Genomic DNA, 115343 nt, shown 5'->3' with positions numbered 1-115343 from the left:
CAAGTACGAAAAGTACTTCCCCATCTACGAGATGGTGGAAAGCTTTATCTACACTCCGAAAACGGTAACGACTGTTGCGCCGCACGCGCGGTCATACGTGGATATGAAGCGGATCATGACCTATGTCGTGATCGCGACGATCCCCTGTATTCTGTGGGGGATGTATAATACCGGCTATCAGGCCAATTCAGCCATAGCTGCGTTGGGCCCGGATTCGGCGACAGGATGGCGCATCGCATTTCTGCAGGCGTTTGGCATCTCGTTGAACCCTGACAGCATTTTCGCCAACGTAATGCATGGTTTGATGTATTTCTTGCCGATATACATCACGACGCTTGTTGCAGGCGGTATTTTCGAGGTTATCTTTGCGACCGTCCGCGGACACGAGGTGAACGAAGGTTTCCTTGTGACCTCAATGCTATACACGTTGATTATGCCTGCTACGGCCCCTTTGTGGCAGGTCGCGTTGGGCATCATTTTTGGCGTTGTGATTGGTAAAGAAGTCTTCGGTGGAACGGGTAAGAACTTCCTTAACCCTGCGCTTGTGGGTCGCGCTTTCCTCTACTTTGCTTATCCCGCTCAGATGTCAGGGGACTCGGTCTGGACACCGGTTGACGGCTTTTCGGGTGCAACAGCGCTGGGTATCACCGCGGCCCAGGGCGTACAGGCGCTGGCGGCCGATGGGATTACTTGGGCCAACGCATTCTTTGGCCAAATGCAGGGCAGTTTTGGTGAGACATCGACGCTTGCCTGTATGATCGGTCTTGCCTTTTTGCTGACGACCAAAATAGCCAATTACCGACTGATCGTAGGGTGTTTGGCAGGCACTATCGGGTTCTCGCTGCTGCTGAACCTCATTGGATCGGACACCAACCCGATGTTTGCCATGCCGTGGTACTGGCACATCGTTCTGGGCGGCTACGCCTTTGGTCTGGCCTTCATGGTGACCGAGCCGGTTTCGGCCAGCCACACCAACATGGGCCGCTACATATATGGTGCGCTGATTGGTATCATGGTTGTGATGATCCGCGTCATTAACCCTGCTTTCCCAGAAGGTATGATGCTGGCAATTCTGTTCGGGAACGTCTTTGCACCGCTGATCGACTATTTTGTCGTTCAGGCCAACATCAAACGGAGGGCGCGTCGCCATGTCTGATACGCAATCCCCAGATAACAACGAGGCGCCGAAGGGCGCGCTCGCCAAGTTCCTGGCGGCCTCGCCAGATGCTGTCGGCAAGACAATCATTGTTGCGGTTGCCGTTTGCCTGGTCGCTTCGATGGTTGTCTCGGCTGCCGCGGTAAGCTTGCGCCCAGTTCAAGAGGCCAATGCGCTCAAGGACAAGCAGGTTAACGTCCTACAGGTAGCTGGTGTTTATGAGCCCGGCGTCGACGTCAGCGAAGCCTTCGCCGCGTTCGAACCGCACGTGCTGGAACTGGCCACGGGTGAGTTTGCAGATGACCAGTTCGATCCGGCAACCTTTGATGACATCGCTGCCGCCAGCGACCCTGACCTCAGCGTCGCTCTGGACAACGACCCGGCAGGTATCGGGCGCAAGTCGAAATATCGGGTCGTCTATTTACTGCGCGACGATGCTGGTGCTTTGGACAAAGCCATCCTGCCGCTGCATGGCTATGGGCTTTGGTCCACGCTCTATGGCTTTATCGCCCTGGAAAACAACGGCAACGATATCTACGGTCTGCAATTCTATCAGCACGGTGAAACCCCGGGCCTAGGGGCCGAGGTGGACAACCCCCGCTGGAAAGCGCTGTGGAATGGCAAACGTCTGCGCGATGATGCGGGTGAGTTGCAAATCACCGTTGCCAAATCGCAGCCCGCCGCTGGCCCCGACTTTTACGTTGACGCGCTGGCCGGGGCCACGCTGACCTCGGTGGGGGTCGATAACCTTGTACGGTTCTGGATGGGGGATGCGGGTTACGCTCCGTTCCTGGCCAAACTGCAAGCAGGAGAATTCTGATGTCTCAGACCAAGAAAGAGATGCTGGTCGACCCGCTTGTCGACAACAACCCGATCACCCTGCAGGTGCTGGGCATCTGTTCCGCACTGGCGGTGACCTCATCGCTACAGGTTTCGTTCGTGATGGCGCTGGCGGTGACATTCGTGACCTCGTTTTCGTCCTTCTTCATCTCGTGTCTGCGTAACCAGATCCCCGGCTCAATCCGGATCATCGTGCAGATGGTGATCATCGCCTCGCTGGTGATCCTGGTGGATCAGGTGCTGAAAGCCTACGCGTTTGAAATCTCGAAAACCCTGTCGGTTTTTGTGGGTCTTATCATCACCAACTGTATCGTGATGGGCCGGGCTGAGGCGTTTGCGATGAAGAACCCGCCCGTAGCGTCCTTTATCGATGGCTTGGGTAACGGCATGGGCTATGGCCTGATCCTGCTGTTGGTCGGCTTCATCCGCGAGCTGTTCGGAGCAGGCTCGCTGTTTGGTGTCACCATCCTGCAGACGGTCAACAACGGCGGTTGGTATGTGCCCAACGGCATGCTGCTGCTGCCACCTTCGGCGTTTTTCATCATCGGTCTGATCATCTGGGCCTTCCGCACATGGAAGCCGAACCAGGTGGAAGAGCGTGAATACAAAATTCAGCAGGTAGAGGCCCACTGATGGAAGCCCTGATTTCACTGGCCGTCAAGGCCATCTTTGTCGAAAACCTTGCGCTCAGCTTCTTTCTGGGGATGTGTACTTTCATCGCCGTATCCAAGAAGATTTCGACCGCGCTGGGTCTGGGCATCTCGGTCATGGTCGTGCAAGCCATCACCGTGCCCGCCAACAACTTGCTGCTGAACTATCTGCTGAAACCGGGCGCGCTGGCCTGGGCCGGGTTCCCGGATGTGGACCTGACCTTCCTTGGCCTGATCTCGTATATCGGTGTGATCGCGGCGATGGTTCAGATCCTCGAGATGGTTTTGGACAAGTATTTCCCGCCGCTCTACAACGCTCTGGGGATCTTCCTGCCGCTGATCACAGTGAACTGTGCCATCTTGGGTGGATCGCTGTTCATGGTGGAACGCGACTACAACTTTGCCGAAGCGACGACCTATGGCCTTTCCTCTGGCTTTGGTTGGGCCTTGGCGATCACCGCAATGGCGGGTGTTCGGGAAAAGCTTAAATACTCTGACATTCCCGACGGTCTGCAGGGGCTGGGTATTACCTTCATCACCGCGGGTCTGATGGCGATGGCCTTCATGTCCTTCTCGGGCGTGAAACTGTAAGGAGGGGCGCATGGAAACCTTTAGCTTAGGCGTCGTTCTTTTCACCCTGATCGTTCTGGGTCTGGTCGCAATCATCATGGCGGCAAGGTCGCGGCTGGTGTCCACCGGGAACGTGAACATAACTATTAACGGTGAAAAAACCGTGTCTGTCCCAGCGGGCGGCAAATTGCTGCAAACTCTGGCGGCCGAGAAATTGTTCGTCCCCTCTGCTTGTGGCGGCGGTGGTACTTGTGCGCAGTGCCGCGTGCGCGTGCATTCGGGTGGCGGCTCGATCCTGCCGACCGAGGAAAGCCATATCACCAAGCGCGAGGCCGCCTGCGGCGACCGTCTGTCCTGTCAGGTCGCGGTCAAACAGGACATGGATATTGAAGTTCCTGAAGAGGTCTTTGGCGTCAAGAAATGGGAATGCACCGTTCGCTCAAATGAAAACGTGGCGACCTTTATCAAAGCCTTGACGCTGGACTTGCCAGAGGGTGAGGATGTGAACTTCCGCGCTGGTGGTTACATTCAGATCGAAGCCCCCGCGCATGCGTTGAAATACACCGATTTCGACGTGGAAGACGAGTATCGCGAGGATTGGGACAAGTTCAATCTGTGGCAATACGAGTCCGTGGTGGCGGAACCGATTGAACGCGCTTATTCCATGGCTAACTACCCGGACGAAAAGGGCATGATCATGCTCAACGTCCGCGTCGCCTCGCCGCCGCCCGGGTCTGATGGAATTCCTCCGGGTCAGATGTCCTCGTACATCTTCAACCTGAAACCGGGTAACAAAGTTACAATTTCGGGCCCGTTTGGGGAATTCTTCGCGCGCGAAACAGAAAAAGAGATGGTGTTCATCGGCGGTGGCGCAGGCATGGCGCCAATGCGCAGTCATATCTTTGACCAGTTAAAGCGTCTTGAGAACCGCAATCGCAAGATCACATTCTGGTACGGTGCGCGCTCGAAGAAAGAGATGTTCTTTGTCGAAGACTTTGACCAACTGGCCGAAGAGTTTGACAATTTCGAATGGCATGTCGCCCTGTCGGACGCGCAGCCTGAGGACGATTGGAAGGGCTATACGGGCTTTATCCACAACGTTCTGTTCGATGAATACCTCAAGAACCACCCCGCGCCCGAAGATTGTGAGTTTTACATGTGCGGCCCGCCGATCATGAACCAGTCAGTCATTAACATGCTGTTGGATCTGGGCGTGGATCGCGAAGACATCATGCTCGACGATTTCGGCGGGTAAGAAACGAAAAATCGGCGCATCCTGCGTCGGTTTTTTTTACAGCCGCAGATCGCTGAATTCTTTAGGCAAACAGGATTTCACATCGAATACCACGCTTTGCTGTTTGCCGTAGCCACGTATCACCTTGGGCTCCAGCGATAGAAACTCCTGATGTGCGACAGCCAGAACAACCGCGTCGTAAGCACCCTGTTCCGGCTCGGCAGTCAATGATATTCCATATTCCCGTTGCGCCGCGCCCGAATCCGCATGTGGGTCATGAACATCGACCGTGACGCCATAGCTGTCGAGTTCGGTCACGATATCAATGACACGCGTATTGCGCAGATCCGGGCAGTTTTCCTTAAAGGTCAGGCCCAGCACGAGCACTCTTGCGGCGCTGACATTGATCCCCTCACGCGTCATCCGTTTGACCAATTGGGAAACAACGTAACCACCCATGCTGTCATTCAGTCGCCTGCCGGCAAGAATGATTTGTGGGTGATGGCCCACGGCTTCGGCTTTGTGGGTCAGGTAATAGGGATCGACCCCGATACAGTGCCCACCCACCAGACCCGGTCGGAAAGGAAGGAAGTTCCATTTGGTCCCCGCCGCGCGCAACACAGCATCCGTGTCGATATCAAGCCGGCCGAAGATCATGGCGAGTTCGTTCACCAAGGCGATATTGAGGTCTCGTTGGGTGTTCTCGATCACTTTCGCGGCTTCGGCCACTCGAATGCTTTCGGCCTTGTGTGTGCCAGCCGTTATTATTCTGGCATAGAGAGCATCTACCAGTTCTGCCACTTCTGGGGTCGAGCCGGATGTAACCTTGCAGATATCGGCTATTCGATGGGCCTTGTCCCCCGGGTTGATCCGTTCGGGGCTGTAGCCTGCATAGAAATCCGAGTTGAAGACAAGCCCAGAAACCTGTTCCAGGATCGGCACACAGTCTTCTTCAGTGGCACCTGGGTAAACAGTCGACTCGTAGATCACCAGATCCCCGGGTTTTAGAACCCGCCCGACAGTTTCAGAAGCACGCAGCAAGGGCGTCAGGTCCGGTTGTTTGCCAGCTGTGATGGGGGTCGGGACAGTAACAATATATGTGTCGCATTCGGCTATATCGGCGGCATCGTCGGTAAAGCTCAGACCTGCGGCTTCAGTCAGGTCCTGTGGCTCCACCTCGTGCGTTTCGTCTATTCCGCGACGCAGGGCATCAATTCGAGCGTGATTGATATCAAATCCCACCACGGGTCCGATTTTACCAAAGGCTACGGCCAGCGGCAGACCCACGTAGCCCAAGCCAATAACAGCGATCTTTCGGGCTTCCGGTTTCGTTTCAAGCATCTTCTTTATTTACCGTGATAGTCCCGGAACCAGGCGACAAAGCTGGCAATACCGTCTTTGAAATCGGTTTGCGGTCGATAGCCCGTCAGACGCTGAAGCAGATTATTGTCGGCCCATGTTGCCGGGACATCACCCATTTGCATAGGCATGTAGTTGCGAATGGCTTTCTTTCCGATGGCGTCTTCGATTGCTTCGATGAAATCCATCAACCTTACCTTGTCCCCATTGCCGATATTAACCACGCGCCACGGCGCTGCAGGCGACAGGCTGTCCCCATCCTCAATTTCATCGGCATTTTCTGGTCGTACGGGCGGTACGTCGATTAGCAATCGTATGCCGCGCACAAGGTCTTCGACATTGGTAAAGTCCCGGTACATGTCACCGTGGTTGTAGATATCAATCGGTCGATCATCCAAAATCGCGTCTACAAATTTATAAAGGGCCAAGTCCGGACGACCCCAAGGACCGTAAACCGTGAAAAAGCGGAACATTGTCGTCGGCAGATTCCACAAGTGGGCGTAGGAATGCCCCATCGCTTCATTCGCTTTTTTGGTCGCAGCGTAGATGGTCAGGGGGGCGTCGGCTTTTTCCACCTCGGTAAACGGCATCTCTTCGTTCGCGCCATAAACCGACGACGTCGAAGCCATCAGCAAATGGTCCACCTTGTGAATCCGCGCCAATTCCATGACGTTGAAGGTGCCAACAACGTTCGAATTGATATAGCTGCGCGGATCCTCGAGGCTGTAACGGACCCCGGCTTGCGCCGCGAGGTGCACAATGACCTCTGGCTGAAATTCCTCTGCGACTTGCAAAAGTCGATCATGATTTTCCAGCAGGTCTTCTGTCGCCGAAAACCCGGGATTTTGCAAAAGCATTTGGTGGCGTCTTTGCTTGAGGGTGACGTCGTAATAATCCGTCATCCCATCATAGCCATGAACCCGAAAGCCCTCGGACAACAACAGCTTGGCAAGGTGAAACCCGATAAACCCTGCTGTCCCGGTGACCAGAACCCGTTTCATGCAATCCTCGATCCTTTAGCGAACTGATGGTGCATCAGGGATACTCTCGCAAGGGTAAGGTCAAGGAGATTTTCGACGCAGCACGTCAGCCGACGATCATCTGTTTCATCCGCAACGCTTCGTATTCCAACTCTTTCAGACGGAAATGGACCACATCGCCGATGGTGATGACCCCGCGCAGATGCCCATCGCTGAGCACCGGCATGTGTCGGAACCGTCCCTCTGTCATGGTTTTAAGGACATCATTAAGCAGGTCGCCGGGTGAGCAGGTTTTCACATCGCGTGTCATCAGGTCTTCGACCGCTTGGGGCAGGGTCTGACCAGGGGTGTCGGCCATCCGGCGCACGATATCGCGTTCAGACAAGATCCCCTGCAAAGCTCCATTCTGGTCCGTTACCAGAACTGCACCAATGCGTTTTTCCTTGAGTGTATTGACTACAGAGTGGATGGTGTCGTTCGGACGAACAGAAAATACTGCATCGCCTTTCCCCTCCAGCAGTTTTGCCACCGTCGTTTGTGAATGGGACAAGTTCGAATCAACCGACTGGCTTCGTGTGGACGTATCAGCCTTGTCGCCGCGTGTCGGGGGCTGGTAAGAGCTTGGGGCCATGGGCAATCTCCTCTAGTATTGCCTTTACCTTACCGCAGCCAGTCTACCTGTATAGGGTGCAATTGCCCTGCATGGGCAAAACTGACAGAACCCAGAGATTTTTGGCCCATTGTCTGACCTTTACCTGACCCCTCCGATTGCCGCGCTGATCTTCTTTTTCGTGGTCATTTGTGGTCACAATTTTCGCATGGCGTGGAAGCAGCAGGCAGAAGGCTGGAAACGAAAAGCGTGGCTTTTTGGGGTGCCCGCCGGCGTTGGATTACTTGTGCTTGGCTTCCTTCCGCTGAAACTGTGAAGCCAGTTTGACTCCGATAGGGGGCGCTGGCATATGCCGGGCACGTTTACCCTCGGGAGAATACCCTATGCGCCTACTGCCTGTATTGGCCATTGCAACCCTCGTGTCCGGCTGTTTGTTCGATAAAGAGCCCGAGGTGCTGCGCCTGTCTGGCGAGACGATGGGAACGACCTTTAACATCACAGCGATTGGCGAGGACTTGGACGAGGACGCTCTGGCCGCTGCGGTCGAGGAAACCTTGGCCGGGGTCAATGCCAAGATGTCGAACTGGGATCCCAATTCCGAGGTTTCGACATTCTCAGCAGCCGCCAACACCGATCCTATTCCTGTTTCTGCTGAATTTGCGTTGGTCATCAACGCAGCAAACGACGTTCATAACAAAAGCGGCGGCATCTTTGACGTGACACTTGGACCGCTGATCGAGCTGTGGGGCTTTGGCCCGCGGACCCCGGAAGACCCGGTGCCCTCAGATGCAGAGATTGCCACCGCCCTCGACGGCGTAGGCCAATCACGGTTGCTAGTGCTGGACGACGAAGCTGGTACGCTGGCCAAGGCCGATCCGTCTGTCGGGATTAACTTGTCTGCCATTGCCAAGGGATATGGTATCGACGCCGTGGCCGAGACCTTGCGCGATGCGGGGATCGAGAACTATCTGGTCGAGATCGGCGGTGATCTTGTGACCATGGGCCAGAACGACAAGGGCGAGACGTGGCGCATCGGCATCGAAAAGCCGCAAGCCGGTGCGCAGACCCCTCAGTTGGTCGTATCGGTCAGCGATTTGGGAATGGCCAGCTCGGGCGACTACAAGAATTTCTTCGAGCAGGACGGGGTGCGTTATTCACACATCATCGACCCAACAACGGGCCGTCCGATCACGCACAGAACCACCTCGGTCACTGTTCTGGCGGAAAACGCGATGATGGCAGACGCCTGGGCCACGGCGATGCTTGCGCTGGGGCAGGAAAAAGGTCTGGAACTGGCGGAAAAGCATAAACTTGCCGTGTATTTCATCTCGCGGGATGTGACAGGTGGCGAAGATGCCTATATCACGGTACATAGCACTACGTTCAAGGACGCATTGGGCACCAACTGACGGGTAAACATCATGAGCACCTTTATTCTGGCCTTCATACTGCTGGCGCTTGTTATGGTCGGCATGTCGTTGGGTGTGATGCTGATGGGTAAGACCATCAAGGGTAGTTGTGGTGGTCTGAACGCAATCTCGGGTGCCGACAAATGCGTCGTTTGTCAAAAAGACATCGATCCGGACAGCCCATTGCGCGACCAGCTGCAATGTAAACGCGCCAAAAAGATGTTGGAGCAGATGGAGCGCGAAGCGCAGACTTAATTTCTGCTTCGCCATCGTCTGAGTTTTGGCTAGCTTGAGCCCCTGAAGATTTGAGGGGCATTGTGGTGACCAAAGCCAAAAACATCCTGTTCATAATGTTCGACCAACTGCGGTGGGATTACCTCAGTTGCTACGGTCATCCTCACCTGCATACTCCAAACATTGATCGTCTGGCTGAGCGCGGAGTGCGCTTTGACCGCGCCTATATTCAATCCCCTATTTGCGGTTCGTCTCGCATGTCTACTTATACTGGGCGCTATGTGCACTCCCACGGTGCGTCTTGGAACGGCATCCCTCTGAAGGTCGGAGAGATGACGATGGGGGATCATTTGCGCAAAGCCGGGATGGATTGCTGGCTGGTCGGCAAGACCCATATGCGGGCAGACGCCGAAGGTATGGCGCGGCTGGGCTTGGAGCCTGACAGCTTGATTGGCGCTCGGGTTGCGGAATGCGGGTTCGACGTGTTCGAGCGCGACGATGGAATGCTACCGGAAGGACCGGATGGATACTATGACCCTAATGGGGCCAAGGAATACAACAAGTATCTGACAGCAAAAGGGTACGAGAGTGACAATCCTTGGCATGACTTTGCAAACTCAGGCCTCGACGCTGACGGCAACGTGCTGTCTGGATGGTTTCTGAAAAACTCGACTGAGGCCGCCAACATTGCCGAGGAAGACAGCGAAACGCCGTACCTGACCGGGCGTGGGATTGAATTCATGGAAACCCATGATGGTCCATGGTGTTGTCACCTAAGCTTTATCAAACCGCATTGGCCCTACATCGTGCCAGACCCTTATGCGTCGATGTATGGCCCGCAACACGTCAAGCCTGTTGTCCGGTCGGATGCTGAATACCAGTATGCGCACCCGGTGTTAAAGGCTTTCATGGATACTAAAGTTGGCGAAGCCTTTTCGCGTCAGGATGTGCGTGACGCCGTGATTCCCGCTTATATGGGATTGATAAAACAAGCTGATGATCAGATGGGGCGCCTGTTCGACTGGATGGAGCGCACCGGTCGGATGCAAGACACAATGATCGTGCTGACCTCGGACCACGGCGATTTTCTAGGTGATCATTGGATGGGTGAAAAGACCTTTTTCCAGGATCCATCTACAAGAGTTCCCTTGATTATCTACGACCCTTCGCACGAGGCAGACGCAACACGCGGCACAGTCAGTGACGCACTGGTGGAATCCATCGACCTAGCCCCGACTTTCGTCGAGGTCGCGGGTGGTGACGTGGCGTCTCATATCCTTGAGGGGCACTCTTTGATCCCGATCCTACACGGGCAGCAGCAAGAGACGCCGAGGGATGTCGTGATTTGCGAATACGACTATTCGGCCTCGCCCATTGCCGACAAATTGCATGCCTCTGTCCGTGATGCCGTTATGTTCATGGTTGCTGACAAAAAGTGGAAGCTTATCCATTGCGAAGGAGAATATCGGCCTCTGCTCTTCGACCTTGAGAACGACCCGGATGAGTTGCAGGACCTGGGCGATAGCGCGGACCACACGGCAATCATCGAGATGATGTACGATCACCTGTTCACCTGGACGCGCCGCCCATCGCAGCGAACCACAAGGTCCGAAGCCCAATTGATCGAGATGCGCACCAAGAGCCGGGGTAGGGGCGTTGTCGTTGGCGTATATGACGAAAATGACGCACCACTTGAATTGACCGTTAAGTATCGTGGGCGGAAAAATCGGCCATTTCGGGATCAAATCTGCAAAGATTGATGGCGCTTTGATTAATTTGGCCTGAACAAAGCGAAAGACGGTTCACCAGAGGAAGGGCAGGCAGTAAAAGACCTGCAAGAGCAGAAAATCTGGAGAGCTTTAATGTCCGCCCCCAAACCCGTCGTTCTTTGTATTCTTGATGGATGGGGTCTGTCAGATGACACCAAGTGGAACGCGCCGTATCTGGCCAACACACCCACATTTGACGCGATTATGGCAAATGGCCCGCACGCCACGCTTATTACGCATGGCCCTGACGTCGGGCTGCCCAGTGGACAAATGGGGAATTCCGAAGTCGGCCATACAAATATCGGTGCGGGCCGTGTGGTTGCGATGGACCTAGGGCAGATTGACTTGGCTATCGAAGACGGCTCGTTCTTTCAGAATGCCGCGTTGCAGGACTTCATAGCGCGTGTGAAAGCCGCAGGCGGTACGGCGCATATGATGGGACTGGTTTCTGATGGTGGTGTACATGGTCATGTGAACCACATCGTCGCGGCGGCCAAGGCCGTGACAGATGCGGGTGTCCCGGTTGCGCTGCACGCGGTAACAGATGGGCGCGATGTTGCCCCCAAATCCGCTTTTGAGTTCATTGCCCAGTTGGAAAACCGTCTGCCTGACGGGGCGCGTGTCGTAACCGTATCTGGTCGGTACTACGCTATGGATCGCGACAATCGTTGGGAACGGGTCAGCGAAGCTTATGCGGCAATGATCAATGCTAAAGGCCGCCACGCCAGCTCTGCGCAAGAGGCTGTTGAACAAGCTTATCAGAAATCTGAGACCGACGAGTTTATCGTTCCGACGGTTCTGGATGGGTACTCCGGTGTCAAAGACGGTGACGGGTTCTTTTGCCTCAATTTCAGAGCGGATCGCGCGCGCGAGATTCTGCGTGCAATCGGTGAGCCCGACTTCAACGATTTCGAAACTGGCCCACGCCCAAACCTGTCGGGCCTTTTGGGCATGGTTGAGTATTCGGATGGTCACAACGCCTACATGACAACGGTTTTCCCCAAACGGGATATCGTGAACACGTTGGGGGAATGGGTCGCGAAACAAGGTTTACGCCAGTTCCGGCTGGCCGAAACTGAAAAATACCCACATGTAACGTTCTTTCTGAATGGCGGGAAAGAGACGCCCGAACAGGGCGAAGATCGCTTCATGCCAAAATCACCCAAAGTCGCGACATATGATCTGCAACCCGAGATGTCTTCGGCCGAAGTCACTGCCAAGTTCGTCGAGGCGATAGAGGCCGGCTACGATCTGATCGTGACCAACTATGCCAATCCAGATATGGTGGGGCATACTGGTGACCTTGGGGCCGCGATCAAAGCCTGCGAAGCGGTCGACCAAGGGCTGGCCCAAGTTGTGAAGGCTTTGGAAAAAGTCGGTGGTGCGATGATCGTGACCGCGGATCACGGTAATTGCGAAGTTATGTTCGATCCGGAAACAGGTGGGCCGCACACTGCGCACACGTTGAACCCTGTTCCTGTCGCTTTGGTTGGTGGCCCCGAAGGCGCTGCTTTGCGGGACGGGCGCTTGTCTGACCTGGCACCGACACTGCTTGCTTTGATGGAATTGGACCAGCCGGTGGAAATGACGGGGCAGAGCTTGCTGTCATGAGATTGCGCGCCGCCCTTTTTGCGCTTGTCACGGCTTGGCCTGCATTTGCGCAGACTGACCCCTCGACTGCGGCGCTGAACGCGGCGCGGCAACTTGAACAGGCCTCGATCGGGTTGACCGAAGCAGAAAGCGCACGTGATCGGGTGCGTGCTTTGACGGTGACGATTCAGGCTTATGAGGCAGGGTTGACGGCCATGCGCGACGGGTTGCGACAGGCCGCCACGCGTGAAGCACAGCTAAGCGCCGAGCTGCGCGCACGTGAAAAGGACGTGGCTCAATTACTGGGTGTTTTGCAAACCATAGAAACGACGACGCCACCGGTTTTGATGCTGCACCCTTCTGGGCCTCTGGGGTCTGCCCGTGCCGGTATGATGTTGTCAGAGGTCACGCCTGGGCTGAATGCCCGCGCGCAAGCGTTGGCCGAAGACTTGCGCGAAATTCAGACACTTCGGCTTTTGCAACAAAGCGCGTCTGAAACACTGGTCGAAGGTTTGACAGGGGTGCAAACCGCGCGCACGCGGCTCAGCGAAGCGATTGCAGATCGTACAGACCTGCCGCGGCGGTTTGTCGAAGACCCAATTCGCACAGCTATCCTGATCTCTTCGACGGAAACGCTGGACGGGTTTGCAAGCGGGCTTTCGTTGATCTCAGAAGGTGAAATTGCTGAAACCAGCGCGGACGTGTCAGACCGGGTTGGTCAGTTGGAGTTGCCGACGCAAGGTGTCATCCTGCATCAGGCGAACGATACGGATGCAGCAGGTGTGACACGCCCGGGAATTGTGCTTGCGACCCGGCCACGAGCAATTGTTACATCGCCGACCGCGGCCACGATCCGGTATCGCGGCCCGCTGTTGGATCTGGGGAATCTGGTCATACTGGAACCTCAGCCGGGTCTATTATTTGTCTTTTCCGGCCTTCAGGAAATCTATGGTGAGACCGGTCAGGTCATCCCCGAAGGCACTCCGGTCGGGCTTATGCCCGGTGAAACACCAGAAATCGGCGCTATTTTGTCAACAAGCGGTGAAGGCACTGGAACTGACCGATCAGAAACGCTCTATATAGAGGTAAGACAAGATAACAGCCCCGTGGACCCGGAATCGTGGTTTCGGACCGACAAGGATGGATAACCGAGTATGAAGAAAATTCTGATGGCCAGTGTGGCCGGAACAGTGGCAGGCATAATCGCAACGACGCAGATCGCAGGTCCGTTGTTGGCGCAAGAGGCTGCTAATAAGGCCAGCGTCTACGAACAATTGGATTTGTTTGGCGATATTTTCGAGCGCATCCGCGCACAATATGTCGAAGAAGTTGAACCCGAAGAGCTGATCGAAGCCGCCATTGACGGGATGCTGACTTCGCTGGATCCACACTCGAGCTATCTGTCGCCTGACGACGCCGAACAGATGCGTGTTCAAACGCGTGGTGAGTTTGGCGGTCTGGGGATCGAAGTCACGCAGGAAGAGGGCTTTGTCAAAGTCGTCTCGCCTATTGATGACACCCCTGCGGATGAAGCCGGAATCGAAGCGGGTGATTTCATCACGCATGTAGATGGCGAAAGCATTCTTGGCCTGACATTGGACAAGGCCGTCGATCTGATGCGAGGTCCGGTCGGATCCGAGATTATCATTACCGTTGTGCGCGAAGGCGAGCCTGATCCGTTCGACATCACGATCATTCGCGACACGATCAAGCTAACCGCAGTTCGCGCCAGAACCGAAGGCACCAGTGTCGTACTGCGGGTGACGACCTTTAATGATCAGACGTTCCCGAACCTGCAAGCCGGTTTGAACGAACAAATCGAAGAAATCGGTGGGATCGACAAGGTAAACGGCGTTGTGCTTGATCTGCGCAACAATCCGGGCGGTCTGCTGACCCAAGCGATCAAGGTTTCTGATGCATTCCTGAACGAAGGTGAGATTGTGTCGACCCGTGGTCGTGATCCGGGCGACGGCGAACGTTTCAACGCAACTGTCGGTGATCTGGCCGAAGGTAAGCCCATCGTCGTTCTCATCAATGGCGGCTCGGCTTCTGCGTCCGAGATTGTTGCGGGTGCATTGCAGGATCACCGCCGTGCCATTGTTGTGGGTACCAAGAGCTTTGGTAAGGGGTCCGTGCAGACCGTTATGCCGCTGCGGGGTGACGGGGCGATGCGTCTGACAACGTCGCGGTATTACACGCCGTCTGGTCGCTCGATCCAGGCGTTGGGTGTCAGCCCTGACATCATTGTTGAGCAACCCCGCCCAACGGCTTCGGAAAACGAAGAAGAAGAAACAAATGCACGCACACGGTCCGAGGCTGATCTGCGTGGCAGCCTGAACAACGATAGCCTCAGCGACGATGAAATCCGCCAGATCGAGGAAGATCGCGCCAAGGCCGAGGCGACCGCAGAGCTGCGCGAAGAGGATTATCAATTGGCTTATGCCATCGACATCCTCAAGGGCCTCTCTGCGTTTAACCCGAACGGGCCGTCGCAATAAGTCACAAGGGCCGCCATCAGGGCGGCCCTTTTCTTTTGAGGATCAGCTTTCCACTTTCCGCAGCTTTTCTTCATCCAGCAAAATCGCCAAAATCAAACCTACAAAAACTGACGCTGCGGCGAAAATAAAGGCTGTTTGCATACCTGTATCAAAGGCGGTGGCTATTGCTGACCTGACTTTCTCGACCTCAGCCGGTTCAAGCTTTTCCAACACGGCCTTAGCAGATTCAGTTGTAAGCGTGCTTCCGTTGATTGCCCGCTGATCTGCTGCTGTCATGCTGATTCCGTCTGCCACTAGTTGCTTGCCAAGACTGGTCAGGCTGGTCACGTACACGATGGCTGTCGCGCAAGCGACCGAGATAGCACCGTAAACCAGATGCGTCATAAAGCTTAGGCCGCCAACCAGCCCCGCGCGCTCGGGTTTTACCGCATTCACAGCTGCCGTACCGGAAGGACCGACGGTTAGTGTAGCGCCCAACCCAATCATGGTCATTCCGGGCAAGATCTGGAAATACCCAAGGCCCGAAGGCATCAGAACGATGCTGATGGCACCGATAGTTGCAATCAGGTACCCCCAGAACAGCAATCGTTTGGGCCCAAAATCGTTGTACAATGTGCCTGAGACAATCGAGCCGACGGCAAGTAAAATGGTCAGTGGTGCCAAACCAAGCGCGGACTGGAACACGGACCACCCTAGAACCTTTTGCATGTATTGCGGGAAATACAACAGCCCGACAAACACCGCCGAGACATTGAACATGTTCAGCCCCAACGTGATCCGAAATTCACGGTTCTGCATCAGCTGCGGCAGAATCAGGGGCTCTTTGACGCGTTTCTCGACCTTAGGAAAAAAGAAAAACAGGGCCGCGCTAACGAAAAATAGCAGCAGCAAAGGTACAGAACCCCATCCCCAATCGGCCCCCACGTCCAGGGCATAAAGCAGCAAAAGTACCGCGAAGGACAAAACGGCCATGCCAGCAAAGTCGAGGTGTTCACCCTGCTTGTGTTGGGTTTCGCGCTCCATCAACAGCAAGGCTGTGGCCATCGAGAGCGTTGAGAAAACAACATTCGCCAGAAAGAACAACCTCCAATCTCCAAAACTGACGGCGGCACCGCTGATCAGGGGCCCAAAAACGTTGCCCGAAGTAACGCCTGCAAGAATAAGGCCCATGATCAGTGCACGATGCTCGGGTTTGGATACTTTGGTTGCGCCATAAGCTAGTGCGCAGGGCCAGACACATCCTGTTCCGATGCCTTGTAACGCTCTGGAAATGATCAGAAAATCAAGGCTTGGGGATACAAAGCACATGATTGAGGCAAAGAGGAATATCGACAGGCCGATCAACATCATCTTGCGGTGGCCAAACATATCTCCCATGCGGCCGCCGGCGACCATGGTCATGGCGAAAAACAGGGCGTAAATATTCAGAACCCACTGGGTACTGGTTATATCCGCGTCAAAGCTGTTTTCAATCGCAGGAACCAGGATAAGAGCGCCGGTAAAATCTATACCGATCCCAAACCCTGTGATCATCAGGGCAATAACTTTGACTATGCTGGTGCGATCCATAAATGTGCTCAACCCGCTGGAAATAGCGAATATGATGCACAAATTCCGTTTCAAAGATAGGGAACGGGACGCGAGCGTCAGGTTTCCGAATTGCGCGCATGTCGGAAAGCGAGCTTCAACATGTCTAGTTCAGCGCGCAACAGGTCTAACTCGGCCCGAAGATCGTTTTCAGCTGGGCTTCCGGCGATGATAGAAAAATCGGCCAGCTTCTGAGATGTTGAGCTATCCATCACGACAAAAGTATGGACGCCATCCGACAAGGCCGTTTTTGGCACCGAAACATGCAAATGCCATCCATCCGGGGCTTCTGTCAGGGTAACGTCTTCTATAACCTGATCGCGGTAATGAACTTTTAAATCAGGCTGGGCGCTTGCGGCCACATGGGCCAGCCAGATACCGTTTTCCAGACGAAGGGGCGTAAGTACAAGTTGCGTCATTGTCCGGTATCTCACAGGTCAGCGCGATGGTGGCGGCAGAATGTCAGGTCACGCACAACCACTCGATTCATCGACGGTTTTTCGTATATCAGGTCCAGCCAGACTTTGGCGATGCGCTGCTCATTCAAAGGCAGGTGGGCTAAGTCAAAATCGACTGCGCTTGGGGATGTCGAAAGATCGAATGCGCGTAGAACGCTGTCCGTATTCGGGCCGTGTTGGATGTTGAGGCGAGCCGTAACTGTCAGCATGCGCTCAGTTTCGATATGCGTGTCGACACGTATAAGGTGCTGTTTGGTCAAACCCTTCGCCACATCATTGGGCAAGTCGATCGACACGGAGAGAAATGAGCCCTCAAAGGCAAAAACCTCAGTGCTCAGCCCAAACGGAGCAAGGTCTTTTTCCCGGGTGTTGCGGATTTGACGTGCCGCAATCTGACACAAGCCACAATCATGGAACAAAGTCACCTGATCGCCCAAAGGTGCTTTGCGTGGGGCGGAGGCAACGCCAGGGCTGGGCAGGGGGCCGCGCCAGAGATCCGGACGCCAACTCCAATCTGTTCCAAGTGGTTTGGAAAACTGTGACGAGCCAACAAGCGGTCGTTGCAACCTTCCGTCGGCCTGATGGATCAACCTGTCCAGATGTGCGCGTAGTTTGCGAGCTTCGTCCCGCTGTTTTCGCAACTGCTGTACCGCCACCTCGGGCGCGTCTTGCGCGGCTTGTTGCCAGCGCGCAAGAACCCTGCGGTGAATGATGCGATCCAGAAGTCTGCCCATGGTCCAATCGTTTATCTTTGCCCTTCTTTAGTCAAAGAGCATGCAGGGGATAAAGCTGATTTCGAGGGTTTTATGAATTAATTGTCAGAATTGAGAGCACAGTTTTATCTGGGCAGGCGGTTTCAGGCCTGCTAGGTCGTTGGCTGTTCTTGCATTCAGGCGGGCCAGTGCGTACCGTCCGGCACCTGATTGCCGTGGATCATCCGAAAAACCGCGTACCTAATTTTTGAGGCAAAGCCGGGGCATGGAACCCACTCTTTTCGCATTCATCTGGAAATACTCGAAAAAGCAACAGCTTGTGTTGCTGATTCTGACCGTTCTGTCATTTCCGTTTCTCTACGCATCTCTAGAGCTGCCCAAGCAAATCATCAACGATGCGATTGGTGCGCCTGCAGAGACCGTGACTGTGTTGGGCATCACGGTGACACAAATCGAGTACCTTATGATCTTGTGTTTCGCGTTTTTGGCCACCGTGATTGTCAGCGGCCTTATGAAAATGCGTATCAACACGATGAAGGGTGTTCTGGCCGAACGTATGTTGCGCCGGTTACGCTATACACTGATCCACCGCACCATGCGGTTTCCAAGGTCTTATTTTGCCACCACCAGTCAAGGTGAACTGGTATCGATGATCACGTCAGAGGCCGAGCCGATGGGCGGCTTAATGGGGGATGCGATCGCTCAGCCCGTTTTTCAGTTCGGGCAGATGATGACCATCGTGACTTTCTTGTTCATGCAAAGTGTCTGGTTCGGTCTGGCCAGTATTGCGTTGATCCCGTTGCAGGCCTGGTTAATCCCCAAGCTGCAAAGACAGATCAACTTGCTGAACAAGGATCGTATTCAGGAGGTACGGCAGCTAAGCTCTGAAATCGGCGAAAGCGCGGCGGGCATAAGCGATTTACGCGCAAATGGTGGCTGGCGTTATCGTCTGGCCCAATTCAGCCATCGCCTAGGAACCTTGTTTGAGATCCGCTTTAAGATCTACAACAAGAAATTCTTCATGAAGTTCCTCAACAACCTGATCACGCAGATGACTCCGTTTCTGTTCTATTCAGTCGGTGGGTATCTGGCGATCAAGGGCGAGGTGACGGTTGGTGCGCTTGTGGCCGCTTTGGGCGCCTACAAGGATCTTAGCGGGCCGTGGAAAGACTTGCTGACCTACTACAATCAGGTGCAAGACATGTCTCTGCGCTGGGAAATCGTTACCGAACGGTTTGCGCCTGACAACATGATCCCCGAGGAGCTTTTCACCGGAGAGCCTGAGTCAATTCCCCATCTGGCAGGCGATATTGAGCTGCAAAACGTGACAGTGCGGGACAATGACGGGAAAACCATTCTGGAAGACATCGATTTGGTCATTCCCAAAGGGGCGCGGGTTGCAATCCAATCATCAAGCGCGGCTGAACGCAGTGCCTTGGCGCAATTGCTCACGCGCGAGCTGTTGCCGGTGCAAGGGGATGTCATCGTTGCAGGGCACGACTTGCAAGAGTTGCATCAGGCCGTCATCGCCGCCCGGATTGGGTATGCTTACTCTCGGCCTTATCTGTTCGATGGCACACTGGGTGATAACCTGTTAATGCCTCTGCGCACCCGACCACAGCACGAGGTCGAAGCCCAAAAAGCTCCGTCTCGATGGCAGGTCGAAGCCGAGCGCGCCGGTAATCCGATTGACTCGCTTGAAGATGAGTGGATTGATCCGGGGCTGGCAGGCCTGGAGGATATCGAAGACATTCGGGACTGGTGGTTTCAACTGGTCGAAGCGATGGGTATCGACGAATTCATGTTCCGTCGCACTTTGCGGACGCAATTCGATCCGGTTCAGCATCCGATGCTGGCACGAGATATCGTTTCTTTGCGGGATGTTGTGGCTGAACGACTCAAGGAAAAGGGACTGGACAGATACGTTTATCGGTTTGACCCAGAACGTTTTAACCCCGCGGTCCCCCTTGGGGGTAACTTGCTATATGCGGCCCCATCACATGACATTTCTCCGGATATTCTGGCAGGTGACGGGCGCTTTATGACAATGCTGCGCGCGCATGATCTGGATGATGACGCGATGGGCATTTCAACGGCGGTGCTGAAGACACTGAATCAAACCTTTGGCCGTGATGGAACGGATCACCCGCTGTTCCTGCGATTGGGCATGACGAAGGACATGTATTACCGCCTTTTGGACATTGAGGACCGGCGCAAGGCAAAGGGTGACGATGCCATCACAGAGCGCGAGCGGGCTTTGCTTTTGACAGTTCCGTTTTTGTTGACCGCCGAACAGATTGGACCGGACTTTCCTGACAAATACAAAGAAAAGATTCTGTCTATTCGAAATGGTCAGGCGGATCGGTTGCGGGACTCGATGGACGGGATGTTTATTCCGGTGACACCGGACGCTTATATTGATCGCATGACCGTTATGGAAAACGCGCTGTTCGGTCGTATCTCGCTGATGGCCGGTGCGCATGCTGATGAGATCGAAGATGTTGTTGCCGAAGCCATGAACGAAGCCGGACTGCGCCGCCGGGCAGCCGCTATCATTTACGACCTGCCTTCAGGTCTGGGTGGGAACAATCTGCCAACCGTCTTCCAAGAGCGCGCATCATTCTCGCGGGCGGGCATAAAGCGGCCGGATATTTTGATACTGGACAAGGCATTGGCCAGCCACGACTCGGAAAGCCGGTTACGTACCCGTTTGAAACTGCGCGAGCTTTTACCGGATTCGATCATGATCTTTATGGAAGATCACTTTGCGCATCCAGAAGCCTATGATCTGTTTGTCGAAATCAAAGACGGCAGGATTGATGGGGTCTCAAAAACCCATACCGAAGACGAGGTTGGCGCCACCGAGGACCTGAGCCGCAAACTCAAGATCATTTCGTCGACTGAACTGTTTTCAGGCATCGACGGGCGAAATCAACGCCTATTGGCTTTTTCCGCGCAATGGTATGATGCTGCACCTGGTCAGATTATCTTTTCACGCGGACAAGCGGCTGACGCGGCCTACCTTTGCATCGCAGGCAAGGCGCGACTGGAGTGGCCAGCAGAAAATGGTGAGGAGGCCCGCCCGATATCCGACGTCGAACCAGGCCGTTTGATTGGCGATCTATCGGTGATCACAAAAGATCCGCGGCAACTGGATCTTGTCGCCGTCAGCGACTGTTCCTTCCTTCGGATCGGCGCGGAAGAACTGCGCGCCGTTGTCGAGAGCGATGCGGGCGTTGCGACGCAACTCCTTGAAACTGTTGCCGGGTATCTCACATCGCTTGCCAATCGGGTGAATGCTGAGAACGCGTCTCTTTTCCTCGAGGTTAATGCTGAGGGCGAGAATGAACGTGCCTGACCAGACCAACTATTCCGCGCACGAACGCCTTGTGCATGAGGCGCGTGAAAAGCCTCAACTCTGGCGTCTTTTCGCTGGCCTGGGGATAGTGGTGGTTCTTGTTACCGTTTTGAACCTGGTGCTGTTTGCCATTCTGTCTGGCATAGGGTCACAGAGTCTGGCGGTGGGTCTTCTCAGAGGATCTTCTCCTGCTGCGATGCTGGTGCTACTTGGCAGCTTCGGTTTTGTCACACTGGGCGTGTCTTTGGCGGCTCGGTCTGTGCAAAAACGGTCCTTGCAGTCGATTATTGGGCCCATACCACTGAGCCTTCGGCAATTTTGGCGCGTTTTCAGGGCCTTGCTCATTCTCGGGGTGGTCGTAGCCATCTTGCCTCCGTACGGGATGGGCGAAACTTTGACACCGAATCTGGCCATGTCCAAATGGCTGACCCTTTTACCTGTTTCGCTTTTAGCCGTGTTGATTCAGACCAGCGCCGAAGAGGTGCTGTTTCGGGGATACATGCAGCAAAGCCTCGCTGCGCGATTCCGCTCTCCTTTTGTTTGGATGGGTGTGCCATCAGTCTTATTCGCCGCTGGTCACTATGCACCCAGTGCGGCCGGTGAAAACGCTGGGCTGATCGCGCTGTGGTCTTGCTTGTTTGGTCTTCTGGCCGCTGATCTGACCGCTCGGGCCGGTACCTTGGGGCCTGCTATAGCATTGCATTTCTTCAATAATATGATCGCGCTTTTGTTTATTTCACTGCCCGATAACCTGAACGGACTGGCCCTGTTTTTGTTGCCATATGATATGTCTGATGCTGCAGCCTTGCGGCCCTGGTTGTTTGTCGATTTCGCGATGATGATTGCAGGTTGGCTGACAGCACGGATTGCGCTCAGGCGCTGATTGCATTTCTTTCCGTTGCGTCTTATTTGACGTCAAAGCCGCACTAGCAAGGTTCCGACATGAACTGGATCACAAACTACGTCCGTCCCCGGATCAACTCGATCTTCTCGCGCCGGGAGGTGCCGGAAAACCTTTGGCACAAGTGCGGCGAGTGCGGGACAATGCTGTTCCACCGCGAACTGGCTGAGAACCAGAACGTATGCACCCAGTGTGATCACCACATGGCAATCACGCCGCGGGATCGTTTCAGACACTTGTTTGATGGCGGGATTTTCACCGAGGTTGACGTTCCTGCCCCCAAAGACGATCCGCTGCAGTTCCGGGATCAAAAGAAATACCCCGACCGTATGAAGTCGGCCCAGAAAAAGACCGGCGAGAAAGAGGCAATGCTGGTCGCCAAGGGTGAAATCGGGCGGACCCCGATCATCGCTGCGGCACAGGACTTTTCGTTCATGGGCGGATCGATGGGCATGTATGTTGGAAACGCCATCATTGCAGCCGCCCAAGAGGCAGTAAAACTGAAGCGTCCGCTCATCCTGTTTTCGGCTGCTGGCGGTGCCCGAATGCAAGAAGGTATCCTCAGCCTGATGCAAATGCCGCGTACAACTGTGGCGGTCGAGATGCTGAAAGAGGCCAACCTGCCATACATCGTTGTGTTGACCCACCCGACCACGGGCGGCGTAACGGCGTCCTACGCGATGTTGGGTGACGTGCACATTTCAGAGCCCAATGCCCTGATCTGTTTTGCCGGTCCACGCGTTATTGAACAAACCATTCGGGAAAAACTGCCCGAAGGTTTCCAGCGGGCTGAATACTTGCTGGATCACGGTATGCTGGACCGTGTGACCAAGCGCACCGAAATGCGGGATGAGCTGATTACGATCACCCGTATGCTGATGAACCAGCCTCCTGCGGTGAAAGGTGATCTTCCTGCGCCAAAACCAGCGGAAGTTGAAGTGCCGGAACCGGCTGAAACCTCGGACGAAAAATGACATCACAGTCTTCTGACGTCATCCTTGAACGGATGATGGCGCTGCATCCCAAGATCATTGATCTGACCTTGGACCGTGTCTGGCGTTTGTTGGCGGCGCTGGACAACCCTCAGACCAAGCTGCCCCCGGTTATTCACATTGCCGGAACCAACGGCAAGGGATCCACGCAAGCCATGATCCGGGCTGGACTTGAAGGGGCGGGGCTGTCTGCGCACGCGTATACATCCCCTCATCTCGCCCGTTTCCACGAACGCATCCGTCTGGCGGGAGAGCTGATTTCCGAGGCTGCTTTGACCGCCGTTCTGGATGAATGCTATGCGGCGAATGGCGGCGAGAATATTACGTATTTTGAAATCACGACTTGCGCTGCGCTGCAGGCGTTTGCCCGGACGCAGGCAGATTATACCCTGCTCGAGGTCGGGTTGGGTGGCCGGCTGGACGCGACCAATGTGATCCATGAACCGGCCGTGACGGTGATTACGCCGGTGTCGATAGACCACGAACAGTTTCTGGGAAGTACCCTTGGTAAAATCGCGGCTGAAAAAGCTGGTATCATAAAGCCGGGGGTCCCTTGCATCGTCGGGCCGCAAGAAGACGAAGCGCTAGAGGTCATCGAGTACACAGCCGCCCGCCTTGGGGCGCCATTGCTGATCCACGGGCAGCATTGGCACGTGACCGAAGAAAATGGGCGGTTGATCTATCAGGACGAAATCGGCTTGCGCGATCTGCCTTTGCCCAACCTTTTGGGCGCGCATCAAATACAAAATTCCGGTGCGGCCCTCGCTGTGTTGCGCCATCTTGAACTTGGTGACGACGCGTATGAGGCCGCAGTCAGCAACGCGCACTGGCCTGCTCGTATGCAACGCTTGAAAACGGGGCCGCTGGTTGAACAGGCTCCGCAGGCCGAGGTGTGGTTGGATGGCGGACACAACGCAGCTGCCGGTGCCGCACTGGCCGACGTATTGGCAAAGCTGCCTGAACGCCCAACTCACATGATCTGCGGCATGCTGAACACCAAAGATGTCTCTGGGTATCTCTTACCGCTGGCAAAACAGGCCCAAAGCCTGACCGCAGTTTCGATTCCGGGTGAAACGGCCACTCTGAGCGCTGAAGACACCGCCAAAGCGGCTACCCAGATCGGCATGAGCACCACGACAGCTGACAGTGTTGATGCGGCTTTGCATCAAATTATTGCAGCGGATCCGCAGGCCAGGGTACTTATCTGCGGCTCATTGTATCTCGCCGGAAATATCCTGCGCGAAAACGGCTAATACTTCACCTGGCTTGAAATATCCCGGGGGAGGGGCGCAAAGCGCACCGGGGGCAGAGCCCCCTATTTCCCCCAGTTCTGATCCTGCATCTCACGGAGCCGCGACGCCGTACGCTCAAATTCAAAAGTTCCTTCGCCTTCGACATACAGCATTTCCGGTTCCGCAGCCGCCGAACAGATCAGTCGAACGCGCGCTTCGTATAGCGCATCAATCAGCGTCACAAACCGTTTTGCCTCATTGAAGTTGTTACGCGAAAGGCGAGGTATGTCTTCCAGCACAAGGACTTTGATCGCCTCTGCAATGGCAAGATAGTCCGCGGGACCCAGCATGCGCCCACACAAGTCGTAAAAACTTGCCCGCGCAACACCATTTCGGAAAGCGGGTAACTCAACCGTGCGTCCTTTGACCTGCAAAACCAAAGGGTCAGCCTTGCCGCCGGACAAATCGTTCCATACAGCACGTAGGCTCTGCCGTGCTTCAGGCCCGATCGGAGAAAAATAGACTGGCGCCCCCTCCAACCTGTTTTGCCGATAGTCCGTCGGCGAGACCAACTCCCAAACCTGTAACTGCTCTTTGATATGAGCAATGAAAGGCAAGAAAAGCTGCCGATTCAAACCGTCTTTGTAAAGATCATCTGGATGTCGATTTGACGTCGTGATTATGACCACACCACCCTCGTAAAGAAGGTCAAACAGACGCCCGACAATCATTGCGTCTGTGATGTCGGTGATCTGCATTTCATCGAAGGCTAACAGCTTGACGGATTTCACCACGTTCTGGGCGACCGGTGCCAGCGCATCCTCGACGCCTTCGTTGCGTGCCTTATGCATGCCCGCATGGATTTCCTGCATGAAGGCATGAAAATGGACACGGCGCGCCGGCACGTCGTCCAGCGCATCGACGAACATATCCATCAACATCGACTTGCCGCGACCCACACCACCCCAAAGATATAGACCTTTGGGCGGCGGCGGTGCTTTGCGAAACAAACCACGCTTGACCGGCGCTGCGAGCGCAGCCCTGATACGCTCAAATTGCGGTAGAACGGCCTCCTGCGCGTCGTCGCGGGTCAATGTGCCGTCGGCGATGCGCGCTTCGTATAGCGAAATTAAATCCGTCATACCCCGAGGCATACCTTTCGGCTTGGGTGTTGAAAAGCGGCCTTTTTATCGTCGCATCAGATTTGCTTAACCGTGGCTTCAAAACTCATGAATTGACCCGCGTTGGAATTCGGATACCGTCCATATTCCACCGCTCTGAGGTTTCCATGCCCCAAACCACTCGTCTCTTGAACCCGATCCTGATTGTCGGGTGCATCATCATCACTGTCAGCTTTGCTGTTCGTGCGTCGTTTGGTGTTTTCCAGATACCGATTGCTGACGAGTTTGGATGGCTGCGCACCGATTTCTCAATGGCAATTGCCATCCAAAACCTGGCGTGGGGCATAGGCCAGCCGATTTTTGGCGCTATAGCTGAGAAAATCGGCGACAGACGCGCAATTGTTTTGGGTGCTCTCACGTATGCGGCCGGGATGCTGCTTACAGCTTGGTCCGTCACACCATTTGAGCATCAGATGTACGCATGGCTAGTGGGCTTTGGCATCGCGGGAACCGGTTTTGGTGTGGTTCTTGCGGTTGTTGGCCGGGCCTCGTCGGATGAGAACCGATCGATGTCACTGGCCATAGTCACCGCAGCGGGCAGCTTTGGGCAGGTTCTGGGTGCCCCGGCAGCCGAGTGGATGTTGTCATTTCTTCCATGGCAGCATGTTTTCATTATTTTCGCCGCCGCGATCCTTGCCCTTGTTCTGACCTTGCCGTTCATGCGTGCACCACAGGCGGCAATGAGAACCGAAATCGAAGAGAGCATGGGGCATGTCGTAAGGAAAGCGATCAAAGATCCGTCCTACGCTTTGATCTTTCTTGGGTTCTTCAGCTGCGGTTACCAACTTGGCTTCATCACAGCGCATTTCCCCGCATTTGTGACCGAGATGTGCGGCCCGATCCAACCCGGCGGGATATTGCACTCGGTTGGTATCACCACGACTTCGGCCCTGGGGGCTATGGCCATCTCATTGATTGGTCTGGCCAATATTGGGGGCACGCTGATTGCCGGTTGGGCTGGTAAACACTTCTCAAAGAAGTATCTGCTGGCGGGCATCTATACGGCCAGAACGCTTGCGGCGGCGGTCTTTATCATCTTTCCCATCACGCCCGTTTCGGTTGTTGTATTTTCGTTGGTCATGGGATCGCTCTGGCTGGCTACAATCCCGTTGACGTCGGGCCTTGTCGCGCATCTCTATGGGCTACGCTACATGGGAACGCTGTACGGCATCATCTTCCTAAGTCACCAACTGGGCAGTTTTCTAGGCATCTGGCTGGGCGGCCGTATGTATGATCAATACGGGGACTACACGTTTGTTTGGTGGATCGGAGTAGCAATTGGTGCATTCAGCGCGATCGTTCATCTACCCATCCGCGAGAACCGGCCAGCAGCGGTTGCTGCGGCATGATCAAGCGCGAAATTTCTCGATGATGTACTGACTTGTCATCAGGTCCAAATGCGCGCCGCCGCCATTTTTGAACAAGGTGATGGCTGACGGGTCCGGCTTGAACTGATCCATCGAATAGTAATCAGCAATAAGATCGTCCTGCGTAATCACACCCTGCGCGATAGGTATCTTAACTTCGCCAATGTGATCGACAGTCGTGTCAAAGCTATCGATGAAAATCCGCGCGCGCCTTAGAGCCGTATCATCGGCCTCGCGCATATCGGGTCTATACGCGCCGACCAAATTCAAATGCTGTCCCGGGCGTAACCACTCGCCCTTGATGAATGGTCGGCTGCTCATTGTCGCTGAAACAATGATATCCGCGCGGTTCACCGCATCAGGTAAATCTGGCGCAACGCATACAAAACCTAACCGAGCGGCCAAGGCTTCCGCCTTGGCGCTGGTCCGGTTCCATAGTCGGATTTGGGCTTCCGGAAATCCGGCTGCAAATGCCTCGCACAATGACTCGGCGACTGGTCCGGCACCGACTACCAGTATTTCCTTGCTCAGGGGGTTGGCCAGCTTCAACGCGCCTAACAGGCTGTCCCCGGCCGTTTTCCATTTCGTGACAAGGAAAAAGTCTACAAGCGCGGTCAATCTACCATCTGTGTCGTCATACAAGCTGACCGAGCCATCAATGACGGGGCGGTCATTCTTGGTGTTCTCAGGAAAAATGGTTGTTGATTTGACTGCAATGCCCAACCCATCGATCCATGCGGATCTGGTCAGCAACGTGTCCGCGCCGCGATACAAAAAACTGTCCTGGATCTTTGCCTTGGGCAACTGATGCCCGGCTTCAAATGCAGCAGCCAATTCGAGCCAGTTCAGATTGGCTTCGCCTTCGGCAAAGGGAATTTGCAATACGTTCACTTTGCCTCGCTTTCGGTCAGCAAACCTTCGGCTACCAAGCGATCCGCCCAGCCTTGTGAACCGTCAAACAGGTGAGTTTTCCAGCCCCTCGCCCGCGCGGTTTCGATATTTTCGATCCGGTCATCGGCAAACAGCAAGGTTTCGGGCGCCAAACCGCAATCCTCTTCGACCATTTGATAGATCGGGGGATGCGGTTTCACAGTCTTCATTCTGCCCGAAACATATTGGCGGTCAAAATCGTTCAGGAATGGATAAATACCTGTTGCATAGTCAAAGTTTTGCACTCCGAAATTGGTCAGGGCAAAAACGGGCACGCCTTTTTCTCGCAATGCGCGCTGCAGGCGAACCGAATGTGGAATGGCCGGAGATGCAAGTTCAATCCAGTTGTCATGCCACATTCGGATTTCATCGCGCCAATCGGGGTATTTTTCCGCCCAGTTGTAAATCGTGTCCGTAAAGTGATGACCCTGATCCACCAGATCATTCATCCCATGCAAATCTACTTCTGTGAACATGGCTCGGCGTCGTTCTTCGCCGATTGTTCGATCATAATAGCGCTCTGGCTGCCATTCGATCAGCACGTTTCCAATATCGAAAATCACAGCCTCAATAGGCATAGAGCCACCTTTTCATTCAAAACGCTTTTTAATGACTGAACCAATCACGGCTTGATTATTCAAGACCCAAACGCAGCGCGAAGCGCTGCCCGGCCCAACTGTCGAGGTCGCATCTTTGTTGCGCCCTTGCCAGGCGGGAGCCCTACCGTTTTTTAGCTGCCCGCAACTCACGTTCCAGCGCGTCCAGAAACCTTGAGCGATCCGCTTTCGCAAATGGTTTTCCACCCCCACCCGCGCCCAACGGGTTAGCAGCTCGCAAATCTGCCATAAGGTCGCGCATTGCCAATTGCTGTCCAATATTGGCCGCTGTAAAAGCCTCGCCGTTGGGGCGAAGGACTTTAGCACCGGCTTCAATGCACTTGGATGCCAGGGGAATATCGGATGTTACAACGACGTCGCCCTCGCCACAGCGTTCAGCAATCCATTTGTCCGCTTCGTCGGCGCCTTGTGAAACAACGACTACTTGTACCAACGGGTTCTGCGACGGCCTCAGACCTCCATTCGACACCAACGCCATTGGTATTCCGTGCCGTGTTGCAACGCGTTCGGCTTCGGCTTTTACCGGGCAGGCGTCGGCGTCAATATAGACCGTAGTCACGCCTTTTTTGCCTGTTTCGCGGCAGGCTTTTTCTTGACCTTGAATTCATCGGGGATGGGCATCCTGTTAAACGCATCCAGCCCGGCAATCTTATAAGCCTCGGCCAGGGTCGGATAGTTAAACGTGTTCTGCACAAAATAGTCGACGGTGCCTTTAAGGTTCAGAACGGCCTGCGCGATATGGATGAGTTCTGTCGCGCCCTCACCGACGATCTGAACGCCCAGAACCCGGCGGGTTTTCAGCGAAAAGAGCATCTTCAGCATTCCATGCTCGAGCCCCATGATATGCCCGCGTGAGGTCTCGCGAAACCGCGCCACGCCTACTTCGTAGGGGATGCCTCGTTCCTGAAGTTCTTCTTCGGACATTCCACAGGTTGATATTTCGGGAACCGAATAGATGCCGTATGGGTACCACGGGCTTTCCGGCAGTGTTGGCGTCTCCAGGGCATGACATGCCGCGACACGCCCTTGTTGCAGGGATGTTGACGCCAGCGAAGGGTGGCCGATGACGTCGCCTGTCGCATAGATGTGCGGCACAGAAGTCTGGTAGGTTTTTCGGTCGACTTCGATCCGATTCCGGTGGTCGGTTTGCAACCCGACCGCATCCAGATTAAGCGCCGAAGTCGCGCCCATGCGCCCTGCCGCAAACAACAGCATCTCTGCCCGCACATGGCGCCCGTTTTCAAGCGTCACCTCAACATGACCGCCTGCGTCTTCGATCTTTTCAACAGCAGAGCCCAGCCGCAAGTCGACACCATTTTCCCGAATCTGGTGTGTGAAATCATGGATCAGGCGGCTATCGATGAAATCCAAAAAGGTGTCGCGTGGCTCGATCAAAGTGACCCGGACATCCAGCGCTGAGAACATTGTCGCATACTCGACCCCGATAACGCCGGCACCGATCACGCACAATGACCGGGGAATAGCGGCCATTTCCAAGAACTCATCCCCATCTACAACGGTCGTGCCGTTGAACGGGACGTAATCAGGGCGGTAGGTTTTGGTTCCAGTGGCAATCAGGAACTTGGCTGCCGTGACGCGTGTCGTGTCCCCGGCGTCGGTAGCAACCTCAACTTCATGCGGGCCTACAAACCGCGCCAGACCGTTCAGGGTCTCTACGTGGTTTCGGTTGAACTGATGCTCCAGCACGTCAACTTCGTGGTCCAGCGTCATATGCAACCGCGCCTTGAGATCTTCGGCGCGGATATGATCTTTTACCCGGTACGAACGGCCGTAAAAGCTCCGCTCGCGCCAACCTGACAGGTTCAACACGGTTTCGCGCAGCGTTTTCGATGGGATGGTTCCGGTATGCACCGAGACACCGCCCAGCCGATCTTTGCGGTCAATCACCAAAACACGTCTTTGCAGCTTTCCGGCTTGAATGGCCGCTGCCCGCCCAGAGGGTCCGGATCCAATGATGATCAGGTCGTAGTCATATTTTCTCATGCCTCAGTCTCCGTACAGCGCCTCGGCGTGGAATGTGATGTGGTCTTCCATGAAGGTGGACACGAAGAAATAGGAATGGTCATAGCCCGGCTGAAGCCGGTAAGTTGCCTGCTGACGGCGTTCAGCAATTGCCTGTGCCAGTGCTTCGGGGCGCAAAAGATCGATGAATTGGTCATTGGCACCCGTGTCGATCAACACCGGGCCGTCAAATCCGGTATCCTTCATGACAAGCGCAGCATCATGCTTTGCCCAGGCTGCTTCATCCGTTCCGAGGTAAGCGCTCAACTGTTTGCGCCCCCAGTCCGCGCCGGTAGGGTTCGAGATTGGAGCAAAGGCTGAAACCGAACGATACCGACCCGGCAGGTTCATCGCCAAAGTAAGCGCGCCGTGACCACCCATGGAGTGCCCCGTGATGGCCTGACGGTCGGAATCGATTGCAAAGTTCTCGGCCAATAAGGCGGGCAATTCCTCGGCCACATAGTCCCACATCTTGAAATGTGGGGCCCAGGGTTCTTGTGTTGCGTTTACGTAAAAACCGGCGCCCTGACCCAGATCGTAGTCATCATGATCTGCCACGCCCTCTCCGCGCGGAGATGTGTCGGGGAACACAACCGCGATACCCTGTTCAGCAGCCCATGCCTGCGCGCCCGCTTTGGTCATCGCATTCTCATGGGTGCAGGTCAGGCCGGACAAATACCACAAAACCGGTACAGGGCCGTCTTTCGCTTCGGCGGGTAGAAACAAGCCAAAAGTCATGTCGCATTGGCACGCAGTCGAAGCGTGGCGGTAGACGCCCTGAACGCCTCCGAAACAGGCATTTTCCGAAACGGTTTCCATTTGGCATATGTCCTTAAGTTGAGTTTGCGCCATGGCTAACCGCACAAGGCGCGTGCGTAAAGCCTGTGCGCGGCAGGTAACGGGGATTTTTCGGCAGGGTCAGGATCAGGGTGTTCCGACCCACGCGATAACCAGAGGAACGGTTAAAATACTGGCAGCTGTCGATAGCAGAATGGCGGCTGAAGCACGGTGTGGGGCCACACCGTAATGAGCGGCCAGCATATAGACGTTCCCGGCAACTGGTAGTGCCGCCGCTGCTATGGCGACGGTCGCTGGAAATGCCTGAACCGGGACAATCCAAATAAGCGCAACTGCGACGCAGGCCGGGTGCACGACCAATTTACAGAAACTCAACCAGCCTGCTACCTGAACACGCTCGGCTGACTTGCTGGCCAAAGAGGCACCGATCGCAAATAAAGCCCCCGGCGTTGCGGCCCCACCAAGGATGGTCAGAAAATCGTTCAACGGGGCAGGGACCGGAACCTGAAACGCGGACCACAACATACCGGCCGAGATCGATACGATCATCGGGTTTTTCACCAACCCCTTTCCGATCTGACGAAATGTTGCTGGCGTCAGTTTGCCATCTCGACCGCCATTGATCAGGATTACAATCAGGGATGAAAAGACGACCAGATCGACGGTCAGCAAGAGCATTACAGGCCCGATGGCAGCTTCGGTGAACAACAGGGCCAGCATTGGCAGCCCCAGAAACCCGACATTCCCGATCGCGGCGCATTGTGCCTCGACCGCAGCGGTCGGGACATCAAGCCCCCGTATCCAAGCCACAACAGTCGCTAGAACATAAACGACGACCGTTCCCATCAGATAGCCGACGACCAGGCGGGCGTTGAATATTTCGTCAAAGGGCAACGTGGCCGCGAACCGAAACAGCATCGCCGACAGGGCAAAATAGAATACAAATTTGGTTAGATAGGCGGTTGCTTCCTCGGTAAAAAAGCGGGTGCGGCCCGCCCAGTAACCCAAGCCGATGATCGCGAAAAAAGGAAGTGTACGCAGAAAGATATCGACCATGCCCGAAGTGTTAGCATGGTTTGGCCGCGCGACAAGCCCGGCGCGAACGCAATTTGGCATTGTCACGGCACGCAGGTCAGGCGAGATTTTATAACTTCTGTCGCTTCATGCTGCGCAAAACGTGCGAGAATCCTTGTATCTGAACTGACCGGTTTATAAACTTACAACCAGACCGCCAGGAGACGCCATGACTGAAACAGCCACCATTTTGCGCACCGGCCGCAAATTCGATCAGGTTCTAAAGGGCGCCCGAGAGGTGTTCATGGCAGATGGGTTCGAGGGCGCAAGCGTTGATGACATCGCCCGTGTTGCAGGTGTTTCCAAGGCTACTCTCTACAGTTATTTCCCCGATAAGCGTCTGCTTTTCATGGAAGTTGCTCAGAATGAATGTACGCGAATGGCAGAGAAAGTTGTCTCAATGGTGGATGAGACACTGCCCGCGCGTGAGGTTCTGACAATCACGGCGACCCAATTGACAGGATTTCTGGTGTCCGAGTTCGCACAACAGGTTTTCCGTATTTGCGTGGCCGAGCGGGACCGGTTCCCGGAACTGGGTCAGGCGTTCTACGAAGCAGGTCCAAAACATGGCACCGGGCACATTGCCGAATATTTGAACAAGGCCGTCCAAAAAGGAGAGTTGGTGATCGAAGACGCCCAACTCGCGGCCGAGCAGTTCTCGGAATTGTGTAAGGTTCGGATCTGGACGCGATCCGCTTTTGGCATCCAGACCAGCTTTTCTCAGGACGAGATTGATGAAATCGCGCTGCAGGCTGTTGATATGTTCATGGCGCGATATGGTGCCTGACGGCATGAAGCGTCAAGCCGTGGTCAAAAATTAAGCGTTTTTGTGCATAAGGCATGTGTGTTTGCCCCTTAGATTTGACAGGCTATTCATTCTCAAGAACCCTCGGGCCGACAAAGTGAAGGGCGTGTAAATTTGACCAGTGAAAATACCAGTTTTTCCCGGCGTTTGAACGAATTGCTTGTGCAGATTTACCCCGACCACGACCAATCTGAACTGGCCGGGAAGATTACGGACGCGTTCTGGCCACTTCACACGCACAAGCGCAAGCAGGGGCGAAAGCCCGGCAATAAGCTGTGGTCGGAAAAAGACAGTGTTCTTATTACCTACGGTAATTCAATTGAAGATCAGGTGCACAAGCCGCTTGATCTTCTTCATGATTTTTTGGTTCGCCACCTGACGGGTGTCGTCAACGGTGTTCATATCCTGCCGTTTTTTCCGTTTACGTCTGATGATGGTTTTGCTGTCTCGGATTACTACAGTGTCAGCACGCAACTTGGTGATTGGCCTGATATCACGCGCATCGCGGATGATTTTCACCTGATGTCCGATCTCGTCCTGAACCATGTCTCAAGCCAGGGGGGATGGTTCACGAATTATCTTCAGGGCAAATCTCCTCATGACCGGTTTTTCTTTGAGGCCACGCCCGAAGACGATCTGTCCCAGGTCGTTCGACCGAGGACAACGCCGCTTTTGCGGCAAGTTGAAACGAGTTTGGGCGAGAAATACGTCTGGTGCACGTTTTCTCATGATCAGGTTGATCTGGATTTCTCAAACCCCGAAGTGCTGATCGAGATGCTGCGGATCATACGCCTGCATATCGACAAAGGTGTGCGAATTCTGCGACTTGATGCGGTGGCGTTCATTTGGAAGGAAATCGGGACCAACTGTATCCATCTGCCACAAACGCACGCCATAGTTCAGCTGTTGCGGCTGCTGTGTGACTATACAACTGAAACGCTTGTTCTGCTGACGGAAACTAATGTTCCGCGCACCGAGAACCTCAGTTACTTTGGCAACCGAAACGAGGCACACGCGGTCTATAATTTCCCTCTTCCGCCGTTGATCCTGCATGCGATGCAATCGGGCACTGCCCAGTATCTGCGGGAATGGCAGTCGGCGATGCCGCCAGCCCAACTTGGGTGCGCCTACCTGAATTTCACAGCCAGCCATGACGGGATCGGGATGCGCCCTGCCGAAGGGCTGCTGCCGCCGGATGAGAAAGAGCGCATGATCGACACAGTTCGCCGGATTGGAGGGCTGGTTTCGATGCGCGCGCTACCGGACGGACGCGAAGAGCCATACGAGGTGAATTGCGGTTATTTCGAAGCCATGACGGAGACGTTTCATGGGCCCGATCAATATCATTTGGCGCGTTTCATCTGTTCGCAGACAATCGTTATGTCACTGGAAGGCATACCTGCGTTTTACATTCACTCGTTACTGGCGACCCCAAACGATTACGATGCTGTTGAACGGCGCGGCATGAACCGCGCAATCAACCGACATCGATGGCATTACCCCGATCTGCTGGCTCGTTTGGCCGATCCGGGCTCGAACCAGGCTTTGGTGTTGTCCGAGCTTTCCAAGCGTATCCGGTTACGCGCCCAGCAGCCAGCCTTTCATCCGAACGCTACGCAATTCACGTTGCGACTGGACGATCGGGTCTTTGGTGTATGGCGACAGAGTCTGGACCGTAGCCAATCCATCTTTGCCTTGCACAACGTGTCACCGGAACATGTTTACGTCAGCCCCGCAGAAATGAATATGATCGCCGAAGAAGTTTGGACCGACGCGCTGACTGGGGAAATACTGGCCACCAATGGCCCCGATATTGTTCTGGCGCCGTATCAATGCCGATGGATCACGAACGCGGGGTGAATTCATCCAAATCGTTTGCAACGGCGGATTTCAGGCGCAGTAGAAACTCAGGGTCTGCGGAATGAACGCGGTTCCAGGTTGGGATGAACGGTGTTTCATGCGGGTTGTCTAAAAAGATCTGGCCCGCGCGGATGATGTTTTCGGCGAATAACTCGATGGACTTCTCTTCCTTGTGCCGATCCAGTTCCAGCCCGTTCATCTTTGCGTCTGTGTAATACCCCTCAAGCAGATCCAGCGCGGACCGATAGTAAGTGGCCTTTAAGGTGCGGAACGTGTTCGGTGTAAAAACAGTGCCGTCGGCCGCCAGTTTACGGAAAATGGCCTTGCAGATATCTGTAGACATCCGGCTGAGCCCCCGATTAGCGTCTTCCGCAGACAGGGTTTGGTGTTTGTGATCATAGTTGTCTGCGATCTCAACCTGGCAGACCGACTTTGGTGCCAGATTGCGCCAGGCTTCTGACAGAACACCGATTTCAAGGCCCCAATCTGAAGGGATGCGAAGATCGGGCAGGGTAGGGGTGCGAATGGCGAATTCACCCGAAAGCGGGTATCGAAAGCTGCGCAAATAGTCGAGGTAGTCCCGATCGCCGATGACTTTCTTCAACGCGATCAACAACGGGCTAACAAGCAGGCGGGTCACCCGACCATTGAGCTTTCCGTCACCGATGCGGGGGTAAAAGCCTTTGGCCATCTGGAAAGGGAAAGTGGGATTGACCACGGGGTAAACCAACCTGTCCAGCATTTCACGGTTATAGGTGACGATATCGCAATCGTGGATCGCCATGACTGAACTGTCGGCGCAGGCCAAGAGGTAGCCGATGCAGGACCAGACGTTTTTGCCCTTTCCGGGCTCTTGCGGGGCCAAACCCAATTCGCGCAAGTGGCTTTCCAACTCGGTCAAACGAGGACTGTCATTCCAGACGACGGCATGGTTTTGCGGAAGTGTAGAAAAGAACGCTCGGGCTTTTCGATACTGCTCTTCGTCCGCCTGATCCAGACCTATGATAATGCGGTGCAAATAAGGAACTTGTTTGAGTTCGTGTAGTATCCCAGCCAGCGCTGGCCCTTCCAATTCTGAATAGAGGCACGGCAGGATCAGAGTGATTTTGCGGGTTTCAGCAAACACTGCGATCTCATGGGCCAGCTGCCCAGCAGACCGACTGCGTAAGTTATGTAAGGTCGTGATGTTTCCGTTTTGATGGAAATCTGCCATTCGAATTGCCTCGTATCTTCAGAGCCCGGCGGTCAAGGTCAGGATGGCATCTGACCAGCCCCGCGGTCCACTCTGTTTTGTTCTTATTACCCGCGCTTCAATGTCTGCGGGAAAGGGCGGTATGTCTGGGCCGTCCGGGTTGGCGACGACAACACCAAAATCTGCGGTTTGAATCATCTCAATATCGTTGGGCGCGTCCCCCAGCGCGATTGTGCGTTCAGGGGACAATTGCAGGATCACCTCGGCCATGGCGTCGGCTTTGGATTTGCCGAATGAGAGGGTTAGAAACCGCCCTCCTTGTCGCGCGTGTAGACCAATCTCTTGCGCTTTTTCCAGAAAGACGGGCAGGTCAGCTTTGGGACCGGTCCACAATCCTGGCTCGCTGAATTTGCGTTGACGGGCCAATTGCGCCTGCTTGGACGTCAGCCCGGTAACTTGGGCGACTTCGTCGTTGGTCATATCGCCGAACCCGACAAACCCCGCCGGCAGTTCCTGCAACAAAGCGCGCAACCGCCCGTATTCGTCCTCAATAAGATCGGTTTGGTATGGCCATAGCAGACCGGCACCGTTTTCCACGATGGCTGGCATATCCGCTTGGCCCATTTCAATTTGCAAAGGACGGATTTCAGCTGCGGTTTTACTGCTGGCTAAAACAACGCCTGCCCCAATTTCGGACAGGCGTTTCAGCCCGGGTTTTGCCGCTGACCAACTGTAATCATGGTGGTCCAGTAACGTCCCATCCAAATCGGAAAACACCAGCAGCGGTGGGGGACGGTTCATGGTTTTGAATGGTCTTTTCGTTCTGACATTGTGGGGGCAGTAAAAGTTCCGACTGCGGGGAAGTAAATCCATTCTGTGGAAATAACAGTCAAACAAGGTGCCCACGCCTAAAATATAGGCGTGGGCGTTCTGGCCTACTCGATAAATGTCTTTGCAAGACGGTCACTGATAGGTTGGGCCAGATAGGTAAACACTGCGCGCTCCCCGGTGTTGACAAACAGGTCCGCGGGCATGCCGGGCACTAGGTCCAGCGTGGCAACAGCCTGCGGTTGGTCGGCATCAAGTTTGACGCGCGCTTTGTAAAAAGTTTCGCCGGTACGGTCGTCTTCCAGCGCATCGGCTGAGATATCAAAGATCTCACCGCTGGCTTCGGGGACGTCAGCCTGTGCAAACGCCGACAGCCGGATACGCGTGGTTTGACCGATGTACAGTTTGTCGATGTCGCCGGTTTTGACACGAGCTTCGACGATTAGGTTCTGATCTGCCGGAACGATGTCCATGATGGGTTCACCCGGCCGGATAACTCCACCATTTGTGGACACTGCAAGGTTAACGACACGACCGCTGGTCGGAGCGAGCACCTGAGTCCGCTTCAACCGCGCGGCCGTTCCCGCATACTGAGGACGAACCAGATCAAGCTGTGCTTCGACGACGGCCAATTCGCCAGCGATGACCTCGTCGCGCAGTTTCTTTTGACTGATCAGCGACAGGTCCAGTTCATGCATTTGATCCTGCGCCTGCGCGATCTGTGTCCGCAAGGACGCGTCGATGCCATTCAGACGCTCCAGCTCAATCCGACGTCCGCTGACGCGGGTCACAGCAACAAGGCCCTTAGCCAACAAGGTCTCGAGGTTTTCGAGTTCGGTGTTGGTGATCTCAATCTGGTTTTTCGTGCTGCGTCGCTGTTCTTCCAGACCTGCGATCTGGTTGCGAAGGCCCGAAATGCGCTGCGCGTTGATCTGCGCTTCGGTGCGGCGCGCGCGGGCTTCGGCGTCGAACAATTGCTTCTGTGTCAGATATGGCGACACCCAGTGCAACCGGTCCATGCCTTCGCGATACCCGGCCATCGCAGTGCTTTCGTCAAAGCTGTGCTGACCGCTCATCTGCGCCAACAGACGGGCGCGGCGGACCGAAAGTTCACCTAATTGGCTGCCCTGAACGCTCAACTCAACGTCGATCTCTGTGCTATCCAGTTGAACAAGCGGTTGGCCTTGCCGCACGAACTCACCATCTGCCACGAGGATCGAACGGATGATGCCGCCATCCAGATGCTCGACCGTTTTGCGATCACCCTCGACCACAAAAGAGGCAGGGGCAACGACAGCACCGTCTAACTTTGAAGCAAAAGCCCAGTAGACGCTACCGCCGACAAACACGGCCAAGGTGAACAACCCGAACAGAACATAACGTCCGATGCCAGCAGAATTGTCCGAGACTTCCCTAAGCTGCGCCTCATGAAATGAAACGGCGTTATTGGACGGGGAATAATTTACCAGGTCGTTCATTGGGCTGCTCCACTGATCTGAGTTTCGGTTGCGGGATGCGCGGCAGGTCTTGCACCTTGTGTTTGAGGTTGTGAGTCCAGCACATTGCGGCGGTTGACTTTCAGGACATCTTCCTTGTCCCCGAATTGAATCTGGCTTCCGTCGCGCAAGACCATGACCTTGTTGGCCGCCTGCAATGTGGCCGGTCTGTGGGTCATGACGATGGCAATTGAGCCCCTTGTGTGGGCGGCCATCAGCGCATCACGCAGCGCCTGTTCGCCATCCGCATCAAGGTCTGAATTAGGCTCGTCCAGAACCAGAACGAACGGATCACCATACAACGCGCGTGCAAGAGCCAACCGTTGACGTTGCCCGCCCGACAGGAAGAAGCCGTTTCCAATACGCGTTTCATATCCATCCGGTAGATTGCTGATCAGTTCGTGGACACCTGCTTCGCGTGCAGCGCGCAGCACTTCGGTATCGTCGATTGCCGTCGAGAACCGACCGATGTTTTCGCGAATTGTCCCATCGAACAGTTCGACGTCCTGCGGCAGATATCCAATCTGTTTCCCCAGGTCTTCACCATTCCACTTCGACATCGGGCTTCCGTCCAGCATCACTTCGCCACGCTGAGGAAACCAGATACCCGCCAGCATTTTGCCAAGTGTGGTCTTACCTGATCCGCTGTGACCGATGATGGCCAGTACGTCTCCGGCTTGCAGGCTGAAATCAATGTTGCGGATCGTGGCGTTGATGGCGCGCGGAGGGCCTGCCTGTGCAATCTGAACATCCAGCGACTTGAACGCGCGGGGCAGGTTCAGGTTCGGCGGTGTTTCGGCATAGTCCTGCGTCAACTTCTTGAGCTTTGTGTACGATCCACGTGCCGCAAGAAACGTCCGCCATTGACCGATCAGTTGGTCGATCGGTGACAAGGCACGCGCTAATACGATTGTGGCAGCAATCATGACACCTGCTGTGGTTTCTCCGGTGATCGCCAGTGCCGCGCCAAGACCCAGAATGGCCGATTGCAATCCCATCCGGACCGTTTTCGACAGGACCGAGAAACTGGCAACGCGATCCGCTGCGCGTGTCTTGTGCCGGTGCGCGTCGGTCTGCAACGCAGTCCAGCGGCGGACAAGGTCGGATTTCATACCAAGTGCGTGCACCAGTTCGGCATTTTTGTCTGTGGTATTGAACAAAGCGTCCGAACGACCGCGGGCTTGCGCGGACAGCTCCATCGGGGCGCGGGCACGGCTGTTATTGATAAGCGCCATAATGGTAAGGGTCAAAGCCCCAACAAGACCGAGCAGTCCGAGCAAGGGATGTAACACATACAAAACAACTAGATAAATCGGAATCCACGGCGCATCGAAAAAGGCCGTCAGGGTTGTGCCGGATATAAACTCGCGAAAACCATTTACGTCTTCGATCAGGTTTTCCCCCGCGTCGCCTTCGCCTTGCACCCGGCGACGCATCGCAGCGCCCAGTACAGGTGCGCCAACGCTCATCTCAAAGCGGGCGGCGAGGCGGCCCAGAATGCGCATCCGCATCAGATCCAGGCTGGCAATAACAACGAAAACACCCAACAACAGAACAGACAGAGCGATCAGCGTGTCGACATTCTGGCTGGTCAATACGCGGTCATAGACCTGCAACATGTAAAGAGGACCGGCCAGCATAAGCAGGTTCAGAAACAGGCTGAAGAAGGCGACCGCGACAAAGCCTTTACGCAGTGACCCCCAAGCGTTCTTTACGGGATTGGCTTTCTGGAACATTTCTTTGACCCTTTCCGGTTTGAAAAACGGGGCGGCCTAGGCCGCCCCGCTGTTGGTCAGTTACGCGAAGAAATCGTCGTCGTTCAGGTCACCGCCATCGACATCTGCCAGACGTACGGAGCCTTGGTTGCCGAACGAGATAACCGCGTCGTTGCCATCCTGGGATACGCTGACACTGCCGCTGAAGTCGGGACCGAAATCACCGAACTGCAGTTGGTCCAGGCCAACTTCAAAGTCCTGGATGGTATCGTTGCCGAACTGGCCTTCGAACACGAACGTGTCGCTGCCTGCACCACCGATCAGGATGTCATCGCCACCCTCACCGTTCAGGACATCATCTCCGGCCTGACCATTCAGAGTGTTCGATCCCGAGTTGCCCGACAGGATGTCGTTGCCGCCATTCGCGCTTCCGGCGTTGTTCGAGCCGTTGATGTTCTCGAACCCGAACACCTGGTCGATCAGCGGACCGTTTGGCGCGTTGACTTGTGCAACACCGTTGCCGTCGTCGTCGAGATCCAGAACAACACCCGGACCGGCTGTGAACAACGCTGTGTCGATACCTTCGCCACCAATGATGATGTCTGCACCACCGAATGAGTGGATCGCATCATTGCCGGCACCTCCGTCGAGCACATTGAACTCGTTGTTGCCAAGGATCACGTCATCCCCATCCGAGCCGACAACGTTTTCAAAGTCATCCACTTCGGTAACGATCTGACCGTCAACGATGATCGCACCGTCCTGCGGACCTTCATCGCCGTTGCCAGCCGGGTTCGGCGAAGGTGTGCTCAGGTCCAGATCGATCGTGACACCGTCAAAGCCGGACAGATCGATCGTATCGCTGTCGTCAGAACCAACAACCCGTTCAATCGAGCGCAGGATATCGGTCTCGATCTGGTTGTCGATGACGTCTTCGCCGATGACACCAGTTCCACCAGTTGCCTCGACATCCAGAGTGGCACCAGCGTCCACCAGCGTATCCTGAACAACCGGACCGTTTTGACCGACGGCTGCATTGTGCAGGTGGATTGCCGAAACAACACCCGGGATCGGGGTCTGCAGATCAGCTTCGTTCAGACCCGTCACGCTCAGCTGGCTGGAATAGGTTACTTCACCAGTCAGAAGATTCTGCGTGATGACCAATGTTGCCTGACCAGTCGCTTCGCTATCCGATGTCGGATCTGGTTCCTGCGATGCATCCAGGCCCCCGCTTAGCGTAACCGTGCGGATGTTGCCGACAGTTTCATCTGTATCGACGAACAGCTGCCCGCGGATTTCGCCACCCGGGAAATCCGAGGTGTGGATGTTATAGTACAGGTTACCTTGGACCGCTTGTTCAACGAATTCGGCACCGTTGCTGATGCTCGACCCGAACTGATCCGGTGCCGCAACAACCGCATCCGTGACAGTGACGTTGAAACCTGTGTCGCGCGTTGCCGTTCCATTGCCGTTTGCATCAAGGCTAACCTCGACCGCGACATCCAGATCCGAGAAATCTGCCGTGTCGAAGCCTTCTCCACCGTCGATGAAGTCATCACCCAGCCCGCCGGTCAGGACGTTGTCTGCATCGCCTGCGATCAGGATATCCTCGCCTGCGCCACCGACGATATCGCCATTGGTGGTGCCCAGATCGACAAAGATGTCGTCCCCGTCGCTCAGCAGAACGTTGCCGTTGATCACACCTTCGTCGTCGTTGACGATGGTCACGAAGCCTGCATCCGATGCGTCGATCGCATTGACCGTGCCGCGGATTTCGCCTTCGTTCAGGATCGCACCAACGAGGTTCAGACCGCCATCAACGCGGATACCCGCTGCGGCATCCGAGTCCTCGGAACCAGCGATCAAGCCTTCGTTGATCACAACGCCAGCGAATGACGCATCATCCTGGCTTGTGAACAGGCGCAGACCGTCACCGACCTCGTTGCCTTCCAGCGCATCGCCACGACCTTGCAGCGTACCTTCGTTGATAACCACAGCGGACACGATATCACCGGACTCGTCGCCGGTTTGCAGCGAAACAGCAGAGCCGTTGTTGCCTTCGCCCGCATCGACCAGACCCGAGTTGGTGAAGCTGTAGTTGTCAGCAGTGCCATCGGCATAGACCGTGCCGTTGCGCTGATCGCCGGTGCCCAGGATGGTGCCTTCGTTGACAACGTCCAGACCAATACCGTCGATATTCACCGCACGGCTGTCCGATGTCACGGTGCCACGGTTGACGAAGGACCCACCAGTGTGATCGCCAGTGCCAAAGTACACACCGTTCTGGCCGCCTTCGAACAGACCGCCTTCTTCGTTGATCAGCTGGCCCTGGAAGTTGATGTTGTTCACTGCGCGGAACGCACCGACAGTGCCGTTTGCACCTTCGGACGTAACCGTGCCCGAGTTGGTGATGGTGCCAGAGAACGTGCCCGTGTTGCCGACATTGCCAATGCGGATACCGTCGCCGGCCGCGTTGGTGCCTGCTGCCGCGTTGCCGCGACCCTGGATAGTGCCTTCGTTGTTCAGGTCAAAGCTGTTCTCGCCTGCAATCTCAGCGCCAAAGCCCGACCCTTCGTTGCCTTCGCCTGCATCGATCACACCGGTCGACAGGTTGTTGAAGGTAAAGTCCTGCGCGGTGCCATCAGCATAGACCGTGCCATTGCGCTGGTCGCCGGTACCAAGGATGTCACCGGCGTTGTTCACTTCCAGACCGATGCCATCAATGTTGAACGCGCGGCTGTCGGACGAGATGGTTCCGCCTTCCAGGTTGTTGAACACACCGCCGGTGTGATCTGCGCCTTCGCCTTCGACAGGGTTGCCGAAATAGACACCGTTTTGCACGCCCGAGATTTCGCCCGAGTTGTTGAACTCACCCTGGAACGAAACGCCGTTCACGAAGCGTACGCCAGCAACGGTACCGTTTGCGCCTTCCGAGTCGATGGTGCCGGTGTTGTTGATGACCGCATCGGTGGTTCCGATGTTGCCGACATTGCCGATCCGCACGCCGTCACCGGCTGCGTTTGTGCCCGCTGCGGCGTTGCCGCGACCTTGGATCGTACCGGCGTTGTCCAGCGTGAATGAGGTCACGCCGTCTGGTGCGTCACCGATTTCTACACCAAAGCCCGAGCCTTCGTTGTGCTCACCCGCGTCGATCGTTCCGGAAACAAGGTTGTTGACCGAGAAATCATCGGCGGTGCCATCGGCATAGACGGTGCCGTTGCGCTGATCGTCGGTGCCCAGAATGTCGCCACCATTGATCAGGTTCACGCCCGTGCCGTCGATGTTTACGGCGCGGCTGTCGGATTGGATGGTGCCAAAGTTCAGCACATCCAGATCATGTTCGCCCTGACCGATATACAGACCGTTCGCGGCACCTTCGATCACCCCGGTCGAGGTGTTCAGAATTTCGCCTTCGGTGTTGGCTCCATCGGCGATGCGGATACCGCCGGCAGTACCTTGGGTGCTTTCCGACGTAATCAAGCCGCTGTTGACGATTTCGGTTTCCAGAATAGTGCCCTCGGCGCCATTGTCGATGCGGATGCCGTCGCCCGCCAGCGTTGTGTTCGACGCGGCCTGACCGCGGCCCTGAATGGTTGCACCGAAGCCGTTGAAAATGTCGGTTTCAACGCGATCGCCGATTTCGTCGCCCACTTGCAGCGAAACACCAGCGCCCTGGTTGCCTACGCCTGCATCAATTGTGCCGCCCGAGAAGTTTGAGATCGAGACGTCCTCGGCAGTCGAGTTGGTGTAGATGGTGCCGTTGCGCTGATCGCCGGTGCCGATGATGTCACCAAAGTTGCGAACGTCGATGCCTTGACCCTGAATGTCGACCGCCCGGCTGTCCGAGCTGATAACACCGCCTGCAAAGTTATCCAGGCTGCCCGAGCTTTCTGCGCCTGCGAACTGAACGCCGTTGAAATCGCCCACGATCTCACCGAAGTTGCGCACAGACGCACTGCCTGTGACCTGAACGCCAGTAGCCAAAGCGTCGGGGCCATTGTTCGCCTCGATCCGGCCAGAACGGAAGTTGAAGATGTCAACGTCCTGACCTTGCGCCTGTACGGCCGCGACCGCGTTGTTGGTGATGATCTCACCAAAGTTCAGCAGGCGCGAGAAGTCATTGGCCAACACAAATGCGGGGGTGTCATCCACCACCGTGCTTTGAAAGAAGTTGTTAATGAGGGTCTGGCCATCGCGAGTGGTCTCTTGCGCCAACGTGGACGATGTCAAGAGACGAGCGCGAAGGTCCGTCAGAAGTTGGGACAGCATGGGATACTCCGTCAAGAATTGTTATTGGTTCTGCGGGTCACCCGTTGGTCTGGGCGTTCCACGTAGCAAAGGGGTAGCCACGGACGCCTGTCTGCTAAAATTCATCCTTCGAATTGGGGGTATAACCAATGCAAATACTCACGCTTTTCGTGAGAATTCACGAGGGGCAGAAACGAAAAATCAATGGGTTAGCAGAATTATAGTCTCATTTCGAAACTATTCATTGTCGAATGTTGACACTTAAGTGAGGCGAAGTGATCGTCTTTTCATCCAAGTCGGAACGCATTGAGGATAAAAATAGCCGGTCACTCGCTGCCAAAGACCTGGTTTAGATAGTTTGCACGCATGAATTTTAGAGACTTGGAATACGTACTTGCCATCGCCAAACATGGCCAGTTCAGTCAGGCGGCAGTAGCCTGCAATGTATCGCAACCTGCGCTATCCAATCAGGTCAAAAAACTGGAACAGGAACTGGGTGCCGAACTGTTCCTGCGTCTCAATAATGAGGTGCGTCCCACACTGTGCGGAGAACAGATTATTCGCATCGCCGAACGTATTCTGCTGGACGGGCAAAAGATCCGCGACACCGCAACCCAATTCCGGGATCCGGAAGCTGTCCCATACAACATCGGGATGACGCCGACTTTGGCACCTTATCTAACGCAGTATTTCTCAGAACTGTTCAGCGAAGTCTTTCCCAATATGCGCGTCACCATGATCGAGGATCTGCCGCATAACATGTTGCGGATGGTTGAGGACCACACATTGGATCTTGCCTTGGTCGCAAAGGTAAACAACGCTGAGACGCTCGAGTTCACGTCGATCTGGTCCGAACCTCTGTTCCTTGCCGTGCGTGAAGGGCATCCGTTGTGCACACTGTCTTCGATTGCCCCCGAGGATGTACCGCGGCATGACTTCATTCGGTTGCCGCACAGCTTTGGATATGAATTGGAAAACCGACTGCCCAAGGCGGACCCTTCGAACCGGGCCAGCAAACGTTTTGACCTGAGTGCGCTGCGGTTTGAAACGATCTGCCGACATATCTGCCATTCAGATGATTGCACAATCGTCTCCGCCTTGGCAGCCGAGCAGTTCAAAAGAGACCGTTGGCCTTTGTGCTTCATTCCCTTTGATGCGCCAGGCAATCTTCGCGATCTTGGGGCTGCAACGCGACCTGGCTGTCCGCGGCGGCCACTGCTGGACCGCATTGGTGCATTTATCCAGCAGCAACCACCCTCAGGCGTTTCACCGACCTTTGATCTGTAAAAGAACGGACGCCTGTTTGCGCTAAATCAAAGTGCGCGCAGATCATCTCGCTCATAGCTGGTTCAGGGACCATCCGATATCCGCTGCGTTGCGCATTGGCGATCGCGCAATCGTGAACTTAGTTGACAATGGATTTTGTATTTTGGATACATTGAGCAGTGATTTCGCGATGACCAGAGTCGTCAGGGATTGTTCCGCAAAAAGAGCAACGCGAAAGTCAGACAAAAAACATTTCTGGGAGAAACTCATGAAACTGAGATTTTTGGCCGCAACCGCAGCGATTGCGTTGTCCGGCGCTGCGGCGCAGGCAAACACGTTGGTGTATTGCTCGGAAGGTTCGCCTGAAGGTTTCGATCCGGCGCTGTTCACGGCCGGCACAACATTTGATGCCTCTTCGCACCCAATCTACAACCGCCTGCTGGAATTTGAGACCGGCACAACCAACGTGATTCCGGGACTCGCGGAGAGTGTTGAGGCCAGCGATGACGGTTTGGAATACACATTCAAACTGCGTCAGGGCGTCAAGTTCCACTCGAACAACGAATTTACGCCCACTCGTGATTTCAACGCAGACGACGTGATCTTTTCGTTCATGCGTCAGAAAGACGAAGGCCACGCATACAATCAGGTGTCTGGTGGCACGTGGGAATACTTCCAGGGCATGGGCATGCCGGATCTGGTCGAGTCCATCGAAAAGATCGATGACTACACGGTTAAATTTACCCTGACCAAGCCCGAAGCACCGTTTGTCGCCAACATGGCTATGGATTTCGCGTCGATCCTGTCGGCCGAATACGCCGAGGCAATGATGGAAGCGGGAACACCTGAAAAACTGAACACCGCACCGATCGGCACCGGCCCGTTTTCGTTCGTGGCCTATCAGAAGGACGCCGTGATCCGCTATGCGCAGAACGCCGACTATTGGAAAGCTCCTGCGGATGTAGAGAACCTGATCTTTGCGATCACGCCGGATGCGTCGGTCCGCTATCAAAAGCTTAAAGCGGGCGAATGCCACATCATGCCATATCCGAATCCTGCCGACATTCAGGCAATGAAGGATGACGCGGACATCAACATGATGGAGCAAGAAGGCCTGAACGTTGGTTACCTTGCCTATAACACCACGATGGAGCCTTTCGATAATCCCAAAGTTCGCAAAGCGTTGAACATGGCAATCGACAAGCAAGCGATCATTGACGTGGTGTTCCAGGGCTCGGGCCAGGCAGCCAAAAACCCGATCCCACCGACAATGTGGGGTTACAATGAATCGATTACCGACGATCCCTATGATCCAGAGGCCGCCAAGGCCATGCTGGAAGCCGAAGGTGTCTCTGACCTGTCGATGAAGATCTGGGCCATGCCGGTTCAGCGCCCGTACAACCCCAATGCGCGCCGCATGGCCGAGCTGATCCAAGCTGATTTTGCCAAGGTCGGCGTGGACGTCGAAATCGTGTCCTATGAATGGGGCGAATACCTTTCGCGTTCGAAAGAACTGAACCGCGACGGTGCGGTCCTGTTGGGCTGGACCGGTGACAACGGCGATCCAGATAACTTCCTGGCCGTGCTGTTGGGTTGCGATGGTCGTGAAGCATCGAACCGTGCTCAGTGGTGCCATGAACCGTTCGAGGATCTTATCCTGAAGGCCAAGCAAACCACCGATCAGGATGAACGCACCAAGCTGTACGAAGAAGCGCAGGTCGTGTTCAAGGAACAGGCACCATGGGCAACCATTGCACACTCGGTCGTCTACATGCCGATGAGCAACAAGGTGCAGGGCTACAAAGTCCATCCGCTGGGCGGTCACATCTTTTATGGTGTAAGCGTCGAATAACTCACCACTCACGGACCGGAGCTGCCCATGTGGTGGCTCCGGTTTTCTTTTTTGGAGGTCGGCCCTGATGCCGGATTTGTCCGAGTACCGTCAACTGGCAAAGGACATGTCAGTAGACGCCGTGGCCCTTGTGCCCGGTCCGAATTTCACCCGCGCGTTGAAAAAACCATTTATGAGCCACGAGCGCCCCTTTGTGGTCGTGATCCCGGCACAAGGGACGCCGGCCGCGGTTGTACCCAATCTTGAACTGGGGTCGTGGGAATTGGTTGCTTTTGAAGGGGCTGTTTTCGACTGGCGGGATCAGACGGGCTATGACGAAGCCTTCAAGGCGCTGGCCGAGCATATGCCGCTGACTTCGCTAGCCGTCGAAGGGCAGGTCATGCGGGTCTTTGTGTCAAAGGCCTTTACCAACGCTTTGCCTGACCTGCGCATCGTGGATGCCGAACGTGAAATTTCCGGTCTTCGGATTTGTAAAACCGAAGAGGATATTGCCGCCATGCAAGCGGCAATTGATATCTCGGAACGCGCTTTGACCCGTGTGATCGCTGATGTACGCGTCGGCCAAACTGAAACTCAGATTGAACAAGCTCTTGTTCAGGCCCTTTTTGCAGAGGGCGCAACCTCGCTGGCCTTTCCTCCCATCGTCGCGGCTGCAGATAATTCCGCACGACCGCATGGTAAGGCGCGCGCAGATTACCAGATCAAATCTGGCGATGCGCTGCTGTTTGATTTTGGGGCGCGCAAACACGGGTTTGCAGCAGACATCACCCGAACCTTCTTTGTTGAAAAGGTTTCGGACGAGGGGCGGGATGTCTATGACACGGTTTTGCGCGCAAACCTTGCCGGGTTCGAAGCGTGCCGTCCGGGTGTCACCGCACATGATATCGACGACGCGGTGATCAGCGTGCTTGAAGCCTCACCTTACGCCGACCGTATCCGCACTAAGACCGGCCACGGGCTTGGCCGTGACGTGCACGAGGCACCGTACATAATGCGTGGGAACCAACAGGAAATGCTGCCCGGCATGGTCTGGACAAACGAGCCGGGTCTGTATGAGTTGGACAACTTTGGTGTGCGCATAGAAGACGACGTGCTTGTAACGCAGGATGGATGCCGGTCTTTGACCAGCTTTCCCAAAGATCTCACAATCATAGGTCGCTGATGTTTGGCTATTTTCTCACACGCCTTGGCATGTTCATCCCGACCTTTCTGGGCGTGACGCTTATTTCATTCATGTTTATTCGGGTACTTCCGGGCGACCCCATCATTGTCATGGCCGGTGAACGCGGCATGACCGAAGAACGCTATCAAGAGATGGTGGTGAAGCTGGGCTTTGATAAACCGGTTCTACAGCAATACTGGGACTACCTTGTCGGGGTCATGCACGGCGACTTGGGTGAAAGCTTTGTCACCAAGAAACCGGTATGGGATGAGTTTTTCGCCCTGTTCCCTGCGACGCTAGAGCTGTCAATCTGCGCGATGGTCTTTGCGGTGGCCCTGGGCCTGCCCGCGGGTGTGATTGCGGCGGTGAACCGGGGTAAGTTCTTTGATCGCGCGCTGATGTCTTCGGCACTGGTCGGATATTCGATGCCGATCTTCTGGTGGGCGTTGCTGCTGATCATCGTGTTCTCGGGCAATTTGGGCTGGACACCAGTGTCGGGCCGGATCGACCTGCTGTATTATTTCCCAAGCGTGACCGGATTCATGCTGATCGACAGTTTGCTTTCGGGGCAAGAGGGCGCATTCGGATCCGCCGTGCGTCATCTGATCCTGCCCACCATCGTTTTGGGCACAATCCCATTGGCGGTGATCGCGCGGCAGACACGATCCGCAATGCTCGAAGTTCTGGGTGAGGACTATATCCGTACCGCTCGCGCTAAGGGGCTTGCGCCCACACGGATCAACGGGCTGCATGCACTGCGGAACGCGCTGATCCCGGTAATCACGGTGATTGGGCTGTCGGTCGGCACCCTGTTGGCAGGGGCGATCCTGACCGAGACGATCTTTAGCTGGCCGGGGATCGGCAAATGGATGGTCGACAGTATTTTCCGTCGAGACTACCCGGTTGTGCAGGGCGGGCTATTGATGATCGCTGTGATCGTGATGCTGGTGAACCTGCTGGTCGATGTCCTCTATGGCATCATCAACCCCAAAATCCGGAGACGATGATGGCAGAATTGTCGGCAAACGAGCAAAAAACCGAATCCCGCCCCAGTGCTCTGCGTGAATTCTGGTTTTACTTCAGCGAAAACCGTGGCGCTGTCATTGGTCTTTATGTGTTTTCGGCTTTCGTTTTATGCGCAGCCTTTGCGCCCCTATTGGCCCCTTATGACCCAACCGAACAGTTTCGGGATCACATTCTGCAACCCCCTGCTTGGCAGGAAGGCGGCAGTTGGGCGTTCCCACTCGGCACTGATCCGCTGGGACGGGATATGCTGTCGCGGCTCATTATGGGATCACGGTATTCCTTCTTTGTCGGCATCGTCGTGGTCTGCGTGGCTGTGACGGGCGGCGTCATCATCGGGCTGCTATCCGGCTTTGCGCCGAAATGGGTCGATACGTTGATCATGCGGGTGATGGATATCATCCTGTCTTTCCCTTCGTTGCTGCTGGCTTTGGTCTTGGTTGCGATCCTTGGCCCCTCTTTGACGAATGCCATGATCGCCATCGCCATCGTGTTCCAGCCACACTACGTGCGGCTGACCCGGGCCTCGGTGCTATCGGAACGACAGAAGGACTACGTTACGTCGGCCCGTGTCGCCGGTGCAGGCAAAGCGCGGCTGATGTTCAAGACTGTGCTGCCCAACTGTCTGGCACCGATCATCGTGCAGGCGGCTCTGTCATTCTCGACCGCCATTCTGGACGCTGCGGCATTGGGCTTTCTGGGCATGGGCGCGCAGCCGCCCACGCCGGAATGGGGCACCATGCTGGCCGAAGCGCGTGAGTTCATTCTGCGGGCGTGGTGGGTGGTCACTTTCCCCGGCCTCGCCATTCTGGTCACAGTTTTGGCCATTAACCTGATGGGCGACGGTCTGCGCGACGCGCTGGACCCGAAACTCAAGCGGAGCTGACGACATGAGCCTGTTGGAAATCCGGAACCTTTCGGTCGAATTCGCCACTGCTTCGGGTAAATTCCGCGCTGTGGATGGCGTGGATTTGTCTGTCGACAAGGGCGAACTTATGGCCATCGTCGGCGAAAGCGGATCAGGTAAATCCGTATCGATGCTGGCACTTATGGGCCTGTTGCCATGGACTGCAACCATCACGGCCGATCAACTGAGTTTCGAAGGCAAAGACCTGACCACAATCTCAGCCCGCGACCGGCGCAAGATCATCGGGAAAGACATAGCTATGATCTTTCAGGAGCCGATGTCATCCCTGAACCCGTGTTTCACGGTGGGCTTTCAGATCAAAGAGGCGCTGCGCATCCATTTGGGCCTGAACCGCAAGGACCGCCACCAGCGCGCGATCGAGCTGTTTGATCAGGTCGGCATTCCTGCGCCGGAAAGCCGCCTGAACACGTTCCCGCACCAGATGTCTGGGGGGATGAACCAACGGGTAATGATCGCCATGGCAATCGCCTGCAATCCCAAACTGCTGATCGCGGATGAACCGACAACGGCTCTGGATGTGACCATTCAGGCACAAATACTCGATCTGTTGGTCCGCCTGAGAGATGAACAAGGAATGGGCTTGGTCCTGATCACTCACGACATGGGTGTTGTCGCTGAAACGGCCGAGCGTGTTCAGGTGCAATACGCAGGACAGAAAGTAGAGGAACAGCCGGTGCGCGATCTGTTTCGCACCCCACGACATCCTTATACATCTGCGCTGCTCAGCGCGTTGCCGGAACGGGCAACCTCAAAGCTGTTGCCGACCATCCCCGGTGTCGTGCCGGGACAGTTTGATCGTCCAAAAGGGTGCTTGTTCAGCCCAAGGTGCCAGTTTGCGGATAACACGTGTCAGTCCATTCCGCCCACGCCGCATAGCGAAACCTTTGGAAAAGCGCGCTGTCACCACGTCGAAAGAATTGCTGCCGGAGAATTCGCATGACCGCTCCTATCGTTCAGGCAAATGCTCTGGCGCGTCACTACGAAGTCAAGGGGGGATTGTTTTCCAAATCGGCAACCGTGAAAGCCTTGTCTGGCGTGGATTTCGATTTGCAACCCGGTAAAACGCTGGCCATCGTCGGTGAATCTGGTTGTGGGAAATCGACGCTGGCACGCGTCGTCACAATGATCGAAGAACCCACGTCCGGCACGTTGACGATAGATGGCGTGGACATCTCACCCTCGAAATGGGCACAGATGCGCGAAGCGGTGCAAATCGTTTTTCAGGACCCGTACGGCTCGCTCAATCCGCGCCAACGGATCGGGCAAATTTTGCAGGAACCCCTGATTATCAATCGGCCAGAAATGTCATCATCAGACCGCGAAACGCGGGCCCGTGAAATGATAGATCTGGTTGGGCTACGTCCTGAACACTATGACCGTTACCCGCATATGTTTTCGGGAGGGCAACGCCAACGTATCGCCATCGCCCGCGCCTTGATGCTGAATCCGAAGGTTCTGGTTCTGGACGAACCCGTGTCCGCTCTGGACGTCTCGATTCAGTCGCAAATCCTGAACCTGCTGGTCGAACTGCAAGAGCGTCTGAACCTCGCATACCTGTTCATTTCGCACGATTTGTCGGTGGTCAAACACTTTGCAGACGATGTAATCGTCATGTATCTGGGCCGCGCGGTCGAAAAAGCACCGAAGGAAGAGCTGTTTGCAGCGCCGCGTCACCCGTATTCCAAAGCGCTCCTCTCGACGACACCCCGAGCAGACCCTGATGCACGCAAAGATCGGATCAAACTGGAAGGCGAGTTGCCGTCACCAATGAACATCCCCAAAGGGTGCGCCTTTGCCCAGCGGTGTTGGTTGGCAACAGATGAATGCCGTGTCGAACCACCCGAGCTGTCCGGTGCAACACACCAGGTCGCGTGTATCCATCCGTTGGAACAAGAATAATCAGCTTTCGGCGTTTCGCGTCGCGGTGACCATCGCCAAAAGCTGGTCCTTCGTGCGCTGAATATGTTCTGTCAGCAACGCGCAGGCGTCTTCTGTGTTTCGAGCGCGGGCCAGGGCCAGCAGATCCTTATGATCTTTCTTGGCGGGCTCACGTTGTTCCATCACGCTCAGGTGCATACGGACATAGCGGTCGGACTGTAAGTTGACGCGCTGAAGGATCTCATCCGTAAACCGACGGCCCGAGGCGGAATAAAGTGCCTTGTGGTATTCGTAGTTCAAACGGCCCCAGCGTCCGACATCATAGGCTTCGTAGGACTTCTCCATTTCCGACAACAGCGTTTCGCATCTTTCAAAATCTGTTTCTGTCATCATGGGGATCGAACGTCTGAACAGGTCAACCTCTAGCAAGACACGCAGATCGAATATCTCGGCGATTTCGGAAAGGGAATGCGTGGTCACAGATGCACCACGGTTGTTGGTCAGTTGAACAAGCCCCTCAGCATCCAGACGCTTCAGCGCCTCGCGTATTGGCATACGGGACACATCATAATCTTCGGCAAGGGCTTCTTGGCGAATGGTTTCTCCTTCGGCCATTTCACCACTCAGGATCCGCTCACGCAGGTCATTGGTGATAACATCAGGCAGGCTTTGCCGTGCGATTGCGCGTGGTCCGCTCATTTGTTTGTTCCGGGTCGTAAGTTTGTATCCAAAATACAAACTGAGCGGCATTTTTCCAAGTGGCTTTGCAAAACTGAAACGATGTTAATCCACACTTCGCTTGGGCGGCGATCTTACGGAGAAGCATAGAGCAAGCCAATAGGTTTTATCAAAACAATGAATTGGACCTATATACAGGTTTACTCCAAGTTGCCGCCAAATCGAAGCTGAATCGACTCATTTGAGGCCGCTATGTGGACCTATTCGAACCCGGTCAGCACCGTATTTGGTGCAGGAACCATCGCTGAGATGCCGCGTCTAGTCAGCGGCAGGGGGTATGCTTTGGTCACATATCCTGATGGCCCATTTCGTGACATCACGGCCCGTTTGCAAGAAGCTATGGGTCAGTCCGCTATTGTCATAGATGATGTCGCGCCCAACCCCGATTATCAGTTGCTGAGTGACCAATGCGCCCGGTTTAGCGGGGTCCTGAATGAGGTTGAGGTTATCATCGCCCTGGGCGGCGGATCGGTCATTGACTCAGCCAAGGTTTTCGCCGCCGCCGGTGGTGATTTCGCAAAAGTCTCAACCTTTCTGGAAACCAAGGCCGGTGCAGAACGGCTTTCGGCCATTCCCACAATCGCGGTTCCGACCACAGCTGGAACCGGAAGCGAGGTTACCTGTTGGGCAACCGTGTGGGACGAAGAACGCGGTTTGAAGTATTCTTTGGCCCGACCCAATCTTTATCCAGAAACGGCTGTCATTGACCCCGAGTTGATGGTGAACAAACCCTATGGGTTAACGCTTGCAACAGGTTTGGATACGTTATCGCACGCGCTGGAGAGCATCTGGAACGTTAACGCAAATCCAGTTTCTGCGCGGCATGCCGTCTTTGCTGCGCGCACCATTCTGAACACTTTACCAGAGTTACTAAGCGATCTGGGGAACCTGGCTCTGCGAACGCAGATGGCAGAAGCAGCCCTTAGCGCAGGGCTCGCATTTTCGAACACGAAAACCGCCATCGCCCATAATCTGTCCTATCCCATAACTCTGGGCTGGGGGGTTCAACACGGGATCGCTTGTTCTTTCACACTCCCCCTCATTCTGAAATCGGTGACTGGCATTGGAGGGTTCCGCGAAGCCGCGCTGCATGAGATTTTCGGAGAAGACCTATTGGTGGCCGCAGACGAGTTAGAGGTTTTTCTGACCAGATTGGGTATCTCAACCCGGTTTGCCGACTACGGCGTCTCGGATGCCGAAAGGACCAAGATCATAGATGAAGCTTTTGCCGGTGAACGCGGAAAAAACTTCATTGGAAACAAAGAAGTCTTTTTGACCACTTTAAAAGCCAACGACGCTGCAAAGTCCAAGGTTGCCTGAGGCAATCCCCAAACAACGAACTGAGAATTCACCAAGCCTGAATTGGCATGGATCAATACGCAAGGATCAACCAATGACACTTCAAACCCCGATTTCCGCGAATGAACGGGTCTACCCAACGCCGAAAGTTCCCGCGATCGCGATCTGTCTGGACGGCTGCGAGCCGGAATATCTGGATGTGGCGATCGCGAAAGGCCTGATGCCGACGCTGAAACGCATACGTGAAACCGGCACAGACCGTTTGGCGCATTCGGTCATTCCGTCTTTTACGAACCCCAATAACCTGTCCATCGCAACGGGTCGTCCACCGATCGTACATGGAATTTGCGGCAACTACCTGATCGACCCTGAAACCGGGGACGAAGTGATGATGAACGATGTTCGTTTCCTGCGCGCACCGACCATTTTCTCACAATTCTACGAGGCCGGTTACCGGGTGGCGATGGTTACGGCCAAAGACAAACTGCGTGCTCTTCTCGGCGCGGGCCTGCGGTTTGACGAAGACCGCGCGGTCGCATTCTCATCAGAGCGTTCGGGTGAAACGACCACTGCCGAACATGGTATCGCCAACGCCAGTGAATGGTTGGGCATGCCGGTTCCAGAAGTGTACTCTGCCGAGCTGTCTGAATTTGTGTTCGCCGCAGGTGTAAAGCTGCTGAAGGAATTCAAGCCGGACATTATGTATCTTTCGACGACAGATTACATCCAGCATAAGTTCGCCCCCGATCAGCAAGGAGCGCTGGATTTCTATGCCATGTTCGACAAATACCTAGCTCAGCTTGACGAACTAGGTGCAGCCATCGTGATCACGGCTGACCACGGGATGAAGCCGAAGCACAGCGAAGACGGCACCCCGAACGTCATCTATGCGCAGGACCTGATGGATGAGTGGTTGGGCAAGGACGCCGCCCGCGTCATTCTACCTATTACCGACCCCTATGTCGTCCACCACGGGGCGCTGGGTTCCTTCGCCACCGCTTATCTGCCGGAAGGCGCAGACTGTGCCGATATCATGGCCAAACTGGATGCAATCGATGACATGATCCTTGTCGTGGATAAGGAAGAAGCGATCAAACGCTTTGAGCTGCCCGCTGATCGCATCGGTGACATCGTCATGATATCCGGTGAGAACATGACCATCGGCACGTCCGCCGATCGCCATGATCTGGCAGCACTGAAAGAGCCACTGCGCAGCCACGGTGGACTGACGGAACAGGAAGTTCCTTTTATCGTCAATCGCGTGATTGATCTGAACAACGCACCTGAACTACGCAACTTCGACGCGTTTTTCTATGCGACAACTGCGGCAGCTCTGTAAGATGGACGGTATCATGAACACATCCGACATTCGCCATGAAGGTATGCGCATCGGTGGAGAGGTTGTCTTTACCGACGCGACCGTTCCCGTTCACTACCCCTATACCAACGAAATTGTAGGCACCGTACCTGCCGGCACCGCAGAACATGCGCGCAACGCCTTTGAAATTGCGGCCAACTATACACCTAAGCTCACCCGTTATGAACGGAGCCAAATCCTGCAACGGGCCGGTGAGTTGATTGGTGAGAAACGTGAATATCTGGCAAAATGGCTGACGCTTGAACTGGGTATTTGTCATCAGCATTCGATTTATGAGACCAAACGCGCGCAGGATGTCTATCAGTTTGCTGCTGCAGAGGCGTTGAAAGATGATGGAGAGATCTTCTCTTGCGACCTGACCCATAACGGCAAAGAGCGTAAAATTTTCACCAAGCGCGAACCCGTAAGGACCATCAGCGCGATCACGCCGTTCAACCATCCGCTGAACATGGTCAGCCACAAGATTGCGCCCTCGATTGCAACAAACAATTGTATGGTTTGCAAACCAACCGAGTTGACACCTCTGACAGCGCTCGCGCTGGCAGATATTCTGTACGAAGCTGGTTTGCCGCCCGAGATGTTCCAGGTCGTCACAGGCTGGCCGCAAGACATTGGCGACGAGATGATCACCAATGAAAACATCGACATCATAACTTTCACCGGCGGAGTGCCCGTGGGCAAGATGATCGCATCCAAAGCCGGGTACAAACGGCAAGCGCTGGAATTGGGCGGAAACGATCCTCTGATCGTCTTGAATGACCTGAGCGATGCCGACCTTGAAAAAGCCGCCACAATCGCAGTTGCCGGGGCAACGGGTAACTCCGGTCAGCGCTGCACCGCCATCAAACGCATATTGGTGCAAGAAAGTGTCGCAGATAAATTCGTGCCGCTCGTTCTGGAAAAGGCGAAAGCCATTCGCGTCGGTGATCCGCAGGACCCTGAAACGCAACTGGGCTGCGTTATCCATGCCGATGCTGCCGAGCTGTTCGAAAAACGTGTCTTCATGGCCGAAAAGGAAGGCGCAGAAATCCTCTATCACCCGGGTCGTCAAGGCGCGCTGCTGCCGCCGATCGTGGTCGACAGGGTGCCCCATGACAGCGAACTGGTCATGGAAGAGACGTTTGGCCCGATCGTGCCGATTGTACGGGTTCCCGATGACGACGCGAGGGTGATGGAAATCTCGAACGGAACTGAGTTCGGTTTGTCTTCGGGCGTGTGCACCAATGATCTGAACCGAGCGATAGCGTTCATCAATGGCTTGAATGTCGGGACCTGCAACATCTGGGAACAACCCGGCTATCGCATTGAAATGTCACCATTCGGAGGCATCAAAGACAGTGGGAATGGCGTAAAAGAAGGCGTGATCGAAGCGATGAAGTTCTTTACTAACGTCAAGACTTATTCTCTGCCTTGGCCGGGTTGATCGCAACCTCCAGCAGACTGCGAATAAAACAAAGTCTTAAAAAAAGCCCGGCCAGAAATGGCCGGGCTTTGCAGTAACGGTACCAGGCGGATTATTACCCTTGGACGACGTCCTGACGTTGCACGCCAAGGCCTTCGATACCCAGCTCCATCTTGTCACCTGCTTTCAAGTAGGTTTGCGGGTTTTGACCCATACCAACACCCGGAGGTGTTCCGGTCGAGATCACATCCCCCGGCTGCAGCGACATGAATTGAGACAGGTGTGAAATCACTGTCGCAACGCCGAAATGCATCGTCTTTGTCGACCCGTCCTGATAACGATGCCCATTGACCTCTAGGTACATCGGAAGGTTCTGTGGATCAGCGACCTCGTCACGTGTCACCAACCACGGGCCGATTGGGCCAAAGGTATCGGCAGATTTGCCTTTGACCCATTGGCCCGAGCGATGCAGTTGAAAGTCACGCTCGGAAAGATCGTTTACAACGCAATAGCCCGCAACGTGGTCAAGGGCGTCTTCTTCTGAGACATATTTGGCCTCTTTCCCGATCACGACGCCAAGCTCAACTTCCCAATCGGTCTTGACCGAGCCACGCGGAATTTCAACCGTGTCATCCGGACCAATGATCGCCGATGTCGCTTTGAAAAAGATCACGGGTTCTGCGGGCAACTCCATCCCGCTTTCTGCTGCGTGGTCAGCATAGTTCAAGCCGATGCAGATGAACTTGCCAACCTGGCCAACACACGCCCCGATGCGCGTGCCCGCGTCCACAGCGGGCAAGCTGGACAGATCAAGGGCGCGCAGCTTTGACAGCGCCTCATCACTCAGAGCAGAGCCCGAGATGTCCTGAATTTCACCCGACAAATCGCGGATTGTCCCTTCATCGTCCAGAATCCCGGGCTTTTCGGCACCAGCAGGCCCAAAGCGTAGCAGTTTCATTTCAGTTTCCTTTTCGGATCAAATGGTCCAGCCGCCATCGATAGCAAATGGCTGTCCCGAGGTATATTTGCTGGCATCACTGGCCAGATACAGGGCAAGTTCCGCAATTTCATCAGCCGTCCCAATCCGGCCCATCGGCTGGCGCGCGATGAAATCGGTCATTGCTTGTTCATAGTCTCCGGTTGCGCGCAACCGGTCATGCAAGCTGGGGCTGTCTACCGTGCCGGGGCAAATCGCGTTGCACCGGATGCCACGGGTTACAAAATCCGCAGCAACAGATTTGGTAAGACCAATTACAGCCGCTTTGGACGCGCAATAGGCAAATCGGTTCGGAACACCTTTCATCGAAGACGCAACCGAAGACATGTTGATGATCGAACCGCCGCCGTTTTCCAGCATTGCGGGCAAAACAAGCTTGATCAGCCGGTACATTGCCTTGACGTTCAGATCAAAACTGAAGTCCCAGTCTTTCTCATCACACTCAAGAATCGAACCACCCGCGACATATCCTGCGCAATTGAACAGTACGTCCAATGGCGGAAGGTCTGCGACAGCGGCTTTAACTGCGTCAGCGTCCGTAACATCCAGCTTTAGCGCTGTGATGCCCTCGATCTTTTCCAATTCCGTCAGGCTGGCATCGTTGATATCGCTAGCAAAAACTGTTGCACCTTCCGCAGCAAACAATTCCGCCGTGGAACGGCCGATGCCCTGACCAGCCGCCGTAATTAAGGCAGTTTTCCCAGCCAAACGACCGGACGGTTTCATATCACCCATGCGCCCCTCAAACTTGTTCAGGCAGCAAAGCCGCTGGAAGGTTTTGGTAGCAAACCGGGCGCAGGAAACGCCTGATCGACAACGTGCCCACTGACGTAGCGCCAAAATTCGTGGATGCGGGGTAGGGGCCGCCATGCACCATGCTATCGGCCACTTCGACACCGGTTGGGAAACCGTTGGCCAGCAAACGTCCCGCTTTCCGTTCCAGAATAGGTACCAACTGACGAGCAAGGTCAGCATCGCTGTCATCAAGATGCAAGGTGCAGGTCAATTGCCCCTCAATCGCTTGTGCCGCCTGTTGCATTTGGTCGGTGTCCCGCACCCGCACCACGATACCCATTGGGCCGAACACCTCTTCGTGCAGTGCTGAGTTGCCAAGCCAATCGTCGCCCGACACCACAAACAAGTTTGGCGACGCACTGCGTGGTTTGCTATCCGTCGCAACTGTCTGAGTAACACCGGGTTGCGCAGCCATCTGAGACACACCCTTTCGGTATGCCTCGGATATGCCAGCCGTCAGCATCGTCTGACCCGAGACATCCTTAAGCGCAGCCTCTGCGGCGGCTTGGAAGGCGTCTGCATCGGGTCCGTCCATAACAACGGCTATTCCCGGATTGGTACAGAATTGACCGGCACCCATTGTCAACGAGCCAGCCCAGCCTGCACCGATTTCTGCGCCCCGTGCAGCCAGCGCACCCGGCAACAAGAACATTGGGTTCACTGACCCTAGCTCTCCGAAAAACGGGATGGGTTCTGGTCGTGCTGCACACAGATCGAACAAGGCGCGCCCCGCGCGCAGCGAACCGGTGAAGCCTACCGCACGGATCAGCGGATGTTGGGCTAAGGCCGTTCCCACTTCGATCCCATCGCTTTGAACCAGTGAAAACGTACCGGCCGGATTACCGGTCGCTTTGATGGCCGCGTCAATTGCTTGCGCTACGATTTCGCCGGTACCCGGGTGTGCCGGGTGCCCTTTAACGACGACCGGGCAACCTGCAGCCAGAGCAGCGGCGGTGTCACCACCGGCAACAGAAAATGCCAGCGGGAAATTCGACGCGCCGAACACGGCAACCGGCCCAAGCGGGCGTTGGATCATTGTCAGATCAGGGCGGGGCAGGGGTGCGCGATCGGGCATAGCCGCGTCATGGCGATGGTCAAGGTAATCGCCTTTTTCGATATGGTCCGCAAACAGGCGCAATTGCCCGACGGTCCGCCCCCGCTCGCCCTGCAGCCGCGCCTCTGGCAGGCCAGTTTCCTGACATCCGATTTCAGTAATCGCGTCGCCGCGTGCATCAATTTCATCTGCGATCTTGCGCAGCAAAGCGGCGCGTTCGGCGCGCGTCGACCAGCCGAAAGTGGCAAAGGCCGTTTCTGCAGCTTGCACTGCTGCATCCACATCCGCCGCAGTTCCAACACAGAACGCATGGCTGGGGCCGTGGGCAGGCGTGGACTCAAAAGTTTCGCTACCGCCGATCCATTCGCCGGCGATCAAGTGCTTTCCAGTAAGCATAGTCTGGTCTTCCTTACAGCAGGCCGCGTTGGGCCAGATTTCGCATCAAATGAGACGCCCCAAAGTTCCACTCGGGACATTCAGTGGACAGGCGCACGGTGTTGGTCAGCGCCCCCAGCTTATCGTTTGCAATTGTGACAAGGTCCCCCAGTTTGTGGGTGAACCCGCCCCCCGGCACATCCCGGTCCTGAGTCGGTGCAAAAAGCGTACCCAGGAAAAGCATAAACCCATCAGGGTACTGATGATGCCGGCCGATCGTTTGGCGGACAAGATCAGCGGGGTCACGGCTGATCTGAGACATCGATGACTGGCCGTTCAGTACAAACCCATCCTCACCCGTGACAGTCAATGTCAGTTCGGCGTTGCGGACATCGTCCAGATCAAAGGTTGCGTCGAACAAGCGGATCATCGGACCGATGGCGCAGGACGCATTGTTGTCTTTTGCCTTGCTCAACAACAAAGCCGAGCGTCCTTCGACGTCACGCAGGTTCACGTCATTGCCCAGTGTTGCCCCTTTGATTTCACCTTTTGAGGTGACCGCCAGTACAACTTCGGGTTCCGGGTTGTTCCATGTGGAAATCGGGTGCAACCCGACGTCGGCACCCAAACCGACCGAGGACAAGACTTGCGCCTTTGAAAACACCTCGGCATCCGGGCCAATTCCAACTTCAAGGTATTGGCTCCATAACCCTTCGGAAATCAGCGCGTCTTTCACTTGGGCTGCAGCTTCGGAACCGGGAACGATATTGGACAAGCTGTCACCGATACGCTCTCCGATGCGGTCCCGAATAGCTTTGGCTTTTGCGGGATCTCCAGCGGCTTGTTCTTCGATGACACGTTCCACCATCGATCCGGCGAATGTGACGCCACATGCCTTGACCGATTGTAGGTCACACGGAGCAAGCCACGCATGACCGTCGTTCAAAGACCCCAAGTCCTCGCCGGGTGCGTTGCGGACATAATCGGCGGCGTTTTCCATCTCGAGGATATCCCGAACGGTGGGCCCTGCCTTGGCGGTGATATCAACAAGCACACCATCGCGCAGGGTCACGACACATGGCCCGATACCCGGACGCTCGACACGACCGAGCCAGAGGCCCTCGGAATCCAATTTCAAATCAGTCATTTCAGTTCCTGAGGTTATAGGCTTGGGCTGCGTTGCCGCCCAGAACCGCTTTGCGTTCATTTTCCGACAGTTCGCTAAGCAGCGTTTCTGTCGTGTCCAGCCAGCGTTCGTAACTGCTGGCGAGCGTGCACACAGGCCAATCGCTACCCCAGATCAAACGCTTGGGGCCGAAAGTGTCCAACAAATGCTGAACATAGGGGCGCAGGTCTTCTGTTTTCCAATCTGATGACGCCTCAGTGACCAGGCCCGATAGCTTGCAATAGGCATTCGTCTCTTTGGCCAGTACAGCCATGTCCCGTGCCCATTCATCAATCAACCCGTCCCGGATAACCGGCTTGGAGCCGTGGTCGATCACCACGCGCAACTCGGCGTGACGTGCCAGCAACTGGCGCAGCGGGACTAAATGCTGTGGCAACGTCAGCGCATCAAACGTCAAATCAACTTGCTGCATCGTCGTGAAGGCAGGTGTCAATTGATCACCGAGCATCCAAAGCGGATCGGCAATGTCTTGAATCATCGGACGAAGGCCAACCAATGCCGAATGTCCGGACAGGGCCGTTATCTGTTCCGGCGCATCGCTAGCTTCGAAATCAACCCACCCGACGACACCTTTGATAAACGGTTCTTGGTCGGCGAGAGACAGCATGTATTCGGTTTCGGCCACTGTCGGTGCGGCCTGCACCAGGACGGTACCTTCGATCCCTGCCGCGTTTAGCAACGGCGCAAGATCAGAAGGGGCAAAATCCCGGTAAATGCCGGTGAGCTCAGGGGTCAGCCAACCATAGTCACCTCTGGCCAGTGACCAGAAATGCTGGTGCGCGTCGATCTTCATTCAATGACGCCCTTTTTCAGAATGATGTTTCCATACAAGCGACGCTCACCCGTCTGAATGATGGCGAACGCAGTGGCAGCCCTGTCGTAAAACGCGAATCTTTCCAGACCTTGGACCGGGGCCGGATTGTCCGCTTCGGCATCGATGATGCGCTGGAAATCCGCCACGGCCTCTGGAATGGCATCGGGGTCACCGACGACCTGCATTGTCAAAGCTGGATCCGGCACAAAACTGTCTAATGGCATAACCGACAGCACGGCTTGCAAGATGTCGCTGGCCGAAGATCCATCGGCACGAACGCATTTTGGACCTGTGCTCGAACCCGGGAAATTCGCGTCGGCGATCACGATCTCATCCCCATGGCCCATAGCCCGCAATACATAGAGCAGGTCCGGCGACAGAAGCGGATTGATGTTACGCAGCATAAGCTGTCTCCGACGGTAAAGGGGCGTCGGGGCGAATAAGCCCTTCGCTGCGCAGGTCCGACCAAAGGCCAGCAGGAATATCGCGGTCCAAAAGGTTCACATTTGCCCTTACCTCAGCTGCGTTCACCGCACCGGGGACAACTGTTTTGACTGCTGGGTGTCCCAGAACAAATTGTAATGCTGCAGCAATCAAAGGGGTGCCATGAGCTTTGCACACTGCCTCAATCTTGCGCACACGGTCCAGAACCTCTTCGGAGGCGTCAGCGTAGTTGTACTTGGCACCAGGAACGGCACCCGTCGCCAAAATGCCGGAATTGTAAGGCCCGCCCAAAATGATCCCGACATCTCGCTTTTCGCAAAGGGGAAGGAAGCTGTCTAACGCTTCTTGCTCAAGCAACGTATAGCGGCCTGCCAACAGGAAGCTGTCAAAATCGCCCAAACCTAACAGTTTTTCGCAAACCTGCCATTCGTTGACACCCGCGCCGATCGCCGCAATTTCGCCGGCTTCGCGCAGCTCAACCAGCGCTTTGTATCCGCCCCCATCGAACAGTTCGCGGACCTTAGCGTCAGACATCTCCTGGCTGCCTTGGCTAAAGACACAGACGTCATGTACCAGCAAAATGTCGGCATTGGCCACGCCAATACGCTCGCGGCTCGCCTCGTATGACCGCATGACGCCATCATAGGTATAGTCAAAAACAATGCGTTTTTGAGGAACGTCGACAAATGCCTCTGGCGTCACCTCATGAGGTTCGCAATCCAATAGTAAGCGACCAATCTTGGTTGAAAGCTGAATGTTCTCACGACCGAACCGAGCGATTGCTTCTCCGAAACGACCCTCAGACCGCCCAAGACCATACTGAGGTGCCGTATCAAAAAAGCGGATACCAGCATCATATGCCGCTTGCAGGGCCGCCTGCGCATCTTCGTCCGACACTTTGCGGTAAAGATTTCCCAACGGTGCTCCGCCAAAACCCATTCGGGTCAGCGGAACAGGTCGGGACGTTCGATTGTTCAGAAGTTCTGTGCTGGAAACTTTCATCCTGCCTCTCGTGCGGGTTGGATATTTATGTTGAAAAGTTCGGGTTTTTCTTGCTGCAAAATGTCAAGTCGCGGTGCGAGTTGTCCAAGATGGTGCCGCATTGCGTCCTGCGCGGCGCGCTCATCCTGCTCCAACAGCGCGTCTAAAATTGCGCGATGCTCGACCAGAGTTTCAGCAACCCTTCCCGGCGTAGGCAACAAAAGCATGCGCGCCCGGCTGACCTGCAGCGAAACGGTTTGCGCGACATCCGACAGTCGGCTGAAACCTGTGAAGTCCATCAAAAGCGAGTGAAATTCTTCATCCGCCTGATAAAAGCCGGGGATATCTTCATCCTCAACCAGCAGCCCTTGCAGGCGAACGTTGCGGCTTAGTTTTTTGCGCTGCTCATCGGTCAGGTCACGTGCGACTTTGGCAACGGCTGCCAATTCAAGCGCCTCGCGCAGGAACATCCCCTCGCGGATTTCTGACATCGAAAAATAAGACACGCGCGTTCCGGATTGCGGCACAACGTCGACCAGCCCTTCTGCATCCAGACGGGCGATGGCTTCTGCTACCGGTGCGCGCGACACACCCAGCCTTTCGCATATTGGGGCTTTCCTGAGGTTTGCGCCCGGCGGGAAATCCAGTGACAGAATGGCCCTCTTGAGAACCATATAAACCCGGTGCGCCAAAGAGCCTTCGGTCGAAGAAATATCGCCCAACAAACGTGCATCAATGTCTTGAGGTCTTTCCATGTCCGCCGATCTAGCATACTAACATGTTAGTTGACAAGTACGTGATCGCAGTTTAGCAATCAGCGCAAGCAAGCGGGAAAACGATGCAAGCAGATCAAGAAACAAAGACCCCTCCGGCCGCGACTCGCGATACGGTAAAGCTGAATCCCGATGACAATGTTGTTATCGCGTTGAAGGAGCTGCAGGCGGGTGATCAGCCCTCTGGCGTGCCTGTTCCGTTGACCGGTTCAATCGTTCGTGGGCACAAAATTGCGACAAAGAATATTGCAGCAGGCGAGAACGTTATTCGTTACGGCCAAATCATAGGCCAGGCCAAATCAGACATCGCACCCGGAGAGCATGTTCACGTGCACAATCTGGGTATGGGCGAGCATCAACAGGACTATGCGCATGCCAGCGCAAACAGCCCGCTGCCCAAAGTTGAGTCCACAAGAACCTTTCAAGGCTTTCACAGAGCAGACGGAAAGGTGGGAACACGCAACTACATTGGCATTCTGACCACGGTCAATTGTTCTGGCTCTGTCGCACGCTTCATTGCCGAGGCTGCCGAGAAATCCGGCATGCTGGACGCTTACCCGAATGTTGATGGAATCGTCCCGATCGTTCACGGCACCGGTTGTGGGATGTCGGGCAGTGACGAAGGTTACGCCACACTCTTTCGCACTTTGGCCGGGTATGCCCAGCACCCCAATTTTGCGGGTATTTTGCTGATAGGTCTGGGCTGCGAAGTCATGCAGGTCGCTGACTTGGTCGGTGGACGTCCGATCCGCAAGGACGGGGCGCTGCGGTACATGACCATCCAGAATGAAGGCGGCACGCGCAGAACGATTGAGCGTGGCCTTGAAGAGGTAAAGGGCATCGCAGAACTAGCCAATCAGGTCAAAAGAGAACCTGCGCCGATAAGCGAGATTACGGTTGGCATGCAATGTGGCGGGTCGGACGGCTATTCCGGTATCACGGCCAACCCTGCTTTGGGCTATGCCTCGGACCTTTTGGTGCGACACGGCGGGACCACCATCCTGTCGGAAACATCAGAGGTTTATGGCGCCGAACATCTTTTGACACGCCGTGCAGAGACCCCGGATGTCGGTCAGAAACTGATCGATCACATCCACTGGTGGGAGGACTATACCGAGCGTAACGGCGGCGAGATGGACAACAATCCCAGCCCCGGCAACAAACGCGGTGGGCTCACAACCATCCTCGAAAAATCCCTGGGTGCTGTAGCCAAGGGCGGTACCGCACCAATGCGGGACGTCTACAAATTTGGTGAGGTTGTCGACAAAAAGGGCTTTGTCTTTATGGACAGCCCAGGCTTCGATCCGTGTTCGGTCACGGGGCAGGTGGCCTCGGGTGCAAATATCATTGTCTTCACGACTGGGCGTGGCTCAGTCTCAGGCTATCAGCCGACGCCTTGCGTCAAGTTGGCGACAAATACCGAAATGTATGCACGCATGGCCGACGATATGGATCTGAATTGCGGCGACATCGTCACCGACGGTGTAAGCATCGAAGCCAAAGGCGAAGAATTGTTCGAAATTCTGATCCGCGTGGCTTCGGGCGAAAAAACCAAAAGCGAGGAACTGGGCTTTGGGGGCGTCGAGTTCGTGCCCTGGCAAATCGGCGCAGTAATGTAATGCACGCAAACCCAAGGGGATAAGGGGCGTTGGGAGGAGAAATGACTAAACTGGTCGAAATGACGGGGATTGAAAAGTATTTCCCCGGTGTGCACGCGCTGAAGTCGGTGCAGTTCGATCTGTTCTCGGGTGAAGTTCACGCCTTGATGGGCGAGAACGGGGCCGGGAAAAGTACGCTCATGAAGATCCTTTCAGGGATTTACCAGCGTGACGGCGGTGATCTGCAGATAGAAGGCACAACGGCCAGCCCGACCACACCGCGTGAAGCTCAGGACCTTGGCATTGGCATCATTCATCAGGAATTGAGCCTGATGAACGACCTGACGGTTGCTCAGAATATCTTCATCGGTCGCGAACCCCGCAAAAGCTTCGGTCGGCTGGATGAGGGTGCTCTGAACGCGCAAACGGCCGAAATCTTTTCATCGATGAACCTGAATCTGGACCCAAAGGCGCTGGTCGGCAGCCTGACAATCGCCAAACAGCAAATGGTCGAGATCGCCAAGGCCTTGTCGTACCGCTCCAAAGTTCTGGTGATGGACGAACCCACCGCCGCCTTGAACGACGCAGAGATTGCCGAGCTGTTTGTTATCATCCGCAGGCTCAAGTCCGAAGGCGTCGGGATTGTGTATATCAGCCATAAAATGGATGAGCTTAAACAGATCGCTGACCGAGTCACCGTGATGCGTGATGGCGAATATGTGGGCACTGTTGGCGCGGCTGAAACACCGATTAGCCAAATCATTGCCATGATGGTCGGTCGCGAAGTCAACGAAGAGCCACTGGATGTGCCAGATCTGGGTGATGCCGAGGTTTCGCTGGAAATTAAGGGCCTCAATCGTGGCAAAGACATCAAGGACGTCAGCTTTTCGGTCCAAAAGGGCGAGATTTTGGGTTTTGCCGGGCTAATGGGGGCCGGGCGGACCGAAGTCGCCCGAGCTATCTTTGGGGCTGACCCGAAAGACAGCGGCGAAATTCGCGTACATGGAAAACCCGTTTCCATCAAATCGCCGACTGATGCAGTGCAGGCGGGCATTGGTTATTTGTCCGAGGACCGCAAGCATTTCGGCCTCGCAACCGGAATGAATGTGCGAGACAACATCGCATTGGCATCCATGGACTTGTTTACCGGAACTGGTGGGGTCCTCAGCGACAGCGAAATTAGCCAGACAGCCAAAGGATACATCGCCCAGTTAGGGATCCGGACACCGTCAGATGTTCAGGAAGTACGCCTCTTGTCGGGGGGCAACCAGCAAAAAGTAGTCATTGCCAAATGGCTGCTGCGTGACTGCGATATACTGATTTTTGACGAACCAACACGCGGCATCGACGTTGGTGCCAAATCCGAGATTTACAAACTACTCGAAGATCTGGCCGAGCAGGGCAAGACGATCATCGTGATCTCGTCGGAATTGCCGGAAATCATGCGCCTTAGCCACCGCATCGCCGTGATGTGCGAGGGTCGGCTGACCGGCATTCTGCCCGGCGGAAAAGATACCACTCAGGAAGACATCATGCACTTGGCGACCCAACGCGCGGCGGCCATGCAGGTTACAGGGGCAATGCAATGACCACAGCAACAGACATCGAAAAGAAAAAGCCACTCGCGGGTCTGTCGGAAAGCGGGGCGTACCAAAAGCTGCTGGCATTCGCCAGCCTGATCGCCCTGTTGATCGGTTTCTCGATTGCCTCACCGAACTTCATGCAAACGTCGAACATGATCGCGATCTTGCAGGCCACTTCGGTTAACGGAGTACTGGCGGTCGCCGCAACTTTGGTCATCATTACTGGCGGCATCGACCTGTCGGTCGGCACATTGATGACCTTCTGCGCTGTAATTGCAGGTGTTGTACTCACGTATCTTGGTATGCCGCTGCTGCTGGGCGTTGCCGCTGCGATTGCAGCGGGTGCGTTCTGCGGTCTGTGCTCGGGTACATTTGTCGCCAAAATGAAAATCCCACCCTTTATCGCGACATTGGGAATGATGTTGATCCTGAAAGGCCTGTCGCTGGTGATTTCCGGCACAAGACCGATCTATTTCAATGACACCCCCGGGTTCGATCAGATTTCGCGCGGCTCATTGATCGGAGAGATCTTTCCGGCATTGCCGATCCCGAACGGGGTACTGATACTGTTCCTTGTGGCAATTGCAGCATCCTATATTCTGGGTCGCACGGTTCTGGGGCGTTACACCTTTGCGCTGGGATCCAACGAAGAAGCCGTGCGTTTGTCGGGTGTGAATACCGACATGTGGAAAATGCGCATCTACGCTCTGGCCGGTGGCATTTGTGGTATCGGCGGCATCCTGATCGCATCGCGGCTGAACTCGGCCCAACCAGCACTGGGTTTGGGATATGAACTTGAAGCCATCGCCGCTGTTGTGATCGGTGGTACATCTTTGGCCGGTGGCCGCGGCACCATTCTGGGTACGTTGATCGGAGCGCTGATCATGGCCGTCCTGACAAACGGACTGCGGGTCTTGTCCGTGGCGCAGGAATGGCAAACCGTTGTTACCGGGGCAATCATTATCCTGGCTGTCTATGCCGACATGGCACGTAAGAAAAAGTCAGGCTGAACAACTAAAACCAACGACAAAACGACCAACTGGAGGAGAAAATCATGTTTTCACGTCGTTTCATTCTGGGGGCGCTGAGCGCAGCCACTCTTGCAGCACCGGCCTCGATGGCCTCGGCTGAAGAAATCTACATCCCGCTGGTATCGAAAGGTTTCCAGCACCAGTTCTGGCAGGCCGTAAAATCGGGTGCTGAACAAGCAGCAGACGAATTTGACGTCACAATCACATTCGAAGGCCCGGACAACGAGACCATGGTTGACCGCCAGATCGACATGCTGGCTGCTGCTTTGGCTAACAATCCCAAAGCCATCGGTTTCGCCGCACTGGACAGCCAGGCCGCGATCCCGCTGCTGAGGCAGGCCAACGAAAAGGGTATTCCGATCATCGCCTTCGACAGTGGCGTAGACAGTGACATCCCGGTCTCGACCGCGACCACCGACAACCTGGCTGCGGCTGGTCTGGCTGCTGACAAAATGGCTGAAAAGCTTGGCGGCAAAGGCAAAGTCGCCGTTGTTGCACATGACCAAACCAGCCGTACAGGTATCGACCGCCGTGATGGTTTTGTTAACCGCATCGCCGAGAAGTATCCGGACATCGAAGTCGTCACCGTTCAGTACGGTCAAGGCGACCACCTGAAGTCGACCGAAGTCACCAAAGCCATTCTGACCGCAAACCCGGATCTGAACGGCATCTTTGGCACCAACGAAGGCTCGGCCATCGGTGTTGTTAACGGTGTCCAGGAATTGGGTACAGAAGGTCTGGTCATCATTGGTTATGACAGCGGCAAGGCCCAGAAGGACGCGATCAAAAGCGGGCTGATGGCCGGCGCGATCACTCAGAACCCCGTTGGCATTGGTTACGAAACCGTCAAAGCAGCCGTCGCTGCGATGAAGGGCGAAGAAGTACCCGCGCTGATCGACACGGGATTCTTCTACTATGATGCATCCAACATCGACGATCCGAAGATCTCTGCGGTTCTGTACGACTAAACCTAACCACTCACGCTTTGCCGGTCCGCCCTCGGGCGGGCCGGTTTTTGTTTGGAGGTCCTATAAAACGAAAATCGCGCCAGAGTTTGCCGAGCCACATAGGCAATCGGATTGATACTTCGTAAATGCGTAAACTTTGTGCTAGTGTTCATTCAGAGATATTATGAATTTATTAAAAGGTTTATTTTTCTGTGACGAACAACATCAAAAGCGCATATCGATTGCGCCCGATGGAAAAGGCGGATTTGGAAACCTTGACGCCTTGGTTTCAAGACGTCGAGGACCTAGCCTTATTTGATCGGACATCTCGGGTTCCGCTAAACCAACTCCAGACCGAAGACAGTTGGAAAGACGCGTTCACTTCAGATGGCTGCGGCTGCAAATGCTGGTTTGTTGTAGAATCCAGCGAAGGTCAGGTTTTGGGCTTGGCCGGGCTTGACGCAATATCCAACATCAACCGGGACGCCATTGTTGCGCTATTCATGCATAAATCAGCACGTCGACTTGGCGTCGGCATCAGGGCGACTGCCATGGTGGTTGATTTTGCATTCCGGCAATTAGGCTTAAACCGACTGACGTCTTACTACAGGGCAGACAACCTCAGCAGCCGCGATCTGGTTGCACGGATTGGCTGCAAGGTCGAAGGCACAATGCGTCAGGCTTGGTTCGCGGATGGCCAATTCCACGATATGATGGTTGTTGGTGTCCTAAAAGACGATTGGTTTAAGCACAGGGCTACGTTAGCGGCAGAGCTTTCGTCGGATATGGTTGTCACGTTTGGGACAACGGCATCGGGAGGGTGGTCATGGCCACCTCAGGCACCAGACACGTAACGGTATGCCGACAAATTCACCAGAAGTCGTAAAATTTAATTTTTGCGTTATGCTGACCACTGGGGCCATCTGGCGCCTATGAAACGAGTACTGCCTGTGAACACGACCAGTTCTAATTTCCCGATGACTCAAAAGTTAGGCGCAGTCCTGTTTGCCGATGTCGTCGGCTATTCCCGCTTGATGAGCGAGAATGAGATGGACACCTATAACGCCTTGAAATCATTACTGGCTCAGTTAGAGGTATCTTGCGCAAAGTACCAGGGCAGGGTCGTCGAAGTTCGGGGAGATGGCATTCTTGCTTTGTTCGAAACAGCCACCGCCGCAGTCGAATTTGGTGTGGAACTGCACAGGATTGCGAGCCAGCACAATGAAGGCGGGGATGCTGATAAGCGAATCAAGTTTCGCGCGGGCGTTCACCTTGGCGAAATCCTGATCGACGATCGGGGGATTCACGGCGACAACGTCAACATTGCTGCAAGGCTGCAAGAGATAGCCGAACCTGAACGCGTTTACGTCAGTTCTGCGGTCTATGATCAGGTCTGCAACAGGCTGCGGTACGGGTACGAGTTTCTTGGATCAAAGCAACTTAAGAATATCCTGAACCCGGTTTCGACCTATTGCGTTCGCAGCGAAGTCGCAGGCGCAACGATGGCCGGTACGATGCGGCCCGAAACGCCGGGTGATGTATTGGAACGGCCCGATACCCCCTCGGTCGCGGTGCTGCCATTTGGCAGCCAGGGTGGGGACGAATCCGACAGTTGGATTGCCGAAGGTTTGACAGACGACATCATCATGAATCTGTCCAAGTTCCGGAACCTGTTTATCATCGCCCGGAACTCTTCGTTCTTTTTCAAGGCTCAGTCGATGCCGCCGAAACAGGCCGCAGAATGTCTAAACGTGCGCTATATCGCCCGTGGGAACGTACGTCGTTCGGCCAGCCGCATTCGGATTTCGACCGAGCTGATTGATGCAAATACCGAACGCACAATTTGGGCGGAACGGTTTGATCGCAATATCGACGACATTTTCGATATTCTGGATGAGGTGACCGAATGCATCGTTGCCGCAACCGCCGTGATGATCGAGTCGCACGAAAAACAACGTATGATTCAAGCCATACCCTCAGACCTTGAGGCTTATGGTTCGGTCCTGCAGGGTCAGCATCACATCTTCAAATACACGCGAAACGACAATCGCAAGGCCCAGAATTTCTATCAAACCGCGCTTGATCGGGACGGTGGCTATGCCCGTGCCGCGGCGGCACTATCGCGAACCTTGAATATCGACTGGCGTTATTCCTGGACCGAAGATCCCGGTGGCGCGTTGGAACAAGCGCTAACCTTTGCACAGCGGGCGATCGAATTGGATCCCACCGACGCGCGCGGGTTTGGGGAGTTGGGTTATGTCCACTTGTATCGCAAAGAACATGACGCCGCGATCCAGTCCTATCAGCGTGCTTTGGCGCTAAACCCGAACGATGCCGACATGCATTCGGATTACGCCGACGCATTGGCGCATTCGGGGGACAATGAAACAGCTATTACGCACCTGCAACAGGCTATGCGTCTGAACCCTTATTTCCCGGATCAATATCTGTGGCACCTTGGCGGGGCGTATTACAACCTCAGGCGATATGAGGACGTCATTGAAACCGTAAACAAGATGAACAACCCGACGGAAGGTCAACGCATGCTGGCCGCCAGCCACGCTCAATTGGGCAACATGGACATGGCACGTCTGATTGCGGATAAGCACCGCGAAGCGCATCCCAACTTTTCTTTGTCGCGGTGGGCGAAAGTCCTGCCAGACCGGTTGGAAGATGACACACAACACTTCGTCGAAGGGTTGAAGAAAGCCGGCTTCTAAAACGAAAAAAGGCGCGATCTACGCGCCCTTTTTGTTTGATTGTGGTCGCTGATTAGTCGCCGCCGCGTACTTTGGCACCACTTACTTTTGCGCCGCTGACCTTGGCACCTGATACCTTCGCGCCGCTGACTTTTGCTCCACTCACCTTGGCGCCTGATACTTTGGCACCACTGATTGCAGGGCTGTCAAAGCCGAAATAGATGTCCAGCAAGACTTGTTCGAACTGACCGGTCATGACATCCATGCGCATGGTCTGATCCGCCTTGTCATAATTCCAGACCATGATGCCATCAGCGACCTGATAGTCAGCAGCAGCTACCCCACCAACAGACGGGTTCTGCGGAGATCTGGCCCGTTGGTCTGGCGGCGTGCCCGCTTCGGCAACCGGCGTTCCATCGCCGTGCACAAGAAAAATGGTAGGCTCGGGAAGGTCGTAATATGTTCCTTCGTAGGCAAAGCCGTAAATCTTAGCGAATTTAACCTTGTCGCTGCCTGCAGCCGCAAACTGGTCTTTGAGATGCTTATTGTTGCCTTTGGTTTTTTGATCTTTCGTCGAATATGCAAGATCCTCCAAAACGCGTCCGTAAATCAACACTTCTGAAAAACTGAGTAATGTCTCCGCCATAAACTCATCTCCCAATTGCGGGTTTGACAGTTAATCTCTCTCGCCCTTTGTCCAGACCCGCAAAAAGCACGAGTCAAAAAATCCAAAAAAATCACCCCATTCATAAATGCCATAAACTTGTTTGAAAAAAAAGAATTTCCTCAGCTTTCCTCTGGCACCTGGGTGCGAACAGAGTTGGCATGGCTGTCTTCGTCCGGGTCTGGCAGGCGCGGGCCGGCCGTCGTCAGACCAATATCGCGCATCCGAAAGTTCCCTTCGATGATGCGTTGGAAAGCGCCGCCCGTGATTTCCTGATCAACTGTCAGCAGCGCTTTTTCAACGCCGAAATAGCTGAGCATGTCCGCGTCTAGCAGGCTCCATGCATCTGCTAAATAGGTGCCAAGATAGTCGCGTGCTTCCAGCAGTGCTATGCGAAAACCGTCGGGGTTTTCCGCGTATCGTTGGTCAAAAATTCCCTGCATGACGTCGCTATAATCCGCCGAGTCCTCAAGCTGATCTGACAAGTCTTCTTCTTCGGGGGTTATGAGCCCATGCATCAGCAGACGCTCGTGGTAAATATCGACAAAAATGTCGAACATCGCGCCCGTTAACGGTTCGGACAAAGCGTGTTCACTGGACCACCCAGCTGCGAATTCGGCCAAAGAACGGTTATTCGCCGCGGTTCTGATTTGTGCGTTTTCCGAAAGCTCGGCAAATCGGTTCAAGCGGTTGAACGTGTACAGGTTACCTCGGGTGTTTGTGAGTAGCGTCTCAACCACGGATCCAAAATGCAATGAAGCGAGCAATGCGACCAAGTCCGCTGCAGATTCATGGAACCCATAATATTCGCCCGAGGCATCACCGTCCGACGGCATCCCAATCACACTGTAGATTATCGCGTGGCCGATCTCATGCGCGACAACATCGAAATTCAGGCTATAGGGGCGATACTCATTCCCGTGATCATGCGTGCCCCCGGTTTCAAGAAAACCCCAACCGATATGGGCGTTATCGAGGCTGGGAAGCAATGAGAGTTCTAGTCGTTCAAAATCGCGCGCGAAATGCCATGGGATTGGTCGGTCAAAATATCCTTGCCAGACATCCATCGTGAAATGGGCCGATCCGAACAAATGGGCTGCTTCAAACGCGGGGTCGCTTGGGTCGATATGGATGAAGTTCCCAAACTCGTCCGGCATTGCAGGCGGTTGAATATATCCGTTCCAGGGCGGCAGATACATACCCGGGCCATTGGGTCCCGGAACAATTGCGCCGTAGGGTGTCGTCTTACCCACAGGGTTAACGGTGTACATACGCGGACCCGATGGCCCGGGTCCGATACTGCCTTGGGGCGCAGAAATCTCGACCAGTTCCAATTGAGCGTCCGGTTCGAGAAAAGGCGATTGAGGGAACAACAAAAATCGCGTTCCCGGTTCTTCATGTTCACTGTCCACGGGTAGGTCCATAAAGCGCGCTCCCGGTCTGTTTAAGTTTTCGTCACGTGCCGGATGTCTGTATCCCGGCATTATTCTGACAATACAAAAATTCCACTTCTATCAAATCATACAACGCCTCGCGTTCGGGCAATCCAAGAGAAACCGCATAAGCATCCAGATCATCCGGGACATCCCGATTGAGGTGGGTTTCAAAATACCACACTACCATATTCAGACGGTTCGCACCCACATTTCGGTCGAATGGCGCGGTCATATCTGCCTTTTCCAGGGCGCGGTTCCTAAATTCCTCGTATCGTCCTGTGCGTCGTAGCTCGGACATCAGGATTTCGTCCAAACGATTACTGCGCGCGGAAATGGTCGCATCCAGACGTGCCGCATCTGTTAGCATCGCCTCATATTGCTCAAGATTCAGATCATTCGCTTTCAGCCACATCATCAGATCTGCTTGGCGCGGCAGATCGTGGTGGCTCCGATGGCGTGACATCTGGTGCAAGACGGCGTCGCGGTCGGGCGTCATATTGCGCCTGGTCGCTTCTTCCCGTGCCAACAAGGTCAACATCGCGCGCTCACGCAATGTCGAAAAAAGATCTGGGTTCAAACGAAGTTCGTTTGTGATCGCGGTATTTCCGGTGCCTTGGTCATCAATCCGTTCACGCAAAGCTTTCCAGACCAAAGTACGTTCCATAGGCTCCGGCGTTTCGTGGGGCAGGGCGGGGCTGGACAGGTGTTCCGACATAACCTGCAACATCGCTTTTGCGTCATCAGCCTTTGCATCCACCTCTCCAATGGGCAGCCAATCCCAAAAGGTACTTAAACTGTCGGCATTTGTCAGAGCATTGCTGATTTCCGTCCAAGTTCGCTGGCGATAATGAATTGACTTGGCCGTTGTCAGAACATCCGTCGTGTATTGTGCGCTCAGGATACCTGCGGCGACCGCCTGTGCGACGGTCGCACGCACGGAAACCATTGGCACACTCAAGGGTTGGAACCCAAGCTCAGCCGGGCTGTGAAGTACGGCAACTTCATCATCGTCTTGCAGAACACCGGAATAGTAGTCCTCGAATATCTGGCCCACGCCGATCATGCCAAAATCCGCAAGTTCCGACGCCCTGAGGGCACCCATACTGGCGCTGCCAAAGACCGGTATACCTTGTTCCATCGCCCATAGGATTTCTTTGTGCCAAACGGATGGCACACCTTCGAAATACCCATCAATAATACCGATCGCATCGGGGCGATCCTTGGTTACGCGATACACATCACCTTGCCGGACAGGCGGCAGAATACGAGCGTCCAAAACCTCAGAGATCGCCTCTGGTTTTATAGTCGGACCTGCAAAAATGATGACGCTCATGAACGTTCTTCCACAAGCATCCTGGCCCGCTGACCCGGGACATAATCGGGGTCGTCATGCGGAGCCTCTAACCCCGGAACTACGGCACGCACGACCGCGATATCATAGTCTTGTCGCGAAAGATCCAATACGACCACTTGCTGCAAACCAACAGCCTGCAACCTGTCCAAAAGCAGGTCGACATCTTCTTCGAAAGACCCGGTAGAAAATGTGGGACAATCGCCGAAATTTTCATCTGCAGGCGCGTTGGTAATCTGGTCTTGTATGTATCGGCACCGTTCGGTTTGCGCCTGCGTCGTGAATTCGGATGGATCAAGATCATCCCGCGCCCCGGATATATAGGTCAGACGCGTTTGTGCAGCTTCAGTTACGGCACGCAACAAAGCGATCGCCCGGTCAGGATGGCACCCGTCACCAATTCCGATATGACCCGTCTTTCCCGCAGCTTCGGTAATGACACAGCGAAAACTGGCAATCCCGATATCCGAAGTCGTGTTCCATATTCCGTAATCCAAGCCCGCCGCTTCGATCAACTGGATGGCCTGTTGGCAACGATCATCTTCGATTGTCCCCGGGTTTACACGCATCTCACCCGGCTTGTGATGCCACAGGGTCGTCGCATCGCGCTCAATCAGTTCACAGATGGCGTGGCAAGCGGCTTCGGCAGTGTTGTTGCCAGATGCCAAGCCATTAGTTGTTCTTGGAAATGCGCCCTGTCCACCATCGGGCGCGCCCGTATAGTCGGTGTCTACCATCTCCAACGGAACCCAACACTCTTGTTCGGCGCATAAGTCCCAGCCTTGCACCCACAACATGTTGCGGTTGGGTTCAAAACGTCCGCGGGTCACGCGCGGCAGAGAAGATACGTCAACTACATTCGCGTTCGTCACAAGATCGGTATAGCGGGCAAGGCGTTGCGGCAGGTGCACGCGTTCTGCGTGCCAGCTTTCTATAGCCTCCATCACCCCCGAGGTCCGCGCCGCGCTGAGTGACAGGCCTTTGCCAAGGGAAACCGCCACTGAGCGAGAGTTCGGTCGCGACACCATAACGGTCGGTAACCCAATACGGTCCAATCCGGTCAGATTGGCAATTCGGGTGATGCCCATTTCTTTTAGATAGGGTTTGACCAGCTTCAGAGTCTGCTCAGGATCACGCGCGCGGTGCGTATCAAGCACATATCGTTTTTGCGTATCAACTGACATGCGACTGACCTTAACCAAAAAAACGCGAACGCATTAAGAAAATCAGAAATCAATAGATTTCAGGATGGTGGATGTATTTCGCTGGGTCAACAGATCGAATGACATTTCCCGTCAAGGAACGGGTTAACAGGGTATCGCGATCAAGACCTGAGAATGCCAGGAGTCAGTCCTGAACCCACACAGTTGGTCGTTTGCATGAGTCATCCGGACGAAGCCTGATTATTTGGACCACCTCGGAATCCGCGTTTTTTCAGCGACATCTGTCCAGAGTTTATGGTTGCGAACATATTCCTGACTGGCATCCCGAGGCGGGTTGAAATCCCACGAAGTCAGGCGCCCATGGTTTATAGCGTCATAAACAGCCCGGCGTTGCTTTTGCGTTTTGATGACGTGCTGGCGGATTGTTTCACTATCCCACCTGTCTTGGGCTTCGGCTGTAAAGGTTGAAACCGTTTCGGCATAGGCCGGATCAGTTGCCAGGTTGTTCAGTTCTTCCGGGTCTTTGGAGATGTCAAAAAGGATCGGAGGGTCGATCTCGCAATAGATGAATTTGAATTCACCTCGCCGTATCATGAAGACCGGGTGAGATGTAAGCTCGGCACAATATTCGCCGATCGCCTCGTCAACGTCATCATGCCGTCCCTGAGCCGCCGGAAACAACGATCGCCCGTCAATAGGTTGGCCCAAAACAGGTTGCTCTGCACCATTGCTGCTGGCGATATCCAACATGGTCGGCAGGATATCCAGCAAAGAACAGTTGTTACGCACACGACCCTGCCGAACGCGCGGGCCAGACATGATCAAAGGCACCCGGGCCGAGCGTTCGAACCAATTCATTTTGGTCCAAAGACTTCTTTCACCCAACATTTCCCCATGATCGGCCGTCACGATGATCACGGTCTCATCCAACACGCCCGCTTCTTCCAGGGTTTTTACCAGCTCCCCGACCTTGCTGTCGAAATAGGAAACATTGGCATAGTAGGCATGCCGCGTGTTTCGCAGCTCTTCCTCGGTGGGCTCCACGATGCTGGCTTCAATTCCGTCCATAATACGCTGTGAAAAAGGGTCCTGTTGATCGCGGGTCATGGGGTTCAACGGCATGTCGATCTGCGCGTGATCATAAAGATCCCAGAATTCCTGGCGCGCGACATATGGATCATGTGGGTGGATGAAACTGGCCACCAGGCAAAACGGTGCATCCCCGTCACGCACATAGTCAAAGATCTGACGCCGCGCATAAAACCCGACCTCATCATCGTAATCATGCTGATAAGTCGTCGCGGCAATTCCCGCTTCGCGCACGACGTCCATATTGGCGTACCACGCATCGATCCGCTCATCCGGCAGCTCCCAATCCGGCGTCCAGGCAAAATCTGCAGGATAGATATCTGTGACGGGACGGTCTTCAAATCCGTGCAATTGATCTGGCCCGACAAAGTGCATCTTTCCGGCCAAACAGGTTCTGTACCCCATTGCCCGCAGGTAATGCGCAAATGTCGGAACCGAGGCGTGAAATTCGCTGGCGTTGTCGTAGGCCGCAATCCGCGTCACCAGTTGGCCGGACATGAAACTAAATCGCGATGGCGCGCATAGCGGAGAGTTACAGTAGGCTGATTCAAACAAGGTGCCGCTAGCGGCAAGAGCATCCATATGAGGCGTCTTAACCAGTGGGTGGCCGTAAGCACCCGTAAAATGCGGCGCCAATTGATCCGCCATGATCAGAACGATGTTTGGCCCTTGCTGCGTCATGAGTTATTCCTGAAATTGCTGGGTGTTTTTCTTATGATACCCTCCGCGCCAACTCTGTAAATATAGGCTTTCGCAATGTCTGATAGCTCTTTTTCCTATGGCAAAATTCATTCCCAACTGAGTGGACTATACGTCTTTATTGTCACTGCCCGGACCGGAAGTTTCACCGCCGCCGCCAAAGCTTTGGGTATGACGCAGCCTACGATCAGCCAGAAAACCTCATCTCTTGAGGGGGCGCTTGGCGTTTCATTGTTTCAGCGTCGAAACAAGGGCGTTGAACTGACCAGCAGTGGGCAACAGTTGTTTTCCTTTTGCGCTCCGCACATGCGCGAAATCGAGTCTAGGTTTCATTCTTTGCTGGAGCCCCCAAACAAGAACCGGGTGCGTCTGGCGACTGATTTCGCCTTTTCCACCTACTGGCTGTTGCCGCGCTTGGCGCGCTTGCAAGAGGATTTTCCGGGGCTCGATCTTCAGATCACGACTGCGCACTTCCCGGCGAACGTAAACCGCGGAGATTGGGATTTGATGGTTGAGTACAGCGATACAAGTATTGTGTCATCGAACCGCCAGGTCCTGTTTACTGAAGACGTTGCGGTCGTTTGTTCCCCCGCGTTTTATGCGAAAAACGGCCCGTTTGATACTTTGGACCAGCTACAATCAGCACCGCATATCTCAATGGCTATAGGTTCGGGTCCAGAGTTTTTCGATTGGCGCCTTTGGTACCAAGAAATGAACGCGCCCGCGCAAAAGCAACAAATCGGAATCAGCGTAGGTAACTATATGCTGGGGTGTCAGGCGTGCCTTGAAGGTAACGGGTTGTTCCTGTCACCACTGGAGTTTGTTTCGCAATATTTACAAAGCAACGACCTCGTGCAGGCTTATCCGGTTTCCGCTAAAAGCACACGCCCATATGTGATTGAACGCAAACCGGATACACAAGGCTTACAATTGGACGTTTTCAACTGGATATGTGGTGCTGCCAAAACCCCCTGAGTTTCCGTTTAAAGAACGAAAGTCTTAAGGATCGAGAATAACAATTAATTCTCTTGCGTATTTGCCGGAACGTATTCCGGTAGCTTGGACAGGGCAGATTTAAGCGCGTCGCCCCAGCCCTCTGAAATTGTTCGGAAATACTCATCATCTGCTTCAAACCTCGAGCGGGTGCCGGCCTCGAGGCTGTCTTCGGTATAAAGCAACAGATCGAGCGGTGCGCCCACGGACAAGTTCGCTTTGATGGTCGAGTCGAAACTAACCATCAACAGTTTCACAGTTTCGGCAAAGCTCATCTCCGGGTCATATGCGCGGACAAGGATTGGGCGGCCGTATTTTGTTTCTCCGATCTGGAAAAACGGGGTTTCAGCGCCTGCTTCTATGAAATTGCCTTCGGGGTAGATCAGGAACAGGCGCGATGGGCCGCCCTTGATCTGCCCGCCTAGAACAAGTGTCGCGTGAAAGGCGCTGTCGGCTTGCTGGCCTGATCTTGAATGCTGTTCGATCACGCTGTTCAGCGTTTCCGCCACCAACTGTGCAACCTGAAACATCGTGGGCGCTTCGAGGATCGAAGGGGATCGTTCCTCGGGCACTTTCGTGCGTTCTTCCAGCAGGCTGATCGTTGCCTGCGTGGTGGCCAGATTGCCCGCTGTGAGCAAGGTTAGCGATCTTTCACCCTCGACCGTCCAATTGAACATCTTGTTGAACGTCGAAACGTTGTCGACACCCGCGTTCGTACGTGTGTCAGACATAAAAACCAGCCCGCTTTTCAGGCGCATGCCCACAGCATAGGTCATTGAAGTCTCCGTTACTGCTGTGCGACCCGCAACTCTACCGACAATTGCTCGCCCGCTGCCCCAATTCTGTTTCCTATTACCGGGGCTGCTTGCGAATAGTCCAGACCGGTTGCAACACGAACATACCGGTCATCAGGGGAAATGCCGTTCGAGACGTCAAAGCCAACCCAACCGAGACTGTCCAGATGGACCTCGGCCCAGGCATGCGTTGCATCCTGCAGCTCTGTCTCATTCATCATCAAGTAGCCCGAGACATAGCGTGCAGGTAAACCAAGCTTGCGGGCACAGGTGATGAAGATATGAGCATGGTCCTGACAAACGCCGCGACCGGCCTCAATTGCGTCTTCTGCAGACCAATCGGGTTGCGAACTGCCGATCTCATAGCGCACGCAGTCCCGGATGGCTTTGGACAACGCATGCATTTGCTCCAGCGATTCACCATCGGGCAATGACCGGACCAGATCAGCCACGCCCTTGCCGGGTTTCGTTTGATCTGTGTCCCGTTTGAAAAGCCACAATGGAGTCGAACCTTCATGACGTCCCAATACACCATGCACATCGGTGATCTCGACAATACCCTCGGATATCAGCGACACACTTTGGGTGTTTACGTCAAAGCTGATCAGCTCGACCTTGTTCCGGTGATAGTCCTCATAGCTTAGCTCTTTGCGCCCACCGGTTACTTCGGTTGTCCAGCTTTCCACGTTTTGGTTGCGAAAGGACTTGGGCGTCTTTCGAAGTTGAAGCAAACCAAAAGGGACCGGAGCGTCGAAGTCGTATCGCGTTTGATGTTTGATATGCAATTTCATTGGTTACTCGTAAAACCTGTAGTCGACTTCGATCTGTCGACTCAAATCGCCAAGATCATTGAGGAATTCCTCAATGTACTCGTGCAAGCCAAAGTCGAAGATATCGGGGATCTGCTGTTCCAGGTACTTCTTATAAAGAAGGCTGGATGCCTCGCACGATGGGCCTGCAAAGCCGTAGTCTTTCTTAAGGTAAGACAGGTTTTCCTGAATCTTGCGACAACAGAAATGAAGGCTGCGGGGCATGCGCTGATCCAGGATCAGGAACTCAGCAATATCAGAGGGCGACGTCTTTTGACCGTGTGTCATCCGGTACCCGCCGCCGGCACCAACGGATCGCAAAATACTCTCCCACTGGATGTTATCCAACGAAGAGCCGACCGAGAACGCGGTAGGCAGCAGGACATAGTATTTGACGTCCAATATCCGTCCGGTGTTGTCGGCGCGCTCAATGAAATTGCCGATACGCATAAAGTCAAACATATCGTTCCGCAGCATGGTGCCTAAAACCGCACCACGGACCAAGGCGGTCTGTTGACGGATAAGCTCCAGCATGCCGGGCAAGTCGCGTTCGTTCACACGGCGTTTCATGGCCGAGTCCACCTGCATCCAGGTGCTGTTGACCGCGCTCCAGACATCATGGGTCAACGCAGTCCTTACAAGGCGGGCATTGTCCCGTGCCTGCTTGATGACCGACTTGATGGACGACGGGTTTTCGATATCCCGCAACACCCAGTCTACTGCGTTTTCCTTGGTGATTTCCCCGTATTTGGCGACATAGCCATCCAGAACACCGGCAGTTTTCAGCACTGATCCCCATTCCTCGACAGAATTGTGGGTGCGGGTCAGAGCCATCCTTTGTCCGGTCTCTAGCAGTCTTGCCGTGTTTTCCGCGCGTTCCAGATACCGGGACATCCAGAACAAGCCGCCCGCCGTTTTTCCCAGCATATCAGTCCTCCAGAACCCAAGTGTCTTTCGTCCCGCCACCTTGGCTGGAGTTCACGACCAATGATCCTTTCTTCAGCGCAACGCGCGTCAGACCGCCGGGTGTAATATTGACGCCCTCAGGGGACACCAGAACAAACGGCCTCAGGTCAACATGTCTGGGTGCCAGACCGGAACGTGCAAAAATGGGAACCGTCGACAAAGACAACGTCGGTTGCGCAATATAGTTCCCCGGTCGCGCCTTGAGCTTGTTGCGGAAAGAGGCCAGTTCCTTCTTGCTGGCTGCCGGGCCAATCAGCATGCCGTAACCACCCGAGCCGTGCACTTCTTTCACGACAAGCTCGGTCAGATTATCCAGAACGTAGGCCAGTGACTCCGGATCACTGCACCGCCATGTTGGTACATTCTTCAGAAGCGGTTTCTCGCCCGTATAGAACTCGACGATTTCGGGCATGTATGAGTAAACCGCTTTGTCATCAGCAATTCCGGTACCGGGTGCATTTGCGATGGTAATGCCCCCCGCCCGATAGACATCCAGGATACCTGGAACACCAAGCGCGCTATCTGGATTAAAGTTCAACGGATCTAAAAAGTCGTCATCAACGCGCCGGTACAATACATCAATGGGTCGATAACCCCGCGTTGTGCGCATGCAGACCCGCCCATCGACAACCCGCAGGTCATGGCCTTCGACCAGTTCTACTGCCATTTGATCCGCGAGAAATGCGTGCTCGTAATAGGCCGAGTTATAGATGCCCGGCGTCAGTATCGCGACTGTCGGCTCGCCCTCGGCGCAGCTGGGCGCGCAGGCCGCGAGCGAACGCCTCAGGTTCTTTGGATAGTCTGATACATTCCGCACATTTGTCGCGCTGAAAAGTTCGGGGAACATTTTCAGCATGGTTTCCCGATTTTCCAGCATGTAACTGACGCCAGACGGGGTGCGGGCATTGTCCTCCAATACGAAAAACTCGTCGGGTCCCGTACGCACCAGATCAATTCCTACGATGTGCGTATAGACCTGACCGGGCGGTGAAACGCCAAGCATCTGCGGCAGGAACGCTTCGTTCCCGGCGATCATCTCTGCTGGAACGCGCCCGGCTCGGACAATTTCCTGACGATGATAAATATCGTGCAAAAAGGCATTGATCGCGCGAACACGTTGTTCGATGCCACGCTCTAGCCGTTGCCATTCTCTGCCGGAAATAATGCGCGGGACGATATCAAAGGGGATCAACCGCTCTTCGGCCTCGGCCTTGCCGTATACGTTGAAGGTAATCCCGGTCAGTCTGAAAACTTCTTCGGCTTCTCGTTGTTTGGCCCTTAATCGCGCTGCGTCTTCCGCATTGAACCAACGGCCGATTTCTTCGTAAGGATCACGGAGTGATCCGTTGTCGCCAAACATCTCATCAAAATAGTCGCTCATGCCAAAATTTTTGGCGAACAGGCTTTAGTTTGCAAGAGGGCGTGACCGCGATCGCCAATCGTCTGCATAGATACGACTATTTTTAAGGCAAATTGGCACTAAGCCTTCGAATTGGGTTTTCGATTACGTGTTTTAGTTTGGGGCGCCAAGCTTAGTGTAATCCGAATTGGCGTGGTCTTTGATGATAGTTTGAACCTGCGATTCGTTGCGTTTGCCGATGGTTTACATAGCTATCTGTCGTCTATTGGTGTTGGAGATATGTCTTTTTGACAAGCCGTCTTACCCAACTTTGTTTGTATAACCCCCTACATTCCAGCGTTTGAGATCGCTTCGTCGCAGGCAAGGTGGTCGATCAATGCGCGCACTCGGGTTGTGAGGCGTCGGTTTTGGGGAAACAAGGCGATGACAACGTAAGAGGTCAGGCGGTGTTCGGCAAAAAGCTCCACCAACTCACCTGACCGAATTGCGTCGGCGACGGTGTAGGCGGGGCATCTTGCAATGGCGACGCCGGTTGTAGCCAGTCGCGCAGAAGCCGCCGGTGCGTTGGCCTGAATACGCCCGCGTACTTGAACGACTGTTTCGTGACCCTTCAGATCAAACTTCCATATCGCTGGATCGCTCATATTTCCGTCCAGAATGCATTCGTGCTCAGCCAGGTGTTTGGGATGGGTCGGCGCGCCAACGCGTTCCAGATAATCAGGCGACGCACAGACAACCAACGGCATACGTCCAAGTTGACGCGCCTTGAGAGAACTGTCGCGCAGAGGGCCTATGCGGATAGCAAGGTCCAGACCTTCTTCGATGATAGACACCCGACGGTCCGATAGGTTGAGGTCGATTTCCACTTCGGGATGTTTCATCGCAAATGCGGCCAGAGACGGGGCAAGCCGAAGGGTCCCAAAACCTGTGGGCGCTGATATCCGGATGACACCCCGTAAAGACGTCTGCGCGTTGCGAACCGTCTCTTCCATTTCATCGAACCCATCAAGCAACGGCTCGCACATCGCCAGATAGGTCGCGCCTGCATCGGTTAATGAGACGCTGCGTGTGGTCCTATTCAACAGTTGCACACCCAGTGCGTCCTCCAGATCGGCGACATATTTGCTGACCAGACGCGCCGACCGGCCCATCCGCTGGGCGGCCAGGGTGAAAGACGCGCTTTTTGCGACCAGAGCAAACGCGCGCATTCGGTCAATTTTATCCATGGCGATTGCGCCCTTTCAGGGCTTAATGATCCACTAAAAGTCGCAATTATCATTCGAAGGTGCAAGGGGTATCTGTGGCTGGAACCCACAATTTCCTTAGATGACAGGAGCCCCAGAATGGCTAACGCAGTACGTATCCACCATTTCCCAAAGTCCGGCCATGCGCATCGCGCGCTGGTCTTTGCCAAGCTGGCCGGGATCGATCATGAAGCCGTTTTTGTGGATTTGGCTGCAGGAGCGCATAAAACGCCTGAATTTCTGGCCCTGAACCCCAATGGGCAGGTACCGGTACTGGAGGATGGCGATGTGGTTGTGTCGGACTCCAATGCCATTCTGGTGTATCTAGCGCGGAAATATGCACCGGACTGGATGCCCGCCGACGCCGTTGGCGAAGCCGATGTGCAGCGGTGGCTCACTCTGGCTGCTGGCGAGATTGCATTTGGCTCGTGTGCTGCGCGCTTGATCACGGTTTTTGGCGCGCCTCTGAACCCGGACTTCGCTGCCGCGACCGCCGCCAAAGCGATGCAAAAGCTCGAGCAAGGATTGCAGGATCGCGAGTGGTTGGTCGGAGACCGCCCGACCATCGCAGACGTTGCCGCCTATTCCTATACGGCACACGCACCCGAGGGGAACGTCTCGCTTGAGCCCTATCCGAACGTCCGCGCGTGGATTGCAAGGTTTGAAGCCTTGGATGGGTTCGAGCCTATGCCAGCAACTGCCGCGGGTCTTGTCGCTTAATTTCTCTGGACCGGAAGGCGGGTTTTTCAGGCGGTAAGCTGAACTGAAAACTCCGCATTCCGGCCTTGAAACTCTATCAAAGGGAAATCTTGATGTCGGACGCAGTTACTCCTTTTCACAGCGGTGAACTGGCGGCGCAGCAACGTGCAGGTGTCGGTGACATCTCAAGTTGGGCTGCGTCCTACATTCGGGACTACATGCCTGATCAGCATCGCAAATTCTATCAGGATCAACCGTTTCTGGTCGCAGCATCTAGCGACGCCGAGGGCCGTGTCTGGGCGACAATCGTCGAAGGCCCAGACGGTTTCGTGCAGTCGCCCGATGCACGGACACTTAGCGTCAATACCTGGGTTGATCCGCAGGACCCGTTGGCGAAAAGTATAAGCAATGGTGCAGATATCGGTATGATCGGTATCGAACTGGCCACGCGACGGCGCAATCGTCTGAGTGGCAGGACACGACCAACCGATACCGGGTTTGCGATCGACATCCGTCAGTCTTTTGGAAATTGCCCGCAATACATCAACGAACGGGATTGGTGGCGCGTTGAACAAACAGAAGCCATCCAGGCGACAACGTCTTCACGTCTCGACGCGTCTCAGATCGCGCGCATTAGTGCGGCGGACACCCTGTTTATCGGATCAGGACGGCATGGCGCACAAAGGAATGGGTCCGATGGGTTTGATGCCTCACACAGGGGGGGTGAGCGCGGATTTGTTCAAGTCGTCAGCCCCAACAGGCTGCGCATCCCGGATTATTCCGGCAACAATTTCTTCAATACGATTGGGAACCTGCTGGAAGATCCGCGCATAGGGCTTCTGTTTGTCGACTTCGAGACCGGAGGGCTGACGCATTTGACCGGGCGAGCCCAGATAGAATGGGAACCGCGGGACGTTGATGATCCAAGCGTTCTGCGGATGATAGATGTTGAGATAGATACGGTGATAGACCGGCCCGGGGCGCTATCCCTTAGATGGACGGCAGAGCCTGCGGCGACGCAAAAACTGGTTGTGCTGGACAAAAAACCAGAGGCCGAAGGTATTGTGTCGTTTCACCTTAAGCCTGCCGATGGCAACTTGGTTTCGCCTTTCCAGGCGGGCCAGCATCTGCCTATCGCGCTTGATATTCCGGGTCATGATACCAAGGTGCGTCGATCATATTCTATTTCAGGCTCGATGGCTCAGGACCATTACCGCATCACGGTGAAAAGAGAACATCAGGGCATCGCGTCGCGTTTCCTGCATGATAATGTCGACATCGGCGATGAATTGGAGGCGAGGCCGCCAGCGGGTGATTTCCTGATCCCAACTGGTGAAGGCCCGCTGGTATTGGTGAGCGCGGGCGTTGGTCTGACACCCATGGTTGCCTTGTTGCACGAAGTCGCACGGCAAACCCCATCGCGCCCGGTGTGGTTTGTCCACGGGGCGCGAAATGGCCACTACCATGCGATGCGGGATGAAGTTGATCATCTGATCTCGACCATGCAATCTGCGCGACGGCAGGTCTATTACAGCAGGCCGGAAAGTACCGATCAGGAAGGCAAAGACTTCGATATGCAAGGTCGGATTTCCGCGGCGGACCTGCTGGACCTTGAGGTTGGCGTGGACGCTGATTTCATGTTGTGTGGCCCGATGGAGTTCGTCACCGATCTGAGATCCGGGTTAGAGGCCGCAGGCTTTGACAGGAACCAAATCCACTACGAAACCTTTGGCTAACACACAGCTGCTCGTTAGTTGCGCGCAGTCCATACGCCGTTTGGCTGAGTTGCCAAGAAGACGGTGAAAAATTTTTGAGTGATCGTTCAAAATAAGATTGAGCGATTACTCAAAAAATGATATTCAACCCGCAGTATACCTTAGTCCTGTCCAGAACTTCAGCCTTCTTCGCTGTCTTGGTCCCTCGTTGAAACAACGTGGGGAAACAGATGAATTGCGACTTGCATTTGAAGGCGAACGCCTTTCGGCGACGCTGCTTTGTCAGCGTCATCGTTTCGGGTTTGATCGAAGCTAATCAAACTCAAAACCCGAAGGAAAACTCATGGTTGGACGCTCAGGTTTACGAAAACGGGAGGAAAACTATGAAACTGAAGTCCAGCCATTCGCTTGCGCTGATAACGGCCGCAACGACTGCACTTGCCTCGCAGTCTATTGCTGAAACGACGTTCCACGTTCAATCAAGATATGCACCGCTGCAATTCACGGATGCCGCGCCGGGCGGGGCGCACCCAATCGGTGGGCCCGGAAACGCCTTTGTCTTGAAGGCGAATGAAATTCTGGAGCCTTTTGGGATCACTTTTCAGGTTCACGCCTCGGGCAAAGTCAATCCTTTTGACGAACACAATGTCAAACCGCAGCTAATCGACCGAAAGGCTATGGGTAACCTGTATAACGCAGTTGCGGCTGGGGCTGACGGGGGTGGTATCAACGCCGCTTTGGCCATTCCGGCGGAATCCGGTTTGGCGTTCGGTGAAATGTTGTCCGGCGGTTTGCCATTTGGCATGGCGCCTGACGAATACGCCTCGTTCCTGTTCTATGGTGGTGGCTTAGAGCTTCAGCAGCAGATCTACGACGAAACCTTCGACGGAAATGTCGTCACGATTCCGGTCGCGATCACGACCGCTCAGGGCCCTGGCTTTTTTCCCAATCCGTTGCCCGACCCGGATACAGATGCAAATCTCAGCAACGCAGACGCGCTGCTGAAAGTCTGTGAAACTCCTATGATCGTCCGCTGGCCTGACTCTGCTGCTGCGGTCATGACCGAAGCTTGCGCCAAGCTGGGCGTCACGACGCCGAACATTGGTCGTCAGACCCGGTGCGAGGATGCATCGGCGGTGTGTGATCCTGCAACAAACCCCGACAATCCAATTCAGTTCGAGCCCGAAGCCCTTACCTTTGGTGGTTTCGCTCCGGGTGTGATCCCGCACACCATGTTCCAGAACGGAAACATTGATGCGTTCGAGCTGAACATGCCCGCAGATGACATTCAGTTCCTGAAACTCATATCCGGGCAGCAGGGTAAAACTGACGCCGAAGCCAACCTTTCTGATGTCGGCCTGCCTTACAAATATTCCGGGTCGTGGCATCAGCCAACGCTGACGGTCGAGCTGGTGGTGAACAAGGACTTTTGGGAAAGTGTCCCAGCCCATGAACGCACATTGATCAAAGCCGTGGCAAAGGCAGCCATTCTTGATACGCAGGCAGAACGGCTCAGCATTCAAGGCAAGGCGATCGAACGTCTGGAACAGGCCGGAGTTAAGCACCTCACATGGCCCCAAGGCCTTTTGGATGAGCTGCGCGCCGCAATGCCGGATGCGTTAAACAAGGTGGCCGAAAAAGCCGAGGCAAACGGCGACACTTCAGTGCGCCGCTGGTTGGACGCCGCATGGGAATTCCAGAATAACAACGCCAAATACTTTGACTATGGCGACGTTAACCAAGGACAAGCCGGTTTTCCGACATCGGTGAATTAAACAGAACTGATCAACCACTCGACCTCCCAATCTGGGAGGTCGAAACTTAGGCTTTGCCGTGAGATAATACGCCATGCAATGCGACGCCGAATTCTGCGACGGATCGCGTTCCATCAGTCGGATGGCAGCAGCCCAGCATTTGAAAGACCAGTCTTATCAGGAGATCCGCTATGACTCGAATGACGGCCAAAGACTTCGACCAGGAATTGTTGGACCTTTATGATTTCTACGCCCATGGAAAAATTACCAAGCGAGAGTTTCTGGATCGCGCCGGAAAATTTGCGGTTGGCGGCGTGACGGCGGTCGCGCTGCTGAATATGCTCAGCCCGAACTATGCGATGGCGCAGCAGGTCTCGTTCAATGATCCTGACATCCACGCCGACTACATCACCTATCCTTCGCCAAATGGAACTGGCGACGTGCGGGGCTATCTTGTCCGACCGGCCGGGGTGGATGATCCATTGCCGGCAGTCCTTGTGATCCACGAAAACCGTGGACTTAACCCATATATCGAAGATGTGGCGCGCAGATTGGCCAAAGCTGGCTTTATGGCGTTGGCCCCTGACGGGCTGACATCAGTGGGCGGGTATCCCGGCAATGACGCGGACGGGCGCGAGTTGCAAAAGACGGTGGACCGGGTCGAGTTGATGAACGACTTCTTCAACGGTTTTGAATACTTGCTGAACCGTGAAGACAGCACTGGCAAGGTCGGCGCGGTCGGTTTCTGTTACGGCGGTGGCGTTGTAAGTGCGATTGCCGTGGCCTACCCGGAGCTGGCCGCAGGTGTACCTTTCTACGGACGGCAGCCAGCAGCCGAGGATGTTGCGAAAATCCAGGCTCCGCTGCTTATCCAAATGGGAGAGCTTGACGATCGCATCAACGCGGGTTGGCCAGCGTTCGAGGCCGCATTGCAGGCCAATGACAAAATCTACGAGGCTTACATCTACGAGAACGCCAATCACGGTTTCCACAATGACAGTACGCCACGTTATGATGAAGAGATGGCAAATCTGGCTTGGGATCGGACGATTGCCTGGTTCAACACCTATTTGAAATAGCGAATTAAGTTTAGCAAAAGTACCGCTTCTGTAACGGGTTATCGGCAAAAGCGGTGCGAACGCCGTACAGCCGGCTGATCAAAAGCCCGCAGCAGGCCTCAATCGTCGTTCTGTTGGCTGCTCAGAAACTCAACGAACCGCCGCGCGAGGCTTTGGCGTCGCGAGGTGCCCGACCATACGGCCTGGATCGCCAGTTCCGGCAGGGACCAGTCCGGCAAAAGATTGAGCAATCGCCCTGCACTCAGGTCTTCTGCGATCAGGCTGATAGGCAGATTGCCAAAGCCCACACCAGCAAGCGTTCCGGCTTTGGCCGCATGGATGCTTTGAACGCTGAGTTGGCTGACATCCAAGGTAATGGTCTGTATTTCGGACCCGCGGGATAGCGTGAACACATCCCCTCCACGCCCCATGGACACAAAAGGTATCCGCTCAAGGTCTTTGGGTGTGCTCACCGTGCCGTGGCGCAGCAGAAAATCGGGTGTCGCGACCAGAACATGTCGGACAGATCCAATCTTTTTGCGGGTCAGGCTTGAGGCAGGTAAATCCCCGATGCGTATGGCCAAATCGAAGGCCTCATCAACGATGTCCTTGACGTGGTCGGTGTATTCCAAGGTCAAGGCCGCGTTGGGATAGCGCAGGATGAACTCCATCACGCGGGCTTCAAGCCGGGGATCAGGCACAAAGGCGGGCAGGGCAATGCGTAAGGCACCGGCGATGTGATCTGATCCGGCCTCGATCCTTTCGACGGCCAGTTCAATCCCTTCCAACCCACGTTGCGCGACCTCGAACAGTTGCCGCCCGTTTTCGGATAGGGCCAGCTTTCGTGTGGTTCTGTGGACGAGGGTTTCGCCCAGCTCATCCTCAAGCCGCGAGATATGGTGGCTGATGACGGACGGCGTCACGCCTAACTGTTTGGCGGCTTTGACAAACGCGCCGGTTTGACCAACAGCGACGAAGGCAACAAGACTTTGGGCATAGCGATACATTCATTCATAATATCGAAGAAAGAAATAAGATAAAATGGGCTAATCGGTGAAATCCCACGCTGCTATATCCCGTACAGCACAAAACGGGAGATTACCGTATGACCATTTCATCGAAAACAACGCTAACGACCCCAAAGGCCAACGGATATGTGACGCAGCTTTGCAAGCATTTCGGGCATAAGATCAAAGTCGAACAAAGCGGTGACACAGTGGTGTTTCACTTTTCGGTCGGAATAGCGCGTGTGCAGGCTGAAGGTGATCGGTTGACCCTACACGCGCAGGGCGAGACCGCGCATCAGTTGCGCGAAGTTGAAACGATCATGGGTTCTCATCTAGAGCGCTTTGCCTTTCGTGAAGACTTGCGCGTGGTTTGGCCCGAAATCACAACAATTGAATAAAAAGGGATTGATGATGAAAGCTTTGACAACAACCGCCGCGCTTTTTCTGGCCACTGCCGCCTTGGCGCATGACGCACCGATCCATGAACATACTCAGATCGTTCCGATCCCGGCGTACACGCAAACCTATGGGGCGGCTTCGGGTGCTGCGGCACTTGAGGCGGCAGAGGCGTTTCTGGCGAGTACGGACGCCGCCACGCAGGCGCAGTTCATGTTCGATCTGGACAGCCCCAATCGGGCAAACTGGTCGAACCTGCCTGCGGGTATCGTAGACCGGACGGGTATTTCGGTTGGCGCATTGTCTGATGAACAGCGTGCCTTGCTGTTCGAATTCCTTGCAGCGTCTCTGGGCGAAGAAGGCTATCAAAGTGTGGCCGAGGTGATGGCGGCTGAGGCATTCCTGAGCACCGATAAAAGGGCCGAACGTCTGCAATGGGCGCCTGAGAATTACTGGCTGTCTTTCTTCGGCACACCCTCGGCGGATGCGCCTTGGGGCTGGCAGTTCGGTGGACACCATCTGGCGCTGAACATCTCGATCGAAGGCAACCGGGTTGAAACCATGTCGCCTACCTTTGTCGGCACCGAGCCTGCGGTCTTTACCATCAACGGCGTCAGCTATGAGGCGGTGCGCGACATGCACCTGTCCGGCTATGCGGTTTTCACCGCCCTGAACGCGGATCAGCAGGCGGCAGCGGATGCGGGCTCGATCCCCGAGGATGTTCTGACTGGCCCGGGGCAGGATGGCACTATCCCGCCGGTGATTGGCCTGTCGGCGGCAGAGATGACCGACGATCAAAAGGCACTGTTGCTGGTGGCGATCAACGAATGGGTCTCGATCCAGCCGGATGAAAACGCTGAACCCCGCATGGCGGAACTGGCGGCAGGGTTGGACGAAATCTCCTTCGCATGGACCGGCACGGATGAGGTCAACACCCCCACCTATATGCGCATTCAGGGCCCAACGCTGATTATAGAGATGCTCTCAACCGGCGGCAATGTCGGCGACAGCGCGCAAGGGGCAGGGCATTACCATACGATGTACCGCAACCCGGCAATGGAGTACGGGCAATAAGCGCCGAAGCAGCAAGCCACGCCTGACCCGTTGCGATTAAGGAGGGGATGAGGGATAGTGCCAAAATCTCCTAAATTCTGGCGGGTAAAGTTCTGACCGCCGCCATCCTTTTGCATGTTGCATGCACCCTGCGCCGGATGGTGGACCTTACCCCGGGTGCCCCCGCGACGGATCACGGGGGCGCTGCGGTTTTTTGCAGGCAACGGATGAAGGACTGTTATAGGCTCTGCACATGTCCAGTCCGGTATCCAGAAACGTTACCCTCAAACAGTTGCGCGCTTTTGTGCAGGTGGCTCGGTTGGGGTCGTTCAGTAAGGCGGCAGATGCGCTTGCCATCTCACAGCCTGCCCTGACCCTCAGCATTAAGCAGTTTGAGGAAAACGTTGAGGTTGATCTGCTGAAACGCACCACCCGGTCTGTGTCGCTGACACGTCAGGGGCAGGAATTTCTGGACAAGGCCGAGGCCATTCTGAACGATCTGGATGGGGCCATTTTGTCAGCCCGGTCCAGCGCCAGAAAACAACGCAATCGGGTGCGGATCGCCACGCTGCCGTCGGTGGCCATCCGGATCCTGCCGCAGATGATCCGGGATTACGCGAGCATCGCGCCTGACGTGAGTATTCACATTCAGGATGACAACGGGCGTGGGGTCGAAGCACAGGTTCAGAACGGAACAGCGGATTTCGGGATCGTCAATAGCTGGTCGGGTTCCGACGCGTTGGAATATACGCCTTTTATCCGCGACCGGATGGGCTTGATCTGCCGGGCGGACCACCCATTAGCGCGGCGTAAGGATCAACTGACTTGGGCAGATCTCAGCGATCAATCCTTTGTCGGAATGGCGTCCGACACCGGGATCAGCCGTCTGACGGATGGCGTGACCGGGCTGCCGGACTCGGTGACTGAACCCGATTTCAATGTGCTGACCATCGCGGCGCTGGTGGGGATTGTCGAGCAGGGCGGGGCGGTGTCTGCGCTGCCTGCTTTGGCGTCACCGGATTATCTGAATCCGTCCTTGGTGTATCGAACGCTTGCGGCACCCGATTTGTATCGCGATCTGTGCCTTGTCAGCGCGACGGCGCGCCCTTTGTCCGAGGCGGCGCAAGGTGTCCTGAGGCATCTTCAGGCGCAGTCTCATAAGATTTCAGCACAGTTCCCGAACAACACGGTGCAGGCCGGGCAAGATTTATAAAGCAAACTTATAAATCACGAAAAACTTCAAATTTTACTTAGAACCTGAGTCCGGCCAAACATTCCCTCAACGCAATTCAGACGTAGGAGGGTCAAAATGCTTGCTGCTATTTCCGACAGAATGCGCCCCGAGGCCGAGGTCATGGACCTTGCCCGGCTTGGGTCGCTGCATTCATCGACGCTCAGCTTTATGCGCTCATTGGTGCGCCGGATCATGAAAGAGGAATGGTCCATCGACCGCCAGCGCTTTGATCTGGACAATGATGGGTATGGCACCGCGATTTATCGCATTGAGACGCCCAATGACGTGTTCAGCTTTGTGCTGTTTTCGAACTACCTGTCTGACGAAGACCGCAATGACCGCGTGATCGCCACCAGCTGGGATCTGACCATGGCGCTGTGCGAGGGTGAGGTGGACGACATCTGGCTGGAAGACATGCGCCGCAACGTACCCAAGCAAGAGGCCGGTCGCGTCGACGCCCGCGTTTTCAGCCTGTCGCGCGCCAACCGCAGCTCGCGCCTGTTCAGCTATGTGTTGGATGAACTGTGCGCAGGCCGCCAGCCCGATGCCGAGCGGATTGCCGATGTGGGCTATCTCTATCGCACCACCGCCGTTTACGGCAGCGGCAAGCTGGGCATGGCCGACTGGAACAAGGTGCGGGTCAAATTCGCCGACTTCAACCGCCCCTTCGCGCCCGAAATGTTCATCTGCTACATGCTGCGTCAGTTCAGCCTGGATCAGGTGGATTACATCGCCAAAGCCCGCGCGCCCGAAACCGCCGTCGCGTTGGATGACCGGCTGAAACGGTTCTTTGGCATCGGCAACTCGACCGGTCTGGGCATGGCCCCCTATCTGGTCAACCACGGCGAACTGCTGAGCCAGTGGATCGAAATGCGCGAAACCGCGCTGGCGCAGGTTTTGCACAAGGCAACGCCCACCGATTGGCGGATCAAGCTGTTCCACGACCTGATCGACCGGGCCGAGCAGCACTTTGCCGAAAGCCGCACAGGGGATGAGGAACAGATCGAACGCCACCGCATTCTGATCGCGGAACTGGCCGAGGTGCGCGACTGGCTGTCTGCCCAAGGCGATGCGCTGGAAACATGGTCGGTTCTGTCCGAGCACGCCCGCGACGCCTGGAGCCTTGAGACGCAGGAGCTGATCCACGCGCTGTGTTTGGAAATCCACCCCGAACTGGTGAACGATCTGGAAGACAGCTTTGCCGTCATCCCCAATCCGGTGATTGACCCGGACATGACCACCGCTGGGCTGCGCGCCCTGATCGAAGATCGCTATGACTGGGCGCTGGACATCGACTTTTCCAAGCCCGAGCATTCGGACGCGTTCTGGTATCGCTCGGAAGAAAAGCTGGAGCCGCGTCTGGGCTTTGCCGGTGCAGATCCCGGGGTGGAAAAGCAGATGCCGCTGCCCATCGGTCGTCGTGTCCGCGCGTGCTATGACGTGCTGCTGGAAGACCTTGAGGAACACCCCGACAGCGATGTCATCCACTTCCTGCTACGGCGTCCCGCGCTGAAAAGCATTGTTCGCCGCATCCAGACCATGAGCAAACACAAATATGCCGAGATTCGCGCCAACCTTGCGGACCGGAACGTGCGGCCCATGGATCTGCTGCGCTGCAAGCTGGCCTTTTTTGGCGTCAGCAAGTTCGACCCGCGCTCAAAGCTGTGGGTGCGCAACACGATGTATCAGGGCGCGCCGCTGATCGACGACATCGGCCACACCTATGAAAGCTGGTTCCTGCCGCTGAAACCGCAGATCGAGGAGGCTGCAGCATGAAGGTATCCCGCAACGAAATGATCGCCGCCCTGTCCCGCGCCTATGAAGGCGCCGGGCACGAGATCGGAGATTATGAAGACGCAGCCCAATTGGTCGCATGGTCGCAAATGGCAGGTCTGGGCGGGTTCGACCGCGTGGCTCTGCCGCCGCTGGCCCCCAAGGGCGGCGCGACCCCGCGGCTGGTGTTCGAAAATGACGACATCGCCGTTCTGGATGCTGGCGGGGCGGATGTCTGCGAACATGGCTCATTGGCCGCGTACCTGATGCATTCGAAGGCCAACAAGACCGGCTTTGCGATCATCGAACTGGCCAATTGCCGCTATCCGGGGCTGATCCTGCGTAGCCTGTCGCTGGTCGCGCAACAGGGCGTCTATATCTCAGCCTATTGGAAGGATCAGGCCGGGTCGCACGGGGCCAGCTTTGAAAGCGGCGCGATCTTCCCGCATTACTGGCGGGTCGACAAGGCCGATGACAGCAAGGAGATTTCGACCATCACGATCATCTGCACCAACCAGCCCACGCTGCTGGCGGATGCGGTCACGCGTCAGGTCGAGCACCCTGAGTTGCAGCGCCATGAAATCTCGGCCGCGCAATTCGCTGCCAACTACAATCACGCGCTGGAGCAGGGGATCGAGGTCGATCCCGATCACTGGGATGCCCTGAACGCAGCGGCTTGGCCGATCTTGGTGCCGACCGATGAACACTCGCGCGCGGGTGCGGGGCCGGGCTGAGGCGATTTCGATAACACCCTGAACGGGCGCACTGCGCCCGTTTTCTATGTCAGGATATAGTCCACGGGTTTATGCGCGGGCAGGGTCGGTTGCCCCAGCGTTTCAAGGATTGTGTTGTCACAGACCCGGCAAATCGCATCCAATGGCAGGCCATTGTCGTTTGAGGTAAACGGATCCTCCAACTCGCGCGTCACCGCCTGCAACCCAAAGAACACATAAGCCACAACGGCCATGATCGCGGGGGCAAACAACCCGCCCGAATGGGCCAGCGCAAAGGGCAGGAAGGCGCAATAGACATAGGTCGTGCGGCGCACCAGCAGGGAATAGACAAAGGGCACCGGGGTGGTCTTGATCCGCTCATTTCCCGCCTGCTGCGCGGCCAGATCGGACAGGCGGTTTGACAGGGACAGCCGCCCCATCGGGTCAACCTTGCCCTCGGCGTCCAGTGCGTTCAGGTTGCGCGCGGCCATGTTCAGCCAATAGGCGGGCGGGTTCGTGGATCGCGATGTCGTGCCTTGAACCTGAGCATAGGTCGGATCGTCGGTTGTGGCGACCATGCGCAGACAGGCTTTGTGCGCGTGAAAGAATCGGGCGATCGGGTACAGGATACGCTGTCGATCCTCATCCGATCCCAGATGGATCAGGCATTCTTGCGACGCGGCGCGCACGCTGGCGACGATGCCACCCCACAGCTTGCGCGCCTCCCACCAGCGGTCAAAGACGACGGTGTTGCGAAAGGCCAAGAATAGCGTCAGCGCGACGCCAAACACGCTCATGGACGAGATCGATGGCCTGGGCAATTGATCGGTTTGAAACGAAACAAGGTCGATCACCGCCGCCCACAGGGCAAACAACAGGATCTTGATGTAGATCTTGCTGAGGATCGATCCGCGCAGCACAAAGAACAACTGCATCGCCGAGGGTTGAGTGCGTACGATCATGGTTTGGATTACCTTGGTTGTGGTCCAGAGGGGCCCGCTGGGAATCTGTTTTCCTGGCTGTGTGCTCGATATTAAATAATGCTTATCGCATCAACCAATAAATTAAATACTATTGAATTATAGGGCGAGCGACACTAGTGTCCGCGCCATGACCCAGACAACGAAAACAATCGGCACGACGTGCTACCGCTATCTCGGCAATGACGGGCTGGAAACGGTCCAGTTCGGCGATGAAACCTTCCTGCGTGTCTCGCCTCAGGCAGTTAGCGCCCTAACAGCAACCGCATTTGCGGATGTCTCGCATCTGCTGCGCCCAAGTCATCTGTCACAACTGCGCGATATTCTGGATGATACTGATGCCTCGGCCAATGATCACTATGTGGCTTTGGAGTTGTTGAAGAACGCGGTGATTTCGGCAGAACGCGAGTTTCCCAGCTGTCAGGACACCGGCACGGCCATCATTCACGGCGCAAAGGGTCAGAACGTTTTGGTGCAGGGTGATCTGCACAAAGCGGTCGAGCAAGGGGTGAAAGACACGTGGGAGACGCGGAACCTGCGGTTTTCTCAGATGGCCCCGCTGAGCATGTACCGGGAACAGAATACCGGCACCAACCTGCCCGCGCAGATCGACATCGAGGCGCGCAGCGGAGACGCGCTGGATTTCCTGTTCATGGCCAAGGGTGGCGGGTCGGCGAACAAGACATTCCTCTATCAGGAAACCCGACGTCTGTTGGAATCCGAACGCATTCTGGCCTTTTTCGACGAAAAAATCCGCACGTTGGGCACGACGGCTTGCCCACCTTACCACCTCGCCATTGTGATTGGCGGCTTGTCGGCTGAGCAGTGTTTGAAAACCGTCAAGAAAGCCTCGGCCAAGGAATTGGACGACCTGCCCACAACCGGCAGCGCCGATGGCCGCGCGTTCCGCGATCTGGAACTTGAGGCGCAGATACTGGAACTGACGCGCAACATGTCGCTGGGCGCGCAGTTCGGCGGCAAGTATTTCTGCCATGATGTGCGGGTGATCCGCCTTCCGCGGCACGGCGGCAGCCTTCCTGTCGGTATGGGTGTTAGCTGTTCGGCGGATCGTCAGGTCAAAGGGCGCATCGACCGGGATGGCATCTGGGTCGAACAGTTGGAACATGACCCGGCCCGGTTCTTACCGACACGCGAGGTTGCAGCGAAGTCCGCGACCCGGATCAATCTGGATCAGCCTATGGACGATATCTGCGCGGAACTGTCCAAACTTTCGGTTTCAAGCCCCGTTCTGCTGTCCGGCACCATGATCGTGGCGCGTGATCTGGTGCATGCGGAACTGGCCCGGATGGTTGCCGAGGGCAAGGACCTGCCGGACTACATCCACAACCACCCGGTCTATTACGCAGGTCCGGCCAAGACGCCCGACGGCTATGCCTCGGGCTCGTTCGGGCCGACCACTGCCGCGCGGATGGACCCGTATGTGCCCGAATTGCAGGCTCTGGGGGCGTCGCGCGTGATGATCGCCAAGGGCAACAGGGCACCATCCGTCGTTCAAAGCTGCAAGGACCATGGCGGGTTCTTTCTGGGCTCGGTCGGGGGGGCTGCGGCGGTTCTGGGCAAGGATGTCATCAAAAGCATCGAAACGCTGGATTTCCCTGACTTTGGAATGGAGGCCGTGTTCCGCATAAAAGTCGTGGATTTCCCGGCATTTGTGATTATTGACGACAAGGGAGAAGACTTTTTTACCCGCAAACCCGCTTTCTAGGCGACAGGAGCAGTAATGCCGCCATCTTCGGACAAAATCACCCTGCGCCAGCTCCAGATTTTTCTGGTCGCTGTCGAAACACGCAGTTTCGTGCGCGCGGCTGAGCGGTTGTCGCTGACGCCGCCCGCCGTGTCGATGCAGATGAGCCGTCTGAGTGAGGAATTCGGCGCACCCCTGTTTGAAAAGTCCGGGCGTTCCGTGATCCCCTCCGAGGTGGCGACCGCGCTGGTTCCTTATGCTGAGCGGATGACTGAAACGCTGGCCGAGGCGGTGGATGTCGTCCAGATCATGCAGGGCAAGCTGGATCACCGGGTGCGGGTTGCGATGGTGACGACAGCGCGTAATTTCGGGCCGCATCTGCTGGCGCAGTTCCAGCAGGAGCATCCCGAATGCGACCTGCAGTTCAAGATCGCTAACCGCCGCGACGTGATCGAAATGCTGGATACTGATCAGATTGATCTGGCTCTGATGGGGCGGCCTCCGCGCCGGTTAGAGACGACGGCGCATCAGTTTGCCAAGCACCCTTATGTTCTGATCGGGCACCCGGACCACCCGTTGACGCGATCCAGCCGTATCCGCCGGTCAGACCTGCCGCATCACCAGTTCATTGTCCGGGAGCGTGGTTCTGGAACGCGCATGGTGCACGAGTTCTTTTTCTCAGAATCCGGTCTGCCGCAACCCAAGGCGCAGGAAATGGACAGTAACGCCAATATCAAACAGGCGGTCATGGCGAATATGGGGCTGGCCTTTATCTCGGCCCACACGATTGCGCTTGAGGCGATGGCGGGCAAGCTTAAAATCCTGAGTGTCGAAGGGATGCCCGAATTCCGCGACTGGTTCGTGCTGCATATGCGCGACAAACCCTTGCGTCCGGCGGCGCGGGCCTTTCGGGATTTTGTGGATCAGAAAGGGCCCGCTTTTATGGCGGAGTTCTTCAAAGACGCTGGGATTGCAACATAGTCTGCGCACGCGCCACGATAGGCGGGTCGATCATCTTGCCGTCCAGCATCACTGCACCAAGCCCCTGTGCCACAGCCGCATCAAAGGCCTGAACCACACGGGTCGCATGGTCAATGTCCGTAGCGCTGGGGGTAAAGGTGGCGTTCACCACCTCGACTTGCCGGGGATGAATGCACATCACGGCGTCGAACCCGATGGCGCGACCCAGGGTGACGGACGTGCCAAAGGCACCCATATCCTTGATCTCGGCGATGCTGCCCGGCAGGCCAATCGCGCGCAGACCGGCGCTTTTGGCCGCCAGAATAAGCGTTTGAGCGGGGGCTTGCAGCGCTTCGATCGATGGCGCATGGCCGCAATCGGTTGAGAAATCCTCGGTCCCGAAGGCCAGTGCGGTCAGGCGGGGGGTGGATTTGGCAATGTCTGCTGCGTTCAGCAGGGCCTGGGCCGTTTCGATCAGCGCGATCAGCTTGATCTGGCCATCGGGTATTTTGGCCTGCCGTTCCAGCATCGACAGGTAATCGTCGATCAAACGCAGGTGGTCACCTCCGATGACCTTGGGCAGCATGATCGCATCAACGCCGGGCAGGATTGCGGCTTCAAGATCGCGAACGCATTCGCCCAGATCAGCGTTCACCCGGATCGCGACCGACATGCCGTGGGTTTTCAGCGCAGCAACGGCGTCGGCCAGCCCATCGCGCGCGGCTTGTTTGTGGTCGCGCGGGACGCTGTCTTCCAAATCCAGCAGGATCGCATCCGCCCCCCGCTCATGCGCGCGGGCCACCAGTTCGGGCCGGTGCGCAGGCGTGAACAGATAGGACCGGATCATGCGGCGGCCGTCTGGGTGAACTCGGACCGAATGCTATCTGTGTGTTCCCCAAGCGCGGGCACCCGGCCAAAGCGCGGGGTTTCGGGATCAAAGCTGTGGCGGACGGGGGCGGCGACCAGATGCGCCTCATCCCCGTTTTCCAGGGTGACCGGCGTACGGCGCAACTGCGGGTGTTCGGCAAAAGTACCGACCGAGTTCACGGCGCCATAGGCGATGGCTGCGGCAAACAGCTTGCCTTCCAGCTCAGACCGGCTGTGACCGGCAAAGAACCCGGCGACGATGGCATCCAGTTCGGCGCGGTTGGCAACCCGCTGGGCCGCATCGCAGAACCGGGGATCACTGGCCAGATCGGGCTGTCCGATGACATCGGCGCAGAGGCGTTTCCACTCGCGTTCGTTCTGAATCGAGATTGCCAGAATCTCGTCATCCTTCGTGGTAAACCCGCCATAAGGCGCGATGGAGGGGTGATGCAGGCCAACCGGTTGCGGCGCTTTACCCGCATAAACCGAATGCATCAACGGCACCGTCATCCAGTCAGCGGCGGTGTCGAACAGGGACAGCTTCACCGCGCTGCCTTTACCGTTGATGCTGCGCGCGATCAGAGCCTTCTGGATGCCGATGATCGCGTTCATGCTGGCACCGATATCGCAGACCGAAACACCAATGCGACCGGGATGACCGGGCGCGCCGTTGACCGAGACCAGCCCGCTTTCGCACTGCACCAGAAAGTCATAGGCCTTCATGTCGCTATAGCGCCCATCCTCGCCATATCCGCTGATATCGCAGGTGATCAGGCGCGGGTTGCGTTTGCGCAGGACATCCTCACCAAACCCGGCGCGGGCAATGGCGCCGGGGGCGAGGTTCTGGATGAACACATCCGCCTCGTCCAGAATACGGTGCAGCAGGGCGGCATCCTCGGGGTGTTTGATGTCCAGACACAGGCTTTCCTTACCGTGATTGGCCCAGACGAAATACGAAGCCGAGCCTTTCACCGCGCCGTCGTACTTGCGGGCGAAATCGCCGGTGTCCCGCTCGATCTTGATGACGCGCGCGCCGCCTTGGGCGAAGTGGCACGACGCGAGGGGGGCCGCGACGGCCTGTTCCAGAGATACGACCAGCAGGCCTTCGTAAGGTTTCAGAGGGGTATCGGTCATGCGGCAGCTCGTGTGTTCAAAAGCGCAAGGGTGCGGTGCATTTCGTTGGCGACGATGGTCATGCCTTCGTCAAAGCCCATGCCGGGTTTGACCAGCACGCGGTCGGGTCTTGTGGCCATGGCCGCGTGCAGACACGCGCGGGCCGAGATATCGGTCTCATTACAAGTGCCGCCCTGATACGCGGCGACGCCATTAGTTTTGCAGTAGAGAACCGCATCGACCGTATTGTGCAGCGATCCCAGATCGGGGGTCTTGATCTGGACCATGTCACAGCAATTGGCGTCGACGAAATCGACCACGTCCTGATAGGTGTTGCACCATTCGTCGGCGACGATTTTGACGTTGCTGCCAAGCGCCCGCAGCGAGGCGCGGATGTCGCGCAGCAGGGTGATCTGACCCTCTTTGGAACCGGCATCGGCAGGCCCTTCGATATACAGATCAAACGGGGCTGCGCGCTGTTCCAGCGCCGCCAGATAATTGGCGATCTTCACGGCGTCATTGTCAAAGATCATTCCGACCGTGCCGTAGACGTCGATATGCAGCACCGGGTGATAGCTGTCATCGGTGCGCAAGTCCTGAATGCGGCGCGACAGCCAGGTGACATATTCGGCCAGCTTGCCGCCATTTTCACCCAGCTTCTGCGGGATGTTGTTGATCAGGCCGTGGGGCAGGGCGTCAACCTGTTTCAACACCATCTTGTCCACGGCTTCATAGCGGTTGTCGCCGCTTTGCCCGAACAGGCGCAAGGGGGCGGCGATGGCCTCCAAACCCCATTCGTCGCAGATGACTTGGAACTTCATCTTGCCTGTGGCGATCGAGGCCGCTGACAACAAAGCCTGCGACAGGCCATAGCGAACAGCGGTGTGCAAGGGTTTACCGTCCACGATCAGCGTGTCGAAGAATTCTGCACTTTCGCGGAAGCTGCGCACGTCATGCCCGATCAGCTCGGGGGCCAGATGCTCTTGCAGGAAGGGGATGACGGATGAGGCCAGAAACAGCGGATCACGTCCGGCCGCACCGGAATACTGAACGGCAGCGCAATCGCCCTCGGCGATCTGGCCGTTTTCCAGCTCCAGCAGGATCGAGACACTTTCCCCATATTGCCGGACGCGGGCGAACCCATCGGTCAGGGCCTGTCCGCAATAGACGAACCCGTCCTGCTTGGCCCCTTGTTTGATCGCCGCCTGATCGTCGAAATAGTACGAGGCCAGCCCCGGCGCGAATACAACGTTCTTGATCTTCATGACACTCTCTGTGCGTTAAGCGGCAACTGAAGGCCGACCGATGAGTTTGCTGGCCGAGATGGCGCGGACGTCATCCACCACCATGTCAAAGGACACTTCGCGCCCCTCGGACCTTGCGCGTTCCGCGATGCGGTCCCGGTGGAAGGCCATGACATCCTTGGGCAGCGGCACATTCCCGGTTTCGAAAATCCGCAATGCACCGTGGTTGTCGCGTACCGGCGTTAGTTTGCCCGCGTTGCCGATGGCAGGAGCAAAGGGGATGTCCATGACACCGGATTCAAAGGCCAGTACGGCACCGCGCGCGATGTCGCCCTTGCCCAGTTTCAGAACGGCGCGCATGACGGCGTGAACCTCGGCCTCGATTACCTCGACCTCGGTCAGGATTTCGTTGCCGTCATTGCGGTTCTGATCCGCGATCATGTTGACCATCTGGCGGGTCGCCTTCAGCCCGGCCTGGTTCGCCTCAAGCGAGGGGATGCCGCTGGCCTCATGCGGGGTTTTGACGATGATCTTGGTGGCCCGTGCCTGTTTTGCAGCTAGTGCACCCAGACAGATGACGGCGGTTGCCTTGGCCTCATCCTCGGGGAAGCCGCCCATCCACTGATGGAACACGGTGGTCAGTTGATAATCGTCATAGCCCGCGTTCTGGAAATAGTGGTGCCCCAGCCGCCGCAGCGACCGCAGCGCGGCGACGTCCTGCACCAGATTGCCCGCCTGACCATAGCCCAGCGTGATACAGCGCACGCCCTGTTCCAGCGCCAGCAGACCTTCGATGATCGCAACCACATGCGAGACAAAAGGCGGCACCAGCGTTCCGGTCAGGGGGCCGAACGGTTCTCGGTTGATTCGGATGCCATGTTCTTCGAAGCGGCCCACCAGACGGTCGCAGTACTGCCAGTGACGGATCGACTGCTCCAGCGGAATGTTCTTTGCGTAGGGGATGTTATAGGAAATCCCTCCGCCCTCGTAGGACGAAAAGCCCGAGCTGAGCGTGACTTCGGCCAGCAGGCGCGCATCGGGCGTGCCGTGGCGCACCTGAATGGGTTTCGACACAGCCTCAACCAGTCGCGTGCAGCCTTCAACGCCATGATTGACCGCCGGAAACCCGTTCAGCAGCGAGGTGCCCGCCGCGCGAGACCGGTCGATCCCATTCTGTGCCTCGTCATACCGGTTGTGGCGGGTATAGGCGTCGATGGTGGTGGGTAGCACGTCGCAATACGGGGCCAGCCCCTCCATCAGCGCGGTGTGTTCGCGCAGCAGGGCGACGCCTGCACGGGGTTGTAGCAGAGTCTTGCCGGTTTCATCCGCATCCGCCAAGGCCGCCGAGAACCGCTTTTCCATGGGCAGCGCTTGTTGGCGGGCAAGACCTGCGTCAAAATCCACATCGGCACCGGTGTGCCAGGATTGCAGGACGCCCTCACGCTCGGCGTCGAAAACGGAATCGGGCAGCTTGGAATTCGTGATTTCTGGCGTGCCGGTCATGTCACCATCTGCCTTTGCTAGATTGCGGCCCAATCGGCGAACTCTGACGCGAACGCGCCCGAGTTGTGGCCGATATTCGGAAGACGGCGCATGTCGATATCGTCTTTGAGCAGCGCCACCACGTGGTCGATATTCACCGAGGCCGGGAAGACGCGGTCATAGCCCATATCCTGGAAACGGGTGACGACGGTGGCGAAATCCTGTTTGCCGATCACCAGATTGCCGCCGACATAGAGAAGGATGTTTCCGATCCCCGCCGCCTCACACCGGTCGCGCAGGCCCTGGCAGTCGATTTCGCCGTGCCCGTAGATCGACGAGACCAGAATCGCATCGGCGTTTTCCGCCAGCGCTGCGGTTACGAATTCTTCCTGGCTGACCATTACACCCAGGTTGACGACCTGAATCCCGGCCCGGGTCAGAAGGCTGTCCAGGATCTTGTTTCCAACGGCGTGGCAATCTGCGCCGATCACTCCCAAAACCACTTTGTGCGTCGTGCTGGCGTCGAACATGTCTCGCTACTCCTCTGTCGCGCTTTCCGGTGTCGTAGCGATGATTCTCTTTTACGTAAACAAAAATGATGCAGGTATCAAAACAAGTAAGAATTATTTATTGGAAGGACGACGGCAAGAAACCTAGTACGATTGTAGACTGCCCTTACACCGGTCTGCCGGACAGCGACCCGTCACAACCGGGCACGCGTCCAGCAGCGCTGCACCTCACGACACAGTATGACAACTGGGTTTACTTGAATGAAAATAGTCCGAGGGCAGCCCGGTCGTTACCCCGACGGCAACACATCGTCGCTGCCCACACGCATCGAGTTCTTGGCTCGCCGGTCGCTGATCGGCGTGACGCCGAATGTCTCACGGTAGTGCCGCATGAACGCGCCCGGAGTTGCATAGCCAACCATATAGGCGACCTCGGAAATCGGGTCGTTGGTATACAGCACCAATTGGCGGGCCTGATTCATGCGCATCCTGCGGTAATAGGTGAGGGGGCTGTGCCCGGTCGCTTTTTTAAAGCTGCGTTCCAGTGACCGGGCTGAAAGACCTACAGCATCGGCCACTTCGCTGATCTGGATCGGATTCTCGATATGCTCGGCAAAGTGCTGAATGGCGCGCGCGACCTGCTTGGGCAACAAGTCCTGGCTTTGCGCGGTCGAGATCGCCGGCACCTTTTGCGTCACAGTCTCACTGCGAATGAACGGGTGCTGGAACCAGCAGGCGACCTCGGCCATGATATCGCCGCCCAGCCTGCTTTCGATCAGGGTCAGCATGTAGTCGAATACGGCCGAGGCCCCGGATATGGTGGTAAACGCGCCTTCATTGCAGATGACGGTCCCATGAATCGGAACTTCGGGAAACTCTGCCTGGAAAGCCGCCTCATAGCACCAGTGAACGGATAACGGGTTCTCGCCGGTTAGACGGGTTCGAGCCAGCGGGAAAACACCGCCGCTGATGGCACCAATGCGGGTTTTTGACCGCATCAGGCGCTGCAGCGCCGCGTTGGCCTTTGACGGGCTATCGAAAACGCTGTTGGGGCTGGACGCAAACAACAAGTGATCCAGCGATTTAATATCGGAAAGGATGATGTCAGGTGAAAAGGTCACCCCGGCTGAAGATTGGATCGGCCCATCTTTTTCGGCAATCACGCTCCAGCCAAAGGCGTCCTGACCTGATATTTCGTTCGCGGCGCGCAACGGCTCGATGCAGGACGTCAGGCATGCCATCGGAAATCCCGGGAAAATCAGAATGCCAAGGTCAATCTTTTCTGTCTTGTCACTCATGCCTGAGGGTCTCTCGCCATCTCTGCAACGGTTTCGAGGATATCCATTTCCAGTTTGCGTGCTGCCGGTGATAGCGCCGAATCAGCCTTGCGCAGTAGATGAATCTCGCGTTTTGCGGTCTTATCTGCCAATGGGCGAAAGACCAGATCGGACTGACCGGACGAGATCGCAGCCATTTCGGGCAGAATCGTAACGCCAATTCCAGCACGCACCATACCCAGAATGGATGTCAGGTTATGGGCGGAAAACCGGGATTTGGCATGCATGTCCCGGGCCTCGGGGCCACTGATACCTTCGGACAGGCTATTGGCGATCAGGCGCTCGTCCTGCAACGCGTCCCAACCGATCGGGCCATTGAGACTTGCCAACGGGTGGTCAGCGGCAAGCAGAACGCCGAACCAGTCGGTCAGCAAAAGCTGGCTGTCCAAGCCGGACCCATTGCCGCTTAACGTGGCGATGCCAATATCAATGCGACCGCGTGACAGCTCATGCAGGACAGACTTGGAATCCATGTCACGCAGGTCAATCCGAACTTTGTCATAAGCCTTTATGTTTCTGGAAAAAACCCGAGGTATGATTGTTCCTGCAACAGAAGGGACTGTTGCAATTCGTACGTGGCCCAAACTGGCGTCGGCAAAGTTTTCGATCGCTCGGACGGTATTGTCGAAATGCTGCAATTCATGCTCGGATTGCTCGAACACGAACTCTCCCAAAGCGGTGAGTTTGTTTTTGCGGTCCGTTTCGAACAGCGGCTCGCCCAGATGCGCTTCGAACTGTTTCAACATCATTGAGACAGCCGAAGGGGTCCTTTTCAGGACCAAAGCCGCGTCGGTCAGGTTTCCAGTGCGCGCAACCGCGACGAAGCCACGGAGCATTTCGATTTTGAGGGCCATTCGTTCTTTCAGTAATTCTGAAATAAGGTTCAATAATTTTAGTTTGATTGATTGCCCCAAAGGAGTCCATACCAGATCGACAATTTTTGAATAGGGCGACACGGCTATGGCTGACATCCAAAAGAACCTGATTGCTGGCGAATGGGTCACCGGCGAAGGCGAGATTGAAAACCGCAACCCCTCAGATCTGAGCGACCTGGTTGGTGTCTTTGCCCAAGCCAGCGCAGATCAGCTTGAGGCGACGCTGGATCAGGCGCGCGCAGCGCAGCGCGAATGGGCGGCCTATGGGCTGGAGCGCAAGCAGGCCGTTCTGAACGCCATCGGCAACGAATTGATGGCCCGCGCCGAAGAACTGGGCACGCTGCTGAGCCGCGAAGAAGGCAAGCCGCTGGCCGAAGGCAAGGGTGAAGTGTTCCGTGCCGGTCAGTTCTTTACCTATTACGCTGCCGAATGCCTGCGTCAGATCGGTGAGAACGCCGATTCCGTGCGCCCCGACATCGAGGTTGACGTGCGCCGTGAGGCCGTAGGCGTTGTGGCCATCATCAGCCCTTGGAACTTCCCCACCGCGACCGCCTCGTGGAAGATCGCACCGGCGCTGTGCTATGGCAACGCGGTGGTCTGGAAGCCTGCCAACATCACCCCGGCCTCGGCTGTGGCTCTGACCGAGATCATCAACCGCCAGGACATCCCCAAGGGTCTCTTCAGCTTGGTCATGGGTTCAGGCCGTTCGATCGGTCAGCGCCTGGTGGAAAGCCCCAAGGTCAACGCGATTTCCTTCACCGGCTCGGTTCCGGTGGGCAAGGGCATCGCCTCCGCCGCCATTCAGAACCTGACAAAGGTTCAGATGGAAATGGGATCGAAAAACGCTCTGGCCGTCATGGACGATGCCGATCTGGATCTGGCAGTGACGCTGGCTCTGGGTGGCGCGTTTGGTGGCACCGGTCAGAAATGCACGGCCTCCTCCCGGCTCGTGGTCCACTCTGCCATTCACGACGCCTTTGTCGAAAAGCTCGTTGCGGGTGCGCAGGCGATGAAAGTGGGCAACGCGCTGGAGGCGGGCGTTCAGATGGGCCCCGTCGTCAGCCAGCAGCAGCTGAACGAGAACCTGGCCTATGTCGATATCGGCAAGTCCGAGGGCGCGGAACTGGCGTGTGGCGGTCAGCGCCTGGAAATGCCGCACGAAGGCTTCTACATGTCGCCGGGCGTGTTCCTGAACACCACCAACGACATGCGCATCAACCGCGAGGAAATGTTCGCGCCCCTGACCAGCGTCATCAAGGTTGGCAGCTATGACGAGGCGCTGAGCGTCGTCAACGACACCAACTTTGGTCTGACCTCGGGCATCGTCACCAAGTCGCTGGCTCGCGCCACGCACTTCCGTCGCAATGCACGCACCGGTGTTGTCACCGTGAACCTGCCCACCGCAGGCACCGACTATCACGTGCCCTTCGGTGGTCGTGGCGACAGCTCTTACGGTCCGCGTGAGCAGGGCAAGGCTGCGGCCGAGTTCTACACTACGGTCAAAACCGCCTATATCAGCGCCGGTCCTGTCTGATGCTGATCGATTGCCTGCAATATGTGAACTGGTCGGAAAAGGTTTTCCGCCAGTTGCGCGAGGGGGGCGTGGATGCGATCCACGTCACCATCGCCTATCACGAGAACTTTCGCGAAACGGTTCTGAACTTTGAAAAGTGGAACCGCTGGTTCGAGCAATACCCGGACCTGATCATGAAAGGCCGCTGGGCCAGCGATATCGACGTGGCGCGTGAAACCGGCCGGACGGCGGTGTTCTTTGGGTTCCAGAACCCCAGCCCGATGGAAGACGATATCGGCCTGATCGAGATTCTGCACGATCTGGGCGCGCGCTTCATGCAGCTGACCTATAACAACCAGTCGCTGCTGGCGACCGGCTGTTATGAGGCCGAAGATACCGGCATCACCCGCATGGGCAAGCAGGTCATCAAGGAAATGAACCGCGTGGGTCTGGTGGTGGACATGAGCCATTCGGCAGACCGTTCGACCATCGAGGCGGCTGAGCTTTCGGAACGCCCCATCGCCATTACCCATGCGAACCCGCATGAATGGTCGCCCGCCCTGCGCAACAAGCGCGAAGAGGTGATCCGTGCGGTGACTGAAAATGGCGGCATGCTGGGCTTTTCCGTCTATCCGCATCACCTGAAAGACAAATCCGACTGCACGTTGGAAAGCTTCTGCGAGATGATCGCGCGCGCGGCTGACAAATACGGCGCGCAACATCTGGGGATCGGCACCGACCTGTGTCAGGACCAGCCCGACAGCATCGTGGAATGGATGCGCGTGGGCCGCTGGACGAAAGAGATCGACTATGGCGAAGGCTCGGCCTCGGCCCCCGGCTTCCCGCCCATGCCAAGCTGGTTCAACGACAACCGTGATTTCGGAAACATCGAAGCGGGCCTGCGTGCCACAGGCATGAACGACGACGAAGTCGCCGGGATCATGGGTGGCAACTGGTACCGCTTCTTTGATGAGAACTTCAAACCGCTCGCCTGATGAAGGCCAGCTAAATACCGAGGCTACGGCCGCATTTTAAAAAGATGCGGCCTCACTACTTTTAACGGAGGAAAGATGTCCGAGGCATCTTTGAACACTGCCCCCACACAGGAAAGCCGCGTAAACAAGCCGCTGTTCCTGATCTCGGGCGGATTTATCGCGCTGTTCTGCATCGCGGCACTGGTCAATCTGGATGCACTTTCCGGTGCAGTGGATTGGGGCTTTACCGTCGCGGCAACCTATTTCGGCCTGTACTGGCAGGTGCTGTTGCTGGCCACCTTCCTGATCGGTCTGTTGCTGTGCATTCTGCCCGGCGGACGCGCCATCATGGGCGGCCTTGCTGCGCCTGAATTCACCACGTTCCAGTGGGGATCGATGGTCATGTGCACGCTGCTGGCTGGCGGCGGCGTCTTTTGGGCGGCGGGTGAGCCGATTGCTCACTTTCTGTATTCTCCGCCGCTTTATGGTGCCGAAGGCGCTACGGCAGAGGCAGTGAACCCCGCAATTGCCCAAAGCTTTATGCACTGGGGTTTCCTTGCATGGGCCATTCTTGGATCGCTGACCACGGTCATGCTGATGCATTACCACTATGAAAAAGGTCTGCCGCTGGCCCCGCGCACGCTGCTGTACCCGGTCTTTGGCGACAAGGCGATCAACGGGCCTATCGGTCTGATTGCGGATGCGTCTTCGATCATCGCTGTGGTTGCGGGCACGGTTGGCCCCATCGGGTTCCTGGGTCTGCAGGTGAGCTATGGTCTGGCCGATTTGTTCGGCTTCTCGGACACATTTGCCCTGCAGGCGACAGTGATTGCCGGGCTGGCTGCGATCTACACGATCTCGGCCATGACGGGTCTGTCGCGCGGCATTCAGATCCTGTCCAAGGTCAATGTTATCCTGGCGGCGTTCCTGCTGCTGTTCGTTCTGGTCGCGGGTCCGACGGGGTTCATCTTTGGTTCGTTCTTCTCGGGCTTTGGCACCTATGTTGGCAACTTCTTCCAGATGGCACTGTATCGTGGCGAGGCTGGCCTGTTCGGCGAACCCGGCTGGCTGGGCTGGTGGACCGTGTTCTTCTGGGGCTGGTTCATGGGCTATGGCCCACTGATGGCAATGTTCATTGCCCGCGTTTCGCGGGGCCGTTCGATCCGCTCGATCATCATCATGCTGTCGATTGTCGCGCCGATCGTGACCAACTTCTGGTTCACCATCATCGGCGGTACCGGCATCGCGATGGAGCTGGAAAACACCGGTACCATTTCGGCTGCGTTTGAGGGCTTCAACCTGCCTGCTGCACTGTTGGCGATCACCAACAACCTGCCGATGGGCTTTGTGATCTCGATCCTGTTCCTGATCCTGACGACAATCTTTGTGGCTACCACTGGCGACTCGATGAGCTACGTCATCTCGGCCACCATGAGCGATGAAAACAGCCCTCCGACGGCCTTGCGGGTGTTCTGGGGTATCGCAATGGGTGTTATGGCGATCATTCTGATATCCGTTGGGGCAGGGGGCGTATCAAAGCTGCAAAGCTTTATTGTCGTAACCGCTGTTCCGGTATCGCTGATCTTGCTACCTTCGCTGTGGGATGCGCTGCGCATCACCCTGGCGAAAGGTAAGGAAAGCTGAAAACGCTAGGTTGGGCCGGCTTGTCCGGCCCAGCAGCATCCCTGAAGATTTCAGGAGACTACTGACTATTCGACCTGAGGAGGCATACTCGAATGACTGACGTTTCCCGACGCGACCCGAACACCGTCATGCGCCTTGCGCGTCTCGGCTCTATGCATCAGTCGCGCCTTTCGTTCATGCGTATTCTGACGCGACGACTGGCCCGGGAAAACTGGCGGTTTGAACAAACCGCGTTCGAGATTGATGCCAACGGCGTCGGTCATGCCGTCTATACCGCGCATGGGCCCGAGCGGTCCTATTCCCTGATCGCCTACGCCCATGATCTGCCGCCCGAGAAGCGCTCGGACCGGGTGATCGCCGAAGCCTGGGATGCCACATTCACCCTGTTCGACGGTGTTCCATCCGCAGATGACATCGAACGCCTGTCGCATAATATCCCCGTGCAGGAAGCCGGTCGCGTGACCGGAAGCGAGCTGTCCGTGTCGCGCGCCAACCGCTCGGTCCGGCTTTGGGAACATGTGGTCAGCGAACTGGCCGAAGGCCGCCAACCCTCGACCGAGAAGATCGACGCCGTGGGCTATCTGATGCGCACCACCGCCGTCTACGGGTCGGGCAAACTGGGCGCTGCCGATCGCGAGATGATTGCCGACCGCCCCGAATTCCGCGCCCCGTTCCAGGTTGAGATGCTGTCAGTCTACCTGACGCGCTGGTTCGTGACCGACCTGGTTCAGTACATGGCCAATGCGCGCGCTGCCCAGAATGGAACGCAGGCCGCCCAACTGGATGGTGCGATTGCGCGGTCCATGGGAATTGGCAACTCAACAGGTTTGGGCATGGCACCGTTCCTGTTGAACCACCCGGTGCTGTTCAACAACTGGATGGCCGCCCGCGAAGGTGCCATTCAGGTCGTTCGCGGTGTGCAGAACGCCAGCGAGGCTGAGATTGCCCTGTTCCGGGACGTGCTGTCGCGCAACATGCAGATCGTCGAAACTTGGCACTCTGAACACCCAATCCAGATCGAAAAACTGGCCGCATTGCGGGGCGACATTAGCAAGATTACCGACTACCTCGCGTCTGCTGATCTGACAGCGAATGCGCCTTGGGATTCTCTGTATTCTTGGGCCGAAGAGAATCTCAGCCTCGAAGGGCAGGAGTGGATCGCCTCATTGATGCTGGAGCCTTACGGGGCGCTGGTTGATAGCTTTGCCGAAGGTATGGCCGCAGACAACACCGCCACGTTCCGCATTGCGGGTGCGATGAAAATTGGTGATCTGCGCAGACTGCTCAAGGACATTTACGGCTGGGCAATTGATACAGACTGGGCCGCTCCGGCCAGCAAAGCCCGCGCGTGGTATGTTTCTGAAGAAAAGCTTGAGCCACGTCTCGGCGAACGCTTTGAGGAACCTATCGAAGAGTACGAGCAGCCTTTGGCACCGGGCCGCGATGCGGCGATGTTGTTCTGGGCGCTGGCCCATTGGTCCGACGAGGCGCAGGTGGCAGACTTTCTTTTGCGCCACCCGGAACACCGTCACGTTCTGCGTCGCGTCCAAATCGTTGGACGTGCGCCCTATGCTGAGATCCGGGACAACACGATTTCTGACCGCGTGCTGCCGATCGACATGCTGCGGTGCAAGCTGTCGTTCTTTGGTGCGACGAAATTCGACCCTCGGTCGGACCGTTGGGTTCGGATCTGCATGTATGGAAACGCGCCGCTGCCGTACGAACTGAATACCGAAAACGCTGATTACTGGGTCTTTCCCAGCATAGAAGAGGCCGCGGCATGAGCCACTCGCTGAACGAAATCGAAGCCATGAGCAAACGCGCCGCGCGCGGGGCAGGATTGTCATGGGGATTGGCCGAAGAGGCCGCAAAAGGCACGCGGTGGTTGTCGGCATTTGGTTTTTCCGGCGCAGGTCTGTTGGCCGACCTGCTGGAAATGAACGACCGTATTCCATCAATCGATGTATCCCCGGTGTCTTTGAGCGCTGAGATCTGGCACGCCCCGACACGCCGAATGAGCCCACTAATTGCAGGGGCCTCGCTGAGTGATTGCGCTGTGCGTCTGATGAATCGCGGGTCGATCACGATGGAAAACGTCAGCATCCCGCTTTTGGCTGTTCCGTTCATGGGCGGTGCCGCGCTGCGCCTTGGCGCCCCTGTCGCCGCAGAATGGCAGGGTGCACGGTTGGCGACGGATGGACGTCAGATTTGCGTACAGGCAACGCCTGCAGCACTGGAAGCCCGGCATGCAGACAAGCTGGTATTTACGGCACCCGCAGAAATGACCGGCCGCCGCGAACCTGTGTTGCGCGCCGAGGTGTCGGAAGAAGATTGGGGCAGGCTCAGCGCCTTTGCCCACCGCACTTTTGCACCCGCGACCGAGGAAAGCCGCCTGCGCGGTGCCGGCGCTGGCCTGAGCGACAACGACTAAGACATGAAAACGGCCCCTGACGGAGGCCATGAAATCAATACGAACGGGAAAGAAAAATGACCGCCACCGAAACCCTGTCCCTGTCCGAGATCGAAGATCTGGCATTTCGCGCTTTGGTAAAAGCCGGCACGTCCGAAGAAAACGCGCGCCCTTTAGCGGTTGCAACCGCGATGACCGAAGCTGACGGCGTAGCTTCGCATGGACTGGCCTATATTCCGATCTACGCCCAGCACGTGGAATGCGGCAAGGTCGATGGCGCAGCAAAACCAGTTGTCAGCCAGCCGCGCCCGTCTGTTGTCACAGTGGATGCAGCGACCGGTTTCGCTCATAGCGCAATTGATCTGGGGTTTGAGAAACTCATTCCCATGGCGCGTGAACAGGGTGTTGCAGTGCTGGCCGTCAACAACTCTTACAATTGTGGTGTTCTGGGTGTGCATACACAACGCTTGGCGCAGGCTGGCCTGTTGGGGATCGGCTTCACCAACGCACCGGCGTCCATCGCCCCATCCGGGGGTGCGAAACCTGTTGTGGGCACTAACCCGTTTTCCATCTCGGCCCCGGATGCGGATGGCAACGCGGCGCTTTTGATTGATCAGTCCGCCAGCACAATTGCGAAAAGCGAGGTGATGAAACACGTACGCGAAGGCAAGCCCGTGCCGGAAGGTTGGGTGCTGGATGCCGATGGCAAGCCGACCACGGACCCCGAGGCTGGGCTGAAGGGATCAATGGTGCCGTCCGGCGGCTACAAAGGTGTGGGCATTGCGCTGACCGTCGAACTGATGGCTGCTGCAATGACCGGTGCAACGCTGGGTTCTGTCGCCAGCCCATTCTCGGGCACCGCTGGTGGCCCACCCAAGACCGGCCAGTTCTTTATCGCGATCGACCCGCAAGCCACGTCTGGCGGTGCCTTTCAGGAAAAACTGACGGACTTGATCGCGTCGATCCATGATCAGCAAGGCGCGCGCCTTCCGGGTGATGGGCGTCGAAAGTTTCGGGAAAACGCGGCCACTGCTGGCGTCGCCGTTAATGCGGCCCTGTTAGAGAAAGTGCGTGCTCTCGTTTGAAAACGGAATCATAGTACGTGCAAGAATACTAAGATATGAAGCCTGCGCATTTCGATGTAATGCGCTGGTTTCCAACAACAAAAATAAAAATTTACTACGGACAACACGGAGGAAGTTATGTCGATAAAAGAGCCGTTTACGGACTTGGACATAAAGACGGCGGATAGCGGTTTTTATGAGAATAACAGCGTACCTATTG

General features: G+C 55.8%; 98 protein-coding genes and 1 pseudogene (1 of these 99 running past the window's edge). 53 read left to right on the top strand and 46 right to left on the bottom strand.

Annotated features, from left to right (window positions below; translation table 11 throughout):
• The 5 genes in view from ACR0DG_RS18480 to nqrF are tightly spaced (at most 10 nt apart) and all read left to right on the top strand, a layout consistent with a single transcriptional unit that may run on beyond the window.
• A protein-coding gene (locus ACR0DG_RS18480; protein ID WP_480699839.1) for an NADH:ubiquinone reductase (Na(+)-transporting) subunit B crosses the window boundary here: on the top strand, positions 1 to 1156 show its 3' portion. The gene continues 53 nt to the left of window position 1, outside the view; 1156 of the gene's 1209 nt are visible here — the last part of the coding sequence; its start codon lies off the left edge, out of view; it ends in the stop codon at positions 1154 to 1156.
• Positions 1149 to 1976, top strand: coding sequence for a Na(+)-translocating NADH-quinone reductase subunit C (locus ACR0DG_RS18475; RefSeq protein WP_480699838.1), 828 nt, complete (start codon positions 1149 to 1151; stop codon positions 1974 to 1976). The genes ACR0DG_RS18480 and ACR0DG_RS18475 overlap by 8 nt, the downstream gene beginning before the upstream one ends.
• Positions 1976 to 2629 (top strand): NADH:ubiquinone reductase (Na(+)-transporting) subunit D, encoded by a 654-nt coding sequence (locus ACR0DG_RS18470; RefSeq protein WP_170495196.1) that lies wholly within the window; start codon positions 1976 to 1978, stop codon positions 2627 to 2629. The genes ACR0DG_RS18475 and ACR0DG_RS18470 overlap by 1 nt, the downstream gene beginning before the upstream one ends.
• Entirely contained in the window at positions 2629 to 3237 is a 609-nt protein-coding gene (nqrE, locus tag ACR0DG_RS18465) for an NADH:ubiquinone reductase (Na(+)-transporting) subunit E (protein ID WP_480520774.1), read from the top strand. The genes ACR0DG_RS18470 and nqrE overlap by 1 nt, the downstream gene beginning before the upstream one ends.
• A 10-nt stretch (positions 3238 to 3247) precedes the next feature.
• A complete protein-coding gene (gene nqrF / locus ACR0DG_RS18460; RefSeq protein WP_480699837.1) occupies positions 3248 to 4471 on the top strand; it encodes an NADH:ubiquinone reductase (Na(+)-transporting) subunit F in 1224 nt (407 codons plus the stop codon).
• 36 nt (positions 4472 to 4507) lie between these two features.
• On the opposite strand, the gene tviB is transcribed toward nqrF, so the two are convergent.
• From tviB to ACR0DG_RS18445, 3 genes are all read right to left on the bottom strand, one after another.
• Positions 4508 to 5791: a Vi polysaccharide biosynthesis UDP-N-acetylglucosamine C-6 dehydrogenase TviB gene (tviB, locus tag ACR0DG_RS18455; RefSeq protein ID WP_480699836.1), complete on the bottom strand. Its 1284-nt coding sequence runs from the start codon at positions 5789 to 5791 to the stop codon at positions 4508 to 4510.
• A gap of 5 nt (positions 5792 to 5796) precedes the next feature.
• Positions 5797 to 6810, bottom strand: coding sequence for a GDP-mannose 4,6-dehydratase (locus ACR0DG_RS18450; protein WP_480699835.1), 1014 nt, complete (start codon positions 6808 to 6810; stop codon positions 5797 to 5799).
• 85 nt (positions 6811 to 6895) lie between these two features.
• Positions 6896 to 7420 (bottom strand): CBS domain-containing protein, encoded by a 525-nt coding sequence (locus ACR0DG_RS18445; RefSeq protein WP_480699834.1) that lies wholly within the window; start codon positions 7418 to 7420, stop codon positions 6896 to 6898.
• A gap of 109 nt (positions 7421 to 7529) precedes the next feature.
• Between ACR0DG_RS18445 and ACR0DG_RS18440 the strand changes: the two genes are divergently transcribed.
• The 7 genes from ACR0DG_RS18440 (at position 7530) to ACR0DG_RS18410 (ending at position 14899) form a co-directional block, all read left to right on the top strand.
• On the top strand, positions 7530 to 7715 hold the full coding sequence (locus ACR0DG_RS18440) for a hypothetical protein (protein WP_480699833.1): 186 nt from the start codon (positions 7530 to 7532) through the stop codon (positions 7713 to 7715).
• Positions 7716 to 7782: 67 nt separating this feature from the next.
• Complete coding sequence (locus ACR0DG_RS18435) at positions 7783 to 8808, top strand: FAD:protein FMN transferase (RefSeq protein WP_480699832.1); 1026 nt, start codon at positions 7783 to 7785, stop codon at positions 8806 to 8808.
• Positions 8809 to 8820: 12 nt separating this feature from the next.
• Positions 8821 to 9063 (top strand): (Na+)-NQR maturation NqrM, encoded by a 243-nt coding sequence (nqrM, locus tag ACR0DG_RS18430; protein ID WP_480699831.1) that lies wholly within the window; start codon positions 8821 to 8823, stop codon positions 9061 to 9063.
• A gap of 65 nt (positions 9064 to 9128) precedes the next feature.
• The gene (locus ACR0DG_RS18425) at positions 9129 to 10802 is read left to right on the top strand and encodes a sulfatase-like hydrolase/transferase (protein ID WP_480699830.1); all 1674 of its coding nucleotides are present in this window, start codon (positions 9129 to 9131) and stop codon (positions 10800 to 10802) included.
• 102 nt (positions 10803 to 10904) lie between these two features.
• Positions 10905 to 12422 carry a 2,3-bisphosphoglycerate-independent phosphoglycerate mutase gene (gpmI, locus tag ACR0DG_RS18420; protein WP_480699829.1) on the top strand — a complete coding sequence of 506 codons (1518 nt, stop codon included), beginning with the start codon at positions 10905 to 10907 and terminating at the stop codon, positions 12420 to 12422.
• Positions 12419 to 13549 (top strand): murein hydrolase activator EnvC family protein, encoded by a 1131-nt coding sequence (locus tag ACR0DG_RS18415; RefSeq protein WP_480699828.1) that lies wholly within the window; start codon positions 12419 to 12421, stop codon positions 13547 to 13549. The genes gpmI and ACR0DG_RS18415 overlap by 4 nt, the downstream gene beginning before the upstream one ends.
• Before the next feature lie 6 nt (positions 13550 to 13555).
• Positions 13556 to 14899, top strand: coding sequence for a S41 family peptidase (locus tag ACR0DG_RS18410; protein ID WP_480699827.1), 1344 nt, complete (start codon positions 13556 to 13558; stop codon positions 14897 to 14899).
• Between the two features lie 42 nt (positions 14900 to 14941).
• On the opposite strand, the gene ACR0DG_RS18405 is transcribed toward ACR0DG_RS18410, so the two are convergent.
• From ACR0DG_RS18405 to ACR0DG_RS18395, 3 genes are all read right to left on the bottom strand, one after another.
• Positions 14942 to 16432 (bottom strand): MFS transporter, encoded by a 1491-nt coding sequence (locus ACR0DG_RS18405; protein ID WP_480707257.1) that lies wholly within the window; start codon positions 16430 to 16432, stop codon positions 14942 to 14944.
• A 113-nt stretch (positions 16433 to 16545) separates the two neighbouring features.
• Positions 16546 to 16905, bottom strand: coding sequence for a hypothetical protein (locus ACR0DG_RS18400; protein WP_480699825.1), 360 nt, complete (start codon positions 16903 to 16905; stop codon positions 16546 to 16548).
• 11 nt (positions 16906 to 16916) lie between these two features.
• Complete coding sequence (locus tag ACR0DG_RS18395) at positions 16917 to 17678, bottom strand: DUF6478 family protein (RefSeq protein ID WP_480699824.1); 762 nt, start codon at positions 17676 to 17678, stop codon at positions 16917 to 16919.
• Between the two features lie 244 nt (positions 17679 to 17922).
• Here ACR0DG_RS18395 and ACR0DG_RS18390 point away from each other — a divergent pair, with 244 nt between their 5' ends.
• Genes ACR0DG_RS18390 through ACR0DG_RS18375 form a run of 4 tightly spaced genes read left to right on the top strand, consistent with a single transcriptional unit; the run spans position 17923 to position 24161 of the window.
• Positions 17923 to 21015 carry an ABC transporter transmembrane domain-containing protein gene (locus ACR0DG_RS18390; protein ID WP_480699823.1) on the top strand — a complete coding sequence of 1031 codons (3093 nt, stop codon included), beginning with the start codon at positions 17923 to 17925 and terminating at the stop codon, positions 21013 to 21015.
• Entirely contained in the window at positions 21002 to 21898 is an 897-nt protein-coding gene (locus ACR0DG_RS18385; RefSeq protein ID WP_480699822.1) for a CPBP family intramembrane glutamic endopeptidase, read from the top strand. The genes ACR0DG_RS18390 and ACR0DG_RS18385 overlap by 14 nt, the downstream gene beginning before the upstream one ends.
• A 59-nt stretch (positions 21899 to 21957) precedes the next feature.
• Positions 21958 to 22890, top strand: a complete 933-nt coding sequence (accD, locus tag ACR0DG_RS18380) for an acetyl-CoA carboxylase, carboxyltransferase subunit beta (RefSeq protein WP_480699821.1) — start codon at positions 21958 to 21960, stop codon at positions 22888 to 22890.
• Positions 22887 to 24161, top strand: coding sequence for a bifunctional folylpolyglutamate synthase/dihydrofolate synthase (locus tag ACR0DG_RS18375; protein WP_480699820.1), 1275 nt, complete (start codon positions 22887 to 22889; stop codon positions 24159 to 24161). Before accD ends, ACR0DG_RS18375 begins: the two co-directional genes overlap by 4 nt.
• 62 nt (positions 24162 to 24223) lie before the next feature.
• On the opposite strand, the gene zapE is transcribed toward ACR0DG_RS18375, so the two are convergent.
• On the bottom strand, positions 24224 to 25282 hold the full coding sequence (gene zapE / locus ACR0DG_RS18370) for a cell division protein ZapE (RefSeq protein WP_480699819.1): 1059 nt from the start codon (positions 25280 to 25282) through the stop codon (positions 24224 to 24226).
• Between the two features lie 146 nt (positions 25283 to 25428).
• Here zapE and ACR0DG_RS18365 point away from each other — a divergent pair, with 146 nt between their 5' ends.
• Positions 25429 to 26670: an MFS transporter gene (locus tag ACR0DG_RS18365; protein WP_480699818.1), complete on the top strand. Its 1242-nt coding sequence runs from the start codon at positions 25429 to 25431 to the stop codon at positions 26668 to 26670.
• Here the strand turns inward: ACR0DG_RS18365 and ACR0DG_RS18360 are convergent, their stop codons facing one another.
• The 6 genes from ACR0DG_RS18360 to ACR0DG_RS18335 all read right to left on the bottom strand — a co-directional run bounded on the left by ACR0DG_RS18360 (position 26671) and on the right by ACR0DG_RS18335 (position 32111).
• Positions 26671 to 27579, bottom strand: coding sequence for an ornithine cyclodeaminase family protein (locus ACR0DG_RS18360; RefSeq protein ID WP_480699817.1), 909 nt, complete (start codon positions 27577 to 27579; stop codon positions 26671 to 26673).
• A complete protein-coding gene (locus ACR0DG_RS18355; RefSeq protein ID WP_480699816.1) occupies positions 27576 to 28196 on the bottom strand; it encodes an HAD family hydrolase in 621 nt (206 codons plus the stop codon). The genes ACR0DG_RS18360 and ACR0DG_RS18355 overlap by 4 nt, the downstream gene beginning before the upstream one ends.
• A 142-nt stretch (positions 28197 to 28338) precedes the next feature.
• Entirely contained in the window at positions 28339 to 28794 is a 456-nt protein-coding gene (locus ACR0DG_RS18350; protein ID WP_480699815.1) for a YaiI/YqxD family protein, read from the bottom strand.
• Complete coding sequence (gene sthA / locus ACR0DG_RS18345; RefSeq protein WP_480699814.1) at positions 28791 to 30239, bottom strand: Si-specific NAD(P)(+) transhydrogenase; 1449 nt, start codon at positions 30237 to 30239, stop codon at positions 28791 to 28793. Before sthA ends, ACR0DG_RS18350 begins: the two co-directional genes overlap by 4 nt.
• A gap of 3 nt (positions 30240 to 30242) precedes the next feature.
• Complete coding sequence (gene fghA / locus ACR0DG_RS18340; protein ID WP_480699813.1) at positions 30243 to 31076, bottom strand: S-formylglutathione hydrolase; 834 nt, start codon at positions 31074 to 31076, stop codon at positions 30243 to 30245.
• Positions 31077 to 31181: 105 nt separating this feature from the next.
• The gene (locus ACR0DG_RS18335; RefSeq protein ID WP_480699812.1) at positions 31182 to 32111 is read right to left on the bottom strand and encodes an AEC family transporter; all 930 of its coding nucleotides are present in this window, start codon (positions 32109 to 32111) and stop codon (positions 31182 to 31184) included.
• A gap of 187 nt (positions 32112 to 32298) precedes the next feature.
• Here ACR0DG_RS18335 and ACR0DG_RS18330 point away from each other — a divergent pair, with 187 nt between their 5' ends.
• Both ACR0DG_RS18330 and ACR0DG_RS18325 read left to right on the top strand, forming a co-directional pair.
• Positions 32299 to 32916, top strand: coding sequence for a TetR/AcrR family transcriptional regulator (locus ACR0DG_RS18330; protein WP_480699811.1), 618 nt, complete (start codon positions 32299 to 32301; stop codon positions 32914 to 32916).
• 132 nt (positions 32917 to 33048) lie between these two features.
• Positions 33049 to 34794, top strand: coding sequence for a sugar phosphorylase (locus ACR0DG_RS18325; protein ID WP_480699810.1), 1746 nt, complete (start codon positions 33049 to 33051; stop codon positions 34792 to 34794).
• Here ACR0DG_RS18325 and ACR0DG_RS18320 read toward each other — a convergent pair.
• The 5 genes from ACR0DG_RS18320 to ACR0DG_RS18300 all read right to left on the bottom strand — a co-directional run bounded on the left by ACR0DG_RS18320 (position 34778) and on the right by ACR0DG_RS18300 (position 44294).
• On the bottom strand, positions 34778 to 36007 hold the full coding sequence (locus ACR0DG_RS18320; protein ID WP_480699809.1) for a glycosyltransferase family protein: 1230 nt from the start codon (positions 36005 to 36007) through the stop codon (positions 34778 to 34780). The two genes, ACR0DG_RS18325 and ACR0DG_RS18320, sit on opposite strands and share 17 nt — an antisense overlap.
• 18 nt (positions 36008 to 36025) lie before the next feature.
• Positions 36026 to 36787, bottom strand: a complete 762-nt coding sequence (locus ACR0DG_RS18315) for an HAD-IIB family hydrolase (protein WP_480699808.1) — start codon at positions 36785 to 36787, stop codon at positions 36026 to 36028.
• Between the two features lie 134 nt (positions 36788 to 36921).
• Positions 36922 to 38292 (bottom strand): HlyD family type I secretion periplasmic adaptor subunit, encoded by a 1371-nt coding sequence (locus ACR0DG_RS18310; RefSeq protein ID WP_480699807.1) that lies wholly within the window; start codon positions 38290 to 38292, stop codon positions 36922 to 36924.
• Positions 38289 to 40046, bottom strand: coding sequence for a type I secretion system permease/ATPase (locus tag ACR0DG_RS18305; RefSeq protein ID WP_480699806.1), 1758 nt, complete (start codon positions 40044 to 40046; stop codon positions 38289 to 38291). The genes ACR0DG_RS18310 and ACR0DG_RS18305 overlap by 4 nt, the downstream gene beginning before the upstream one ends.
• Positions 40047 to 40106: 60 nt before the next feature.
• On the bottom strand, positions 40107 to 44294 hold the full coding sequence (locus ACR0DG_RS18300) for a beta strand repeat-containing protein (protein ID WP_480699805.1): 4188 nt from the start codon (positions 44292 to 44294) through the stop codon (positions 40107 to 40109).
• 345 nt (positions 44295 to 44639) lie between these two features.
• On the opposite strand from ACR0DG_RS18300, the gene ACR0DG_RS18295 reads away from it, so the two are divergent.
• From ACR0DG_RS18295 to ACR0DG_RS18265, 7 genes are all read left to right on the top strand, one after another.
• Complete coding sequence (locus ACR0DG_RS18295; protein WP_480699804.1) at positions 44640 to 45560, top strand: LysR family transcriptional regulator; 921 nt, start codon at positions 44640 to 44642, stop codon at positions 45558 to 45560.
• A gap of 247 nt (positions 45561 to 45807) precedes the next feature.
• Positions 45808 to 47391: an ABC transporter substrate-binding protein gene (locus tag ACR0DG_RS18290; RefSeq protein ID WP_480699803.1), complete on the top strand. Its 1584-nt coding sequence runs from the start codon at positions 45808 to 45810 to the stop codon at positions 47389 to 47391.
• 67 nt (positions 47392 to 47458) lie between these two features.
• Positions 47459 to 48553 carry a M24 family metallopeptidase gene (locus tag ACR0DG_RS18285; protein WP_480699802.1) on the top strand — a complete coding sequence of 365 codons (1095 nt, stop codon included), beginning with the start codon at positions 47459 to 47461 and terminating at the stop codon, positions 48551 to 48553.
• Positions 48553 to 49560, top strand: coding sequence for an ABC transporter permease subunit (locus ACR0DG_RS18280; RefSeq protein WP_480699801.1), 1008 nt, complete (start codon positions 48553 to 48555; stop codon positions 49558 to 49560). Before ACR0DG_RS18285 ends, ACR0DG_RS18280 begins: the two co-directional genes overlap by 1 nt.
• On the top strand, positions 49557 to 50462 hold the full coding sequence (locus ACR0DG_RS18275) for an ABC transporter permease subunit (RefSeq protein ID WP_480699800.1): 906 nt from the start codon (positions 49557 to 49559) through the stop codon (positions 50460 to 50462). Before ACR0DG_RS18280 ends, ACR0DG_RS18275 begins: the two co-directional genes overlap by 4 nt.
• 4 nt (positions 50463 to 50466) lie before the next feature.
• A complete protein-coding gene (locus tag ACR0DG_RS18270; protein WP_480699799.1) occupies positions 50467 to 51444 on the top strand; it encodes an ABC transporter ATP-binding protein in 978 nt (325 codons plus the stop codon).
• The gene (locus ACR0DG_RS18265; RefSeq protein ID WP_480699798.1) at positions 51441 to 52403 is read left to right on the top strand and encodes an ABC transporter ATP-binding protein; all 963 of its coding nucleotides are present in this window, start codon (positions 51441 to 51443) and stop codon (positions 52401 to 52403) included. Before ACR0DG_RS18270 ends, ACR0DG_RS18265 begins: the two co-directional genes overlap by 4 nt.
• On the opposite strand, the gene ACR0DG_RS18260 is transcribed toward ACR0DG_RS18265, so the two are convergent.
• A complete protein-coding gene (locus ACR0DG_RS18260; RefSeq protein ID WP_480699797.1) occupies positions 52404 to 53081 on the bottom strand; it encodes a GntR family transcriptional regulator in 678 nt (225 codons plus the stop codon). It lies immediately after the preceding gene.
• A gap of 231 nt (positions 53082 to 53312) precedes the next feature.
• Between ACR0DG_RS18260 and psrA the strand changes: the two genes are divergently transcribed.
• The 3 genes from psrA (at position 53313) to phnY (ending at position 57220) form a co-directional block, all read left to right on the top strand.
• Positions 53313 to 54440 carry an iron-containing alcohol dehydrogenase PsrA gene (gene psrA, locus ACR0DG_RS18255; protein ID WP_480699796.1) on the top strand — a complete coding sequence of 376 codons (1128 nt, stop codon included), beginning with the start codon at positions 53313 to 53315 and terminating at the stop codon, positions 54438 to 54440.
• A gap of 73 nt (positions 54441 to 54513) precedes the next feature.
• Positions 54514 to 55758 (top strand): phosphonoacetate hydrolase, encoded by a 1245-nt coding sequence (phnA, locus tag ACR0DG_RS18250; protein WP_480699795.1) that lies wholly within the window; start codon positions 54514 to 54516, stop codon positions 55756 to 55758.
• 13 nt (positions 55759 to 55771) lie between these two features.
• Entirely contained in the window at positions 55772 to 57220 is a 1449-nt protein-coding gene (phnY, locus tag ACR0DG_RS18245) for a phosphonoacetaldehyde dehydrogenase (protein ID WP_480699794.1), read from the top strand.
• A 94-nt stretch (positions 57221 to 57314) separates the two neighbouring features.
• On the opposite strand, the gene ACR0DG_RS18240 is transcribed toward phnY, so the two are convergent.
• Genes ACR0DG_RS18240 through ACR0DG_RS18205 form a run of 8 tightly spaced genes read right to left on the bottom strand, consistent with a single transcriptional unit; the run spans position 57315 to position 64600 of the window.
• On the bottom strand, positions 57315 to 58157 hold the full coding sequence (locus ACR0DG_RS18240; RefSeq protein WP_480699793.1) for a fumarylacetoacetate hydrolase family protein: 843 nt from the start codon (positions 58155 to 58157) through the stop codon (positions 57315 to 57317).
• An 18-nt stretch (positions 58158 to 58175) separates the two neighbouring features.
• Positions 58176 to 58931: an SDR family oxidoreductase gene (locus ACR0DG_RS18235; protein ID WP_480699792.1), complete on the bottom strand. Its 756-nt coding sequence runs from the start codon at positions 58929 to 58931 to the stop codon at positions 58176 to 58178.
• 7 nt (positions 58932 to 58938) lie between these two features.
• Positions 58939 to 60441 carry an aldehyde dehydrogenase (NADP(+)) gene (locus tag ACR0DG_RS18230; protein ID WP_480699791.1) on the bottom strand — a complete coding sequence of 501 codons (1503 nt, stop codon included), beginning with the start codon at positions 60439 to 60441 and terminating at the stop codon, positions 58939 to 58941.
• Between the two features lie 13 nt (positions 60442 to 60454).
• Positions 60455 to 61567, bottom strand: coding sequence for a fumarylacetoacetate hydrolase family protein (locus tag ACR0DG_RS18225; protein ID WP_480699790.1), 1113 nt, complete (start codon positions 61565 to 61567; stop codon positions 60455 to 60457).
• Position 61568: 1 nt separating this feature from the next.
• A complete protein-coding gene (locus tag ACR0DG_RS18220) occupies positions 61569 to 62399 on the bottom strand; it encodes an amidohydrolase family protein (RefSeq protein ID WP_480699789.1) in 831 nt (276 codons plus the stop codon).
• Entirely contained in the window at positions 62396 to 62824 is a 429-nt protein-coding gene (locus ACR0DG_RS18215; RefSeq protein ID WP_480699788.1) for an RbsD/FucU family protein, read from the bottom strand. Before ACR0DG_RS18215 ends, ACR0DG_RS18220 begins: the two co-directional genes overlap by 4 nt.
• The gene (locus tag ACR0DG_RS18210) at positions 62814 to 63866 is read right to left on the bottom strand and encodes an aldo/keto reductase (RefSeq protein ID WP_480699787.1); all 1053 of its coding nucleotides are present in this window, start codon (positions 63864 to 63866) and stop codon (positions 62814 to 62816) included. Before ACR0DG_RS18210 ends, ACR0DG_RS18215 begins: the two co-directional genes overlap by 11 nt.
• Entirely contained in the window at positions 63863 to 64600 is a 738-nt protein-coding gene (locus tag ACR0DG_RS18205) for a GntR family transcriptional regulator (protein WP_480699786.1), read from the bottom strand. Before ACR0DG_RS18205 ends, ACR0DG_RS18210 begins: the two co-directional genes overlap by 4 nt.
• 83 nt (positions 64601 to 64683) lie before the next feature.
• On the opposite strand from ACR0DG_RS18205, the gene ACR0DG_RS18200 reads away from it, so the two are divergent.
• The 6 genes from ACR0DG_RS18200 (at position 64684) to ACR0DG_RS18175 (ending at position 72497) form a co-directional block, all read left to right on the top strand.
• Positions 64684 to 66237, top strand: coding sequence for a UxaA family hydrolase (locus tag ACR0DG_RS18200; RefSeq protein ID WP_480699785.1), 1554 nt, complete (start codon positions 64684 to 64686; stop codon positions 66235 to 66237).
• Positions 66238 to 66278: 41 nt separating this feature from the next.
• Complete coding sequence (locus ACR0DG_RS18195) at positions 66279 to 67805, top strand: sugar ABC transporter ATP-binding protein (protein ID WP_480699784.1); 1527 nt, start codon at positions 66279 to 66281, stop codon at positions 67803 to 67805.
• A complete protein-coding gene (locus ACR0DG_RS18190) occupies positions 67802 to 68809 on the top strand; it encodes an ABC transporter permease (RefSeq protein ID WP_480699783.1) in 1008 nt (335 codons plus the stop codon). The genes ACR0DG_RS18195 and ACR0DG_RS18190 overlap by 4 nt, the downstream gene beginning before the upstream one ends.
• Positions 68810 to 68853: 44 nt before the next feature.
• Entirely contained in the window at positions 68854 to 69798 is a 945-nt protein-coding gene (locus tag ACR0DG_RS18185) for a substrate-binding domain-containing protein (RefSeq protein ID WP_480699782.1), read from the top strand.
• Between the two features lie 230 nt (positions 69799 to 70028).
• Positions 70029 to 70631, top strand: a complete 603-nt coding sequence (locus tag ACR0DG_RS18180) for a GNAT family N-acetyltransferase (protein ID WP_480707255.1) — start codon at positions 70029 to 70031, stop codon at positions 70629 to 70631.
• 123 nt (positions 70632 to 70754) lie between these two features.
• Positions 70755 to 72497 (top strand): tetratricopeptide repeat protein, encoded by a 1743-nt coding sequence (locus tag ACR0DG_RS18175; protein WP_480699780.1) that lies wholly within the window; start codon positions 70755 to 70757, stop codon positions 72495 to 72497.
• Between the two features lie 52 nt (positions 72498 to 72549).
• On the opposite strand, the gene ACR0DG_RS18170 is transcribed toward ACR0DG_RS18175, so the two are convergent.
• From ACR0DG_RS18170 to betC, 5 genes are all read right to left on the bottom strand, one after another.
• Entirely contained in the window at positions 72550 to 73122 is a 573-nt protein-coding gene (locus ACR0DG_RS18170; protein ID WP_480699779.1) for a hypothetical protein, read from the bottom strand.
• 140 nt (positions 73123 to 73262) lie between these two features.
• A complete protein-coding gene (locus ACR0DG_RS18165) occupies positions 73263 to 74564 on the bottom strand; it encodes a gluzincin family metallopeptidase (RefSeq protein ID WP_480699778.1) in 1302 nt (433 codons plus the stop codon).
• A gap of 31 nt (positions 74565 to 74595) precedes the next feature.
• Entirely contained in the window at positions 74596 to 75909 is a 1314-nt protein-coding gene (locus ACR0DG_RS18160; RefSeq protein ID WP_480699777.1) for a TfuA-like protein, read from the bottom strand.
• On the bottom strand, positions 75906 to 77111 hold the full coding sequence (locus tag ACR0DG_RS18155; protein WP_480699776.1) for a YcaO-like family protein: 1206 nt from the start codon (positions 77109 to 77111) through the stop codon (positions 75906 to 75908). Before ACR0DG_RS18155 ends, ACR0DG_RS18160 begins: the two co-directional genes overlap by 4 nt.
• A 219-nt stretch (positions 77112 to 77330) precedes the next feature.
• Positions 77331 to 78860, bottom strand: coding sequence for a choline-sulfatase (gene betC / locus ACR0DG_RS18150; protein ID WP_480699775.1), 1530 nt, complete (start codon positions 78858 to 78860; stop codon positions 77331 to 77333).
• Positions 78861 to 78935: 75 nt separating this feature from the next.
• Between betC and ACR0DG_RS18145 the strand changes: the two genes are divergently transcribed.
• Positions 78936 to 79853 (top strand): LysR substrate-binding domain-containing protein, encoded by a 918-nt coding sequence (locus ACR0DG_RS18145; protein WP_480699774.1) that lies wholly within the window; start codon positions 78936 to 78938, stop codon positions 79851 to 79853.
• 44 nt (positions 79854 to 79897) lie between these two features.
• Here ACR0DG_RS18145 and ACR0DG_RS18140 read toward each other — a convergent pair whose 3' ends face one another.
• From ACR0DG_RS18140 to ACR0DG_RS18120, 5 genes are all read right to left on the bottom strand, one after another.
• Positions 79898 to 80647, bottom strand: a complete 750-nt coding sequence (locus ACR0DG_RS18140) for a proteasome-type protease (RefSeq protein WP_480699773.1) — start codon at positions 80645 to 80647, stop codon at positions 79898 to 79900.
• An 11-nt stretch (positions 80648 to 80658) separates the two neighbouring features.
• Positions 80659 to 81456, bottom strand: a complete 798-nt coding sequence (locus ACR0DG_RS18135) for a transglutaminase family protein (RefSeq protein WP_480699772.1) — start codon at positions 81454 to 81456, stop codon at positions 80659 to 80661.
• Between the two features lie 3 nt (positions 81457 to 81459).
• Entirely contained in the window at positions 81460 to 82401 is a 942-nt protein-coding gene (locus ACR0DG_RS18130) for an alpha-E domain-containing protein (RefSeq protein WP_480699771.1), read from the bottom strand.
• Between the two features lies 1 nt (position 82402).
• Positions 82403 to 83821, bottom strand: coding sequence for a circularly permuted type 2 ATP-grasp protein (locus ACR0DG_RS18125; RefSeq protein ID WP_480699770.1), 1419 nt, complete (start codon positions 83819 to 83821; stop codon positions 82403 to 82405).
• A gap of 305 nt (positions 83822 to 84126) precedes the next feature.
• Positions 84127 to 85026, bottom strand: a complete 900-nt coding sequence (locus ACR0DG_RS18120; protein ID WP_480699769.1) for a LysR family transcriptional regulator — start codon at positions 85024 to 85026, stop codon at positions 84127 to 84129.
• A 117-nt stretch (positions 85027 to 85143) separates the two neighbouring features.
• Between ACR0DG_RS18120 and ACR0DG_RS18115 the strand changes: the two genes are divergently transcribed.
• From ACR0DG_RS18115 to yghX, 4 genes are all read left to right on the top strand, one after another.
• On the top strand, positions 85144 to 85764 hold the full coding sequence (locus ACR0DG_RS18115; protein ID WP_480699768.1) for a glutathione S-transferase family protein: 621 nt from the start codon (positions 85144 to 85146) through the stop codon (positions 85762 to 85764).
• A gap of 92 nt (positions 85765 to 85856) precedes the next feature.
• On the top strand, positions 85857 to 87479 hold the full coding sequence (locus tag ACR0DG_RS18110; protein WP_480699767.1) for an FAD-binding oxidoreductase: 1623 nt from the start codon (positions 85857 to 85859) through the stop codon (positions 87477 to 87479).
• Between the two features lie 362 nt (positions 87480 to 87841).
• The gene (locus ACR0DG_RS18105) at positions 87842 to 89233 is read left to right on the top strand and encodes a hypothetical protein (protein WP_480699766.1); all 1392 of its coding nucleotides are present in this window, start codon (positions 87842 to 87844) and stop codon (positions 89231 to 89233) included.
• Between the two features lie 170 nt (positions 89234 to 89403).
• The gene (gene yghX / locus ACR0DG_RS18100) at positions 89404 to 90291 is read left to right on the top strand and encodes a YghX family hydrolase (RefSeq protein ID WP_480699765.1); all 888 of its coding nucleotides are present in this window, start codon (positions 89404 to 89406) and stop codon (positions 90289 to 90291) included.
• Between the two features lie 98 nt (positions 90292 to 90389).
• Here the strand turns inward: yghX and ACR0DG_RS18095 are convergent, their stop codons facing one another.
• A complete protein-coding gene (locus ACR0DG_RS18095; protein WP_480699764.1) occupies positions 90390 to 91277 on the bottom strand; it encodes a LysR family transcriptional regulator in 888 nt (295 codons plus the stop codon).
• A 98-nt stretch (positions 91278 to 91375) separates the two neighbouring features.
• Here ACR0DG_RS18095 and ACR0DG_RS18090 point away from each other — a divergent pair, with 98 nt between their 5' ends.
• From ACR0DG_RS18090 to ACR0DG_RS18070, 5 genes are all read left to right on the top strand, one after another.
• The gene (locus ACR0DG_RS18090; protein WP_480699763.1) at positions 91376 to 91675 is read left to right on the top strand and encodes a DUF2218 domain-containing protein; all 300 of its coding nucleotides are present in this window, start codon (positions 91376 to 91378) and stop codon (positions 91673 to 91675) included.
• 13 nt (positions 91676 to 91688) lie between these two features.
• Positions 91689 to 92747: a DUF3500 domain-containing protein gene (locus tag ACR0DG_RS18085; protein ID WP_480707253.1), complete on the top strand. Its 1059-nt coding sequence runs from the start codon at positions 91689 to 91691 to the stop codon at positions 92745 to 92747.
• Between the two features lie 232 nt (positions 92748 to 92979).
• Complete coding sequence (locus ACR0DG_RS18080; protein ID WP_480699761.1) at positions 92980 to 93939, top strand: LysR family transcriptional regulator; 960 nt, start codon at positions 92980 to 92982, stop codon at positions 93937 to 93939.
• Between the two features lie 96 nt (positions 93940 to 94035).
• Positions 94036 to 95736, top strand: a complete 1701-nt coding sequence (locus tag ACR0DG_RS18075; RefSeq protein ID WP_480699760.1) for a hypothetical protein — start codon at positions 94036 to 94038, stop codon at positions 95734 to 95736.
• A complete protein-coding gene (locus tag ACR0DG_RS18070; RefSeq protein ID WP_480699759.1) occupies positions 95733 to 96467 on the top strand; it encodes a DUF3726 domain-containing protein in 735 nt (244 codons plus the stop codon). The genes ACR0DG_RS18075 and ACR0DG_RS18070 overlap by 4 nt, the downstream gene beginning before the upstream one ends.
• Positions 96468 to 96511: 44 nt before the next feature.
• On the opposite strand, the gene ACR0DG_RS18065 is transcribed toward ACR0DG_RS18070, so the two are convergent.
• A complete protein-coding gene (locus ACR0DG_RS18065) occupies positions 96512 to 97408 on the bottom strand; it encodes a bestrophin family protein (RefSeq protein ID WP_480699758.1) in 897 nt (298 codons plus the stop codon).
• 148 nt (positions 97409 to 97556) lie between these two features.
• Here ACR0DG_RS18065 and ACR0DG_RS18060 point away from each other — a divergent pair, with 148 nt between their 5' ends.
• Both ACR0DG_RS18060 and ACR0DG_RS18055 read left to right on the top strand, forming a co-directional pair.
• Positions 97557 to 99152, top strand: a complete 1596-nt coding sequence (locus tag ACR0DG_RS18060; RefSeq protein WP_480699757.1) for a FumA C-terminus/TtdB family hydratase beta subunit — start codon at positions 97557 to 97559, stop codon at positions 99150 to 99152.
• Between the two features lie 15 nt (positions 99153 to 99167).
• A complete protein-coding gene (locus ACR0DG_RS18055) occupies positions 99168 to 100112 on the top strand; it encodes a LysR family transcriptional regulator (RefSeq protein WP_480699756.1) in 945 nt (314 codons plus the stop codon).
• Here ACR0DG_RS18055 and ACR0DG_RS18050 read toward each other — a convergent pair.
• The 7 genes from ACR0DG_RS18050 to ACR0DG_RS18020 form a co-directional block, all read right to left on the bottom strand.
• Positions 100087 to 100938: an HpcH/HpaI aldolase/citrate lyase family protein gene (locus tag ACR0DG_RS18050; protein ID WP_480699755.1), complete on the bottom strand. Its 852-nt coding sequence runs from the start codon at positions 100936 to 100938 to the stop codon at positions 100087 to 100089. The genes ACR0DG_RS18055 and ACR0DG_RS18050 overlap by 26 nt on opposite strands.
• The gene (locus ACR0DG_RS18045) at positions 100935 to 102092 is read right to left on the bottom strand and encodes a CaiB/BaiF CoA transferase family protein (RefSeq protein ID WP_480699754.1); all 1158 of its coding nucleotides are present in this window, start codon (positions 102090 to 102092) and stop codon (positions 100935 to 100937) included. The genes ACR0DG_RS18050 and ACR0DG_RS18045 overlap by 4 nt, the downstream gene beginning before the upstream one ends.
• On the bottom strand, positions 102089 to 103336 hold the full coding sequence (locus tag ACR0DG_RS18040) for a methylaspartate ammonia-lyase (protein ID WP_480699753.1): 1248 nt from the start codon (positions 103334 to 103336) through the stop codon (positions 102089 to 102091). Before ACR0DG_RS18040 ends, ACR0DG_RS18045 begins: the two co-directional genes overlap by 4 nt.
• Before the next feature lie 15 nt (positions 103337 to 103351).
• Positions 103352 to 104818 carry a methylaspartate mutase subunit E gene (locus ACR0DG_RS18035; RefSeq protein ID WP_480699752.1) on the bottom strand — a complete coding sequence of 489 codons (1467 nt, stop codon included), beginning with the start codon at positions 104816 to 104818 and terminating at the stop codon, positions 103352 to 103354.
• 17 nt (positions 104819 to 104835) lie between these two features.
• The gene (glmS, locus tag ACR0DG_RS18030; RefSeq protein ID WP_480699751.1) at positions 104836 to 105327 is read right to left on the bottom strand and encodes a methylaspartate mutase subunit S; all 492 of its coding nucleotides are present in this window, start codon (positions 105325 to 105327) and stop codon (positions 104836 to 104838) included.
• 269 nt (positions 105328 to 105596) lie between these two features.
• Positions 105597 to 106604: a GlxA family transcriptional regulator gene (locus tag ACR0DG_RS18025; RefSeq protein WP_480699750.1), complete on the bottom strand. Its 1008-nt coding sequence runs from the start codon at positions 106602 to 106604 to the stop codon at positions 105597 to 105599.
• Positions 106601 to 107497 carry a LysR family transcriptional regulator gene (locus ACR0DG_RS18020; protein ID WP_480699749.1) on the bottom strand — a complete coding sequence of 299 codons (897 nt, stop codon included), beginning with the start codon at positions 107495 to 107497 and terminating at the stop codon, positions 106601 to 106603. The genes ACR0DG_RS18025 and ACR0DG_RS18020 overlap by 4 nt, the downstream gene beginning before the upstream one ends.
• A 106-nt stretch (positions 107498 to 107603) precedes the next feature.
• Between ACR0DG_RS18020 and ACR0DG_RS18015 the strand changes: the two genes are divergently transcribed.
• The 6 genes and pseudogenes from ACR0DG_RS18015 to ACR0DG_RS17990 all read left to right on the top strand — a co-directional run bounded on the left by ACR0DG_RS18015 (position 107604) and on the right by ACR0DG_RS17990 (position 115144).
• Entirely contained in the window at positions 107604 to 109052 is a 1449-nt protein-coding gene (locus ACR0DG_RS18015) for an aldehyde dehydrogenase family protein (protein ID WP_480699748.1), read from the top strand.
• Complete coding sequence (locus ACR0DG_RS18010; protein ID WP_480699747.1) at positions 109052 to 110026, top strand: membrane dipeptidase; 975 nt, start codon at positions 109052 to 109054, stop codon at positions 110024 to 110026. Before ACR0DG_RS18015 ends, ACR0DG_RS18010 begins: the two co-directional genes overlap by 1 nt.
• A gap of 75 nt (positions 110027 to 110101) precedes the next feature.
• On the top strand, positions 110102 to 111649 hold the full coding sequence (locus ACR0DG_RS18005) for a BCCT family transporter (protein WP_480699746.1): 1548 nt from the start codon (positions 110102 to 110104) through the stop codon (positions 111647 to 111649).
• Between the two features lie 92 nt (positions 111650 to 111741).
• The gene (locus ACR0DG_RS18000) at positions 111742 to 113433 is read left to right on the top strand and encodes a hypothetical protein (RefSeq protein WP_480699745.1); all 1692 of its coding nucleotides are present in this window, start codon (positions 111742 to 111744) and stop codon (positions 113431 to 113433) included.
• Positions 113430 to 113657 (top strand): annotated as a pseudogene (locus ACR0DG_RS17995) (DUF3726 domain-containing protein); the annotation flags it as partial. The gene ACR0DG_RS18000 and the pseudogene ACR0DG_RS17995, both read left to right, overlap by 4 nt.
• A gap of 479 nt (positions 113658 to 114136) precedes the next feature.
• A complete protein-coding gene (locus ACR0DG_RS17990; protein ID WP_480699743.1) occupies positions 114137 to 115144 on the top strand; it encodes an Ldh family oxidoreductase in 1008 nt (335 codons plus the stop codon).
• The last annotated feature ends 199 nt before the right edge of the window (positions 115145 to 115343 follow it).

It is taken from the genome of Ruegeria sp. BG8 (assembly GCF_056538325.1).
The sequence above is the reverse complement of the archived record's forward strand: the minus strand, read 5'-3'. Positions and strand labels throughout refer to the sequence as shown.

Coding starts and splice junctions, on each gene's coding strand:
- ACR0DG_RS18205 (WP_480699786.1), bottom strand. CDS start 64,600: ATGGAAAGACCTCAAGACATTGATGCACGTTTGTTGGGCGATATTTCT.
- ACR0DG_RS18025 (WP_480699750.1), bottom strand. CDS start 106,604: ATGAGTGACAAGACAGAAAAGATTGACCTTGGCATTCTGATTTTCCCG.
- ACR0DG_RS18215 (WP_480699788.1), bottom strand. CDS start 62,824: ATGCTGCGTAACATCAATCCGCTTCTGTCGCCGGACCTGCTCTATGTA.
- ACR0DG_RS18080 (WP_480699761.1), top strand. CDS start 92,980: ATGTCCAGTCCGGTATCCAGAAACGTTACCCTCAAACAGTTGCGCGCT.
- ACR0DG_RS18365 (WP_480699818.1), top strand. CDS start 25,429: ATGCCCCAAACCACTCGTCTCTTGAACCCGATCCTGATTGTCGGGTGC.
- ACR0DG_RS18355 (WP_480699816.1), bottom strand. CDS start 28,196: ATGCCTATTGAGGCTGTGATTTTCGATATTGGAAACGTGCTGATCGAA.
- nqrM (WP_480699831.1), top strand. CDS start 8,821: ATGAGCACCTTTATTCTGGCCTTCATACTGCTGGCGCTTGTTATGGTC.
- ACR0DG_RS18005 (WP_480699746.1), top strand. CDS start 110,102: ATGTCCGAGGCATCTTTGAACACTGCCCCCACACAGGAAAGCCGCGTA.
- ACR0DG_RS18020 (WP_480699749.1), bottom strand. CDS start 107,497: ATGGCCCTCAAAATCGAAATGCTCCGTGGCTTCGTCGCGGTTGCGCGC.
- ACR0DG_RS18410 (WP_480699827.1), top strand. CDS start 13,556: ATGAAGAAAATTCTGATGGCCAGTGTGGCCGGAACAGTGGCAGGCATA.
- ACR0DG_RS18000 (WP_480699745.1), top strand. CDS start 111,742: ATGACTGACGTTTCCCGACGCGACCCGAACACCGTCATGCGCCTTGCG.
- ACR0DG_RS18035 (WP_480699752.1), bottom strand. CDS start 104,818: ATGACCGGCACGCCAGAAATCACGAATTCCAAGCTGCCCGATTCCGTT.
- ACR0DG_RS18180 (WP_480707255.1), top strand. CDS start 70,029: ATGGAAAAGGCGGATTTGGAAACCTTGACGCCTTGGTTTCAAGACGTC.
- ACR0DG_RS18090 (WP_480699763.1), top strand. CDS start 91,376: ATGACCATTTCATCGAAAACAACGCTAACGACCCCAAAGGCCAACGGA.
- ACR0DG_RS18130 (WP_480699771.1), bottom strand. CDS start 82,401: ATGCTGGGAAAAACGGCGGGCGGCTTGTTCTGGATGTCCCGGTATCTG.
- ACR0DG_RS18470 (WP_170495196.1), top strand. CDS start 1,976: ATGTCTCAGACCAAGAAAGAGATGCTGGTCGACCCGCTTGTCGACAAC.
- ACR0DG_RS18085 (WP_480707253.1), top strand. CDS start 91,689: ATGAAAGCTTTGACAACAACCGCCGCGCTTTTTCTGGCCACTGCCGCC.
- ACR0DG_RS18055 (WP_480699756.1), top strand. CDS start 99,168: ATGCCGCCATCTTCGGACAAAATCACCCTGCGCCAGCTCCAGATTTTT.
- ACR0DG_RS18445 (WP_480699834.1), bottom strand. CDS start 7,420: ATGGCCCCAAGCTCTTACCAGCCCCCGACACGCGGCGACAAGGCTGAT.
- ACR0DG_RS18335 (WP_480699812.1), bottom strand. CDS start 32,111: ATGGTCGATATCTTTCTGCGTACACTTCCTTTTTTCGCGATCATCGGC.
- ACR0DG_RS18475 (WP_480699838.1), top strand. CDS start 1,149: ATGTCTGATACGCAATCCCCAGATAACAACGAGGCGCCGAAGGGCGCG.
- ACR0DG_RS18320 (WP_480699809.1), bottom strand. CDS start 36,007: ATGGCAGATTTCCATCAAAACGGAAACATCACGACCTTACATAACTTA.
- ACR0DG_RS18290 (WP_480699803.1), top strand. CDS start 45,808: ATGAAACTGAGATTTTTGGCCGCAACCGCAGCGATTGCGTTGTCCGGC.
- ACR0DG_RS18235 (WP_480699792.1), bottom strand. CDS start 58,931: ATGGGTGATATGAAACCGTCCGGTCGTTTGGCTGGGAAAACTGCCTTA.
- ACR0DG_RS18175 (WP_480699780.1), top strand. CDS start 70,755: ATGACTCAAAAGTTAGGCGCAGTCCTGTTTGCCGATGTCGTCGGCTAT.
- ACR0DG_RS18200 (WP_480699785.1), top strand. CDS start 64,684: ATGCAAGCAGATCAAGAAACAAAGACCCCTCCGGCCGCGACTCGCGAT.
- ACR0DG_RS18125 (WP_480699770.1), bottom strand. CDS start 83,821: ATGAGCGACTATTTTGATGAGATGTTTGGCGACAACGGATCACTCCGT.
- ACR0DG_RS18270 (WP_480699799.1), top strand. CDS start 50,467: ATGAGCCTGTTGGAAATCCGGAACCTTTCGGTCGAATTCGCCACTGCT.
- ACR0DG_RS18225 (WP_480699790.1), bottom strand. CDS start 61,567: ATGACTGATTTGAAATTGGATTCCGAGGGCCTCTGGCTCGGTCGTGTC.
- ACR0DG_RS18395 (WP_480699824.1), bottom strand. CDS start 17,678: ATGGGCAGACTTCTGGATCGCATCATTCACCGCAGGGTTCTTGCGCGC.
- psrA (WP_480699796.1), top strand. CDS start 53,313: ATGTGGACCTATTCGAACCCGGTCAGCACCGTATTTGGTGCAGGAACC.
- ACR0DG_RS18105 (WP_480699766.1), top strand. CDS start 87,842: ATGAAACTGAAGTCCAGCCATTCGCTTGCGCTGATAACGGCCGCAACG.
- ACR0DG_RS18310 (WP_480699807.1), bottom strand. CDS start 38,292: ATGAACGACCTGGTAAATTATTCCCCGTCCAATAACGCCGTTTCATTT.
- zapE (WP_480699819.1), bottom strand. CDS start 25,282: ATGACGGATTTAATTTCGCTATACGAAGCGCGCATCGCCGACGGCACA.
- ACR0DG_RS18375 (WP_480699820.1), top strand. CDS start 22,887: ATGACATCACAGTCTTCTGACGTCATCCTTGAACGGATGATGGCGCTG.
- ACR0DG_RS18390 (WP_480699823.1), top strand. CDS start 17,923: ATGGAACCCACTCTTTTCGCATTCATCTGGAAATACTCGAAAAAGCAA.
- ACR0DG_RS18095 (WP_480699764.1), bottom strand. CDS start 91,277: ATGTATCGCTATGCCCAAAGTCTTGTTGCCTTCGTCGCTGTTGGTCAA.
- ACR0DG_RS18315 (WP_480699808.1), bottom strand. CDS start 36,787: ATGAACCGTCCCCCACCGCTGCTGGTGTTTTCCGATTTGGATGGGACG.
- ACR0DG_RS18115 (WP_480699768.1), top strand. CDS start 85,144: ATGGCTAACGCAGTACGTATCCACCATTTCCCAAAGTCCGGCCATGCG.
- phnA (WP_480699795.1), top strand. CDS start 54,514: ATGACACTTCAAACCCCGATTTCCGCGAATGAACGGGTCTACCCAACG.
- ACR0DG_RS18050 (WP_480699755.1), bottom strand. CDS start 100,938: ATGATCCGGTCCTATCTGTTCACGCCTGCGCACCGGCCCGAACTGGTG.
- betC (WP_480699775.1), bottom strand. CDS start 78,860: ATGACGCAGCAAGGGCCAAACATCGTTCTGATCATGGCGGATCAATTG.
- ACR0DG_RS18220 (WP_480699789.1), bottom strand. CDS start 62,399: ATGAAGATCGACGCGCACCAGCATTTCTGGTCACTGGCCAGAGGTGAC.
- ACR0DG_RS18435 (WP_480699832.1), top strand. CDS start 7,783: ATGCGCCTACTGCCTGTATTGGCCATTGCAACCCTCGTGTCCGGCTGT.
- ACR0DG_RS18305 (WP_480699806.1), bottom strand. CDS start 40,046: ATGTTCCAGAAAGCCAATCCCGTAAAGAACGCTTGGGGGTCACTGCGT.
- ACR0DG_RS18010 (WP_480699747.1), top strand. CDS start 109,052: ATGCTGATCGATTGCCTGCAATATGTGAACTGGTCGGAAAAGGTTTTC.
- ACR0DG_RS18300 (WP_480699805.1), bottom strand. CDS start 44,294: ATGCTGTCCCAACTTCTGACGGACCTTCGCGCTCGTCTCTTGACATCG.
- ACR0DG_RS18295 (WP_480699804.1), top strand. CDS start 44,640: ATGAATTTTAGAGACTTGGAATACGTACTTGCCATCGCCAAACATGGC.
- ACR0DG_RS18075 (WP_480699760.1), top strand. CDS start 94,036: ATGCTTGCTGCTATTTCCGACAGAATGCGCCCCGAGGCCGAGGTCATG.
- ACR0DG_RS18330 (WP_480699811.1), top strand. CDS start 32,299: ATGACTGAAACAGCCACCATTTTGCGCACCGGCCGCAAATTCGATCAG.
- phnY (WP_480699794.1), top strand. CDS start 55,772: ATGAACACATCCGACATTCGCCATGAAGGTATGCGCATCGGTGGAGAG.
- ACR0DG_RS18280 (WP_480699801.1), top strand. CDS start 48,553: ATGTTTGGCTATTTTCTCACACGCCTTGGCATGTTCATCCCGACCTTT.
- ACR0DG_RS18065 (WP_480699758.1), bottom strand. CDS start 97,408: ATGATCGTACGCACTCAACCCTCGGCGATGCAGTTGTTCTTTGTGCTG.
- ACR0DG_RS18190 (WP_480699783.1), top strand. CDS start 67,802: ATGACCACAGCAACAGACATCGAAAAGAAAAAGCCACTCGCGGGTCTG.
- ACR0DG_RS18400 (WP_480699825.1), bottom strand. CDS start 16,905: ATGACGCAACTTGTACTTACGCCCCTTCGTCTGGAAAACGGTATCTGG.
- ACR0DG_RS18145 (WP_480699774.1), top strand. CDS start 78,936: ATGTCTGATAGCTCTTTTTCCTATGGCAAAATTCATTCCCAACTGAGT.
- ACR0DG_RS18285 (WP_480699802.1), top strand. CDS start 47,459: ATGCCGGATTTGTCCGAGTACCGTCAACTGGCAAAGGACATGTCAGTA.
- gpmI (WP_480699829.1), top strand. CDS start 10,905: ATGTCCGCCCCCAAACCCGTCGTTCTTTGTATTCTTGATGGATGGGGT.
- ACR0DG_RS18135 (WP_480699772.1), bottom strand. CDS start 81,456: ATGAAATTGCATATCAAACATCAAACGCGATACGACTTCGACGCTCCG.
- glmS (WP_480699751.1), bottom strand. CDS start 105,327: ATGTTCGACGCCAGCACGACGCACAAAGTGGTTTTGGGAGTGATCGGC.
- ACR0DG_RS18160 (WP_480699777.1), bottom strand. CDS start 75,909: ATGAGCGTCATCATTTTTGCAGGTCCGACTATAAAACCAGAGGCGATC.
- ACR0DG_RS18015 (WP_480699748.1), top strand. CDS start 107,604: ATGGCTGACATCCAAAAGAACCTGATTGCTGGCGAATGGGTCACCGGC.
- ACR0DG_RS18385 (WP_480699822.1), top strand. CDS start 21,002: ATGAACGTGCCTGACCAGACCAACTATTCCGCGCACGAACGCCTTGTG.
- ACR0DG_RS18265 (WP_480699798.1), top strand. CDS start 51,441: ATGACCGCTCCTATCGTTCAGGCAAATGCTCTGGCGCGTCACTACGAA.
- ACR0DG_RS18195 (WP_480699784.1), top strand. CDS start 66,279: ATGACTAAACTGGTCGAAATGACGGGGATTGAAAAGTATTTCCCCGGT.
- ACR0DG_RS18110 (WP_480699767.1), top strand. CDS start 85,857: ATGTCGGACGCAGTTACTCCTTTTCACAGCGGTGAACTGGCGGCGCAG.
- ACR0DG_RS18240 (WP_480699793.1), bottom strand. CDS start 58,157: ATGAAACTGCTACGCTTTGGGCCTGCTGGTGCCGAAAAGCCCGGGATT.
- ACR0DG_RS18140 (WP_480699773.1), bottom strand. CDS start 80,647: ATGACCTATGCTGTGGGCATGCGCCTGAAAAGCGGGCTGGTTTTTATG.
- sthA (WP_480699814.1), bottom strand. CDS start 30,239: ATGAGAAAATATGACTACGACCTGATCATCATTGGATCCGGACCCTCT.
- ACR0DG_RS18165 (WP_480699778.1), bottom strand. CDS start 74,564: ATGGACCTACCCGTGGACAGTGAACATGAAGAACCGGGAACGCGATTT.
- ACR0DG_RS18230 (WP_480699791.1), bottom strand. CDS start 60,441: ATGCTTACTGGAAAGCACTTGATCGCCGGCGAATGGATCGGCGGTAGC.
- fghA (WP_480699813.1), bottom strand. CDS start 31,076: ATGGAAACCGTTTCGGAAAATGCCTGTTTCGGAGGCGTTCAGGGCGTC.
- ACR0DG_RS18260 (WP_480699797.1), bottom strand. CDS start 53,081: ATGAGCGGACCACGCGCAATCGCACGGCAAAGCCTGCCTGATGTTATC.
- ACR0DG_RS18045 (WP_480699754.1), bottom strand. CDS start 102,092: ATGACCGATACCCCTCTGAAACCTTACGAAGGCCTGCTGGTCGTATCT.
- ACR0DG_RS18450 (WP_480699835.1), bottom strand. CDS start 6,810: ATGAAACGGGTTCTGGTCACCGGGACAGCAGGGTTTATCGGGTTTCAC.
- ACR0DG_RS18060 (WP_480699757.1), top strand. CDS start 97,557: ATGACCCAGACAACGAAAACAATCGGCACGACGTGCTACCGCTATCTC.
- ACR0DG_RS18415 (WP_480699828.1), top strand. CDS start 12,419: ATGAGATTGCGCGCCGCCCTTTTTGCGCTTGTCACGGCTTGGCCTGCA.
- ACR0DG_RS18040 (WP_480699753.1), bottom strand. CDS start 103,336: ATGAAGATCAAGAACGTTGTATTCGCGCCGGGGCTGGCCTCGTACTAT.
- ACR0DG_RS18070 (WP_480699759.1), top strand. CDS start 95,733: ATGAAGGTATCCCGCAACGAAATGATCGCCGCCCTGTCCCGCGCCTAT.
- ACR0DG_RS18185 (WP_480699782.1), top strand. CDS start 68,854: ATGTTTTCACGTCGTTTCATTCTGGGGGCGCTGAGCGCAGCCACTCTT.
- ACR0DG_RS18210 (WP_480699787.1), bottom strand. CDS start 63,866: ATGAAAGTTTCCAGCACAGAACTTCTGAACAATCGAACGTCCCGACCT.
- nqrE (WP_480520774.1), top strand. CDS start 2,629: ATGGAAGCCCTGATTTCACTGGCCGTCAAGGCCATCTTTGTCGAAAAC.
- ACR0DG_RS17990 (WP_480699743.1), top strand. CDS start 114,137: ATGACCGCCACCGAAACCCTGTCCCTGTCCGAGATCGAAGATCTGGCA.
- ACR0DG_RS18275 (WP_480699800.1), top strand. CDS start 49,557: ATGATGGCAGAATTGTCGGCAAACGAGCAAAAAACCGAATCCCGCCCC.
- yghX (WP_480699765.1), top strand. CDS start 89,404: ATGACTCGAATGACGGCCAAAGACTTCGACCAGGAATTGTTGGACCTT.
- ACR0DG_RS18155 (WP_480699776.1), bottom strand. CDS start 77,111: ATGTCAGTTGATACGCAAAAACGATATGTGCTTGATACGCACCGCGCG.
- ACR0DG_RS18170 (WP_480699779.1), bottom strand. CDS start 73,122: ATGGCGGAGACATTACTCAGTTTTTCAGAAGTGTTGATTTACGGACGC.
- accD (WP_480699821.1), top strand. CDS start 21,958: ATGAACTGGATCACAAACTACGTCCGTCCCCGGATCAACTCGATCTTC.
- ACR0DG_RS18120 (WP_480699769.1), bottom strand. CDS start 85,026: ATGGATAAAATTGACCGAATGCGCGCGTTTGCTCTGGTCGCAAAAAGC.
- ACR0DG_RS18405 (WP_480707257.1), bottom strand. CDS start 16,432: ATGATCACAGGGTTTGGGATCGGTATAGATTTTACCGGCGCTCTTATC.
- tviB (WP_480699836.1), bottom strand. CDS start 5,791: ATGCTTGAAACGAAACCGGAAGCCCGAAAGATCGCTGTTATTGGCTTG.
- nqrF (WP_480699837.1), top strand. CDS start 3,248: ATGGAAACCTTTAGCTTAGGCGTCGTTCTTTTCACCCTGATCGTTCTG.